This is a genomic window from Acidovorax sp. SUPP950, assembly GCF_030158935.1.
Lineage (GTDB): Bacteria > Pseudomonadota > Gammaproteobacteria > Burkholderiales > Burkholderiaceae_C > Paracidovorax.
In genome coordinates this window covers 1,123,887-1,235,295 of sequence record NZ_BQXE01000001.1, presented here as the reverse complement: position 1 = coordinate 1,235,295, position 111,409 = coordinate 1,123,887, and the positions used below count along the sequence as shown (strand labels likewise).

General features: G+C 68.7%; 104 protein-coding genes, 1 tRNA gene and 1 pseudogene (2 of these 106 only partly in view). 54 read left to right on the top strand and 52 right to left on the bottom strand.

The window, feature by feature from the left end; all coding sequences use genetic code 11:
• Together rpmB and trxB are read right to left on the bottom strand one after the other, a co-directional pair.
• Positions 1-232, bottom strand: the 5' portion of a protein-coding gene (gene rpmB, locus AVME950_RS05830) for a 50S ribosomal protein L28 (protein ID WP_087496789.1). It extends 2 nt beyond the left edge of the window; 232 of the gene's 234 nt are visible here — the first part of the coding sequence; the start codon lies at positions 230-232; its stop codon straddles the left edge of the window (only 1 of its three bases is visible, at position 1).
• A gap of 193 nt (positions 233-425) precedes the next feature.
• Positions 426-1,385 carry a thioredoxin-disulfide reductase gene (gene trxB / locus AVME950_RS05825; protein WP_272564625.1) on the bottom strand — a complete coding sequence of 320 codons (960 nt, stop codon included), beginning with the start codon at positions 1,383-1,385 and terminating at the stop codon, positions 426-428.
• Positions 1,386-1,610: 225 nt separating this feature from the next.
• Here trxB and AVME950_RS05820 point away from each other — a divergent pair, with 225 nt between their 5' ends.
• The gene (locus AVME950_RS05820) at positions 1,611-3,953 is read left to right on the top strand and encodes a DNA translocase FtsK (RefSeq protein WP_284429075.1); all 2,343 of its coding nucleotides are present in this window, start codon (positions 1,611-1,613) and stop codon (positions 3,951-3,953) included.
• Positions 3,954-4,002: 49 nt separating this feature from the next.
• Entirely contained in the window at positions 4,003-4,635 is a 633-nt protein-coding gene (gene lolA, locus AVME950_RS05815; RefSeq protein WP_284429074.1) for an outer membrane lipoprotein periplasmic chaperone LolA, read from the top strand.
• A gap of 110 nt (positions 4,636-4,745) precedes the next feature.
• Here lolA and AVME950_RS05810 read toward each other — a convergent pair whose 3' ends face one another.
• A complete protein-coding gene (locus AVME950_RS05810) occupies positions 4,746-5,102 on the bottom strand; it encodes a DUF1304 domain-containing protein (RefSeq protein WP_272564622.1) in 357 nt (118 codons plus the stop codon).
• Between the two features lie 251 nt (positions 5,103-5,353).
• On the opposite strand from AVME950_RS05810, the gene AVME950_RS05805 reads away from it, so the two are divergent.
• From AVME950_RS05805 to AVME950_RS05785, 5 genes are all read left to right on the top strand, one after another.
• Positions 5,354-6,658: a replication-associated recombination protein A gene (locus AVME950_RS05805; RefSeq protein ID WP_272569777.1), complete on the top strand. Its 1,305-nt coding sequence runs from the start codon at positions 5,354-5,356 to the stop codon at positions 6,656-6,658.
• A 374-nt stretch (positions 6,659-7,032) separates the two neighbouring features.
• The gene (locus AVME950_RS05800) at positions 7,033-7,962 is read left to right on the top strand and encodes a branched-chain amino acid ABC transporter permease (protein WP_272564621.1); all 930 of its coding nucleotides are present in this window, start codon (positions 7,033-7,035) and stop codon (positions 7,960-7,962) included.
• A gap of 13 nt (positions 7,963-7,975) precedes the next feature.
• Positions 7,976-9,055, top strand: a complete 1,080-nt coding sequence (locus AVME950_RS05795) for an ABC transporter permease subunit (RefSeq protein WP_272564620.1) — start codon at positions 7,976-7,978, stop codon at positions 9,053-9,055.
• 19 nt (positions 9,056-9,074) lie between these two features.
• On the top strand, positions 9,075-9,857 hold the full coding sequence (locus tag AVME950_RS05790) for an ABC transporter ATP-binding protein (RefSeq protein ID WP_272548690.1): 783 nt from the start codon (positions 9,075-9,077) through the stop codon (positions 9,855-9,857).
• 2 nt (positions 9,858-9,859) lie between these two features.
• A complete protein-coding gene (locus tag AVME950_RS05785) occupies positions 9,860-10,588 on the top strand; it encodes an ABC transporter ATP-binding protein (protein WP_272564618.1) in 729 nt (242 codons plus the stop codon).
• A gap of 145 nt (positions 10,589-10,733) precedes the next feature.
• Here the strand turns inward: AVME950_RS05785 and AVME950_RS05780 are convergent, their stop codons facing one another.
• On the bottom strand, positions 10,734-11,333 hold the full coding sequence (locus tag AVME950_RS05780) for an outer membrane beta-barrel protein (protein ID WP_284395121.1): 600 nt from the start codon (positions 11,331-11,333) through the stop codon (positions 10,734-10,736).
• A 291-nt stretch (positions 11,334-11,624) separates the two neighbouring features.
• Between AVME950_RS05780 and AVME950_RS05775 the strand changes: the two genes are divergently transcribed.
• Complete coding sequence (locus AVME950_RS05775; protein WP_092740846.1) at positions 11,625-12,272, top strand: DUF47 domain-containing protein; 648 nt, start codon at positions 11,625-11,627, stop codon at positions 12,270-12,272.
• A gap of 36 nt (positions 12,273-12,308) precedes the next feature.
• Positions 12,309-13,319 (top strand): inorganic phosphate transporter, encoded by a 1,011-nt coding sequence (locus tag AVME950_RS05770; protein WP_272564616.1) that lies wholly within the window; start codon positions 12,309-12,311, stop codon positions 13,317-13,319.
• Positions 13,320-13,407: 88 nt separating this feature from the next.
• On the opposite strand, the gene AVME950_RS05765 is transcribed toward AVME950_RS05770, so the two are convergent.
• Together AVME950_RS05765 and AVME950_RS05760 are read right to left on the bottom strand one after the other, a co-directional pair.
• Entirely contained in the window at positions 13,408-13,854 is a 447-nt protein-coding gene (locus AVME950_RS05765) for a TM2 domain-containing protein (protein WP_284395115.1), read from the bottom strand.
• Positions 13,855-13,861: 7 nt separating this feature from the next.
• Positions 13,862-14,383, bottom strand: coding sequence for a GNAT family N-acetyltransferase (locus AVME950_RS05760; RefSeq protein ID WP_284426114.1), 522 nt, complete (start codon positions 14,381-14,383; stop codon positions 13,862-13,864).
• 124 nt (positions 14,384-14,507) lie between these two features.
• Between AVME950_RS05760 and rpsP the strand changes: the two genes are divergently transcribed.
• From rpsP to AVME950_RS05725, 7 genes are all read left to right on the top strand, one after another.
• Positions 14,508-14,759, top strand: a complete 252-nt coding sequence (gene rpsP, locus AVME950_RS05755; RefSeq protein ID WP_272564613.1) for a 30S ribosomal protein S16 — start codon at positions 14,508-14,510, stop codon at positions 14,757-14,759.
• Between the two features lie 86 nt (positions 14,760-14,845).
• Positions 14,846-15,418: a ribosome maturation factor RimM gene (rimM, locus tag AVME950_RS05750; protein WP_284395110.1), complete on the top strand. Its 573-nt coding sequence runs from the start codon at positions 14,846-14,848 to the stop codon at positions 15,416-15,418.
• A gap of 68 nt (positions 15,419-15,486) precedes the next feature.
• Entirely contained in the window at positions 15,487-16,254 is a 768-nt protein-coding gene (trmD, locus tag AVME950_RS05745) for a tRNA (guanosine(37)-N1)-methyltransferase TrmD (protein WP_284429073.1), read from the top strand.
• Between the two features lie 112 nt (positions 16,255-16,366).
• Entirely contained in the window at positions 16,367-16,753 is a 387-nt protein-coding gene (gene rplS / locus AVME950_RS05740) for a 50S ribosomal protein L19 (protein WP_272548681.1), read from the top strand.
• A gap of 122 nt (positions 16,754-16,875) precedes the next feature.
• On the top strand, positions 16,876-17,574 hold the full coding sequence (locus AVME950_RS05735; RefSeq protein ID WP_284408398.1) for a CoA pyrophosphatase: 699 nt from the start codon (positions 16,876-16,878) through the stop codon (positions 17,572-17,574).
• 66 nt (positions 17,575-17,640) lie between these two features.
• The gene (locus tag AVME950_RS05730; RefSeq protein ID WP_284429072.1) at positions 17,641-18,618 is read left to right on the top strand and encodes a CobD/CbiB family protein; all 978 of its coding nucleotides are present in this window, start codon (positions 17,641-17,643) and stop codon (positions 18,616-18,618) included.
• A gap of 104 nt (positions 18,619-18,722) precedes the next feature.
• On the top strand, positions 18,723-19,808 hold the full coding sequence (locus tag AVME950_RS05725; protein WP_284429071.1) for a hypothetical protein: 1,086 nt from the start codon (positions 18,723-18,725) through the stop codon (positions 19,806-19,808).
• Positions 19,809-19,827: 19 nt separating this feature from the next.
• On the opposite strand, the gene rsgA is transcribed toward AVME950_RS05725, so the two are convergent.
• The 3 genes from rsgA to AVME950_RS05710 are packed head-to-tail and all read right to left on the bottom strand — an operon-like array spanning position 19,828 to position 22,475.
• Positions 19,828-20,802, bottom strand: coding sequence for a ribosome small subunit-dependent GTPase A (gene rsgA, locus AVME950_RS05720; RefSeq protein WP_284429070.1), 975 nt, complete (start codon positions 20,800-20,802; stop codon positions 19,828-19,830).
• An 18-nt stretch (positions 20,803-20,820) separates the two neighbouring features.
• A complete protein-coding gene (locus AVME950_RS05715; RefSeq protein WP_284429069.1) occupies positions 20,821-21,159 on the bottom strand; it encodes a 4a-hydroxytetrahydrobiopterin dehydratase in 339 nt (112 codons plus the stop codon).
• Positions 21,156-22,475: a M48 family metallopeptidase gene (locus AVME950_RS05710; protein WP_284429068.1), complete on the bottom strand. Its 1,320-nt coding sequence runs from the start codon at positions 22,473-22,475 to the stop codon at positions 21,156-21,158. The genes AVME950_RS05715 and AVME950_RS05710 overlap by 4 nt, the downstream gene beginning before the upstream one ends.
• A gap of 37 nt (positions 22,476-22,512) precedes the next feature.
• Between AVME950_RS05710 and orn the strand changes: the two genes are divergently transcribed.
• The 3 genes from orn to AVME950_RS05695 all read left to right on the top strand — a co-directional run bounded on the left by orn (position 22,513) and on the right by AVME950_RS05695 (position 26,895).
• The gene (orn, locus tag AVME950_RS05705) at positions 22,513-23,091 is read left to right on the top strand and encodes an oligoribonuclease (protein ID WP_284429067.1); all 579 of its coding nucleotides are present in this window, start codon (positions 22,513-22,515) and stop codon (positions 23,089-23,091) included.
• A gap of 269 nt (positions 23,092-23,360) precedes the next feature.
• Positions 23,361-25,289 carry a DEAD/DEAH box helicase gene (locus tag AVME950_RS05700; RefSeq protein ID WP_284429066.1) on the top strand — a complete coding sequence of 643 codons (1,929 nt, stop codon included), beginning with the start codon at positions 23,361-23,363 and terminating at the stop codon, positions 25,287-25,289.
• A 130-nt stretch (positions 25,290-25,419) separates the two neighbouring features.
• The gene (locus AVME950_RS05695) at positions 25,420-26,895 is read left to right on the top strand and encodes a sensor domain-containing diguanylate cyclase (protein WP_284429065.1); all 1,476 of its coding nucleotides are present in this window, start codon (positions 25,420-25,422) and stop codon (positions 26,893-26,895) included.
• Positions 26,896-26,941: 46 nt separating this feature from the next.
• On the opposite strand, the gene AVME950_RS05690 is transcribed toward AVME950_RS05695, so the two are convergent.
• Positions 26,942-28,174 carry a multidrug effflux MFS transporter gene (locus AVME950_RS05690; protein WP_284405815.1) on the bottom strand — a complete coding sequence of 411 codons (1,233 nt, stop codon included), beginning with the start codon at positions 28,172-28,174 and terminating at the stop codon, positions 26,942-26,944.
• A gap of 223 nt (positions 28,175-28,397) precedes the next feature.
• Here AVME950_RS05690 and cobW point away from each other — a divergent pair, with 223 nt between their 5' ends.
• From cobW to AVME950_RS05670, 4 genes are all read left to right on the top strand, one after another.
• The gene (cobW, locus tag AVME950_RS05685; RefSeq protein ID WP_284405816.1) at positions 28,398-29,447 is read left to right on the top strand and encodes a cobalamin biosynthesis protein CobW; all 1,050 of its coding nucleotides are present in this window, start codon (positions 28,398-28,400) and stop codon (positions 29,445-29,447) included.
• Between the two features lie 33 nt (positions 29,448-29,480).
• On the top strand, positions 29,481-33,320 hold the full coding sequence (cobN, locus tag AVME950_RS05680; protein WP_284429064.1) for a cobaltochelatase subunit CobN: 3,840 nt from the start codon (positions 29,481-29,483) through the stop codon (positions 33,318-33,320).
• A gap of 130 nt (positions 33,321-33,450) precedes the next feature.
• On the top strand, positions 33,451-34,599 hold the full coding sequence (locus AVME950_RS05675; protein WP_284429063.1) for a magnesium chelatase ATPase subunit I: 1,149 nt from the start codon (positions 33,451-33,453) through the stop codon (positions 34,597-34,599).
• A 110-nt stretch (positions 34,600-34,709) separates the two neighbouring features.
• Complete coding sequence (locus tag AVME950_RS05670) at positions 34,710-35,267, top strand: vWA domain-containing protein (RefSeq protein WP_284429062.1); 558 nt, start codon at positions 34,710-34,712, stop codon at positions 35,265-35,267.
• Between the two features lie 135 nt (positions 35,268-35,402).
• On the opposite strand, the gene AVME950_RS05665 is transcribed toward AVME950_RS05670, so the two are convergent.
• The 3 genes from AVME950_RS05665 to AVME950_RS05655 all read right to left on the bottom strand — a co-directional run bounded on the left by AVME950_RS05665 (position 35,403) and on the right by AVME950_RS05655 (position 37,416).
• On the bottom strand, positions 35,403-36,245 hold the full coding sequence (locus AVME950_RS05665) for an ABC transporter substrate-binding protein (RefSeq protein ID WP_284429579.1): 843 nt from the start codon (positions 36,243-36,245) through the stop codon (positions 35,403-35,405).
• Positions 36,246-36,448: 203 nt separating this feature from the next.
• Positions 36,449-36,925, bottom strand: a complete 477-nt coding sequence (locus tag AVME950_RS05660) for a copper chaperone PCu(A)C (RefSeq protein ID WP_284429061.1) — start codon at positions 36,923-36,925, stop codon at positions 36,449-36,451.
• A gap of 131 nt (positions 36,926-37,056) precedes the next feature.
• Positions 37,057-37,416: a hypothetical protein gene (locus AVME950_RS05655; protein WP_284429060.1), complete on the bottom strand. Its 360-nt coding sequence runs from the start codon at positions 37,414-37,416 to the stop codon at positions 37,057-37,059.
• A gap of 245 nt (positions 37,417-37,661) precedes the next feature.
• Here AVME950_RS05655 and AVME950_RS05650 point away from each other — a divergent pair, with 245 nt between their 5' ends.
• Positions 37,662-38,750, top strand: a complete 1,089-nt coding sequence (locus AVME950_RS05650) for an SDR family oxidoreductase (protein WP_284429059.1) — start codon at positions 37,662-37,664, stop codon at positions 38,748-38,750.
• 91 nt (positions 38,751-38,841) lie between these two features.
• Here AVME950_RS05650 and AVME950_RS05645 read toward each other — a convergent pair whose 3' ends face one another.
• From AVME950_RS05645 to AVME950_RS05615, 7 genes are all read right to left on the bottom strand, one after another.
• The gene (locus tag AVME950_RS05645; RefSeq protein ID WP_284429058.1) at positions 38,842-39,258 is read right to left on the bottom strand and encodes a pyridoxamine 5'-phosphate oxidase family protein; all 417 of its coding nucleotides are present in this window, start codon (positions 39,256-39,258) and stop codon (positions 38,842-38,844) included.
• A 19-nt stretch (positions 39,259-39,277) separates the two neighbouring features.
• Positions 39,278-39,493, bottom strand: coding sequence for a DUF3606 domain-containing protein (locus tag AVME950_RS05640; protein ID WP_272564590.1), 216 nt, complete (start codon positions 39,491-39,493; stop codon positions 39,278-39,280).
• A gap of 227 nt (positions 39,494-39,720) precedes the next feature.
• Positions 39,721-39,796: transfer RNA gene (locus tag AVME950_RS05635), tRNA-Lys, on the bottom strand.
• A gap of 126 nt (positions 39,797-39,922) precedes the next feature.
• Positions 39,923-40,900 (bottom strand): GMP reductase, encoded by a 978-nt coding sequence (locus AVME950_RS05630; protein ID WP_272564565.1) that lies wholly within the window; start codon positions 40,898-40,900, stop codon positions 39,923-39,925.
• Positions 40,901-41,078: 178 nt separating this feature from the next.
• Positions 41,079-41,798: a hypothetical protein gene (locus AVME950_RS05625; RefSeq protein WP_284429057.1), complete on the bottom strand. Its 720-nt coding sequence runs from the start codon at positions 41,796-41,798 to the stop codon at positions 41,079-41,081.
• A gap of 126 nt (positions 41,799-41,924) precedes the next feature.
• Positions 41,925-42,950, bottom strand: coding sequence for a Bug family tripartite tricarboxylate transporter substrate binding protein (locus AVME950_RS05620; RefSeq protein ID WP_284429056.1), 1,026 nt, complete (start codon positions 42,948-42,950; stop codon positions 41,925-41,927).
• A 61-nt stretch (positions 42,951-43,011) separates the two neighbouring features.
• Complete coding sequence (locus tag AVME950_RS05615) at positions 43,012-44,208, bottom strand: M20 family metallopeptidase (RefSeq protein ID WP_284429055.1); 1,197 nt, start codon at positions 44,206-44,208, stop codon at positions 43,012-43,014.
• A gap of 137 nt (positions 44,209-44,345) precedes the next feature.
• Here AVME950_RS05615 and AVME950_RS05610 point away from each other — a divergent pair, with 137 nt between their 5' ends.
• Together AVME950_RS05610 and AVME950_RS05605 are read left to right on the top strand one after the other, a co-directional pair.
• Positions 44,346-45,251 carry a MurR/RpiR family transcriptional regulator gene (locus AVME950_RS05610; protein ID WP_284405827.1) on the top strand — a complete coding sequence of 302 codons (906 nt, stop codon included), beginning with the start codon at positions 44,346-44,348 and terminating at the stop codon, positions 45,249-45,251.
• Between the two features lie 54 nt (positions 45,252-45,305).
• Complete coding sequence (locus tag AVME950_RS05605; RefSeq protein ID WP_284429054.1) at positions 45,306-47,768, top strand: UvrD-helicase domain-containing protein; 2,463 nt, start codon at positions 45,306-45,308, stop codon at positions 47,766-47,768.
• Between the two features lie 46 nt (positions 47,769-47,814).
• Here the strand turns inward: AVME950_RS05605 and AVME950_RS05600 are convergent, their stop codons facing one another.
• The 13 genes from AVME950_RS05600 to AVME950_RS05540 form a co-directional block, all read right to left on the bottom strand.
• Entirely contained in the window at positions 47,815-48,345 is a 531-nt protein-coding gene (locus tag AVME950_RS05600; protein WP_284429053.1) for a phage tail protein, read from the bottom strand.
• A 12-nt stretch (positions 48,346-48,357) separates the two neighbouring features.
• Positions 48,358-49,611: an ABC transporter substrate-binding protein gene (locus AVME950_RS05595; RefSeq protein WP_284429052.1), complete on the bottom strand. Its 1,254-nt coding sequence runs from the start codon at positions 49,609-49,611 to the stop codon at positions 48,358-48,360.
• Positions 49,612-49,618: 7 nt separating this feature from the next.
• A complete protein-coding gene (locus AVME950_RS05590; RefSeq protein WP_284429051.1) occupies positions 49,619-50,668 on the bottom strand; it encodes a sulfotransferase family protein in 1,050 nt (349 codons plus the stop codon).
• Positions 50,656-51,501 (bottom strand): aspartyl/asparaginyl beta-hydroxylase domain-containing protein, encoded by an 846-nt coding sequence (locus tag AVME950_RS05585; RefSeq protein ID WP_284429050.1) that lies wholly within the window; start codon positions 51,499-51,501, stop codon positions 50,656-50,658. The genes AVME950_RS05590 and AVME950_RS05585 overlap by 13 nt, the downstream gene beginning before the upstream one ends.
• Before the next feature lie 34 nt (positions 51,502-51,535).
• Entirely contained in the window at positions 51,536-52,351 is an 816-nt protein-coding gene (locus AVME950_RS05580; RefSeq protein ID WP_284429049.1) for a hypothetical protein, read from the bottom strand.
• A 127-nt stretch (positions 52,352-52,478) separates the two neighbouring features.
• Positions 52,479-53,669: a DUF1513 domain-containing protein gene (locus AVME950_RS05575; protein ID WP_284429048.1), complete on the bottom strand. Its 1,191-nt coding sequence runs from the start codon at positions 53,667-53,669 to the stop codon at positions 52,479-52,481.
• A gap of 4 nt (positions 53,670-53,673) precedes the next feature.
• Positions 53,674-54,780, bottom strand: coding sequence for an imelysin family protein (locus tag AVME950_RS05570; RefSeq protein WP_284429047.1), 1,107 nt, complete (start codon positions 54,778-54,780; stop codon positions 53,674-53,676).
• Complete coding sequence (locus tag AVME950_RS05565; RefSeq protein WP_284429046.1) at positions 54,777-56,246, bottom strand: di-heme oxidoreductase family protein; 1,470 nt, start codon at positions 56,244-56,246, stop codon at positions 54,777-54,779. Before AVME950_RS05565 ends, AVME950_RS05570 begins: the two co-directional genes overlap by 4 nt.
• A gap of 7 nt (positions 56,247-56,253) precedes the next feature.
• Positions 56,254-57,453, bottom strand: coding sequence for an imelysin family protein (locus tag AVME950_RS05560; protein WP_284429045.1), 1,200 nt, complete (start codon positions 57,451-57,453; stop codon positions 56,254-56,256).
• Between the two features lie 496 nt (positions 57,454-57,949).
• A complete protein-coding gene (locus AVME950_RS05555; RefSeq protein WP_272564549.1) occupies positions 57,950-59,893 on the bottom strand; it encodes a PhoX family protein in 1,944 nt (647 codons plus the stop codon).
• A 324-nt stretch (positions 59,894-60,217) separates the two neighbouring features.
• Positions 60,218-61,051, bottom strand: a complete 834-nt coding sequence (locus AVME950_RS05550; RefSeq protein WP_284429044.1) for a BPSS1780 family membrane protein — start codon at positions 61,049-61,051, stop codon at positions 60,218-60,220.
• Positions 61,052-61,129: 78 nt separating this feature from the next.
• Positions 61,130-62,080 (bottom strand): homoserine kinase, encoded by a 951-nt coding sequence (locus AVME950_RS05545; RefSeq protein ID WP_284429043.1) that lies wholly within the window; start codon positions 62,078-62,080, stop codon positions 61,130-61,132.
• A 134-nt stretch (positions 62,081-62,214) separates the two neighbouring features.
• Positions 62,215-62,568: a hypothetical protein gene (locus AVME950_RS05540; RefSeq protein WP_284426080.1), complete on the bottom strand. Its 354-nt coding sequence runs from the start codon at positions 62,566-62,568 to the stop codon at positions 62,215-62,217.
• Positions 62,569-62,628: 60 nt separating this feature from the next.
• Here AVME950_RS05540 and polA point away from each other — a divergent pair, with 60 nt between their 5' ends.
• Positions 62,629-65,439 carry a DNA polymerase I gene (polA, locus tag AVME950_RS05535; protein ID WP_284429042.1) on the top strand — a complete coding sequence of 937 codons (2,811 nt, stop codon included), beginning with the start codon at positions 62,629-62,631 and terminating at the stop codon, positions 65,437-65,439.
• A gap of 43 nt (positions 65,440-65,482) precedes the next feature.
• On the opposite strand, the gene AVME950_RS05530 is transcribed toward polA, so the two are convergent.
• The 3 genes from AVME950_RS05530 to AVME950_RS05520 form a co-directional block, all read right to left on the bottom strand.
• Entirely contained in the window at positions 65,483-65,803 is a 321-nt protein-coding gene (locus tag AVME950_RS05530; protein WP_284429041.1) for a hypothetical protein, read from the bottom strand.
• Positions 65,804-65,960: 157 nt separating this feature from the next.
• Positions 65,961-66,584, bottom strand: coding sequence for a hypothetical protein (locus AVME950_RS05525; protein ID WP_284429040.1), 624 nt, complete (start codon positions 66,582-66,584; stop codon positions 65,961-65,963).
• 22 nt (positions 66,585-66,606) lie between these two features.
• Complete coding sequence (locus AVME950_RS05520) at positions 66,607-67,149, bottom strand: hypothetical protein (protein ID WP_272564540.1); 543 nt, start codon at positions 67,147-67,149, stop codon at positions 66,607-66,609.
• Positions 67,150-67,413: 264 nt separating this feature from the next.
• Between AVME950_RS05520 and AVME950_RS05515 the strand changes: the two genes are divergently transcribed.
• Positions 67,414-68,340 (top strand): LysR substrate-binding domain-containing protein, encoded by a 927-nt coding sequence (locus AVME950_RS05515; RefSeq protein ID WP_284429039.1) that lies wholly within the window; start codon positions 67,414-67,416, stop codon positions 68,338-68,340.
• A gap of 48 nt (positions 68,341-68,388) precedes the next feature.
• Here the strand turns inward: AVME950_RS05515 and AVME950_RS05510 are convergent, their stop codons facing one another.
• Positions 68,389-69,612, bottom strand: coding sequence for a D-amino acid dehydrogenase (locus tag AVME950_RS05510; RefSeq protein ID WP_284429038.1), 1,224 nt, complete (start codon positions 69,610-69,612; stop codon positions 68,389-68,391).
• A gap of 274 nt (positions 69,613-69,886) precedes the next feature.
• On the opposite strand from AVME950_RS05510, the gene AVME950_RS05505 reads away from it, so the two are divergent.
• Together AVME950_RS05505 and AVME950_RS05500 are read left to right on the top strand one after the other, a co-directional pair.
• Positions 69,887-70,774 (top strand): amino acid ABC transporter substrate-binding protein, encoded by an 888-nt coding sequence (locus AVME950_RS05505; RefSeq protein WP_272564537.1) that lies wholly within the window; start codon positions 69,887-69,889, stop codon positions 70,772-70,774.
• Between the two features lie 35 nt (positions 70,775-70,809).
• Complete coding sequence (locus AVME950_RS05500) at positions 70,810-71,610, top strand: aspartate/glutamate racemase family protein (RefSeq protein ID WP_284429037.1); 801 nt, start codon at positions 70,810-70,812, stop codon at positions 71,608-71,610.
• 7 nt (positions 71,611-71,617) lie between these two features.
• Here the strand turns inward: AVME950_RS05500 and AVME950_RS05495 are convergent, their stop codons facing one another.
• From AVME950_RS05495 to AVME950_RS05475, 5 genes are read right to left on the bottom strand one after another with little or no spacing between them, the layout of a single operon-like run.
• Entirely contained in the window at positions 71,618-72,094 is a 477-nt protein-coding gene (locus tag AVME950_RS05495) for a DUF2269 family protein (RefSeq protein WP_284429036.1), read from the bottom strand.
• Positions 72,091-72,459 carry a DoxX-like family protein gene (locus tag AVME950_RS05490; protein WP_284408433.1) on the bottom strand — a complete coding sequence of 123 codons (369 nt, stop codon included), beginning with the start codon at positions 72,457-72,459 and terminating at the stop codon, positions 72,091-72,093. The genes AVME950_RS05495 and AVME950_RS05490 overlap by 4 nt, the downstream gene beginning before the upstream one ends.
• On the bottom strand, positions 72,456-73,358 hold the full coding sequence (locus tag AVME950_RS05485; protein WP_284429035.1) for an NAD-dependent epimerase/dehydratase family protein: 903 nt from the start codon (positions 73,356-73,358) through the stop codon (positions 72,456-72,458). Before AVME950_RS05485 ends, AVME950_RS05490 begins: the two co-directional genes overlap by 4 nt.
• 33 nt (positions 73,359-73,391) lie before the next feature.
• A complete protein-coding gene (locus AVME950_RS05480; RefSeq protein ID WP_284405847.1) occupies positions 73,392-73,862 on the bottom strand; it encodes a thiol-disulfide oxidoreductase DCC family protein in 471 nt (156 codons plus the stop codon).
• Positions 73,863-73,916: 54 nt separating this feature from the next.
• Positions 73,917-74,465, bottom strand: a complete 549-nt coding sequence (locus AVME950_RS05475) for a GbsR/MarR family transcriptional regulator (protein ID WP_284405848.1) — start codon at positions 74,463-74,465, stop codon at positions 73,917-73,919.
• 189 nt (positions 74,466-74,654) lie between these two features.
• On the opposite strand from AVME950_RS05475, the gene AVME950_RS05470 reads away from it, so the two are divergent.
• Both AVME950_RS05470 and AVME950_RS05465 read left to right on the top strand, forming a co-directional pair.
• On the top strand, positions 74,655-75,563 hold the full coding sequence (locus tag AVME950_RS05470) for a dienelactone hydrolase family protein (RefSeq protein ID WP_272564527.1): 909 nt from the start codon (positions 74,655-74,657) through the stop codon (positions 75,561-75,563).
• Positions 75,564-75,696: 133 nt separating this feature from the next.
• Positions 75,697-76,569, top strand: a complete 873-nt coding sequence (locus AVME950_RS05465; protein WP_284429034.1) for a ZIP family metal transporter — start codon at positions 75,697-75,699, stop codon at positions 76,567-76,569.
• A gap of 111 nt (positions 76,570-76,680) precedes the next feature.
• On the opposite strand, the gene AVME950_RS05460 is transcribed toward AVME950_RS05465, so the two are convergent.
• Complete coding sequence (locus AVME950_RS05460; RefSeq protein ID WP_284429033.1) at positions 76,681-77,427, bottom strand: LytR/AlgR family response regulator transcription factor; 747 nt, start codon at positions 77,425-77,427, stop codon at positions 76,681-76,683.
• A 22-nt stretch (positions 77,428-77,449) separates the two neighbouring features.
• Positions 77,450-78,511 (bottom strand): sensor histidine kinase, encoded by a 1,062-nt coding sequence (locus AVME950_RS05455; RefSeq protein ID WP_284395006.1) that lies wholly within the window; start codon positions 78,509-78,511, stop codon positions 77,450-77,452.
• A gap of 50 nt (positions 78,512-78,561) precedes the next feature.
• Here AVME950_RS05455 and argH point away from each other — a divergent pair, with 50 nt between their 5' ends.
• The 3 genes from argH (at position 78,562) to AVME950_RS05440 (ending at position 82,628) form a co-directional block, all read left to right on the top strand.
• A complete protein-coding gene (argH, locus tag AVME950_RS05450) occupies positions 78,562-80,031 on the top strand; it encodes an argininosuccinate lyase (protein ID WP_284395004.1) in 1,470 nt (489 codons plus the stop codon).
• 84 nt (positions 80,032-80,115) lie between these two features.
• The gene (locus AVME950_RS05445; RefSeq protein WP_502869379.1) at positions 80,116-81,081 is read left to right on the top strand and encodes a Bug family tripartite tricarboxylate transporter substrate binding protein; all 966 of its coding nucleotides are present in this window, start codon (positions 80,116-80,118) and stop codon (positions 81,079-81,081) included.
• Positions 81,082-81,152: 71 nt separating this feature from the next.
• Complete coding sequence (locus tag AVME950_RS05440) at positions 81,153-82,628, top strand: rhomboid family protein (protein ID WP_284429031.1); 1,476 nt, start codon at positions 81,153-81,155, stop codon at positions 82,626-82,628.
• A 118-nt stretch (positions 82,629-82,746) separates the two neighbouring features.
• Here AVME950_RS05440 and AVME950_RS05435 read toward each other — a convergent pair whose 3' ends face one another.
• On the bottom strand, positions 82,747-84,087 hold the full coding sequence (locus tag AVME950_RS05435; RefSeq protein ID WP_284429030.1) for a tetratricopeptide repeat protein: 1,341 nt from the start codon (positions 84,085-84,087) through the stop codon (positions 82,747-82,749).
• Positions 84,088-84,200: 113 nt separating this feature from the next.
• Between AVME950_RS05435 and AVME950_RS05430 the strand changes: the two genes are divergently transcribed.
• Entirely contained in the window at positions 84,201-85,031 is an 831-nt protein-coding gene (locus AVME950_RS05430; protein ID WP_284429029.1) for an SGNH/GDSL hydrolase family protein, read from the top strand.
• Positions 85,032-85,108: 77 nt separating this feature from the next.
• Here AVME950_RS05430 and AVME950_RS05425 read toward each other — a convergent pair.
• Positions 85,109-86,251: pseudogene (locus AVME950_RS05425) on the bottom strand (OpgC domain-containing protein); the annotation flags it as partial.
• A gap of 176 nt (positions 86,252-86,427) precedes the next feature.
• On the opposite strand from AVME950_RS05425, the gene AVME950_RS05420 reads away from it, so the two are divergent.
• The 3 genes from AVME950_RS05420 to AVME950_RS05410 all read left to right on the top strand — a co-directional run bounded on the left by AVME950_RS05420 (position 86,428) and on the right by AVME950_RS05410 (position 94,027).
• The gene (locus AVME950_RS05420) at positions 86,428-92,409 is read left to right on the top strand and encodes an alpha-2-macroglobulin family protein (RefSeq protein ID WP_284429028.1); all 5,982 of its coding nucleotides are present in this window, start codon (positions 86,428-86,430) and stop codon (positions 92,407-92,409) included.
• 30 nt (positions 92,410-92,439) lie between these two features.
• A complete protein-coding gene (locus AVME950_RS05415) occupies positions 92,440-92,787 on the top strand; it encodes an STY0301 family protein (protein WP_349817226.1) in 348 nt (115 codons plus the stop codon).
• 265 nt (positions 92,788-93,052) lie between these two features.
• A complete protein-coding gene (locus AVME950_RS05410) occupies positions 93,053-94,027 on the top strand; it encodes a TRAP transporter substrate-binding protein (protein ID WP_284429027.1) in 975 nt (324 codons plus the stop codon).
• A gap of 54 nt (positions 94,028-94,081) precedes the next feature.
• On the opposite strand, the gene AVME950_RS05405 is transcribed toward AVME950_RS05410, so the two are convergent.
• Positions 94,082-94,492: a hypothetical protein gene (locus AVME950_RS05405; protein ID WP_284429026.1), complete on the bottom strand. Its 411-nt coding sequence runs from the start codon at positions 94,490-94,492 to the stop codon at positions 94,082-94,084.
• Between the two features lie 108 nt (positions 94,493-94,600).
• Here AVME950_RS05405 and AVME950_RS05400 point away from each other — a divergent pair, with 108 nt between their 5' ends.
• Positions 94,601-95,494, top strand: coding sequence for a LysR substrate-binding domain-containing protein (locus AVME950_RS05400; RefSeq protein ID WP_284429025.1), 894 nt, complete (start codon positions 94,601-94,603; stop codon positions 95,492-95,494).
• Between the two features lie 28 nt (positions 95,495-95,522).
• Here the strand turns inward: AVME950_RS05400 and AVME950_RS05395 are convergent, their stop codons facing one another.
• Both AVME950_RS05395 and AVME950_RS05390 read right to left on the bottom strand, forming a co-directional pair.
• A complete protein-coding gene (locus AVME950_RS05395) occupies positions 95,523-95,954 on the bottom strand; it encodes a TerB family tellurite resistance protein (protein WP_284408449.1) in 432 nt (143 codons plus the stop codon).
• A gap of 58 nt (positions 95,955-96,012) precedes the next feature.
• The gene (locus tag AVME950_RS05390; RefSeq protein WP_284429024.1) at positions 96,013-96,189 is read right to left on the bottom strand and encodes an arylamine N-acetyltransferase family protein; all 177 of its coding nucleotides are present in this window, start codon (positions 96,187-96,189) and stop codon (positions 96,013-96,015) included.
• 230 nt (positions 96,190-96,419) lie between these two features.
• On the opposite strand from AVME950_RS05390, the gene AVME950_RS05385 reads away from it, so the two are divergent.
• Together AVME950_RS05385 and AVME950_RS05380 are read left to right on the top strand one after the other, a co-directional pair.
• Positions 96,420-96,761, top strand: coding sequence for an HPF/RaiA family ribosome-associated protein (locus AVME950_RS05385; RefSeq protein ID WP_284429023.1), 342 nt, complete (start codon positions 96,420-96,422; stop codon positions 96,759-96,761).
• Between the two features lie 172 nt (positions 96,762-96,933).
• A complete protein-coding gene (locus AVME950_RS05380) occupies positions 96,934-97,422 on the top strand; it encodes a nuclear transport factor 2 family protein (protein WP_272564504.1) in 489 nt (162 codons plus the stop codon).
• 69 nt (positions 97,423-97,491) lie between these two features.
• On the opposite strand, the gene AVME950_RS05375 is transcribed toward AVME950_RS05380, so the two are convergent.
• Positions 97,492-97,986 (bottom strand): T6SS effector amidase Tae4 family protein, encoded by a 495-nt coding sequence (locus AVME950_RS05375; protein WP_284429022.1) that lies wholly within the window; start codon positions 97,984-97,986, stop codon positions 97,492-97,494.
• A complete protein-coding gene (locus AVME950_RS05370; RefSeq protein WP_284429021.1) occupies positions 97,983-98,354 on the bottom strand; it encodes a Rap1a/Tai family immunity protein in 372 nt (123 codons plus the stop codon). Before AVME950_RS05370 ends, AVME950_RS05375 begins: the two co-directional genes overlap by 4 nt.
• 624 nt (positions 98,355-98,978) lie before the next feature.
• On the opposite strand from AVME950_RS05370, the gene pbpC reads away from it, so the two are divergent.
• The 8 genes from pbpC to AVME950_RS05330 all read left to right on the top strand — a co-directional run bounded on the left by pbpC (position 98,979) and on the right by AVME950_RS05330 (position 108,175).
• Positions 98,979-101,288: a penicillin-binding protein 1C gene (gene pbpC, locus AVME950_RS05365; protein ID WP_284429577.1), complete on the top strand. Its 2,310-nt coding sequence runs from the start codon at positions 98,979-98,981 to the stop codon at positions 101,286-101,288.
• A 94-nt stretch (positions 101,289-101,382) separates the two neighbouring features.
• On the top strand, positions 101,383-102,243 hold the full coding sequence (locus tag AVME950_RS05360; protein ID WP_284429020.1) for a DMT family transporter: 861 nt from the start codon (positions 101,383-101,385) through the stop codon (positions 102,241-102,243).
• 179 nt (positions 102,244-102,422) lie between these two features.
• A complete protein-coding gene (locus AVME950_RS05355; protein WP_284429019.1) occupies positions 102,423-103,583 on the top strand; it encodes an alpha-hydroxy acid oxidase in 1,161 nt (386 codons plus the stop codon).
• Between the two features lie 256 nt (positions 103,584-103,839).
• Entirely contained in the window at positions 103,840-104,673 is an 834-nt protein-coding gene (locus tag AVME950_RS05350) for a MipA/OmpV family protein (protein ID WP_284429018.1), read from the top strand.
• Between the two features lies 1 nt (position 104,674).
• Positions 104,675-105,184 carry a hypothetical protein gene (locus AVME950_RS05345; RefSeq protein WP_284429017.1) on the top strand — a complete coding sequence of 170 codons (510 nt, stop codon included), beginning with the start codon at positions 104,675-104,677 and terminating at the stop codon, positions 105,182-105,184.
• Positions 105,185-105,239: 55 nt separating this feature from the next.
• A complete protein-coding gene (locus AVME950_RS05340; protein ID WP_284429016.1) occupies positions 105,240-105,926 on the top strand; it encodes a response regulator transcription factor in 687 nt (228 codons plus the stop codon).
• Entirely contained in the window at positions 105,895-107,301 is a 1,407-nt protein-coding gene (locus AVME950_RS05335; RefSeq protein ID WP_284429015.1) for a sensor histidine kinase, read from the top strand. Before AVME950_RS05340 ends, AVME950_RS05335 begins: the two co-directional genes overlap by 32 nt.
• A 199-nt stretch (positions 107,302-107,500) precedes the next feature.
• Complete coding sequence (locus AVME950_RS05330; RefSeq protein WP_284429014.1) at positions 107,501-108,175, top strand: MlaA family lipoprotein; 675 nt, start codon at positions 107,501-107,503, stop codon at positions 108,173-108,175.
• Positions 108,176-108,203: 28 nt separating this feature from the next.
• Here the strand turns inward: AVME950_RS05330 and AVME950_RS05325 are convergent, their stop codons facing one another.
• Positions 108,204-108,380, bottom strand: a complete 177-nt coding sequence (locus AVME950_RS05325; protein WP_284429013.1) for a hypothetical protein — start codon at positions 108,378-108,380, stop codon at positions 108,204-108,206.
• A gap of 176 nt (positions 108,381-108,556) precedes the next feature.
• On the opposite strand from AVME950_RS05325, the gene AVME950_RS05320 reads away from it, so the two are divergent.
• The 4 genes from AVME950_RS05320 to AVME950_RS05305 all read left to right on the top strand — a co-directional run.
• Positions 108,557-109,132, top strand: a complete 576-nt coding sequence (locus AVME950_RS05320) for an RNA polymerase sigma factor (protein WP_272564487.1) — start codon at positions 108,557-108,559, stop codon at positions 109,130-109,132.
• 9 nt (positions 109,133-109,141) lie between these two features.
• The gene (locus AVME950_RS05315) at positions 109,142-109,960 is read left to right on the top strand and encodes an anti-sigma factor (protein ID WP_284429012.1); all 819 of its coding nucleotides are present in this window, start codon (positions 109,142-109,144) and stop codon (positions 109,958-109,960) included.
• Positions 109,961-110,066: 106 nt separating this feature from the next.
• Positions 110,067-111,017, top strand: coding sequence for a DUF3034 family protein (locus AVME950_RS05310; RefSeq protein WP_284429011.1), 951 nt, complete (start codon positions 110,067-110,069; stop codon positions 111,015-111,017).
• A 30-nt stretch (positions 111,018-111,047) separates the two neighbouring features.
• Positions 111,048-111,409, top strand: the 5' portion of a protein-coding gene (locus AVME950_RS05305; protein WP_284429010.1) for a group I truncated hemoglobin. The gene runs 178 nt beyond the window's last position; only the first 362 of its 540 coding nucleotides appear in the window; it begins with the start codon at positions 111,048-111,050; its stop codon lies beyond the right edge, outside the window.

Sequence of the window (111,409 nt, the reverse complement as noted above, 5' to 3'; positions counted from 1 at the left end):
AAGCTTGGCCACGTGCACGCAGGTCTGCGAGCACGGAGTCAATACCGTTCTTGTCGATCAAACGCAGGCCGGCGTTGGAGATGCGCAGGCGCACCCAGCGGTTTTCGCTCTCGACCCAGAAACGGCGGTATTGCAGGTTCGGCAGGAACCGGCGCTTGGTTTTGTTGTTGGCGTGGGAAACATTGTTCCCGACCATCGGGCCCTTGCCCGTGACTTCACATACGCGTGCCATGAGGACACTCCAATGTTTTCAACGGCCTTCGAGCGGGTGCCCTGCGGATCGCCAGCGAAGAACGCTTTGGATCGCAAGGCCTGCCGTCGGCCTCACCTCGCCAGTTCAGGGTGGCGGTAACCCGATTGCCGTGTCCAGGATGGCGCAAAGCCCGCCCAATTTCAGCAAAGCCGCGGATTATAGCCCGCTTTGTTCAGATGACGCCATCCTGTTCGAGAAAGCGCTGCGCATCCAGCGCGGCCATGCAGCCCGTGCCCGCGCTGGTGATGGCCTGGCGGTACACATGGTCCTGCACATCGCCTGCGGCGAAGATGCCCGGCACGCTGGTCTGCGTGGCGAAGCCCTTGAGGCCGCCCTGCGTGACGATGTAGCCGTTCTCCATGGTCAACTGGCCTTCGAAGATGGCGGTGTTGGGCGAGTGGCCGATGGCGATGAAGCAGCCTTGCAGCGCGATGTCCTCGGTGCGGCCGTCCACCGTGCTCTTGACGCGGATGCCCGTCACGCCGCCGTCGTTGCCCAGCACCTCGTCCAGCGTGTGGAACAACTTCAATTCGATCTTGCCGGCCGCCACCTTCTCGTTGAGCTTGTCCACCAGGATGGGCTCGGCCTTGAACCGGTCGCGGCGGTGCACCAGCGTGACCTTGCGGGCGATGTTGGACAGGTACAGCGCCTCTTCCACGGCGGTGTTGCCGCCGCCGACCACGCACACGTCCTGCTCGCGGTAGAAGAAGCCGTCGCAGGTGGCGCAGCCCGACACGCCGCGGCCCATGAAGGCCTCCTCGGACGGAAGGCCCAGGTACTTGGCCGAGGCGCCGGTCGCCAGGATGAGCGCGTCGCAGGTGTAGGTGCCGCTGTCGCCCTTGAGCGTGAACGGCCGCTGGCTGAAGTCCACCTGGTTGATGTGATCGAACACGATCTGCGTCTTGAAGCGCTCGGCGTGCTCCAGGAAGCGCTGCATCAGGTCGGGGCCCTGCACGCCGTGCACGTCCGCCGGCCAGTTGTCCACTTCCGTCGTGGTCATCAGCTGGCCGCCCTGGGCGATGCCGGTGATGAGCACGGGGCTCAGGTTGGCGCGCGCTGCGTACACGGCGGCGGTGTAGCCGGCGGGGCCGGAGCCGAGGATCAGGACTTTGGCGTGTTGCGTGTTGGACATGGGAGGAAGGTAAATGTTTGTATGCGCCCGCGGCCGGGCTGGATGGGCAGATGGGACCGCAGCCGCGGAGTATCAACCCGCCGCCACCGGTGGATGGCGCCGCTTTTTCAATCGCGCCCATTGTAAGAAGCGATGAAAAGCCGGGCGCTCCACCGGGGCGCTCGGCGCCGCGACCGGCGCAAAAACCGTGCAATGCGCATGGGGTAAGCTTGGCCGCGCACGTTTATGACCTACTCCCTCAATACCCTCAATGCCTCCGCAGGCAAGTCGCCGCCCCGCAGCGGGGCCGCACGTTTCGGCCACGAGATCAGCCTGGTGCTCGGTCTCGTGGCCCTGGTTTTCTGGCTGTTGGCGTTGGCGACCTATTCGGGGCAGGACGCCGCCTGGTCCACCTCGGGCGTGGGCGACGGCCGGCTGATGGCCAACTGGGCCGGCCGCTTCGGTGCCTGGCTGGCCGACAGCAGCTATTTCGCGCTGGGCTTTTCGGTCTGGTGGTGCGTGGCCGCGGCGGTGCGGGCCTGGCTGTCTTCCCTGGCGCGCTGGATGCGGGGCGGCGAAGACGCCGGCGCCAATGCGCACAGCCCGATGGTGCGGCGCGCGATGTTCTGGGGCGGCCTCATCGTGTTGATGGCGGCCAGCACCGGGCTGGAGTGGTCGCGCCTGTACCGGCTGGAGTCCCTGTTGCCCGGCCATGCGGGCGGTGCGATCGGCTATCTCACCGGGCCTGCGGGCGTGAAGTGGCTGGGGTTCACCGGCTCGGGCCTGGTGGGCGTGATCCTGGTGGTGCTGGGTGCGGCGCTGGTGTTCCGCTTCTCCTGGGGCCACGTGGCCGAGCGGCTGGGCGGGCGCATCGATGCGCTGGTGCAGCTGGGTCGGGCCAAGCGCGAGAAGGCCAAGGACGTGGCCGTGGGCAAGCGCGCCGCGCGCGAACGCGAAGAAGTGGTGCTGGAGGAGCGCCACGAGGTCGAGCAGCACCATCCGCAGCCGGTGCAGATCATCGAGCCGGTGCTGTCCGACGTGCCCCAGAGCGCCCGCGTGGTGAAGGAACGCCAAAAGCCCCTGTTCACCGACATGCCCGACAGCCGCCTGCCGCAGGTCGATCTGCTGGACGGCCCGCCCGCGCAGCGCCAGGAGACGGTCTCTCCTGAAACCCTGGAGATGACCAGCCGCCTCATCGAGAAGAAGCTCAAGGATTTCGGCGTGGAAGTGCGCGTGGTCGCCGCCATGCCGGGCCCGGTCATCACCCGCTACGAGATCGAGCCCGCCACCGGCGTGAAAGGCTCGCAGATCGTGGGCCTGGCCAAGGACCTGGCGCGCTCGCTGTCGCTGGTTTCCATCCGCGTGATCGAGACGATCCCGGGCAAGAACTTCATGGCGCTGGAGCTGCCCAACGCCAAGCGGCAGTCGATCCGGCTGTCCGAGATCCTCGGCTCGCACGTCTACCACGAGGGCAAGAGCATGCTCACCATGGGTCTGGGCAAGGACATCGTGGGCAACCCCGTGGTGGCCGACCTGGCCAAGATGCCGCACGTGCTGGTGGCCGGCACCACCGGCTCGGGCAAGTCGGTGGGGATCAACGCCATGATCCTCTCGCTGCTCTACAAGGCCGAGGCGCGCGATGTGCGCCTGCTGATGATCGACCCCAAGATGCTGGAAATGTCGGTGTACGAAGGCATTCCGCACCTGCTGGCGCCCGTGGTCACCGACATGAAGCAGGCCGCCCACGGCCTGAACTGGTGCGTGGCCGAGATGGAGCGCCGCTACAAGCTCATGAGCAAGCTGGGCGTGCGCAACCTGGCCGGCTACAACGTGAAGATCGACGAGGCCAAGGCGCGCGAGGAGTTCATCTACAACCCGTTCAGCCTCACGCCCGAAGAGCCCGAGCCGCTGCAGCGCCTGCCGCACATCGTGGTGGTGATCGACGAGCTGGCCGACCTGATGATGGTGGTGGGCAAGAAGATCGAAGAGCTGATCGCCCGCCTGGCGCAAAAGGCGCGCGCGGCCGGCATCCACCTCATCCTGGCCACGCAGCGCCCCAGCGTGGACGTGATCACCGGGCTGATCAAGGCCAACATTCCGACGCGCATCGCCTTCCAGGTGAGCAGCAAGATCGACAGCCGCACCATCCTGGACCAGATGGGCGCCGAGGCCCTGCTGGGCATGGGCGACATGCTCTACATGGCCAGCGGCACCGGCCTGCCGGTGCGCGTGCACGGCGCCTTCGTGTCCGATGAGGAGGTGCACCGCGTGGTGAGCTACCTCAAGAGCCAGGGCGAGCCCGACTACATCGAGGGCGTGCTGGAGGGCGGCACGGTCGATGGCGACGACGGCCCGCTGGGCGACGGGGACGGAGGCAGCGGCGAGAAGGACCCCATGTACGACCAGGCCGTGGAAGTGGTGCTCAAGGACCGCAAGGCCAGCATTTCGTATGTGCAGCGCAAGCTGCGCATCGGCTACAACCGCTCCGCCCGCCTGCTCGAAGACATGGAGAAGGCGGGCCTCGTGAGCGGCCTCACCACCAGCGGCCAGCGCGAAGTGCTGGTGCCTGCCCGCGGCGGCGGCGAATGAGCCGGCGGCCCTGGAAAAGCCGGCACCCGGCCTCAGATACCGAGAACCCATGAAAAAAATCATCCTCACCGCCCTGATCGCGGCCGCTGCCCAGTGCGCCAGCGCCGACGGCCTCAAAAGCCTCGAGTCCTTCATGAAGGGTGCGGCCGCCGGCCGTGCCGATTTCACGCAGACCGTCACCGCCCCCCCGAAGGACGGCGAGGCGGCGCGGACCAAGACGTCCAGCGGCACCTTCGAATTCCAGCGCCCCGGGCGTTTTCGCTTCACCTACCAAAAGCCCTTCGAGCAGACCATCGTGGCCGACGGCAAGACGCTGTGGCTCTACGACGCCGACCTGAATCAGGTCACCCAGCGCGCGCAGGCCCAGGCCCTGGGCACCACGCCGGCAGCGCTGCTGGCCTCGGCGCCCGACCTGCAGGCGCTGCGCGCCGACTTCACTCTGGAGTCGCAGCCCGAGCAGGACGGACTGCAGTGGGTGCTGGCCACGCCGAAGGCCAAGGACGGGCAACTCAAGAGCGTGCGCGTGGGCTTCCAGGGCGAACGGCTCGCGGCGCTCGACATCCTGGACAGCTTCGGCCAGCGCTCGGCCATCCGCTTCACCAACGTGCAGTCGAGCGCCTCGCTGCCGGCCTCGACGTTCGACTTCAAGCCGCCAGCGGGCGCGGACGTGGTCAAGCAGTGACCGGTTAAAAGTCTTTTTGCTATCGTATTTGTAGCGTAATGCCCTAGTACTGATTGCGCTGGCGGCCATTTTGATACATGGCATGCGCCCTGGCGCCGCAGCGCGCCGGATCAGGCCAGCAGCACCAGGGCCAGGCCCACGGCGGCCGGAATGGCCTGGATGAACAGGATCTTGCGGGACGCCGTGGCAGCGCCGAACACGCCGGCCACCAGCACGCACAGCAGGAAGAACACCTTCACGCCCAGGCCGGCGCCGCCCAGCCACAGGCCCCAGAACAGGCCCGCCGCGAGGAAGCCGTTGTAGAGCCCCTGGTTGGCCGCCAGCACCTTGGTGGCGGCGGCCCGTTCCGCGCTCTGCCCGAAGGCGCGCAGGCCAGCGGGCTTGTCCCACAGGAACATCTCCAGCACCAGGATGTAGACGTGGAGCAGGGCGATCAGGGCGACGACGGCATTGGCGGCGATGGACATGGGGGATCTCCTCCTTGGGTTTCCGAATCGAAACGGGCGCCGCGGCATTGTGCGGGAAATTCCCGCAGGCCCAGGGGGGCGAAGCGCCCCGCAGGGGGACGGAGAATAATCGGGCGTCGCGGTGCCGTGCTGCCTGCCTGCCGAGCGTCTTCCCGCGTCACCCGGTGCCTGGCCCGTTGGCGTTGGCCCTGGGTCTTTTGCTCCCTCCGCGTTCATTTATTCACTGAGCCTACCCATTGACCCCCAAGCCCATGGCCGATCTCTTTTCCTCCGCCCCCACCGCGCCGCTCGCGGAGGCCCTGCGCCCGGCCAGCCTGGACGAGGTCATCGGCCAGTCGCACCTGATCGGTGCAGGCCGGCCGCTGCGGCTGGCGTTCGAGTCGGGCAAGCCGCATTCGATGATCCTCTGGGGCCCGCCCGGCGTGGGCAAGACCACGCTGGCGCGGCTCACGGCGAGCGCGTTCGGCTATGAATTCATCGCCCTGTCGGCGGTGTTCTCGGGCGTGAAGGAAATCCGCGCCTCGATGGAGCAGGCCGAACACAATCTGGCGCTGGGCAAGAAGACCATCCTGTTCGTGGACGAGATCCACCGCTTCAACAAGAGCCAGCAGGACGGCCTGCTGCCGTTCGTGGAGTCGGGCCTGGTGACCTTCGTGGGCGCGACCACCGAGAACCCGTCGTTCGAGGTCAATTCGGCATTGCTCTCGCGTGCCCAGGTGTATGTGCTGCAGGTGCTGACCGACGACGAACTGAAGCAGCTCGTGCGCCGGGCGCAGGACAAGGTGCTCACCCACCTGCAGCTGGACGACGCGGCGGTGGACACGCTCGTGGGCTATGCCGACGGTGATGCGCGGCGCCTGCTCAACCTGGTCGAGCAGACCGACACCGCCGCGCGCGCCGCCGGGGTGCAGCAGGTGGACGCCGCTTTCCTGGAGAGCGCGCTCACCCTCAACGCGCGCCGCTTCGACAAGGGCGGCGACAACTTCTACGACCAGATCTCGGCGCTGCACAAATCCGTGCGCGGATCGCATCCCGACGCGGCGCTGTACTGGCTCAGCCGCATGCTGGATGGGGGAGCGGATGCGAAATACCTCGCGCGCCGCATCGTGCGCATGGCCTGGGAGGACATCGGCCTGGCCGATCCGCGCGCCATGCAGATCGCCAACGACGCGGCGCTCACCTACGAGCGCCTGGGCTCGCCCGAGGGCGAACTGGCGCTGGCCCAGGCCGTGATCTACCTGGCCGTGGCGCCCAAGAGCAACGCCGGCTACATGGCCTACAACCAGGCCAAGGCGTTCATCAAGAAGGACAAGTCGCGCGAGGTGCCCAACCACCTGCGCAACGCGCCCACCAAGCTGATGAAGGAACTGGGCCACGGCAAGGCCTACCGCTACGCCCACGACGAGCCCGGCGGCTACGCGGCGGGCGAGACCTACCTGCCCGAGGACATGCCCGAGCCCGGCTGGTACCAGCCGGTGCCCCGCGGGCTGGAGGCCAAGATCGCCGACAAGCTGGCCCAGTTGCGCCAGCTGGACCAGGACGCGGCCAAGGATTGAGGGGGAAGGGGAGGGCGCTGCGAGGCTGCGCACCCCGGGTCCATCGCCGGGCAGTATCTCCGCCCGGCCCACCGGCCGCCCCCTCGGGCGGGGTGGTCAGCGGCTGCTGAACCGTATAAGCCACCCGGGCCAATCCCTCGGCTGCATCACCCCGGCTAATGGTGACGTCGCCCCGCTGATGGCGCCCGAGTCCAAGGGAAAACCCCGCCAAACGTGCTAAAGGCGCACGGTTTCGACTGGCTACAATCCCGTCCACCAAACCCGCACAGCTTTGCTCCTGGCGGGTTTTTTGCTAGGTGGCATTGGGGGCTCACAAGGCACTGCCGATCTTGGCTTGCGAAGTGCGCGCGTTACAAACACGAAGGACTTTTTTTATGGACATCTTGCTGCAGCAGATCATCAACGGTCTGGTTCTCGGCAGCATGTACGCCTTGATAGCCTTGGGCTACACGATGGTGTACGGCATTATTCAGCTGATTAATTTTGCCCATGGGGAAGTGCTGATGATCGGCGCTCTCACCAGTTGGAGTTGCATTGGCCTGATGCAAGAGGCCATGCCCGGGGCACCGGGCTGGATCATCCTTCTCCTGGCCACCCTGATCGCCTGCGTTGTCGCCGCGGCGCTGAACTTCGTCATCGAAAAGGTCGCCTACAAGCCGCTGCGCAGCAGTCCGCGCCTGGCGCCCCTGATCACCGCCATCGGGATGTCGATCCTGCTGCAGACGCTGGCCATGATCATCTGGAAGCCGAACTACAAGCCGTATCCCACCCTGCTGCCCACGACCCCGTTCCAGGTCGGCGGCGCGGTGATCACCTCCACCCAGGTGCTGATCCTGAGCGTGACGGTGGTCGCACTGGCTTCGCTGGTGTATCTGGTGAACTACACCAAGCTCGGCCGCGCCATGCGCGCCACTGCGGAAAACCCCCGCGTGGCCTCCCTGATGGGCGTGAAACCCGACATGGTGATCTCGGCGACCTTCATCATCGGCGCCATCCTGGCGGCCATCGCCGGCATCATGTATGCCTCCAACTACGGCACCGCGCAGCACACCATGGGCTTTCTGCCCGGCCTCAAGGCCTTCACGGCCGCGGTGTTCGGCGGCATCGGCAACCTGGCCGGCGCGGTGGTGGGCGGCATCCTGCTGGGCCTGATCGAGGCCATCGGCTCGGGCTACATCGGCACCCTCACAGGCGGCCTGCTGGGCAGCCACTACACCGACATCTTTGCATTCATCGTGCTCATCATCATCCTCACGCTGCGCCCCTCGGGCCTGCTGGGCGAGCGTGTGGCCGATCGCGCCTGAGGAACCCATTGTCATGAAGCAAAACAAAACCGCACAGTGGATCGTCGGCGGCATCGCGCTGCTGCTGCTTCCTTTCATGCTGCAGTACTTCGGCAACGCCTGGGTGCGCATCGCCGACCTGGCGCTGCTCTACGTGCTGCTGGCCCTGGGCCTGAACATCGTGGTGGGCTACGCCGGCCTGCTGGACCTGGGTTACGTGGCGTTCTACGCCGTCGGCGCCTACCTGTTCGCGCTGATGGCATCGCCCCACCTGTCGGAGACCTTCGCGTCGTTCGCGGCCATGTTCCCCAACGGGCTGCACACGTCGCTGTGGCTGGTCATACCGCTCGCGGCGCTGGTGGCCGCGATCTTCGGGGCGGTGCTCGGGGCCCCCACGCTCAAGCTGCGCGGGGACTACCTGGCCATCGTGACTCTGGGTTTCGGCGAGATCATCCGTATCTTCCTGAACAACCTGGACCACCCCGTCAACCTGACCAACGGCCCCAAGGGCATCGGGCAGATCGATTCGGTGAAGGTCTTCGGGCTGGACCTGGGCAAGCGCCTGGAAGTGTTCGGGTTCGACATCTCGTCGGTCACGCTGTATTACTACCTGTTCCTGGTGCTGGTGGTGCTGAGCGTCATCATCTGCTATCGCCTGCAGGACTCGCGCATCGGCCGCGCCTGGATGGCCATCCGCGAAGACGAGATCGCCGCCAAGGCCATGGGCATCAACACCCGCAACATGAAGCTGCTGGCCTTCGGCATGGGCGCTTCGTTCGGCGGCGTGTCCGGCGCCATGTTCGGTGCCTTCCAGGGCTTCGTGTCGCCCGAATCGTTCAGCCTGATGGAGTCGGTCATGATCGTCGCCATGGTGGTGCTGGGCGGCATCGGCCACATCCCCGGCGTGATCCTGGGCGCCGTGCTCCTGTCGGCCCTGCCGGAAGTGCTGCGCTACGTGGCCGGTCCGCTGCAGGCCATGACGGACGGCCGCCTCGACTCCGCCATCCTGCGCCAGCTGCTGATCGCGCTGGCCATGATCATCATCATGCTGCTGCGTCCCCGCGGCCTGTGGCCCGCGCCCGACCATGGCAAGAGCCTGACGCAAAAGACCTGAACAGCACTGAAAGTTAGAAATGGCAGAGAAATCCAACGATGTGGTGCTGAAGGTCGCCGGCATTTCCAAGCGCTTCGGCGGCTTGCAAGCCCTGTCCGACGTCGGCATCACCATTGAACGGGGTCAGGTCTACGGCCTGATCGGTCCCAACGGCGCCGGCAAGACCACGTTCTTCAACGTGATCACCGGTCTTTACACGCCCGACAGCGGCAGCTTCGAGCTGGCAGGCAAGCCCTACCAGCCCACGGCCGTGCACGAAGTGGCCAAGGCGGGCATCGCCCGCACGTTCCAGAACATCCGCCTCTTCGCCGAAATGACGGCACTGGAGAACGTGATGGTGGGGCGGCACATCCGCACCAAGTCGGGGCTGCTGGGCGCCGTGCTGCGCACCAAGGGCTTCAAGGAAGAAGAGGCCGCGATCGCCCGCCGGGCGCAGGAGCTGCTCGACTACGTGGGCATCGGCAAGTTCGCCGACTACAAGGCGCGCACCCTGAGCTACGGCGACCAGCGCCGCCTGGAGATCGCCCGCGCCCTGGCCACCGACCCGCAGCTGATCGCGCTCGACGAGCCGGCCGCCGGCATGAACGCGACCGAGAAGGTGCAGTTGCGCGAGCTGATCGACCGCATCCGCAACGACAACCGCACCATCTTGCTCATCGAGCACGACGTGAAGCTGGTGATGGGCCTGTGCGACCGCGTCACGGTGCTCGACTACGGCAAGCAGATCGCCGAAGGCACGCCTGCCACCGTGCAGAAGAACGAAAAAGTGATTGAGGCCTACCTGGGCACCGGAGGACATTGAGAATGGCCGAAAAATCCAACAACGTGTTGCTCAAGGTCTCGGGCCTGAAGGTGGCATACGGCGGTATCCAGGCCGTGAAGGGTGTGGACTTCGAGGTGCGCGAGGGAGAGCTGGTGTCGCTGATCGGCTCCAACGGCGCCGGCAAGACGACCACCATGAAGGCCATCACGGGCACGCTGCCGTTCGCCGATGGCGACATCGAGTACCTGGGCAAGAGCATCCGGGGGCAGGGCGCCTGGGACCTGGTGAAGAAGGGCCTCGTGATGGTGCCGGAAGGCCGTGGCGTGTTCGCACGCATGACCATCACCGAGAACCTGCAGATGGGCGCTTACATCCGCAACGACAAGGCCGGCATCGCAGCCGACATCGAGAAGATGTTCACCATCTTCCCGCGCCTGCGCGAGCGCAAGGACCAACTGGCCGGCACCATGTCGGGCGGCGAACAGCAGATGCTGGCCATGGGCCGCGCGCTGATGAGCCAGCCCAAGGTGCTGCTGCTGGACGAGCCCTCCATGGGCCTGTCGCCCATCATGGTGGACAAGATCTTCGAGGTGGTGCGCGACGTGTACGCCCTGGGCGTGACCATCGTCCTGGTGGAGCAGAACGCCAGCCGCGCGCTGGCGCTGGCCGACCGTGGCTACGTGATGGAGTCGGGCCTCATCACCATGACGGGCCCCGGCCAGCAGCTGCTGAGCGACCCGCGCGTGCGCGCCGCCTACCTGGGCGAGTGATCCCCCTCCACCGCTGCCTCCATGCGCTGCCAAGCGGCGCACGAAGGCCGGCGTCTGGAATCGGGATGAAAGCGCGTGAAGCGCACGAAAAAAGGGCCCTGCGAAGGGCCCTTTTTGTTGGGGGTACGCGCGCGTACCTGCGCGCTCAGTAGCGGTACTGCACGCCCACCGTGGTCATGTCCACATCGGACTTGCCGTCGGCGAAGTTCAGGCGGTGGCGCTCCCATTCGACCACTGCCGCCCACTGCGGGTTGAACGCCCAGCGCACGCCGGCGCCATACGAGAGTCCGAAGCCGTTGTCGTCGCCGGTCGTCACGCCGAAACCAGGGTTGCCCGAGGTCTTGGTGCGGCCGTAGGTGGTACCGACCTTGCCGAACACGTCGAACTGCTCGCTGAGCGGCAGGCGGCCGACCAGGCTGAGGTTCAGGCCCTGCGCCTTGGTCTCGCCGCCCACGCGGGTGGCGTTGCCGAAGTTCAGATAGCCGAACTCGATGCCGAAGTTCTGGTTGAAATAGCCGCCGGTGTAGATTTTCCAGGCGGTGTCGTTGTCGTCGAACGCGAAGCCGCCCGTGCCGCTGCGCAGATCGTATTTGGACTGGCCGCCGCTCAGGCCGACGTAGCCTTGCTGCGTGCTGGGAATGAACGAGTCGCGGTTGGAGGCGCGATTGGCCGTCTGCGCGTGGGCGGTGACGGCACCGAACGCAAGCGCGAGAACGCACGGAAGAACGCGAAGCGTGTGTTTCATGGGGAAATCCTTTGGCATGGCGATGAAAGAGGCGGTTGCGTCTGAGCGTCTGAAAGAGGGCGGATCAAAGACTGCCGATTCAATGTAAGCCGCGCCTCGCCAGGGTCATGTGGGCAGCGCGGCGCGATGTTTGTAGGAGTTGCCTGACACGCCCGCCGCCGCCCGTCGGCACACGATGGGCCGGAGTGCATGCAAACGGCGCGGTTAAACTCGCGCCTTTCGCAAAAGTGTCATCGTCCTGTCACATCCGTGGCGACCGTGGGCGATGGGTCCGTCTGTTCAGGAGTCCGCATGTTTTTTGGAAAGCTGTTGCCCCGCGAGGGCAATTTTTTCGAGATGTTCAATCAGCATGCTGACCGCATCGTCGAGGCCGCCCGCGCGTTTTCGCAGTTGGTGGCCAACTACAACGATCCCCACCTGCGCGACAAGTACAACCAGGACGTGGACAACGCCGAGCGCGCCGCCGACCGCGTGACCCACGAGGTCAACCGCTCGCTGCACAAGACCTTCATCACCCCCATCGACCGCGAACAGATCCATTCGCTCATCAACACGATGGACGACGTGGCCGACCTGATCCAGGACTCGGCCGAAACCATGGCGCTGTACGACGTGCGCCACATGACCGAAGAGATCACCCGCCTGACCGACATCAGCCTCAAGTGCTGCGAACGCGTGCGCGACGCGGTCAAGCTGCTGGAGAAGATCGCCGATCCGGCCGTGGCCGAGGCCGCGCTCAAGACCTGCGAGGAAATCGACCGCCTGGAGGGCGACGCCGACCGCGTGATGCGCAGCGCCATGAGCAAACTGTTCCGCGAAGAGCCCGACGTGCGCGAGGTGCTCAAGCTCAAGGCGATCTACGAACTGCTCGAGACGATCACCGACAAGTGCGAAGACGTGGCGAACCACATCGAGGGCATCATCCTCGAGAACTCCTGATCCCGGCCTGCCAGAAGAAATACAAGCTCTCTACGCATGGAAACCGTCCAAACCGCCCTGTGGGTCGTGATGCTGCTGGTGGCGCTGGCCATCCTGTTCGACTTCATGAACGGGTTTCACGACGCCGCCAACTCGATTGCCACCGTGGTCTCCACCGGGGTGCTCAAGCCGACGCAGGCCGTCCTCTTCGCCGCGTTCTTCAACGTCATCGCCATCTTCATCTTCCACCTGAGCGTGGCCGCCACCATCGGCAAGGGCATCGTGCAGCCCGGCGTGGTGGACACGCACGTGATCTTCGGGGCCCTGGTGGGCGCCATCACCTGGAACGTCATCACCTGGTACTACGGCATTCCGAGCAGCTCGTCGCACGCGCTGATCGGTGGCATCGTGGGCGCGGTCATCGCCAAGGCGGGCGCGGGGGCGCTGATCTCGGCCGGCATCCTGAAGACGGTGGCGTTCATCTTCGTCTCGCCGCTGCTCGGCTTTCTGCTGGGCTCGCTGATGATGGTGGCGGTGGCGTGGATCTTCCGCCGCGCGCGCCCGAACAAGGTGGACAAGTGGTTCCGTCGGCTGCAGCTGTTGTCCGCGGGCGCGTACAGCCTGGGACATGGCGGCAACGATGCGCAAAAGACCATCGGCATCATCTGGCTGCTGCTGATCGCCACGGGCTACGCTTCGGCATCCGACGCCTCGCCGCCCACCTGGACCATCGTGTCCTGCTACCTGGCCATCGGGCTGGGCACCATGTTCGGCGGCTGGCGCATCGTCAAGACCATGGGCCAGCGAATCACCAAGCTCAAGCCCGTGGGCGGGTTCTGTGCCGAGACAGGCGGGGCGATGACGCTGTTCGTCGCCACGGCGCTGGGCATTCCGGTGTCCACCACCCACACCATCACGGGCGCCATCGTCGGCGTGGGCTCCACCCAGCGCGCCAGCGCCGTGCGCTGGGGCGTGGCGGGCAACATCGTCTGGGCGTGGATCCTGACGATTCCGGCCAGCGCGTTCGTGGCGGCCATCGCCTACTGGGTCAGCCTGCAGCTCTACTGATCGCGACCCAGGGGACGTTTGCTATTATTTTTATAGCTGGCACCGCATGATTTCCTAGGGCGTTGGGCACATTCAATGCCCAATGCCTTCACTGGGAGATCTTGCGGGCCTCTTCGATCTGGTATTCGAAGTAGCGCTGGAAGCTGAAGGCCAGGCTGGCCATCAGCACCGCGGTGCCCACCAGGAGCGACAGGGCGATGGCGAAGATCGTGAACCAATGCGTGCGCCCCGGGGCGGCGTCCGGCGCCGCGGCCGGGTTGAAGCGGGCGTTCCATTGCTCGGGCGTCATCAGTCCGTAGAGGATGGCGCGCAGCGCGCAGCCTGCGATGGTGAAGCCCAGCAGCGGGATGAGCAGCCAACTGGCGTGGTCGTCCTGCCCCATCGCCTGGACGCGCTGGATGCCGTAGATGCCCAGCGCCGTGGGAATGGGCAGGAGCCAGCCCAGCATGTCCGACAGGCCGTGCAGATAGAAGCGGTGCAGCCCCAGGGGGCCGCCGACGAAGGCCAGCCAGGCGGCGACGGTCTTGTTTTTCATGAGGGGCTCATTCCGGCGACGTGGTGTCGCCCGCGCCCAGGGTCTTTTCCATCAGCACGATGTCGCGCCAGGCGCCGAACTTCCAGCCCACCGAGCGCATCACGCCGATCTCGGTGAAGCCGGCAGCACGGTGCACCCCGATGGAGCCGGCATTGGCGGAATCGCCGATCACCGCGAGCAGCTTGCGCACCCCCGCCGCCTCCGCCTGCTGCGCCAGCGCATCGAGCAGCTTGCGGCCCAATCCCATGCCCCGGGCGGTGTCGGCGACATAGATGGAGTCTTCCGCCGAGAAGCGGTAGGCCGGGCGGGGCTTGAACCAGTTGGCGTAGGCGAAGCCGAGAACCTGGCCATCCTTTTCCGCCACGATGTAGGGCAGGCCCCGGGCCAGCACGTCGGCGCGGCGGGCGGCCATGTCGGTTTCGGTCGGTGGGTCCACCTCGAAGGTGCCGGTGCCGTGCAGGACGTGGTGTTGGTAAATGGCGGTGATGGCAGCGATATCTTCGCTGCGGCTGTCGCGGATGGTGGGCATGTGGGGTGAAGTGGCTATAATCGCGGGCTTTGCAGCGTGTCGCTGGCCGGGTGGCCATGTCGCGTGTCTCAAACGCAGCAAAAAACCATGCAGCTTTACGCTGCGACCACCCGAAGGATTCATTATGGTCGTTATTCGACTCTCCCGCGGCGGCTCCAAAGGTCGTCCGTTTTTCAACATCGTCGTGGCCGACAAGCGTGTGCGCCGCGATGGCCGATTCATCGAGCGCCTGGGTTTCTACAACCCCACGGCCAAGGAAAGCGAAGAAGGTCTGCGCATTGCGCAAGACCGTCTGACCTACTGGAAGAGCGTCGGCGCCCAGTCGTCGCCCACCGTGGACCGTCTGATCAAGCAGGCCGCCAAGAAGGCTGCCTGATCCGCGTCCTCCGGACAAAAGGCGGGTTCCGTTGGTTTTTCTGACGGGCCCCGCCTTTTTTCATTTCCGAAACCCCGTTGCACACCATGCCCAATCTGCCCGTTCTTGAGCCTGCCGAATTGCCGTCCGATGCGGTGGAGATCGGCCGCATTGCCGATGCCTGGGGTGTGAAGGGCTGGTTCAAGGTGCTGCCTTACAGCGCCGATCCGGAAGCGCTGTTTTCCTCCAAGCGCTGGTTTCTGCAGCCTAGCGAAAAGGGCGCCAAGAGCTTTTTCGAGGGCACGGTGGTGCTGGCGGTGAAGCAGGCGCGGGAGCATTCCGATACGGTGGTCGCCACTGCCCAGGGCGTGGACGATCGCGATGCGGCGGAGGCGCTGCGCGGCGCGCGCATCTTCGTGCCCCGCTCTAGCTTTCCCACCGCCGCCGAGGACGAGTACTACTGGGTCGACCTGATCGGCCTGGCGGTCGTCAACCGCGAGGGCGTGGACCTCGGCACGGTGCGCGAGCTGCTCTCCACCGGCCCGCAGACCACGCTGGTGCTGGCCTACGAACACGAGGGCAAGGCGCAGGAGCGCATGATTCCCTTCGTCTCGGCCTTCGTCGACAAGGTGGAGCTGGCCGAGCGCCGCATCACGGTCGATTGGCAACCCGACTACTGATGGATCGACCGACCGATTGAAGGACGGCCGCGCCGCCATACCTTCTGCGGCCCTGGCCCCCTCTGCCCATGCGTTTCGACGTCATCACCCTGTTTCCCGAGCTGTTCGCGCCGTTTCTGGCCAGCGGGGTGACGCGGCGCGCGTATGCGTCGGGTCAGGTCGAGGTGCGGCTGTGGAACCCGCGTGATCACGCCGAAGGCAACTACCGCCGGGTGGACGATCGGCCCTTTGGGGGCGGCCCCGGCATGGTGATGATGGCCGAGCCCTTGTCGCGGTGCCTGGCGGCCATCCGGGCCGACCGGGCCGAGGCGGCGGGGCAGGCGGCCCCGGTGGTGCTGTTTTCGCCGATCGGGCAGGTGCTCGATCACGCGGGCGTGACGCGCTGGTCCGGCAGCGCGGGCGCCATTTTGCTGTGCGGGCGGTATGAGGGCATCGACCAGCGCTTCATCGACGCGCACGTGCAGATGCAGCTCAGCCTGGGCGATTTCGTTCTGTCGGGCGGCGAGATCCCGGCCATGGCCCTGCTGGACGCCGTGGCACGCCTGCAGCCTGGCGTGCTGAACGATGAGGGGAGCCACCAGTTCGACAGCTTCAACGAGGCGCTCGACGGCTTGCTGGACTGCCCCCACTACACCCGGCCCGAAGAGTGGGAGGGCCTGCGGGTTCCTGCACCGCTGCTCTCGGGCCACCATGTGCAGATCGAGCGCTGGCGCCGGGATCAGCGCCTGTCGATCACCGCGCAGCACCGTCCCGAACTCATTGACGCGGCGCGCGCACAGGGGCTTTTGGGCAAGGCGGACGAGGCCGTTTTGGCAAAGAACGGCAACTTGCTATAATCGCGGGCTTTTCGATCCTCTGGCCGGCCGCTTTCGCCTTTGCTGCGAAAGCACCCCACGTCAATCCCGACGCTTGCCAATCTTGGCGCGGACATGATCGTTGGATGCAAACATGAATCTGATCCAGACTCTCGAGCAGGAAGAAATCGCCCGCTTGAACAAGACCATTCCCGAATTCGCCCCTGGCGATACGGTCATCGTGAGCGTGAACGTGGTGGAAGGTACCCGCAAGCGCGTGCAGGCCTACGAAGGCGTGGTGATTGCCAAGCGCAATCGCGGCCTGAACAGCGGCTTCACGGTGCGCAAGATCTCCAGCGGCGAAGGCGTGGAGCGCACGTTCCAGACGTACAGCCCCCTGATCGCCAACATCGAAGTCAAGCGCCGTGGCGACGTGCGCCGTGCCAAGCTGTACTACCTGCGTGAACGCAGCGGCAAGTCGGCACGTATCAAGGAAAAACTGCCTTCGCGTGTCAAGGCCGCGCCGGTCGCAGCCGCATAAGGCGCCTTGCGCACTGCCCCGAAGCCGCTACAGCGCAAGCCGTAGCGGCTTTTTCTTTGGCCGCTTGGCCGACCAGGCCCACTCCAATGACGCCGCCAGATTCTTCGCCTCCTTCACCTTCCATGCCTTCGGTGATCGCTCCGCTGTCTTCGCTGCCACAGTTCGATCCGCGCCGCGTGCCCGTGCTAGGGGTGGACGCCCATCTCCCCCGCGTTCCTGCTGCGGCGCAAACGGCGCAAGCGCTGCGGCTGCGCTTCGCCTCGGCGCCGGCGTGGGTGCCAGAGGTCGTGCATGAGCGTGCCTTCACCGACCGGCCGTTGCGCCATGCCGCCGTGCTGATCCCGATCGTGATGCGCGAGCGCGCGACGGTGCTGCTCACCGAGCGCACCGTGCACCTGTCCACGCACTCCGGCCAGGTGGCCTTTCCCGGCGGCAGCGCCGACCCGGAAGATGCCAACCCTGCCGCCACGGCGCTGCGCGAGGCCTGGGAGGAGGTCGGCCTGGAGGGGCGGTATGTGGAGGTGCTGGGGGAACTGGCCACGTACAGGACGGGCACCGGGTTCAGCATCACGCCGGTGGTCGCCCTGGTGGAGCCCGATTGCACGCTGAATCCCAATGCCTACGAAGTGGCGGACGTGTTCGAGGTCCCGCTGGACTACCTGCTCGATCCGTCGCACCACCGGCGCCATGCGTTCGAATGGGAAGGGGTCACCCGCGAATGGTTTTCCATGCCCTATGAGGATGCCGCCGGCAAGACGCACTTCATCTGGGGCGCGACCGCGGGCATGCTGCGCAATTTCTACCGTTTCATGCTGGCCTGACATCGGGCGATCTTTCCGGTGGCGACGACGGCTGGGCACCGAACCGGGCCGCTATCATTGCCCCCCATGAGTTTCTTTGCCATCCTGTTCGCGTTGCTGATCGAGCAGGCACGCCCGCTGGCGCGCAGCAACCCCATCCATGCGGGCGTTCGCGCCTGGGCGCTGTCGATCAGCCGCAATTTCGATGCGGGAAAGGCCCACCACGGGTGGGTGGCATGGGCGCTCGCCGTGCTGTTGCCCTCGATCGCGGTGCTGGCAGTGCACTGGCTGCTGTTCTACGGCGTGGGCTGGCCGGCGGCGGTAGTCTGGAATGTCGCGGTGCTTTACGTCACCCTGGGGTTCCGGCAGTTCAGCCACCATTTCACCAACATCCGCGATGCGCTGGAAGAGCGCGACGAAGACAGCGCGCGGGCCCGGCTCGCGGCCTGGCAGCAGGTGGATGTGGGCCAACTGCCCCGCAGCGAGATCGTGCGGCACGTGGTTGAGTATTCCGTCATCGCTGCGCACCGCCACGTGTTCGGCGTGCTCGCCTGTTTTTCGGTGCTGGCCGCGTTGGGACTCGGTCCGACCGGTGCGGTGCTTTACCGGCTGGCTGAATTCGTCTCGCGCTACTGGAAGGCTGGCAGCCCGCATCCGGCCAGCGCCTCGTTGCAGCGAGCCTCGGCGCGGTCCTGGACCGTGATCGACTGGTTGCCCGCCCGCCTGACGGCCCTCAGCTTCGCCGTGGTGGGCAGTTTCGAAGAGGCCATCGATGGCTGGCGCTTCCATGCGCAGCGCTTTCCCAACGACAACGATGGCGTCGTGCTGGCGGCCACGTCCGGCGCCATCAACGTGCGCCTGGGCGGAGAAGCTTTGCGGGCGCGGGTGGACCCGCTCTCGCCCGCCGGCTTTGATGGCGATATCGAGGCGGCAAGCAGCGACGTCACGCCCGGCCGGGAGCCCGAGGTGGGGCATCTGCGTAGCGTGGTCGGCCTGGTCTGGCGCTCGGTGGTGGTGTGGATGCTGCTGCTCGCCCTGCTGACCCTGGCCCGGTTGCTGGGCTGAGCCGGGTCTCTTTTTGAAGTTTCGTGGCGAAGTCGCTCCGCCTTTGACGCGGCCTTGTTCGTTACCGATGCCCTGTACCCGAGCAGGTGCCACCAGGACTGTTCATGAACCAATCTGAATCCCCCTCCGGCGAGCCTTCCACGCAGGAGATGTCCGCCGCCGCGGACCGCTTCTGGGCGGCGGTCCTGGGCGAACGGGCCGATTTGCAGGGCCTGGAGTCCGTCCCGTTCATGGAGCGCCTCAATGCCCTGCTGGAGCCTTGCGTTCCCGGGGTTACGGTGGAGGTGGCCGGCGCGGGCAAGGAGGGGCCCGTGGAAGGCCAGGCCCGGCTGGTTTTCACGGCCCACGGGAGTGCGGAGCGGTTTGCGGACGTGCAGGCATTGACCGCACAGGCACCGGCGCAGTTGCCATGGCGGGTGGAGGCCTTCCGCCAGCGGATGCCTGGTGGCTTCGGCATGCGCATGGACGGATTCGACCTGGCCACCCATGAGCTGCTGGTGCGCGTGGGCCAGATCGATGGACGCATCGCATTGGCGCTGTCGTTTTCCAAGCCCGTGCCCATGGACCTGCAGGACCATGCCCGCCACATGGCGTTCATCTTGCTCGACCACATGCTGGGCGAGTACGATTTTTCGGTGAAGGTCGGGGTGGTGGAATTCGACACGGATGGGCTCAGCGACGACGCGGGCTTCGAGGACTGGGAGCCCGCGTCGCTCGATGACAGCGTTTCGCGCATCGACACCTTCTGGCGTGAGACCCTGGGCCGCTCGGCGGTCTATCCGCCCGAGCCGGTGCGCTGGGCCGCGCTGGAGGGGCGGGATGCCCAGGGCGATCCCATCATGGTGCAGGTCAATCTGAGCGCCAACGCCTTGGTGTCCCGCGCAGACTTGGGCTGGCGCGTGCAGGCCAGCCTGCCGGCGCAGGACAAGTCCGCGCTGCAGCAGGCGCAGGATTTCGAGGACGCCTGGGTCAATGCGGCCACCATGTACCAGCAAGGCATCTGCAGCCACATCGTGCTGCGGGGTGGCACCCGCACGGTGCATTGCTACGTGACCAGCGCCGACCACGCCCTGGAGGCCGCGCGGCGCGCTGCCGAAGCGGTGCCGGGCATGGACCCCCCCGTGCTGGAGGCCCAGCACGAGCCGGCCTGGAGCGACTATCTGGGGTGGTACGTCGAGTGCCGGGACTGAGCGCCGCCGTTCCGTCCCATCACCAATGCCGGTGCTCGCTCAGCTCGGCAAACAGATTGCTATAAATCTGATAGCGATTTGCGCTGATGGAATCTGCGCCAGTGCGTGATTCGCCTTGCAGTCCGTCCACCTGCGCCATGACCGCGCAGCCGGGCTCGTGCAAGTGCGTGCAGTTGTAGAACTTGCATCCCTGGGCATGCAGGCCGATGTCGGGCATGTAGCGCGGCAGATCGGCCGGTCCGATGTGGTGCAGGCCAAATTCCTGGAAGCCTGGCGAGTCGATCAGGGCGGTGCGGCGTTCGGAGTCCACCCAGTACCAGGTCGTGGTGGTGGTGGTGTGCTTGCCGGAATTGAGCGCTTGGGAGATCTCGCCCGTGAGCGCCGTGGCGCCCGGCACCAGCAGGTTGATGAGCGTGCTCTTGCCCGAGCCCGAGGGGCCGAGCACCAGGGTCGTCTTGCCCGACAGGCGCTCCATCAGTGCGGCCTTGTCCACCTCGCCCGACTCGGACAGCGACAGCGGCATCACGCCATAGTGGTGGCCGTCCGCTGCGCTGCCGCCCATGTGGCGGTACGGCAGCAGCCGCTCCCACGCGCGGGCGAAGGGCTCGACCAGATCGCTTTTGTTCAACGCGATGATCGGCGTGATGCGCTCGGCTTCCGCCGCGATCAGCGCACGGGCCAGCTGGCTCTCCGAGAACACGGGTTCGGCGGCGATCAGGATCAGCACCTGGTCCAGGTTGGCGGCGAAGGACTTGGTGCGGATTTCGTCCTGCCGGTAGAACAGGTTGCGGCGCTCCTTGACCTTCTCGATGGTGCCTTCGTCCCCCTGGCCGGCTGGCGCGGCCTGCCAAAGGACGTGATCGCCCACCACGGCTTGGCTCTTTTTCCCGCGGGGATGGCAAATGCGGCGCTGGCCGTCGGGCGATTCGACCAGGCAATGGCGGCCGTGGCTGGCCACCACGATGCCGTCGAACAGGGCGCTGCGCTCAGCCATGGCGGGGAAGGGGTGTGGTCATGCGGCGAGCAGGCCATCGAAGCGCGATGCGCATTCGATGTCGGTCGCCGAGATGCCATTCACGTCATGCGTATTCAGTCGCACCACGCAGCGGTTGTAGTGCACCGACAGGTCCGGGTGATGGTCCTGCGCGTTGGCGACGAAGGCCACGGCGTTCATGAACGAGATGGTCTCGTAGTAGTTGGCGAAGCGGTAGGTCTTTTCGATGGCCACATCTGCGCCGTCGCCTGTCAGTTTCCAGCCGTCGAGGTCGGCCAGCTTGGCGACGATTTCCGTCGCCGTCAAAGCACGCCGCGTCTGCGTGGACCAGTCTTTTTTCTTGAGCATCGAAGTCATGGTGTCGGGGCCAGGTTGGGCATGCGCGCCAGCCGTTCGGTGGCCGGCGGATGCGAGTAATAGAACTTCACGTACACGGGATCGGGCGTGAGGGTGGAGGCATTGTCTTCGTAAAGTTTCAGCAGGGCCGTGGCGAGGTCGCTGCCATTGGTCTGGGCCACGGCATAAGCGTCGGCCTCGAACTCGTGGCGGCGCGACAGCTGCGCAAACAATGGGGAAATGAAAAAGGTGAACACCGGCACCGCCAGCAAAAACAACAGCAGCGCCAGGGCATCGTTGGGCGCAGAGCCGGCCACGCCTTCCAGCGACAGGTTGGGCAGCACGCCCAGCCCCGTGTAGAACCAGCCCTGCGTGGAAAGCCAGCCCAGCAGTGCAAAGCCCGCGAGGCTCAGCGCGAAAAGGCTCACGATGCGCTTGACGATGTGGCGGTGCTTGAAATGCCCCAGTTCATGGGCCAGCACCGCCTCGACTTCGCCGGGGGACAACTGGCGCAGCAGGGTGTCGTAGAACACGACGCGCTTGGCTGCGCCGAACCCCGTGAAATAGGCGTTGGCATGGGCGCTGCGGCGGCTGCCGTCCATCACGAAAAGCCCTTTGGCTGCAAAGCCGCAACGCTGCATGAGGGCCGTGACGCGGGCCTTGAGGGATTCGTCTTCCAGCGGCTGAAATTGGTTGAACAGCGGCGCGATGAAGATCGGATAGACCACCATGAGCAGCAGGTTGAATCCCATCCACGCGCCCCAGGCCCACAGCCACCAAAGGGGGCCGGCCGCGCCCATGAGCCACAGGATCAGTGCCGCGATGGGCAGGCCGATGGCCGCGCCCATCAAGGTGGACTTGGCCAGGTCTGCCAGCCACAGGCGCGCCGTCATCTGGTTGAAGCCGAAGCGTTGTTCGATCACGAAGGTCTGGTAGAGCGTGGCGGGCAGGTCGATCAACCCGCTGATGGCCGCGAAGGCCGCCAGCAACGCCAATTGCTGCACCATGCCGCCACCCAGTGCATCGAGCAGGAACTGGTTCAGTGCATCCAGCCCGCCGAGCAGGGTCCAGCCCAGCAGCACCGCGGCGCCCAGTGCCATCTCCAGCAGGCCGAAGCGGGCCTTGGTGATGGTGTAGTCGGCCGCTTTCTGGTGGGCTGCGAGTGGTATCCGGCCGGCGAACGGGGCAGGCACGGCGTCGCGGTGCCGGGCCACATGGCGGATCTGGCGCGATGCCAGCCAGAACCGGAGTGCGAGCCCCGCCACCAGAAAGGCGGCGAACAGCAGGGTGAGAAGGGTGGAGGGCGCGAGCAACGCGGAAGGGGCAGGGGTGGGCATGTCCGGCGAGTTTAGGCCATCGGCGACAATGCCGGCCATGTCCGATATCGCCAACCCCACTGTGCCTGTGCTACCCAAATCCGACCAGAACCTCGTCTGGCTCGACTGCGAAATGACCGGTCTGAACCCGGACACCGACCGCGTGCTGGAGATCGCCGTCGTGGTCACGGGACCGACGCTCAGCCCTCGCGTGGAGGGCCCCGTGTTCGCCATTCATCAGTCGGATGCGCTGCTCAACGGAATGGACGCATGGAACAAGGGCACACACGGCCGCAGCGGCCTGATCGACAAGGTGCGCGCCTCCACGGTGACCGAAGCCGAGGCAGAGCAACAGATCATCGAATTCCTTTCGCGCTATGTGCCGAAGGGCACGGCGCCCATGTGCGGCAACAGCATCGGGCAGGACCGCCGTTTTCTGGTCCGGTACATGCCGCGGCTGGAAACGTTTTTCCATTACCGCAACCTGGATGTCAGTACCCTCAAGGAATTGGCCAAGCGCTGGAAGCCCGAGGCCTACACCTCCTTCAAGAAGGCGCAGCGGCACACGGCCCTGGCGGATGTGCACGAATCGATCGACGAACTTGCGCACTATCGCACTCACCTGCTGGCGCTTTGAGCGCCTAACGCGTTCTTTAACCCAAGTGCATTGCGGGAAACCCCCAGCCGTGCAATAATCGCCGGCTGCGCGGAAATATCGCGCAGTTTGTGCATCTCCCTTCACACACTGGGCCTGCGGCCTGCTGAAAACCTTCAGCCTGGATCCCGCGCTAATGCCCACCTGCCCAGCAACATGCTGGCGCTGGTTTCGTTTGATGGTTGATGTTTTTTAACCATTGACGAAGCCTGCGCAGGCCACGCCTGCGGCCGTCTTCGTGTGAGAAAAATATGACCGACACTTTGCAAGTGCAGGGCGAATTCGCGCCTGCTGAATCTTCCATGGCCGTTGAAACGCTGGAATCGGCCGCGATCGAAGCCGGCGAATCCATCGAATCCACTGAATCCGCCGCTGTGGCGGAAGACGCGGCACCCGCGTTGCCCAACGGCTTCGTGCGTCTGGGCCTAGCACCCGAGCTGGTGCAGGCCGTGGCCGACCTGGGCTACACCCAGCCCACGGGTGTGCAGGAGCGTGCCATTCCTCTGGCCATGGGCTCGGGCGATGAGTCCAGCCAGTTCATCGACCTGATGGTTTCGAGCCAGACCGGCAGCGGCAAGACCGCCGCGTTCCTGCTGCCCGTGCTGCACACGCTGATCCGCCAGCAGGCAGAAGCCGATGCCGCCGCCCGCGACGAGTTCGACCGTTCCGTTGCCGAAGCCCTGGCCCGTGGCGAGCCGGCCCCCAAGCGCAAGCGCAAGGACCCGACCAACCCCCGCAATTTCAAGGCCGCCGCCCCTGGCGCCCTGATTCTGTGCCCCACCCGCGAACTGGCCCAGCAAGTGGCCCATGACGCCATCGAACTGGTCAAGCATTGCCGCGGCCTGCGCGTGGCCAATGTGGTGGGCGGCATTCCGTACCAACTGCAGATCGCCAAGCTGCAGAACGCCAACCTCGTGGTGGCCACGCCCGGCCGCCTGCTGGACCTGCAACGCTCGATGCAGATCAAGCTCGACCAGGTGCAGTTCCTGGTGGTGGACGAAGCCGATCGCATGCTCGACCTCGGTTTCTCGGACGATCTGGCCGAACTGAACCAGCTGACCGCCCAGCGCCAGCAGACCATGATGTTCAGTGCCACGTTCGCACCGCGCATCCAGCAACTGGCCATGCGTGTGATGCACGACAACGGCGCGTCGGTCAAGAAGATCCAGATCGACTCTCCGCAGGAAAAGCACGCCAACATCAAGCAGGTGCTGTTCTGGGCGGACAACGCCCAGCACAAGCGCAAGCTGCTGGACCACTGGCTGCGCGACACGACGATCAACCAGGCCATCGTGTTCGCCAGCACGCAAGTCGAATGCGACGGCTTGGCCAACGACCTGCAGCAGGAAGGCTTCTCGGCCGTGGCGCTGCATGGCGCCCTGAGCCAGGGCTTGCGCAACCGCCGCCTGATGGCGCTGCGCAGCGGCCAGGTGCAGGTGCTGGTGGCCACCGACGTCGCTGCCCGCGGCATCGACGTGCCCACGATCACGCACGTGTTCAACTACGGCCTGCCGATGAAGGCTGAGGATTACACCCACCGCATCGGCCGCACCGGCCGTGCAGGCCGCGACGGCCTGGCGGTGACGTTCGCCGAGTTCCGCGATCGCCGCAAGATCTTCGACATCGAAGGCTACAGCAAGCAGCAGTTCAAGTCGGAAGTGGTGCCTGGCCTGGAGCCGCAGCAACGCGCGCCGCAGGCCCGTCCCGAGTTCGGTGGCCGTGGCCGCCAGGGTGGCTACGAGAGCCGTGACGGCTTCTCGCGCGATCGCAAGCCGGCCGGCGCAGGCCGTGGCGGTTTTGGTGGCGGCTTTGCGGGCAACGACCGCAGCGGTTTCGGTGGCCGTGGCGCTCCCGCTCCCCGTGCTGCTGGTGGTGGCTACCAAGGTGCTGGCGGCCATGCCGCTCCGCGCGATGACCGCGGCTTCGGCGGCGGTGCCCGCCGCGATGGCGATGGCTATGGCCGCAAGCCCGGCTTCGGCGACGCAGCCCGTGGCAATGGCTTCGGTGGTGGCCGCAACGAAGGCGGCGCTCCGCGCGGCGACTTCGCTCCGCGTGGTGATTTCGCCCCCCGTGGCGAATTCGCTCCCCGCAAGCCGGCGTTCGCGAAGCCCGGAGCCGGCGGCGGCAAGCCTTTCGTGCCGCACGATGCACGCAAGCGCCCTGCACGCCCTGCCCGCTGATCGGCGCGCGGACTGCCGCTGACTGCAAAAGCCAACCCTTCGGGGTTGGCTTTTTTTATGGGCGGACCACACGATGGAACGGTACGGTCGGCGTCTGCCCGACAATCGTCCGCTTGATTGGAGGTTCCCGATGCCGTCTTCTTTGCCCTCGTCTTCGGACGCGGACTTCGAACACATGTTCGACCTTGCGCCCGTGTCGCTCTGGCTGGAGGACTACAGCGCGCTCAAGCAACTCTTTGCCCGCTGGCGCAGCGAAGGGGTGCAAGACATCGCCGAGCACGTCCGAAACGACCCCTCCTGCCTGCGGCAGTACAGCCATTGCCTCAAGGTCATCAAGGTGAACCAGCGGACGCTGGAGCTGTTCGCCGCGCCGGACCAGGCCACGCTGGAGGCCTCTCTCGGACAGGTGTTTCGCGACGACATGCACGAGCAGGCCTTGCCCGAGATCCTGCAGCTGTGGTCCGGGGCGACCGAGTTTTCCAACCAGGCGGTCAACTACACGCTCGATGGCCGCCGGCTCGACGTGCAGATTCGCGGACGCATCCTGCCCGGGCATGAGGACGACTGGAGTCGCGTGCTGGTGTCCCTGGAGGACAACACCGCGCAGCACCAGGCAAGCCGTGCCCTGAAGGAGAGCGAGCTGTATGCGCGCGGTCTCTTCGAGAATTCGCCGGTGTCGCTGTGGGTGGAGGACTTCAGCGCGGTCAAGCGGCTGCTCGACGACGTGCGGGCGCAGGGCATCCGCGATTTCAAGACCTTCCTCAAGGTGCACCCCGAGTTCGTGGTGCGATGCATGCACGAAATCCGCGTGATCGACGTCAATCAGGAAACCCTGTCGATGTTCGGGGCCGAGTCCAAGGAGATGCTGCTGCACCGGATCGGCAAGGTGTTCCGGGGGGAAATGCAGGAGTCCTTTGCGGAGCAGTTGCTGGACTTGTGGGACGGCAGGCTCTTTCAGCAGCGCGAGGTGGTGAACTACTCCCTCTCCGGCGATGCCGTGAACATCCACATGCAATTCGCCATCCTGCCCGAGCATGCGCACGACTGGAGCATGGTGCTGCTGTCGCTGGTGGACATCACCGCGCGAAAAAAGGCGGAGGCGTACCTGGAATACCTGGGCAAGCACGACGTGCTGACCCAGCTGCGCAACCGGGCCTTCTATGTCGAGGAACTGAATCGGCTCACGCGCAAGGGCCCCTGGCCGGTGGCCGTTCTCGTGATCGACATGAACGGTCTGAAGTCGATCAACGATGAAGAGGGCCATGCGGCCGGCGATGCCATGCTGCGCCGCGTGGGCGAGGTGCTGGCCAAGGCCGTGGATGCGCCGGCATGCGCCGCGCGCATCGGCGGTGACGAGTTCACCGTGCTGATGCCTGCGACCGACGAACGGGGTGCGCATTCCCTCATGGAACGCATCAACTCGCTGCTGGACCTGAACAACCAGTTCTATCCCGGCCGGCCGCTGAGCCTGTCCATGGGAATCTCGAGTGCCTCTTCGGGCGACCAGCTGGAGGCCGCGGTGAACCGGGCGGACCAGGCCATGTACGCCGAGAAGATGCGCTACTACCAAGCCCGCGAGACGGATCGCCGCCGGGGCAGCAATTGAGGCGAAGGCTGGCGCCGCGCTGGGGTGGGGCGTGAACGATCCGGGGTCAGCCCGCCGATGCGGTGCGGCCGACGTCCGGCCAACGGTGGTGCAGGTAAACCCAGGCTCCCAGCCCCACGCACATCATTCCCAGTGAGGCACCGGCCAGCCACAGCGTGGAATGCATGACCAGGGGGGCGACCACCCCGGCCACCAGCCCGTTGGCGGACGACCCCACGAAGGCCTGCAGCGAAGAGGCCATGCCGCGCCGCTCCGGATGCAGGTCCAGCACCAGCAGGGTGACCACGGGCACCATGAGCGCCCAGCCGAACGCGAACACGGCGATGGGCAGCAATGCCCAGGAAACGTGTGCCTTGAACAGCCAGTTCGCCAGCAGGTTCAGGATGGACATCGAGAACATGATCAGAAAGCCGTGGCGGATCTGCCGCTTGGGCGCGATGCGCCCTGCCAGCCGCCCGCTGAGCCAGGCGCCGCCCATGATGCCCGAGATCGTCAGCACGAAGAACCAGAAGAAATGCGTGGGAGCCAGCCCCAAGTGGTCGCCCAGGAAGGCCGGCGCCGCCAGCACGTACAGGAACATGCCGTTGAACGGCACGCCGCTGGCCAGTGCCAGCAGCAGGAAGCGGGGGCTCGAGCCCAGCTCCCAGTAGCCGCGCAGCAAGTGCCGCGCATTGAAGGGCTGGCGCTGCTCGGCATGCAGCGTTTCCGGCAGCAGGCGGTAGTTGGCCAGCCAGAGCGTCGCGCCGACGCCGGTCAGGAACCAGAACACACTGTGCCACCCCGCGTGCACGAACAGCCAGCCGCCGATGATGGGCGCGATGGCCGGTGCCACGCCGAAATAGATGGTGACCTGGCTCATCACCTGCTGCGCCTGGGCGGGCGGGAACATGTCGCGGATCACCGCACGCGACACCACGATGCCGGCACCTGCCGAGAGGCCCTGCAGCGCGCGGAAGATGACCAACTGGCCGATGCTCTCCGACAGGGCGCAGCCGGCCGACGCCAGGGTGAACACGGCAATGCCCCACAACACCACGGGCCTGCGCCCGAAGCTGTCCGACAGCGCTCCGTGGAACAGCGTCATGAAGGCGAAGCCGAATAGGTAGGCCGACAGCGTCTGCTGCATTTCCACTGGCGAGGCGCCCAGCGCGGCGGCGATCCCCGAGAACGCGGGGATGTAGGTATCGATCGAAAAAGGGCCCAGCATGCCCAGCAGTGCCAGCAGGACGGCCAGGGCCCAGCGCGGTGCACGCCAGATGTTGTGGGCTTCAGGGTTCATGGATTCGGTGTGGAGCAGGGGACGGGCGAAAGGGCCGTGCCGCCGGGGGGCGGTCCGCATGTCTGTCAGCACGCCCCGTCGCCGCAGGGCACAGGGTCACGATTATGGTGCAGGCTCCACTTTGGGAGGTGTGCAGGCCGCGCCGCCTGTCCCGCGGGAGACGGCTCGGCGGGTTCCCGGATAATTCCGCAGTTCCGCCGTCTGCGGCACCGAAAGAACCGATATGCAAACGTCCAAGATTCCCGCCACCATCGTCACCGGTTTCCTGGGCAGCGGCAAGACCACGCTGCTGCGCCACATCCTCGACAACGCCGACGGCCGCCGCATCGCGGTGATCGTCAACGAGTTCGGCGAACTCGGCATCGACGGCGAGATCCTCAAGGGCTGCGGCATCGGCTGCGACGACGCGGGCAACGAGCGCGAAGGCGCGCTCTACGAACTGGCCAACGGTTGCATGTGCTGCACGGTGCAGGAAGAGTTTTTCCCGGTGATGAAGCTGCTGGCCGAGCGGCGCGACCAGATCGATGCGGTGCTCATCGAGACCTCGGGCCTGGCCCTTCCCAAGCCGCTGGTGCAGGCCTTCCAGTGGCCGGAGATCGCCAACGTGTTCACCGTGGATGCGGTGGTGACGGTGGTGGACACGCCGGCCGCTGCCAGCGGCCAGTTCGCCGCCAACCCCCAGGCCGTGGATGCCCTGCGCCGCGCGGACCCCAATCTCGACCACGAGTCGCCGCTGCATGAATTGTTCGAGGACCAGCTCTCCGCCGCGGACCTGGTCGTGCTCAACAAGACCGACCTGGTGGACGCCGATGCGTTGGCCCGCGTGCAGGCGCTGGTGCGCGAGGAGATTCCCTCGTCCGTGAAGGTGGTGCAGTCCGAGCAGGGCCGCCTGCCGCTGGATGTGCTGCTGGGCCTGTCCAAGGCGTCCGAGGCCTCCATCGACCAGCGCCAGAGCCACCATGACCATGAAGAAGACCACGACCACGACGAGTTCGACGCGCACGTGATCGATCTGCCGGCCGTGGACCGCGACCGCCTGTTGACCGCCTTGGCGGGCCTCGTGGAGCAGCACGCCATCCTGCGCGTGAAGGGCTTCGCCGCCATTCCGGGAAAGCCCATGCGCTGGCTGCTGCAGGGCGTGGGCCGGCGCCTGGATCACCACTTCGACCGCGCATGGCGCGAGGGTGAGGACCGCCGCACGCGGCTGGTGTTCATCGGCCAAGCGCTGGATGCCACCGCGCTGCGTGCCGGGCTCGACGGCGTGGCCGCCTGATGCGGGCGCGATAGTCCGGCCCGGCCCGCCCGCATGCACCTGCTGAGCACCCGCCCGGGCGGCTTCGTCGAGGACGAGACCGTCATCACCCGCCTGGACCAGAGCCCGGCGGACATCGTCGTGCTCAGTTCGGCCGACACCACGCTCGCGCTGCTTTCGGCCGCCTGTGCCGAACTGGCGCGCACGCAGCCGGGCTTTCCCTCGGTGCGGGTGGCCAATCTGCTGTACCTGCGCCAGCCCGCGTCGCTGGACCTGTACCTGGATGAAGTGCTGCGCCACGCGCGCGTGGTGATCGTGGACCACCTGGGTTCCGAATCGGCCTGGCCCTACGGCATCCAGCAGATCGGCGCGCTCGCGCGCCGGCAGGGGCAGCGACTGGCCATGTTCTCGGGCGACCTGCAGGAGGACCCGCACCTGGTGGAGCGCAGCACGCTGCCCCCTTCGGTGTGCCATGGGCTGTGGCAGTACCTGCGCGCCGGCGGCGCGGGCAATGCGCTGCAGTTCCTGCGCGCGGTGGCCTTCCATGGGCTGGATCACGGCGATGCGCCGCTGCCACCGCGCAGCCTGCCGCAGGCCGCCGTGCATGTGCCGCCGGCGCTGGGCGTGGCGCGTCCGGCGGGGCATACCGTGCCCGGCATCGACGATCTGCGCGCGGCCTGGGTGCCGGGCGCGCCGGTGGTGGCGCTGGTGTTCTACCGATCGCACCTCATGGCGGGCAATACCGCGGCGTTCGACGCGCTGGCGCTGGCGCTGGCCGGACAGGGGCTCAACCCCTTGCCGGTGGCGCTCGATTCGCTCAAGGACCCGCTGTGCCTGTCCACCCTGCAGGATTTGTGCCGCCAGCATGCGGTGCAGCTCGTGCTGAACACCACGGCCTTCGCGGCGCTGGAGGAGGGGGCCGCGCTCGCGGGCGATGCACCGGTGCTGCAGGTGATCGCCAGCGGCGGAAACCGCGATGACTGGTGGGCGGACAGCCAGGGCCTGCGCCCGCGCGACATCGCCATGCAGGTGGTGCTGCCCGAGATGGATGGGCGCATCGTCACCCGCGCCATCAGCTTCAAGGGGCTGTCGCACCGCTGCGCCTTCACGCAGGCCGACGTGGTGGCCTACCAGCCCGAGCCCGACCGGGTGGCGTTCGTCGCTGCGCTGGCCCAGCGCTGGTGCCGGCTGCGGGGCCTTCCCAACCCGGACAAACGGCTGGCGCTGGTGCTGGCCAACTACCCCGGCAGCGAGGGGCGCCTGGGCAGCGGCGTGGGCCTGGACACGCCCGCGTCGGTGATCGGCATCCTGCAGCGCCTGCGCGCCGAGGGTTACGCCCTGGGCGACGCCGCGGCCGCGCCGGCCGATGGCGATGCGCTCATGCGCGTGCTGCAGCAGGGCATTGCGAACGACCCCGCGCAGTGGCCGCTGCGTCCCGCCTGGCAGAGCTACCCCCTGGCCGATTACCGCGCGCGGCTGGACGCGTTGCCGGAGGGCATGGCGCAAGCCATCCACGACCGCTGGGGCCCGCCCGAGGCCGACCCGCTGCTGCGCCAGGGCCGCTTCATGATCGCGGGCCTGCGGCAGGGGAATGTGTTCATTGGCATCCAGCCGGCGCGCGCCAACGCGGCGGCGCCAGGACAGGGCACTGCTGGTGCGCAGGACTACGCAAGCTACCACGATGCCGAGCTGGTGCCGCCGCACGGCTACCTGGCCTTTTACTTCTGGCTGCGCGACGTGTTCGCCATCGACGCCGTGGTGCACGTGGGCAAGCACGGCAACCTCGAATGGCTGCCGGGCAAGAGCCTGGCGCTGTCGCAGGCGTGCTGGCCTGATGCGATCCTGGGGCCGCTGCCCCACCTGTACCCCTTCATCGTGAACGACCCGGGCGAGGGCGCGCAGGCCAAGCGCCGCAGTCAGGCGGTCATCATCGACCACCTCATGCCACCGCTCACCCGCGCCGAAAACCACGGCCCGCTGCAGGACCTGGAGCGCGTGGTGGACGAGTACTACGACGCGCTGCTGGTGGACGCGCGCCGCGCCACGCTGCTGCGCCGGCAGATCCTGGATGCGGTGCGCCGCCAGCACCTGCTCGAGGAGCTGGACCTGGCCGCGCCGGCCGGCAGCGCGCCGGACGACGATGCCATCCTCGCGCGCATCGACGCCTACCTGTGCGAGCTGAAGGAAACGCAGATCCGCGATGGCCTGCATGTCTTCGGCGCCTCGCCGACGGGTCGCCAGCGGCGCGACACGCTGCTGGCGCTGGCCCGCTACCCGGCCGGCGACGGGCAGGGCGCTCAGGCCGGGCTGCTGCAGGCCCTGGCCGACGACCTGCTGCCCGGCGATCCCTTCGACCCGCTGCAGATCGAGGCGGCGCAGCCCTGGCAGGGCCCGCGGCCCGAGGCGCTGCAGGCAGTGGACGCCAGCCCCTGGCGGCACCACGGCGACACGCGCGAGCGGCTGGAGCTGCTCGCCCAGCAACTGCTGGAGGACGGCGCGCCGGCCGCAGCCTGGCCGCGCACGCAGGCCGTGCTGGCGCGGGTGCAGGGCACGCTGGCGCCCGCGCTGGACGCGTGCGGTGACCAAGAACTGGGGCAGCTGCTGCGCGGCCTGCGCGGGCTGTTCGTGCCGCCGGGCCCGAGCGGCTCGCCGTCGCGCGGCCGGCCCGACGTGCTGCCCACGGGGCGCAACTTCTACACCCTGGACACGCGCGCCATTCCCACCCGCACCGCCTGGGAGCTGGGCCAACAGTCCGCCCAGCGCATCCTGGAGCGCTACCTGCAGGAGCACGGCGAGTACCCGCGCACGCTGGGCCTGTCGGTCTGGGGCACGGCCACCATGCGCACGGGCGGCGACGACATCGCCCAGGCCTTCGCGCTGATCGGCGTGCGGCCCCGCTGGGCGGCGGGCAGCCAGCGCGTGGTCGATTTCGAGGTGGTGCCGCGTGTGGGGCTGGGCCGCCCGCGCATCGACGTCACCCTGCGCATCTCCGGTTTTTTCCGCGATGCCTTCCCCGGCACGGTCCAGATGTTCGATGCGGCCGTGCAGGCCGTGGCGGCGCTGGAGGCCGAGGACGCCGAGGAAAACCCCATCCGCGCCCGCATCCTCGAAGAATGCGCCGCGCTGCAGCAGCGGGGCGTGGACGCGGCCGCTGCACGCCGCCAGGCCGGCTGGCGCGTGTTCGGCGCACCGCCCGGCCATTACGGCTCGGGCCTGAACGGCCTGTTCCAGACCGGCGACTGGCAGGACGACGGCGACCTGGCCCGCGCCTACGTGGGTTGGAGCGCCCATGCCTACGGGCAGGACGCCGCGGGCGAGCCCGCGGGCGATGCGCTCGCGCGCCGCCTGCAGGGCCTGGACGTGGTGGCGCAGAACCAGGACAGCCGCGAACACGACCTGCTCGACTCCAGCGACTACTACCAGTTCCAGGGCGGCATGGCCGCCGCCGTGCGGCACCTGTCGGGCCGGCAGCCCGCCCTGTACCACGGCGACCATGCCAACCCGCAGGCGCCCCGCATCCGCACCCTGAAGGAAGAGATCGGCCGGGTGGTGCGCGCGCGCGTCACCAACCCCAAGTGGATCGACGGCGCCAAGCGCCACGGCTACAAGGGCGCCTTCGAAATGGCAGCCACGGTGGACTACCTGTTCGGCTTCGATGCCACCACGCGCCAGGTGAGCGACCACCACTACGCGCTGGTGGCCGATGCCTATGTGCTGGACGCCGGCACCCGCGACTTCGTGCGCACCCACAACCCCGCCGCCTTGCGCGACATGCTCGAGCGCCTTTTGGAGGCCATGCAGCGTGGCCTGTGGCAGGCGCCGGGCGACTACCGCCAGGCGCTGCAAGACCTGCTGCTGGAGCACGAGCAAGCGCAGGAGGGCGCCCGCGGATGACACCCCACGCCCCCCGATCTGCACAACAGGCCGCAACACGGCCCGCAACACCGCCCCTGGCAGCCGGACCGCATCGACCGCATGGCCAAGGCCACGATCGGCGCTGACATCGCCTCCCCCACCCCTCCGCATGCAAGACGCTACTCCTTCCCTGCCCGCGCTTTTTCCCTTCGCCGCCGTTGCCGGCCAGCCGCAACTGCGCCAGGCGCTGCTGCTCGCCGCCATCGATCCGCAGCTGGGGGGCGTGCTGATCGAAGGCCCGCGCGGCACGGCCAAATCGACCGCCGCGCGCGCCCTGGCCGAACTGATCGAAGGCGCGCCCTTCGTCACGCTGCCGCTGGGCGCATCGCTGGAACACCTGGCCGGCACGCTGGACCTGGAACAGGCCATGGCCGGCAATGCGGTGCGCTTTGCGCCCGGCCTGCTGGCGCGCGCGCACGGCGGCGTGCTCTACGTGGACGAGATCAACCTGCTGCCCGATGCGCTGGTCGACGTGCTGCTGGACGCGGCCGCCAGCGGCGTCAACGTGGTGGAGCGCGACGGCATCTCGCACCGCCACGCCGCGCGCTTCGTGCTCGTGGGCACCATGAATCCGGAAGAGGGCCAGTTGCGCCCGCAGCTGCTGGACCGGCTGGGCCTTTGCGTGCGCCTGGCGAACGTGGTGGAGCCGGCCGAGCGCCAGGCCATCGTGCGCTCGCGCCTGGCGTTCGACATGGACCCGGAAGGTTTTCGCGCGCGCTTTGCCGACGCGCAGGCCGACCTGTCGCAGCGTCTGCGCGCGGCGCGCGAGCGCATCGCCCAGCCCGGCGCGCTGCCGTGGCCGGATGCGGTGCTGGCCGATGTCGGCGAGCGCTGCATCGCCGCCCGCGTGGACGGGCTGCGCGCGGACATCGTGATGTTGCGCGCCGCCCGCGCGTTGGCTGCTTGGGAAGGCGCCTCCGCTGTGGAGGCCCGCCATGTGGCGCCGGTCGCGGAACTGGTGCTCGCGCACCGCCGCCACGCGGATGCCGGGGCGCCGCCACCGCCCCTGCTGGCCCCGGGGCCGAGCGCGGAGAAGCCCCCGGGCACGCGGCGGGAGGGCCACGCGAGCGAAAGCGCCACACCAGGGGATGGGAGGAGCGAGGGAGATGGCCCTGCCGATGGCGGCGCCTCCCTTGCCGCGGGTGCTGCGGACTGGGGCGCCTTGCCCCCCGAGCCCGTGGGCACCCAGGCCTTCAAACCCGTGCGGCCGCTGCTGGTGCCGCGCGGCGGGCAGGACAGCGCACCAAAAAAAGCCTGAGCCCCCGCCCCGGGCGTGCCGCGGCGCGCCAGGGAGAACGGGGGCGGGGCGATGGAACGCCTGACCTGCGCGGCAGCGAGCCGGGGCCCTGGGATTGGCCGCGCACCTTCATGGCGCGGGGTGCGGCCGTCCAACTGCAGCGGGAACACCTGCGGCACCAGCCCGTACAGGCCCGCACCGGGCGGCTGCATTGCTTCGTGCTGGACTGCTCGGCCTCCATGGTGGCGAGCGGTGCCCTGGCGCGCGCCAAGGGCGTGCTGCTGGCGCTGATGGGCGAGGCCTACCGCCACCGCGACGACGTGGCGCTGCTGTGCTTCGGTGGCAGCGGCGTGCAGTTGCGCGTGCCGCCCCAGCGCGCGCCCGCCTGGAGCGACGGCTGGGTATCGCCCATCGGCGGCGGGGGCGGCACGCCGCTGCACGGTGCGGTGAACCGAGCGGCCCAGGTGCTGCAGGGCGCGCGCGACCGGCAGGGGTGGCTCTGGCTGCTCACCGACGCCCGCACGCGCGAGCAGCCGGGCCGGCCGGCGTTGGCGCGCGAGGCCTGCGTGGTGGACTTCGACCTGGCCCGCGTGCCCTTGCACCGGGCCGAGCAGCTGGCGCAGTGGTGGCAGGCGCGCTATTGGAGGGCGGATGGCTTGGAGGACCTTCCAGCCGCTATGGAAAAGTGAGCTGCCACCGCTGAATCAGGGTGTTTTCATTGCCAAAATGGTCTTGAGGGCAATTGATACTAGGGCATATCGCTATATTTTTGATAGCGATCTTGCCTGTCCGTGCCATCGCTGCCGCCATGGCGGCTACGGCCCTCACGGCGGCGTGGAGCGCCGGTCCACCGATGCCAGGCAATCCAGGATTTCCCGCGCCGCCTCGTCCAGGCGCGGACCCGGCCGCACCATCACGTCGAAGTGAGATTCGGCGATGCGGCAGAACCGACCGCGCTGCACCGCCTCCATGGTGCCCCAGCCCGGGCGCGCAGCGATCGGCGGCGTACCGCGGCCTTCGTTGGTGATGAGCAGGTCGGGCTCGGCCCGCACCGCGTATTCCGGGCCCAGCTTGGGAAACGCGCCCAGGCTGCCGGGCACCACATTGCGCAGTCCCAGGCGGGCCAGCGTTTCGCCGATGAACGAGGCCTCGCTCGCCGCCGCCGAGCCGCCGTGCAGTTCAAAGTACACGCGCCGGCCTTGCCACGCGGCCGGCACCCGGGCGCGGGCTTCGTCCAGCCGCACGTCGGTGCGGTGCCACAGCGCTTCGCCCGCCCCCGGCTTGCCGATGGCCTGTGCCACCGCCTCCATGTTGCGCCGCATGTCCGCATGCGTTTTGGCGTCCAGCGCCAGTACCTTGATGCCCAGGCCCTCCAGCCGCTCGACCACACGGTTGCGCGGGCGCACCAGCACCAGATCGGGCCGCAGCGCGATGATGCGCTCCACGTGCGCGTCCGCCAGGCTGCCCACCTGCGGGAGCTGGCGCACCGACTCGGGCCAGTTGGAGTGCCGGTCCACGCCGACGAGGCGATCGCAGGCGCCCAGGGCGCAAAGCGTCTCGGTGAGCGAGGGCTGCAGCGACACGATGCGCGCTGCTGGCCGTGGCAGCTCCACGGTCTGCTGCCGGTCGTCGGCGATGCGGATGCCTGCGTGCGCGGCGCCCGCCATCCACCAGGCCAGCAGGCACCACCACACAGCGGACGATCGAAAAGGGTGGGAAGGGCGCAAGGCGGTAGGCAAGAGGTGGGGCGGCATCGTGGGCGAGCGCGGTATTGTGCCGGTCCGCGGCCCTGGCTCGTGCCTTGGCCGAGCGCGCGAGGCCCAAAAAAGGCATGGCGTGCTGCGCGCTGCACGCCATGCCGCTCGCCAGATCAGTGCTTGTGGTCGCCGTGGGCCGCCGGTGCCTGGCTGGCGCTCACCGCGCGCGCCTGGGCCTTCACCTCCAGCGACTCGCGCTTGCCGTCCTGGCCTTCGAAGACCAGCGTGAGTGGCACCGTGTCGCCTTCCTTCACGGGTTTGGGCAGGTCCATCAGCATGACGTGGTAGCCGCCGGGCTTGAGGTCCACGGCCTTGCCCGCGGGCAGGTCGATCGCGGGTACCTCGCGCATCTTCATCACGTCGCCTTCCATCTTCATCTCGTGGATTTCCGCCAGCGGCGCGGCGGGCGAGCTGACAGATACCAGGCGCGTGCTCTTCGCGGCATTGAGCCGCATGAAGGCGCCGGTGGCCTTCTGGTTCGGCACCGAGGCGCGCACCCAGGCGTCCTGCACGGTGACTTGGGCATGGGCGGCCGTGGCCGTCAAAAGGGCCATGGCGATGGCGAAAGCGGAAAAGGGGGTCTTGGGCATGAAAGCTCCTTGAATGCGGAAAACGGATCAACGGCCTGCGCGGGGCTGCGCGGAAAACCCATGCCCGCAGCGGTCCGTAAACGGGGGGCAGGTGGACGGCCGGTCAGCGCGCTGGGGACCGGCCCCGGTGTTCATGCCGCCAGCGGCGGTGCCCGAGGAGGGAAGGGCGCACCGGCCAGCGTGGCCGGCGGAGCGCGGTAGAGCGGGGTGGGAACGTGCGTCGGCAGTGCCTGGGCATGCGCGCCCGCCTGGGTCGAGGGCGGCGGCAGGACCGTCGGCAGGCACAGCGGACACTCCAGGCCATGGTGCGCAGGCACGGCGGCATCTTCGCCCGCGCCGGCCACCACCCACCGCGGCTCGCCACCCGCCGAGCACACCCATTCGATGCGCGGCGGGTGCACCAGCGGCGCGGCCACCGCCACGCCGAGCGACGCCACGAACCACGCCAGGATCAGGCGGGCGAGAAAGCGGACGTGGCGCAGGGCAGGCATGTGCGCTGCATTATCGCCGCGTGCTTTCCCGGCCTTCACCGCGCCGGGTCCAGGGGCTGGTGCGCCCCCGAAGCGCGCACTCCGTCGATCGCAAGGCCGTCCCCGAGGGGCCTCTTGCATTCGGACGGCGCGTTTTCCGACGCGATCGCTCGGTCTGCGCACGCAGCCTTGGGCGTCTTCGTCGGCCGGCCCGCCCTTCAGCGGGCGCGCCGTGCCACGGTCCGCCATTCCCTCAGGAGCCTTTCATGCCCACCTCTCCCTCCTCCAAAGCCAAGACCCGCAACGGCACACCCGGTGCCACCAAAGCCCGGGGCAACGCCGGCACGGCGGAGAGCCCGGACACCGAAGCGGTCGCGCGCAAGCAGGTGCGAATCCAGCGCGAGCAGGACGCGAAGGACCAGGCCAAACCCTCTCGATCCGCTGCCCCAGCCAAGAAGGGCGCTGCGGCCAAGACCGCCGCCCCCGGCGCCGGCCGCGCAGCCCCCGTGCCGCCCATGCCGCAGCAGCACCTGGAAAAGCCGGGGCGTGAGGCCGACATGGAGCTGGCGCCGCAGTTCGAGGCGCCCCAATACCGGGGCAGCGGCAAGCTCGAAGGTTTCTCCGCCATCGTCACGGGCGGCGATTCCGGCATCGGCCGGGCGGTGGCCGTCCTCTTCGCCCGCGAAGGCGCCGACGTGGCCATCGTCTATCTCAACGAACACGAAGATGCCGAGGCCACGCGCCAGCATGTCGAACAGGAAGGGCGCCGCTGCATCCTGATTCCGGGCGATGTGAAGAGCGCGGCCTTCTGCCAGCGGGCGGTGCGCAAGACGGTGTCGGCGTTCGGCAAGCTGGACGTGCTGGTCAACAACGCGGCCTTCCAGGAGCATGCCGAATCCCTGGCGGACCTGACCGAAGAGCGCTTCGACGAAACCTTCAAGACCAACGTCTACGGTTACTTCCACATGGCCCAGGCGGCGCTGCCGCACCTCCAGCGCGGGGCCGCGATCATCAACACCGGCTCGGTCACCGGGCTGCGCGGCAGCAAGGAACTGCTGGACTACTCCGCCACCAAAGGCGCGATCCATGCGTTCACCAAAGCGCTGGCCAGTAACTTGGCCGAACAAGGCATCCGCGTCAACGCCGTGGCGCCCGGCCCCGTGTGGACACCGCTGAATCCGGCGGACCGCAGCGAAGAGGGCATCGCAGAATTCGGCAGCAAGACCCAACTGGGCCGGCCCGCGCAGCCGGAAGAGATTTCGCCGGCCTACGTGTTCCTGGCCTCGCCCGTGTGCTCCAGCTATATCACCGGCATCGTGCTGCCGATCACCGGCACGGCGGGCGACGGAGGCTGATGCCCGCCAGGGCCCGCACGCTGATGGGTTGCTGCACGCGCCCTGCGGGTGCAGCAACCGCCCGGGTGCGCCAAGTGATGGCGCAATGGCATTAGACGGTGATGTCGCCGCCGTCTTCGCCATCCCAGTAGTGGATGCGGCAGGCTTTCACCCGGATCATGACGAGCCCCTGGGTGTCGATGCCATCGTTGAACCAGTGGTCCAGGTCGGGCGTCCAGTGCTCGGCGAAGGCGGCTCGGTCCCGCACCAGCTCGGCGTTTCCCTGCACGGCCACCAAGAATGCCTTGGCGCCCTGGAAGGCGAGCGATACCTGGGGCGCACGTTCGATGTCGGCCACCATGCGGGATTGCTCCCAGGTGAAATAGCACGACGTGCCGTCGTAATCGACCTCGCGGTTGTTGCTCATCGGCCGGCCGGCGATGGTGCCGCCGTCGGTGTGGGTGGACAGCATGGCGATGTCGATGTCGCGCATCTTCTCGGCCAGATCGGCCAGGGTCTTTTGGGTCATGGAGGGCGATCGGCGGGGTTCAGCGGTCAGCGCCGAGCTGTTCCACGCGGTCATCGTTGGTGATGCTGCGTGAACCCTTGAGGTGCATCTCCACATCGGCCGCCTTGTCGCCAACGGCTTGCACGGCCTCTTTCAGTTGCAGCTCGCTCACTGCGAGCTTGTCGGCCCATTGGGTGACGAGGGCGGCGTCGTTGACGTCGATGCGATCGGGTTGCACACCTGCGGCTTGGTTCATGTCGGTCTCCTGAAGAAAAGAAGGGGAAGACATGAACCTAAGGCGCACGCAGCGGCGGCGGCTGTAGGCAGAACGCGCCCACTGCCGGAGGGATTGCCCGACAGGACGCCGTGGCGCGCGTGGAATGCAGCGGTGCTGGGTGCTTTCCACGAAGCGGTCGCGGAAATGCAAAAAGCCGGCGCTATGTTTAGTAGCGTCGGCTTTTTTTGCCTTGCGGCTTGTATAAGTGGTGGGTCCTGAGTGACTCGAACACTCGACCTACGGATTAAGAGTCCGCTGCTCTACCAACTGAGCTAAGAACCCACTTTTTGAAAAGTTGTCTGCATCGCTGCAGAGCCTCGAATTATGCACCAAGATTTGAGGCGTCTGCAAGTCCCGCAGAAAAAATTGCCGTCATCAGGTGCTGATCGCCGGCCGTCCGGTGGTCTTTCACATGAGCAGATGCTCGCCCGCGTTGTCGCCACCCAGGATCACGTAGTTCACCTTGCGGATGTCCATGAGCTTGCGGCCGCCGGAGTAGCTGATCGAGCTTTGCACGTCCTGCTCCATCTCCACCAGCGTGCTGGCCAGCGTGCCCTTGATGGGCTCGAGGATGCGCTTGCCCTCCACGTGCTTGTACTCGCCCTTGTTGAAGTCGCTGGCCGAGCCGTAGTACTCCTTGAACAGCGCGCCGTCCACTTCCACCGTCTGGCCCGGGGACTCTTCGTGGCCGGCGAACAGCGAGCCGATCATGACCATGGTCGCGCCGAAGCGGATGCTCTTGGCGATGTCGCCATGGTCGCGGATGCCGCCGTCCGCGATGATGGGCCGGGTGGCCACACGCGCGCACCATTTGAGCGCCGACAGCTGCCAGCCCCCAGTGCCGAACCCGGTCTTGAGCTTGGTGATGCACACCTTGCCCGGGCCGATGCCCACCTTGGTCGCATCGGCGCCCCAGTTTTCCAGGTCGATGATGGCCTCGGGTGTGCCGACGTTGCCGGCGATGACGAACGCGCCGGGCAGCTTGTCCTTGAGGTAGCCGATCATGTTCTTGACCGTGTCGGCATGTCCGTGGGCGATGTCGATGGTGACGTACTCGGGTACGAGGCCGGCGGCGGCCAGTTGGTCCACGGTGTCGTAGTCGGGCTGCTTCACGCCCAGCGAGATGGAGGCGAAGCACCCCGCCGCTTGCATGTCGCGCACGAATTGCACGTTGTCCAGATCGAAGCGGTGCATGACGTAGAAGTAGCCGTTTTGCGCCATCCAGCGGCAGATTTTCTCGTCCACCACCGTTTTCATGTTGGCCGGCACCACGGGCAGGCGGAAGCTGCGCTGGCCCAGCGTCACGCTGGCGTCGCACTCGGAGCGGCTTTCCACGCGGCATTTGCGCGGCAGCAGCAGGACGTTGTCGTAGTCGAAGATTTCCATCAGATTTCCAAGCTCCATTGAAGGACGCGGCGGAAGGATTTCCGCCACGGTGGGCGCTTGGCTTGCTGACCGGCTCTGCGGGTGCCGCCGCAATGGACGGCACCGGACCCTGCTGTGCGCAGGCACAAAAAACCGGGCGTCAAGAAACTTGGGCCCGGTGACTGATTCTACCCGCCGCTCAAGACCCTGCTGCGCAGCGGGACTGCGCCGCGGCCACGATGCGGCCCTGCGCATCCTGCAGCCAGCCGGCGACGAACAGGCGCTCGGCATCGGTGCCTTCCGGGGTTCGCATGGAGCGGTTGTCGATCCAGGCGGATTGCTCCTTTTTCGATAGCGGGATGCCGGCGTTCCAATTGCCCTGGAGGGCATTTCGAACCACATACCGTTCGACCGGCGTCCCTGCGGTGCCCGCGGGCACCCGCTCCACCAGCACCAGCGTGTACGCATAGCGGCCCGCCGGCAGCAGATTGCGGGGCGCGGGCTGGAAGGCGATGCCGGTGCCGAGGTAGTCGTTCATCGCCAGGCCGTTGGCCACGCGCAGCCGGCCGGGCAGGGGCTGCACCTCGGCGGTGTGGGTGTCTGAAAATGACGGCACGCTGCGGCCGAGGTCCTGCAGTCGCTGCAGGGCATCGCGCGTGGCGGCGGCGGACAGGGGGGCATCGTCCGCCAGCCCGCCGGGCACGATCCAGTCGAGCACCAGTGCACTGGCGCCGGGCGCGTGCGCAGGCGGCCCGGCCCAGCACGATTCGCAGTCGGCGTTGATGAAGCGTTCGTACAGCGCCACGGGCTGCGCCACGCCGTCGCTGGAACAGGACGCCTGGGCCTGGGCCAGCAGCGGGGCGCCGCCGAAGGTGGCCAGCAAGGCCAGGGCGGTCAGGGAGTGAAGGGGTGGGCGCATGGGCAGCAGAGCAGCGGCAGTGGTGTTGCGCGCCATGTTCCCACAGATGCGCACGGCTTGGGAGCCGCCCGTGCATGTGGGGCCCCGGCCCCGAACCGGGGTGGGGCGGGAGGCCGGGTGTGCGGCCTACTCGGGCTTGACGTTGGCGCGGCGCACCACGTCGCCGTAGGCCACCAGGCGCTCGGCCATCATCTTCTCGAAGCCGGCCGGTGCCATGTCTTCCGGCGCGATCACGCCGCGGCCGCGCAGGTTTTCCAGCATGGAGGGTTCCGTGGCTGCCGTGCGGATGGCCTTGTGCAGCGTGGCCACGATGGCAGGCGGCGTGTTGGCGGGCGCGGCGATGCCGGTCCACGATGTCTGGTTGAGCGGGGCCTGGCCCAGTTCGGCGAAGGTGGGCACGTCGGGCAGTTGCGGCAGGCGCTGGGGCGACGCCACGGCCAGCGCGCGCAGCTTGCCGGCCTGGATGTGCGGCAGGAAGATGACCAGGTTGTCGAGCGTGAACTGCACCTCGTTGGCCAGCACGGCAGTGATGAGCGGAGAGCCGCCGCGGTAGGGCACGTGCACGGCCTGCGTGCCGATGGCCAGCTGCATCATTTCGACATTGAGCTGTCCCATGCTGCCGGCGCCGGCGCTGCAGAAGTTGAGCTGGCCCGGGCGCTGCTTGGCGTAGGCCACGAACTCGGCGAAGGTCTTCACCGGCAGGCTGGGGTGCACGACGAGCACGTTGGGCTGGCGGCCCAGGATGGCGATGTTGTCGAAGTCCTTGATGGGGTCGTAGCCCAGGTTGGGCTGCACGAGCGGATTGGCCAGGTGGCTGCTTTGCGACGAGACCACGAGCGTGTAGCCGTCGGCCTTGGAACGGGCCACGAACTGCGCGCCGATCGATCCGCCCGCGCCGGGCTTGTTGTCGATGACCATGGGCACGCCCAGGATGCGGCCGAGCGGCTCGGCGTATTGCCGCGCCATCACGTCCACCGAGCCGCCGGGCGGGAAGGGCACGACGAGCGTGATCGGGCGCGCGGGGTAGGTCTCTGCCGCGTGGCTGGTCACGGCGGGCAGGCCGGCCAGGCCCAGCCCGAGGCTGGAAGCCAGGATCTGGCGGCGGGTCAGGTGGCAGGCGTCAGGCGAGGAAGGGGCGGTGCGAACAGGCATGGCAGGGGCAATGGCAAATGAAAAGACAAAGGTGAAAAACAGGGCGCGGCCTGGCCCGCCGTCAGCCCAGCGCGAGCAGGGTGAGGGCCAGCGCCTGGGCCCGTGGCACGAAGGTGGTCAGGTCGCAGAATTCGCGCTCGCTGTGGGCGTATCCGCCCACCGGGCCCAGCGCGCACAGCGAGGGAATGCCCATCGACGAGGTGATGCCGCTGTCGGCGGCCCCGCCGGTGAATTCGCCCTCGACCGCGAAGCCAACCTGCGCCGCGCTGCGCTGGTAGGCGGCCAGCAGGTCGGCCGGGGTTTTGGCCATGGGCAGCGTGCCGGTCTGCTCCACGATGCGGCCACTGGTGCGGGGCAGCGATTCTTCTTCGATCACCGCGCGGATGCGGGCCAGCACGGCCTCGAGGTCGTTCTCGGCCGTGTAGCGCAGGTCCAGATGGGCCCGCGCCAGCGGCGCGACGACGTTGGAGGCCATGCCGCCCTGGATGAAGCCGACGTTGAGCGTCACGCCCGGCTCGCAGCCGTTGAGCGCGTGCAGGGCCACCGTCTTGCGCGCCAGGGCCTCGATGGCGCTGGCCCCCTGCGCGGGGTTGATGCCCGCATGCGCGGCCACGCCCTGCACCTCGAAATCGATGCGGTACGAGCCCTTGCGCTCGACCACCACGTTGCCCGTGATGCGGCCGGGCTCGGCGTTGAGCACGGCGCGCGCGCCCTGGGAAATTTCGCGGATCACCGTTCGGCAGGCGGGCGAGCCCACTTCTTCGTCGCACGAGAAGAACAGGTGCACGGGCGAGGCGTTGCCGCCGAACCGGGCCAGCGCCTCGGCCACGAAGACGTTCATGACCAGGCCGGATTTCATGTCCGCCACGCCGGGCCCGAAGGCCTTGCCGGCTTCCACCCGCCAGGGGCGCTCGGCGGCCGTGCCCAGGGGGAACACCGTGTCCATATGGCCCATGAGCTGCAGGTGGCCTGCGGCCGCTGGATCGCTGCCCGGAATGCGGGCCAGCAGGCATTCGCCCCAGCCCGGCTGCGGCAGGGTCTGCACCGCGATGCCAGCCGCTTCCAGCCGCCCGCGCAGCAGGGCCGCGACCTGCTGCACGCCCGCCACATGGCCGCTGCCGCTGTCGGTGTCCACCACCTGCCGCAGCAGATCGAACATGGCGCTTTCCTGCGATGCCAGCCAGGCCAGCAGGGGTTGCGCAGCCGGCGGCAGGGCTTGGCCGGTGGCAGGGGAGTCGGCTTCGATGGTGGTGGTCATGGGCATCGCGAGTGAAATGAATATTTCAATAATCATATATTCATGAAACAGTCATTGCAATGTGCTCGCGGTGCTTCGCCATGCGGGGCTGCGCTGGATTACGCTCACCCATCCCCGTCGATTTCTCCACCCCTGCCATGCTCCTGACCGAACGGCTCGTCCTCCACGCCCCCACCCTGACGGCCAGCGAACGTGCGCTGGCGGACGACCTGCAGCGCCACTACCCCGACGGATTGCTCGACTCGGCCAGCGCCATGGCTGCGCGCGCGGGCACCAGCGCCTCCACCGTGGTGCGGCTGTTCGCCAAGCTGGGCTATGCCAGCCTGGCCGAGGTGCGCCGCGAAGCCCGCAGCGAGGTGACCGTGCTGCTGCAGACGCCCGCCCAGCGCACGCGCGCCACCATCGGCAGCGACCGCACCCTGGCCGAGTGCGTGGACGATGCGCTGCTGCACGACCAGCACAACCTCACCGCCACCCGGCAGGGCCTGGACATGGGCGTGTTCGGGGCGGTGGTGCAGGCCATCAGCGGCTGCCAGGGGCGCGTCTTCGTGATGGCCGAGAAAAACAGCGTGCCGGTGTCCTCCTACCTCACCACCCACCTGAACATGTGCCGGCCGCAGGTGCTGGAACTGGGCGCGGGCGCGCCCTTCGCGGTGGACCGGCTGCTGTGGACCGAGCCGCAGGACATGCTGCTGGTGTTCACCATCCGCCGCTATTCCAACGGCGCGCTGCTGGCCGCGCAGCATTTCCGGCAGCAGGGATGCACCGTGGTGGCGATCACCGACAGCGCGGCGGCGCCCATCGTGGCCTGCGCCCACCACAGCCTGCTGGTGGGCACGGCGAACGCGTCCCCGTTCGACTCCTACACCGCCGCGTTCTTCCTGTGCAACGCGCTGGTGTCCGCCGTGGCGCAGCAGCGGCATGGCGAAGTGGCGCAGACCCTGCAGCGCCGCGACGCGCTGTGGAAGGACTTCGAGGCCGATGCGGTGGACGGCCTGCGCCGCATGCCCCCGCTGCCGGCCCGCCCGCGCAGTGGGGGATAGCGCCGAGCAGCCCCACGGCGGAGGGCCGCCGGTGGAGGTTCCTACAATGGCGCCATGCTCCCACACGACCTGTTTTCCGGCGCGCCAGCGCCTTTCGGTGCTGGCGACGCCGGCCCCGCGCCCCAGTCCGATGCCGCCTCGCCCCTGCTGCAGAACCTGAACGACGAGCAACTGGCCGCGGTCACGCTGCCGGCTGGGCACGCCCTGATCCTCGCGGGCGCGGGCTCGGGCAAGACCCGGGTGCTCACCACCCGCATCGCCTGGCTGCTGCAGAACGGCTACGCCACGCCCGGCGGCATCCTGGCCGTCACCTTCACCAACAAGGCCGCCAAGGAGATGGTCCTGCGCCTGTCGGCCATGCTGCCGGTGAACGTGCGCGGCATGTGGATCGGCACCTTCCACGGGCTGTGCAACCGCCTGCTGCGGGCGCATTACAAGCTGGCCGGCCTGCCGCAGGCCTTCCAGATCCTGGACACGCAGGACCAGCTTTCGGCCGTCAAGCGGCTGTGCAAGCAGTTCAACATCGACGAGGAGCGCTTTCCCCCGAAGCTGGTGCAGTACTTCATCAGCGGCTGCAAGGAAGAGGGCCTGCGCCCGGGCGACGTGGACGCACGCGATGCCGATGCCCGCAAGAAGGTCGAGCTGTACCAGCTGTACGAAGAGCAGTGCCAGCGCGAGGGCGTGGTCGATTTCGGCGAACTGATGCTGCGCAGCTACGAATTGCTGCGCGACAACGACCCGGTGCGCGCGCATTATCAGCGGCGCTTTCAGCACATCCTGGTGGATGAGTTCCAGGACACCAACAAGCTGCAGTACGCCTGGCTCAAGCAGCTCGCGGGTGACGTGGCGGACGGCCAGTTCCAGGCGCGCGGCAGCGTGATCGCCGTGGGCGACGACGACCAGAGCATCTATGCCTTTCGCGGTGCGCGCGTGGGCAACATGGCCGACTTCGTGCGCGAGTTCGACGTGCAGCGCCAGATCAAGCTGGAGCAGAACTACCGCAGCTACAGCAATATCCTCGATTCGGCCAACGCCCTCATCAGCCACAACAGCAAGCGCCTGGGCAAGAACCTGCGCACCACGCAGGGCCCTGGCGAGCCGGTGCGTGTGTTCGAGGCCACCACCGACCTGGCCGAGGCGCAGTGGATGGTGGAGGAGATCCGCCAGCTCGTGCGCAGCGACGGTTTCGAACGCAAGGAAGTGGCCGTGCTGTACCGCAGCAATGCGCAGAGCCGGGTGATCGAGTCGGCCCTGTTCAATGCCGCGGTGCCTTACCGCGTGTACGGCGGCCTGCGCTTCTTCGAGCGGGCCGAAATCAAGCACGCACTGGCCTACCTGCGCGTGCTGGAGAACCCGCACGACGACACGAGCTTTCTGCGCGTGGTCAATTTCCCGCCGCGCGGCATCGGCGCGCGCACGGTCGAGGTGCTGCAGGACGCGGCGCGCAGCGCGGGCTGCTCGCTGCACGATGCCGTCACCGCGGTGCCGGGCAAGGCCGGCGCCAACCTGGGCAGCTTCGTCGCCCTGGTCGACGTGCTGCGCGAGCAGACGCAGGGCATGACCCTGCGCGGCATCATCGAGCAGATGCTGGAGTCCAGCGGCCTGCTGGAGCACTTCCGCTCCGAAAAGGAAGGCGCCGACCGCATCGAAAACCTGCAGGAGCTGGTGAACGCGGCCGAGAGCTTCGTCACGCAGGAAGGCTTCGGGCGCGACGCCATCGCGCTGCCGGTGGACGAGCACGGCACGCCGCTCACGCAAAGCCCGGCGAGCCAGGGCCTGGACCCATCGCTGCCCACCACCGACGAGCCGCTGCCCGGCGGCGTGGCGGGCATCGTGGACACCGATACCGGCGAGACACTCTCGCCCCTGGCCGCCTTCCTGACCCATGCGGCGCTGGAGGCGGGCGACAACCAGGCGCAGGCCGGCCAGGATGCCGTGCAGCTCATGACCGTGCACGCCTCCAAGGGCCTGGAGTTCGACGCCGTGTTCATCGGCGGCATGGAAGAGGGCCTGTTCCCCCACGAGAACGCGATGAGCGACCGCGAAGGGCTGGAGGAAGAGCGCCGCCTGATGTACGTGGCCATCACCCGCGCGCGAAAGCGCCTGTACCTGAGCCATTCGCAGACCCGGCTGCTGCACGGCCAGACGCGCTACAACATCAAGAGCCGGTTCTTCGACGAACTGCCTGAAGCCGCGTTGAAATGGATCACGCCCAAGCAGCAGGGGTTCGGCACGTTCGCTCCTAATTCAGGAGCGGGCGGTGCATACGGATCTAGCGCGAGAGGCGGATTTGGATCCAGATCGGAATCGTTCGCCAGCCCGCCGGTTCCGGTGCAGAAGGCCGCCCCATCGCACGGGTTGCGCGTGGGACTGGGCGTGTTCCACACCAAATTCGGCGAGGGCAAGGTGCTGGCGCTGGAGGGCACCGGCGACGATGCGCGCGCACAGGTGAACTTTCCCCGGCATGGCACCAAATGGCTGGCGCTGTCGGTGGCCAAGCTGACCGTGGTGGACTGATTGGACACCGCGGGGCGGGGTGGCATGCGCCGCCCCGCGGCGTGCCTCAATTTCGGGACGGAAAGGTCCCTGCGAGCGCGATGATGAAGTTGAGGGAGAGATAGGGCTGCATGTTGTCGTGTGGCTGGCTGCTCCCGGCCAGCCCCGTCGTGACGCCGGCCAGGTTGCCGTCGGGGGCCTGGTTGGTGTATTGGTTATCGCGCCGGTCGGAAGCGGCCAGGTAGCGGCCGTTGGGCGCTGCCGAGTTGCCCGCGCCGCTGCTCACTGCCACGGAAGTGGTGTGGTTGTGCATCGGCATGTTGTTGATGTTGAGCGTGACGCTTTCCTGTCCAGCCGTCTGCCCCAGCACGTAATTGCTTCCGCCGGGCGACATTCCCATGCCCAGCGGTACACGGCCGCGCAGATCGGGCAGCGCGAAGGTGGTCTGGCCATTGCCTCCGTAGGTGGTGCCCAGCAACGAGAACAAGGCGGCATTACTGGAAATCGCCATCAATTGGCCCCAGCAAAAAGCCCAGTTTCGGGGCGCGTAGTTGCCTGCGAACACAGAGATTTCACCGATGAATGGGTCTGCAGCCATGATGTTCTTCCATTAAGTCACAAGATAAGGGGTGGTCCAGCCGCTGCAGCCGGGGGCTCCGAGCGGCGCGCCGGGGCCGCGCGTGGCCCATGCCATTTCGGTGCTCCCCCCCGTTGCGGGTGTGCCGGCGCGAAGCCAGTGGGTGCCGTTGCGATCGCCGCTCGCCAAGCCATGGGGCGGGTCTCCACGGGGGCCGCTTTCCGAAGGCGTTCGCAGGATGGCCAGTTGCTCGACCCCCGCGCCGTTGCTTTGCCACTGCGCGAAGCGCTGCCCGGCCTCGAAGCCGAGCAGGGCCGGGCCGCTCAGCTCCGCCAGCGGATCGGAGCCCGAAAGCGCGCAACGGGCGGCGATCGACCGGCAGGCGTCGGACCCGGCGTTCCAGGAGGCCACGCTGGTCCAGCCTCTCGGCCTCGACCCGACGGCTTCCGCCGGCCCCCGCGAAAAGAGGGTGCCCACCACGGGGGTCTGGCTGTGCGGCTGCAATTGGCTCCACTGCCGCTGAAAGCGCAAGGCCTGCGCGCCGGAATACAGGGCCACCACGAAGTCTGCGCGGGCGGCATGCCAGGCCGAACGCAAGCCGGCGAACTCGTCGGAGCCGTCGGGCAGGCCGGAGATGTGCATTGCCGACACCGTGCCGCCTGCGGCCTCGAACGCGCGGCGAAATTCATGCGGAAAGTCGTAGCCGCTTTCCAGAAAGCCCATGCACAGCAACGCGCGTGTGCCCCAGCGCCGTGGCGCTTCCCGCCCCAGCACCGCGCAGGACTGCCACAGATCCAGCGAGTGGGCAATCAGCCAGGGCGAACGGTCGGCCAGGCGCGTGGGCAACTGGTCGGCCCCCGTGTCGCTGGCCAGAAAAGGGATCTGGTTCGCTTCCAGGAGCGGCACCAGGTCCCGAGCCGACTGCATCGGCAGCCATCCTGCCAGCGCGTCGACCGCGCCGGAGCCGACGGCGGCACGCGCCTGCCGCAACGCGGCCTGGGGACTGCGCCCGTAGGGCAGCGGCAGCCAACGCGGGGGGTGTTCCGAGGCCTCGGCGCCCACTTGCAGGCCGGCCAGGAATTCGGCGGAGAGGGTGGGGTAGCGTGACGATTCCGGCAGCAGCACGCCGACCGTCCGCGGGGTGTCATGTCGCGCCGGGCCCTGCCGGTCCGTCGGCGCTGCCAGGGCCGGCGCAGCGGCGCAGGCCATGGTCGCTGCCGTGGACACGGAGGCGCCCAGGAAGCCGCGTCGGCCGAGTCGCGCAGGAGAAGGGAGCGAAGAAGTCATTGCGTGGTCAACCGGCTTCAAGGGCTTCGGAAGGGGTTCCGCCGGCGTGCATGGAGGCCTTGCCTGCCGCCGCGCGCATGGCTTCCAGGGCGCGGTAGTGGGGATCGATCCATTGCATGGCCAGTTCGTGCAGGCGAGGCGAAGCCTGGCTGCGCTTGCGCTGCGCGTCGGGTGCGAACGGATGGTTGGGGTGCTTCGAATGGACAGCGAAGGTGAGTTCGGCCTGCTCGGTGGCCGCAGCGTCGAGCGCCATGCCGAAATGCGGCACGACCTCCGTGAGGATGGCCGATGGAAGCTGCCGGTAGTCGAGCAGCAGTGTGCGCTCCGGCCGGAACTGCTGCACCATGGTTTCGTAGAGGGCGCCCAGGCTGCGGGCGCAATAGGCTTCGAGGCCCATCTGCAGCGCATCGTCGAACGCGATGCCAGCCAGGTTGACCCCCAGAGGCCCGCCGGGGATCAGGTAGGCCGCGCGCTGCTGCCACTGGGACACCAGCACTTCCAGCGGGTCCCGGTACAGGAAAAGCCACGGGGTGTCGGGCCAGGCTTGCGCGATCTGGTCCGCATAGCCTGTGGCCCAGCAATCGCATTTGATGACGAGGTGGCTGCGCCTTGCCCCGTGGTCCGGCCGCAGCGGTTGCGACCATGCGCTGGCCACCGCCCTGGCCGCGGGAACCGCCAGTGCCCGATCCATGCCGGGCAGCCGGGCGTTCGCGCGCATCAGATCGTCCAGCAGCGGAGGCTCCGAGAGGGTGACGTGGCTGTCCAGCGCCGCGAAGGCCTGCGTCACGAGCGTCGAGCCGCAGCGCGACACGTGAAAGACGATGCCCGATGGCGCCAGGCCTGGCGAGGCCTGCGCCCAGTCGAGCAGATCGGACAGCGGTGTCTGCCGGCGAAACCCCTGGTGGAAGGGGCGATGCATCGCATCCTGCACCCCGTCCGAGAAGAAGGGCGCGCGCGTGACCTCGGGCGGCGCGCGCATCCAGTCCACCAGCGTCTCGCCGCCAGCCCCGGAATAGATGCGGATGGGCGACCAGCCCTCGAAATTCAGACGACCCATTGCTGCATCCATGCCTGCCGCCCGGAGGCCATGGCGGACAGGACTTCCGCCTCGGTGAAGGCCCATCCGCGGGCCTGGCCCATTTCCATGCAGGCCTGCGCGAACGCCTCCCGCGAGTGGATGCCCAGCAGGCGGTCCTGCAGCGCCGGTTCGTCGAAGACCTGTTCCCGAAACCGCGCGAACCGCCACTGTGGGTCCTGTTCGGGCGGGTAGGGCCGCCCGGCATCGCCCGCAGCGATGGCCTGGCGCAGGCGGGGCGTCGCCTCGCAATCCACCACCAGGTGCAGCCGCTCGACCGTGCCCCGGTTGCAAACCCGGTGCGGCAGGGAGAAATCGGCATACCACCACTCGCCCGTGCGCATGGGCACCCGCTGGCCATCCACATGGAAAAAGACTTCGTCATGCGTCTGCAGCGGCAGGTGCAGGCGCACCTCGCCATTCCGCAGGCCCACGCCAGCATCGGCGTGTTCCAGGATGGCGCCACCGGGCGCGAGACGCAGCACGCGCACCGATTTGAGCGGTGCCCCTTCCGTGATGCCGGCCACCAGGGTCCGAATGGCGGGGCATTGCGCCATCGTGGCTTCGTCCTGGAAGAAGTCCGCGGCGAACTCGCCTGGCGCGGCAGGCAGCGGCGAGCGGGACGTGCTGCGCAGGGCCGCCACGTGCCAGCCGCCGTTGTGCTTCGCCAGGTTGAAATGCGGGCCCCAGAGGCCGTCCGGCAACGCATGGACCTCTTGCAGCGCCGCAGCCACTTCGGCCATGCCGTGCGCCAGCCGCCGCATGGGCGGGAAGTCGTTGGACGCAAGGGGGGCCACGGTGGGCTGGGCGGTCATGGGGCGATGCGGGCCGTGGGTGAAGCCAGCGCCGTTACTGGGCGCAGATCGCGTAGGCCGTGCAGCTTTGCAGGTCCGAGCGATAGGAGTTCAGGGCGCGGATCGTCCAACCGAAGGTGCCCGCATTGCCGCCGCAATTGGCCACCGGGCGGCTCTCGCCCAGGTAGACACCGATGTCTTCGGGCGATGTCTGTCCGGTGCTGGCGGAATGGCCGCCGCCCAGCACCTTCTCGCCCGCATTGCAGCAGGAGGTGACGGCGCAGGCCTGTGCATTCACCGGTTGCAGCGTGATCTCGCGCACGGTGACTCCCGTGCTCACCGAGCCTGCCGCGCCGGTCGGGCCCGCAGGGCCGGTGCCACCAGTGGAGCCGGTCGCGCCCGTGGCACCGGTCGCACCCGTGGGGCCCGCGGGTCCGGCCACGCCCGCGCTCCCCGTGGCCCCGGTGGCGCCGGATGGGCCGGTGGTCCCCGTCGGGCCGGCGATGCCCGTGGGGCCGGTCGGGCCCGCGTTGCCGGTCGCACCGGTGGCGCCGGCCGGGCCCGTAGCGCCCGTGGCACCTGTCGCGCCGGTGGCCCCCACCACGCCCGCACAGTTGCCGAGGGCGCCCCCGGGGCCATGGCACACCGGCGTCGCCTGCGATGGCGCAGACGCCAGTCCGGGCACCGTGACGGCGCCTGACGCCTCGTCCACGCGCAGGCGGATCTGGGTTTTGTCGGTGTTGGTCACCGTGAAGCCGCCATTGGGCGGCGGTGCAAGCACGATGTCCGCCGCCATCACTGCATGGCAGTGCAGGGCCCCAGCCACCAGGGCCGCGATCAGGTGTTTGCGTTGCGGAGGAAGAAAGGACATGGGCACCCCGTGATAACCGGCGGAGTGTAAGGAAAAGTCCTAAATTTTTGCCGTTTTGTAATGACTCCGATAGTTTTTATTTTGGTGTTCCGCGATGCAACATCTTTCAAGGGGGGTGGCACAGGGTTTACCCGGTGACGTACCAGTGATTGTCCACACGCGCCTTGGCCAGGCCGCTGCGGTGGAGATGGGGCTGCGGTGCGGCGCCGCGGGCGTCTTCCAGGGTGTGGTCCAGCCCGGCAGCCCACAGTGCGGTGCCGTTCACGGCGAGTGCGCAGACCTCAGGCAGCGCCACCAGGCGCTGCCAGTCCCCCTGGGGGCTGAAGGTGGCGATGCCCTGGGCGCGCGGGCAGCTCACGGCCCATCCCTCGGGGGTGGCGGCGATGCTGCCGCCATACCCCCGCAAACCGCCCCGTGGACCGCCGGGCCCCTGCGCGGGGACGGGCGCGGCGGCCCGCAGCGCCTTGCCATCGAAGAGCGCCAGCACGGGGGCCGCCTCCCGGTCCGGCTGGCCGTCGTGCTCGGCTTGCAGGGCGACGCCCAGCACCCGGCCGTCTGAGCTCCAGGCCAGGTGCCGAAGGCTCAGCCGCCGGTCGCCCAGCCGCCATTGGCCCAGCACGTCGCCAGTGCGGCCATGCAGCCGCACGACGGACGAGTCCATGGTCTCGAGCGCGCGTTTCACGCGGCCGGTCTCCGGCGCGGTGGGCACGCCGCCGTTGGCGACGATCAAGGTGGGCGCGCCATCGGCGAGCGTGTGGCGGTCCCAGAGAAGTTCGTGCGCGTCGATGCCCTGGGTGGGCCATTCGCTCACCGCCTCCAGCCGCTCGGCGCTGCGCTGCACGACGAGGCTCTGGCCGGTGTCGGCATCGGTCTCGGTGGTGTAGAGCAGGCGTCCGTCCGGCGATGCGATCACGTGGCCGTTGAACGAGCGGGTGCCGTCCGTCCACTGCCAGACGGGTTCGCGCGGGGTGCCTGGCCACCACCGCACCAGCCAGTCGCCGGGCCGGCGCGACGCCGCCACGATGCTGCCGTCCGGCAGGGGACACAGGCCGTGGGCACGGGTGGGAATGTCCAGGGTGTGCATTGCGCGCAGCGGTGCGTCCTGGCCGGGCCGGGCCTGCAGCACGCCGATGCGGTAGCTGCCGTCTTCCTGCTGCCATGCCGCTGCCAGGCGCAGCGAGCCCGCGGCGGCGGCCGGGCCGGCCCAGGCGGCGGCCAGCGGCACGGCCAGCCCCAGGCCTGCGCCGAGCCGCAGCGCCTGCCGGCGTGACAGTGGTGCCGAGGCGGCAGGGATGCCTTCCGGTCTCTTGGTTGGCATGGCGTCAGTCCCCATCGGCATCCGAAAACCCGATGCTCACCTGCAATGCTGGCGCGATCTCGGCCTCGGCCAGGCGCTTGAGCGCGGTCAGCTCCTTGGCCGCCTGCAGCACTTGCGGCCCGGTGTTCTTTCCGGGCTGCGCCAGGGCGGCAAAGGCGGTGTCGATGCGCTGCGTGGCCTGCAGCAACTGGTCGGCCAGGGGGTTCAGGCCGCGGCCTCGCAGGTAGGTTTCCAGCGGCACGAGGGCCTCGCCCGGCTTGGGCAGCGCGGCGCCTTGCGGCAGCACGGCCAGCGTGCGCAAGGCCTGCCATTCGGCGGCCCAGGCTTCGGGGGTGAGGCCGCTGGCGGCGCGTGGGTAGTCCGGCGTGCGGCTGCCCTGGGCGGCGCGCAGCGGCTTTTCCATGTGGGCCCAGCGCAGGCGTTCGATGCCGCCCACCCACTGGTTGATGAACTCGCCCATGGCCTGGGTGGAGCGCTCCTGCTCGTCCTCGGCGGCCCAGTCGGTGGTGGCGGCGCTGTCGAACGCGGCCTTGAGCGCCACCGCCTCGCGCTCCACGTCCAGCGCCGCCTCCACCGCATACCGGCAGGCCGGCGTGGCGGGCGCGGCCGGCTGCGTCCACAGCAGCCATTCGAGGGCGGGCAGGCCCTTGGCGGGCGTGCCCACGCGCTCGAACGCCTTGGCACCCTGCGGCTGGGCCTTGATGGCGCGCTCGATGAGCGGGGGCCGGGTGGGTGCGAAGTCGATCTGGCGCTGCGTGCGCCGGGCGATCACCGGGCCCACGGCCACGGCGCCCAGGCTCTCCCACGCGAGCATGGTGCTGCGCCAGGCGCCGCGGGCGGCGTCCAGCGCCGCGCCGGCCTGTGCCGGTGGCGCATCGCACAGGGCCCGCAGCGCGGGCGGCAGGGCCTGCGCCGCGGTGGCGAAGTCGCCCGCGCGGGGCAGGGCCCAATGGCCGTAGAGGCTTTGCAGGGCGTGCGTGGTGTCGTAGAACGGCACGGCGTCGTGCCGCCAGTTGGTCTGCGCGGTGGCGGTGGCCGCGGCGCCGGCCAGGGCGCACAGCGCCACCGCGGCCAGGCGGGGCAGGGGGCGCAGAGCAGGGAATTTCGTCATAGCGACTCCACGAATTGCACGAGCGCATCGCGCTCGGCTTTGTTCATCTTGAGCACGTTCTGCTTGGCTTCCTCGGCCTCGCCGCCGTGCCACAGGATGGCTTCGAGCACGCCGCGCGCGCGGCCGTCGTGCAGCAGGCGGGTGTGGCCGTTCACGTCCTGGATCAGGCCCGTGCCCCACAGCGGGGGCGTCTTCCACTGCCGGCCGTTGGCCGCGAAGTCGGGCCGGTGGTCGGCCAGGGCTTCGCCCATGTCGTGCAGCAGCATGTCGGTGTAGGGCCAGATGCGCTGGCCCGAGACGGCCTTGCTGGTCAGGCGCGGGAACGGCCCTTCTTTGGTGACGTAGCTGGGGCGGTGGCAGGCGGCGCACTGGGCCTGCGCGAAGAGCGCCTGGCCGCGCTGCACCTGCACGTCGTTCACCTTGCGGCGGGCGGGCGGGGCGAGCGTGGCCTGGTAGAACACCACGTCGTCAAAGGTCTTGTCGTCGATCTCCACGCCCGGCTGGCCCTGGCGGCCCGCGCTCTTGCCGCTGGGCGCGGCCAGGCAGTCCTTTTGCGCGGGCGTGCAGGCCTCGTGCGGGAAGTGGCGCGAGGTGATGCCCATGTCGCCCACGAAGGCGCCGCCGGTCTGGTGCGCGATGGTGGCCACGTTGCCCTTCCAGCCGAAGCGGCCGATCATCATCCGGGCCGATGGCGCATCCCACACGCGGTTGGGCACGCCCTTGATGGGGCCGGGCGCCTTGGCCTGGTCGGCGGCATTGGCGAGGATGTCGGCCTCGTCGATGGCCTCCAGCAGGCCCACGCCGATGATCTGTGGTGCGATGCGCGGGCTGACCATCACGTCCGGGTGCATCGGCCCGTACCCTAGGTCGGCAAAGCCGTATTTCGGGTCGAGCAGGGTGTAGGGCGTGCCATCGGCGAACTGGCCCTGGATGGTCTGGTAGCGCAGGGTGACGCGGCCCTCGGGCTTCACGCCGGTGATGCCCGCGTTGTTGAACTGGTCGCCGTACACGGGCTCGTGCAGCGGTCCGCCGTGGCCGTCGGCACCGGGGATGGACAGGCGGATCAGCAGCGCCACCGTGGGGTCCTTGGTCTCGCCCAGGCGGTTGAAGATCTCGGGCGGCGCCCCCCGGCCGTCCTGCACGTGGCAGCCGCCGCACGAGCGCGCGATGAAGTGCGGCCCCAGGCCGTCGCGCGCCTTGGTCGAGGCGGGTGCCTCCACCCAGTTGCGGCGAAAGAACGAGTTGCCGATGACGAAGCGCGTGCGCTCGTCGTCCGGCAGGTTGGCCGCGGGGAACGAGAAGGCGTTGCGCCCGGTGGCGAACACGGTGATGTCGCCGCCGGGCTTCTCGCCCAGCGGGTCCGGGTGGCCGCTGGCCACGAGGCCCGTGGCGGCCGCCGCCAGGCCTGCGCTGGCGGTCGCGAGGCGCCAGGTGCGGCGGCGGTGGAAGGCTTTCAGGAAACGCATCGCGGGATCAGGGTTGCACGAGGGTCAGCCGGGTGATGCCGATGGCGTTGGCGGCGGCGACCAGGTCCTTGGACTGCGCGCTCAGGCTGTCGATGGTTTTCTGGATGCGCTGGCGGCCCGGCGCGTCCTTCTCGCCGATGATCTCGCGGTCGAACGGCGCCTGGATCGCCTCGGCCGCCTTCACCGACGCGGCGATCTGCTGCGTGGTCTTCTCGGCCAGAGCCGCGTCCTTGGCGGCCACGAGGTCGCGCAGCGAGGGGCCCTGCACCTGGCTGCCATCGGCGCGCCGGTACTGGCCCAGCCACACGTTCTGGATGCCCTGGGCATTGGACACCGCGTCGCGGTGCGTGTTGTCGGAAAAGCAGGAGTGCTCGTCTTCCTGGTCCTGGCTGTTGAGCGCGACCTCCAGCCGCTCGCCGGCCAGTTCACCGCGCGAGAGCGAGCCCAGGCCCACCAGCATCTTGCGCACCGATTCCTGCCCGCCCTTGGCGAACTTGGCGCGGTAGTTGTTCTTGGCCTTCGGGTCCCAGGCCTTGACGAGGAAGGTTAGGTCGTCGATCAGCAGGTCGGTGACCACCGTCAGGTACTGGCGGCGGCGGTCGGCGTTCTTGCCCTTGCCATCGACGAAGTCCTCGAAGTTGCGGTCGCCCGGGCCGGTTTCCGAGAGGTCCTGGCCCCACAGGAAGAATTCGATGGCGTGCCAGCCGGTGGCGATGTTCTCCTCGCCGCCGCGCTCGTTCTGCGCGGCGAGGTTCTTCTTGGTGATGGCGAATTGGCGGTTGTTCACCAGGCCGGCGTCGGGCTTGCCTTCGACGCTGTCCACGTACGACTCGTCCATGGGCCAGGCGTTGATCTGGCCTTCGGGGCCCTTGTCATCGTCGATCGGGCCGCCGTAGAAGCGGAACGCCTCGGTCTGGCCATAGAACTCGCGCGCGGCCAGCCAGGTCTTGCGGGCCTCGGCCAGCGTCTCCACCGACGGCTTGGCCGTGAAGGCCTTGATGGCGGCGTGCATGGCCTTGGCTGCGTTCAGCGTGTCTTCGTAGTTGGCGTGCACCAGCGTGGCGTAGTGGGCAGCCACGGCATTGGCGGTGGCGGGCTGGGAGGCCTGGACGGCGGTGCCTTGTGCCTGGGCCACGCCCACGGCGCCGAGCGGACTGGCGGCCAGCAGGGCGGCGAGGGCGGCGGTTCTGAACAAGGGGGTCGTCATGGGCATCTCCAGGTTGGGTAAAAACGGACCGGGCGGACGCTTTCCGGCCTGCCGGAGGCAGGGCGCCGGGCCGCGTGCCGCCGGGCTCGGGCCCGGGGCAGCGGCCGGTGGAAGCGGCAGCGGGAACAGGCGGCAAGGTGGGAGCATCCGGCCGCCGGTCGGCAGCACGGCGCCCGGGGTGCGCCTGAGTGAGCGGGCATTATAAGAATGCGATTTATTATCATTTGAAGACAACCCTTCGCCCCGTACCGCCATGCGCGGAGCGGCCGGAAAGGGCGGGTCTCCATGGGAGAGGCTATTTGCTATTATTTTTGTAGCTGAATGCCCTAGAAGAATATGTGCTGGAGCCGGTTTTTGCTCCAATCTTCTGTGGCGGTGCGCCATGGGCGCTGCCGTGTGCCAATCCCATGAAAAAAAGCGAGGCCGGGCCTCGCTTTTGGGTGGGCACCGGCCGTGCCGCGCTGGCACGGCTCCGATGCCGGGAGAGCGGCTGCGCTCAGCTCAGCTTCATCTGCGACGGCGTGCCCGTCAGGTAGCCCACGGCCGAGCCGAACTTGTCCTTGTAGTTGGCGCGCACCAGCGGGTCCAGCGTGTCCTTGACCTTGCTGTGGATGCTGCCCCAGTCGCCAGCGTGCTGGAAGTTGCTCATGATGTAGGTGAAGCCGTTGATCTCGTCCACCGCATGGAGGCCGGTGGATTCGCCGCCCGCCGGCACCGACATCAGGCGCGACAGCTGCTTGGTGTCCACGTTGTACGCCCACAGGAAGTTGTTGACGTGCTGGCTGCTGTCCTCGCCGATGAACAGCGTGCGCAGCTTTTCGGAGAACTTGAGGTTGTCCGGGTTGGCGATGTTGTTCGGGTTGGCGGTGTTGCCCAGGGCGTCGGCCGTGATGTCTTCGCCGGCCAGCAGGGCCTTGGTGTCCACGGGCATCCAGTCGCTGTTGATCGCGGCGCCGGTGGTGTCCTTCTGGCCGCCGCGCAGGTTCAGCGCCATCACGGCGCCGGCCACGAGCTGCTTGGGCACCGAGATGCCGTTGCCCGGCACGTTGGCCGCGTTGCCCGCCACCATCGAGGTCTGGATGTTCTGCAGTGCCGAGTAGGCGATCTTGTCCTTGGCGTTGACCGTGGTGCCTTCCATCTTGGTGAAGCCCAGGCTGGCGCCCAGCAGGGCGGCGTAGCGGTGGGTTTCCAGGAAGGCGGCGGCCTTTTCCATGCCGGCGTTCAGCTTGATCCACTCGGTCTTGCCGTTGGCGACGATCTTGGTGAAGGTCGTGTCCTTGGGGTCGGCGCTGGCCACGGTCATGATGTCCGTGGGCTTGAGCTTGCCGGCCAGGGCCTCGATCTCGGCGCTGGTGGCGGAGCCCAGCTTGATCCAGGTGAGCGGCGCGGCCGTGGTGGCGGCGGGGTCGATGGAGAAGCCCGCGCCGACCTTGGCGGCGTACAGCGTGCCGGAGGACAGGTCCTTTTCCTTGTCGGCCACGAAGACGAAGTAGGCGCTGTTGGTGGCGTCGTCACCCATGAGCGCGGTGCGCTGGTCGGGCATGACCTGCACCAGCTCGTGCGAGATGCGGCCCATGCAGAAGTGCTTCTTGATGCTGGCCGTGCCGTCGGCGTTCACCGTCACTTCGGGCATGTGACCGTAGTGGTAGGGGTTGGCCGCCGTTTCGCTGCCGTACAGGTTCTTGCTGTAGGCCTTGAACTGCGCGTTGGAGGCGATGGTGAAGGCGTCCGGCTCGTACTCTTCGCTGGACAGGTGGGTACCCCAGGGCGACAGGCTCGCGCCGCAGGTGATCCACAGGCCGTGCACCTTGGAGGTGTCCACGTTGTGGTACTTGACCAGCGACAGCTTGCCCGTGGCGGGGTCCTGGTCCAGGCTCAGCACGGCGATGGGGGAGGGCAGCTTGCCGTACATGTCGGTCTTGCCGTCCTGCGCCCAGGTGGTGTATTCGAACTGCACCACGGCGAACACGGGGTTGCCCTTCACGCCGTCCACCTTGGCATTGGCCACGGTCAGCAGCGAGGTGCCGTCCGGCGAGTCGGAGAAGAACTGGCGTTCCTTGCCGGCCACGGTGGTGTCGGTGATGGCCTTGTTGTTGATGTCCACATAGCCGCCCGCGAGGATCTTGCCGCCCTTGCCGTCGGACACCATGTCGCCCGTCACGAAGAAGGGCTGGTAGGCCAGCTGGTAGTTCTGCACCGAGTTGTCGCTGAACTTCACGCTCATCGTGGAGCCCACGGACGTGGTCGCCATGGCAGCCGGGTTGGACAGCGTGGGCGCGGCCATCGAGCTGAAGCTGGCCGATGCGAACGTGGCGCCATCGCTGCCGCCGCCGCAGGCGGTCAGGAAGGATGCGGAGGCGCTGGCGCCCAGCGGCAGCATTGGCACGCCGGCGAGGAATTGCAGGGCCTTGCGGCGGGTGGGCATCGGGGTGTGGGACATCGTTTTGTTCCGGAAAGGAGAGGGGTGCGATACGCCGCCGGCAACGGCCGTGGGGAGCGGCAGGCCGGCGAGCCAAACGCGGAAACGACGCAATGCCGCTTCCACTGCCCGGATGCTAGGAATCGCCCGTGACAGCGATTTGAAGGAATGGTGACAGCCGCGTGACGCTGGCGGCCGCGTTGACCGCTGCCTCGGGCCCCATGCAGGGGATCGGAGCGATTGACGGGCGGGTGCGGGCCCGTCGGCCGGACCGGACTGCGCTCGTCCGGTCGGCGGTGGCCCGGGGGCTTTGGCCCCGTGGCCTGGCCCCGAAGGGCATGCGTGTCAGAGTGGGCCGGGCGGCTCGGCGGCGGCCTCGGACGGAGGCGGGACCAGGCGCCGCTCCGGTGGCTCGAAGCAGTCGCGGAACGAAAACACCACCGAGGTGAAGAACATCGCCGCCAGCATGAGCGCCGTCGCCACCATGATGCCGCCCGCCACGCCGCTGCCCAGGCCCAGGAGCGCCAGCAGCGTGACGCCGATGCTGACCACGATGCCCGCGCCCAGGAACACGCCCGTCCACACCAGGCCATAAACGGTGAAGGCGCTGAAGTTGCGCAGGCACGCCACCATGCTGAAGAACAATGCCTTCACGGGCGGCACGCCGTGCCAGTGCACCAGGCCCGGCGCATGCCAGAACAGCAGCGACAGCGGCACGTACAGCGCCAGGGCCAGCCACATGGCGGCCTGGAAATCCCCCGCCTCGGCCACCTCGCGCGTGAGCTGCTCGCCGCCCAGATACACGCGGGCGAACTGCCCGTCGTCCACGAGGGCCGAAATCGCCATCACCGCCAGAAAGCCCACGGCGTACAGGGCGCCCAGGATGAGCATGTCGCGCAGCCGCTGGCGCCCGGTGCGAAACGCCACCAGCAGCAGCGCCGGCGTGGGAAAGCGCCCCTGCGTGGCCTCGCCCGCGGCCACCATCATGGCCAGCGTGGCCGAGGGCAGCAGGGCCAGCGCGACGGCCGGGCCGATCAGCGGCAGCAGGGTGGCCAGCGACATCGCGGCCATGGTCATGAAGAACAGGGCCGCCAGCGCCATCGGCTGGCGCCAGAAGACGCGGATGCCGAGCCGGACCCAGTCAAGGCCGGCACGGGCGGGAACGATGTGGAGTTTCATGGGTGGATTGTGGTGGAGGGGCCCCAAGCCGTGCACGGGCCAGGGACATGCGGCCGGCGGCGGGCCGCCCGCGTCCGTTCAGGCATGCACGGGGTGTGCCAGGCGTTCGCGCAGCACGCGCTCGAAGTGCGTGGGGTCGTGCGGCGTCAGCAGCGAGGCCTCGCGCGGCAGGTAGAAATCCCACAGCCGCGAGATCCAGAAACGCAGCGCGCCGGAGCGCAGCATGGCGGGCAGCAGGGTGCGCTCGTCGGCGGTGAGCGGGCGCACGCCTTGGTAGGCGTCCAGCATCGCGCGGGCCCGCGCGTCGTCGTGCGCGCCCGTGGGCAGGTCGATGCACCAGTCGTTCAGGCACACGGCCAGATCGAACAGGAAGGTGTCCACGCCCGCGAAGTAGAAGTCGAAGAAGCCAGTCAGCTCTTCGCCGTCGAACATCACGTTGTCGCGGAACAGGTCGGCATGCACCGGCCCGCGGGGCAGCGCGGCATAGCCGGCGGAGGCCGCCACGTGGTTCTGGTAGGCCAGTTCGGAGCGCAGCAGCGCGGCCTGTTCCTCGCCCACGTGGGGCAGCACGGCGGGAACGGTCTCGTTCCACCAGGCCAGCCCGCGCAGATTGGGCTGGCGGCGTTCGTAGCCGTGCCCGGCCCGATGCATGCGCGCCAGCGTGGCGCCCACGGCGGCGCAGTGCGAGGCTTCGGGCGCCAGCTGGCTCTTGCCGCGCAGCTTGCTCACCACCGCGGCCGGCTTGCCGGCGACGCTGTGCAGGATGTCGCCGTGCTTGTCGGCCCGCGGATCGGGCACGGGAATGCCGGCGTGCGCCAGATGCTTCATCAGGTGCAGGTAGAACGGCAACTGCTCGGCGGTGAGCCGCTCGAACAGCGTGAGCACGTACTCGCCCTGGTCGCTGGTGAGAAAGTAGTTGGTGTTCTCGATCCCGCCCTCGATCCCGCGCAGCGATACCAGCGTGCCCAGTTGCAAACGGCGCAGCAGGTCGCGCGCCTCTTTCTTGGAGACTTCGGTGAAGACGGCCATCGCTCAGCGCAAACGAAGAAAGGGAAAAGGGAGTGGAGAGGAAAAAGACACGGAAGTGCGAACGCAGGGAAGGCAGCCGAAGCCGCCGCGCGCCCGATCGCCCGGTGGCCGCGCCGTGGCGGGCGGCCGGGAGCTCAGAACTTCATCACGTTCCACACGCGCGGGGCGGTGTTGGTTTCGGCGCCGTTGCGTGGGCGGGTGCGGGCGCCTTCGCCGGGCTGCACTTCGTATTCGGGCATGCTGCCGGTCTTGGGCTGCACGGTGATGCTCTGCGTCTGGCCGCCCACCCGCAGCTCGTTCACGCGGCTGCCTTCGTCTTCGACCTGGATGCGCTCGACGCGCTGGTTCTGGCGGCCTGCCGATTGCTCCTGATTTGGTAGCTGCTCTCGCTGATCAGTCGTGCGCTGGGCCGCGTTTTGATCGGGGGTCTGGGCCAGGGCGGGGCCGGCGATGAAGGCCAGCAGGAGGAGGGTGTGGGCAGCGCGCATGGGGCGGATTGTAGAGCGCAGCACCTGGGTGGCGCGCAGCGCGGGGCACAATCTGCGGCTATGAGCAAACCCAAGACCCTGGTGCTGGTGGACGGCTCCAGCTATCTGTACCGCGCCTACCATGCCATGCCCGACCTGCGGGCCGTGCCGGGCGACCCCGCCAGCCCGGCCACGGGCGCCATCCGCGGCATGGTCAACATGATGCAGGCCCTGCGCCGCGAAGTGCGCGCCGACTATGCGGCCTGCGTGTTCGACGCCTCGGGCAAGACCTTCCGCGACGACATCTACCCCGAATACAAGGCGCAGCGCGCGCCCATGCCCGACGACCTGCGCAGCCAGATCCCGGCGATCCACGAGGTCGTGCGCCTGCTGGGCTGGGCCGTGCTCGACGTGCCGGGCGTGGAGGCCGACGACGTGATCGGCACGCTCGCCGTCACCGCGGCGCGGCAGGGCGTGGAGGTGATCGTCTCCAGCGGCGACAAGGACATGAGCCAGCTTGTGGATGCGCACATCACCATCATCGACACCATGAGTGGCAAGAAGCGCGACATCGCCGGCGTGACGGCCGAGTTCGGCGTGCCACCGCACCTGATGGTGGACTACCAGACCCTGGTGGGCGACACCGTGGACAACGTGCCCGGCGTGCCCAAGGTGGGCCCGAAGACGGCCGCCAAGTGGCTCATGGAATACGGCTCGCTCGATGCGCTGATGGAGCGCGCCACCGAGATCAAGGGCGTGGCCGGCGAGAACCTGCGCAACGCGCGCGACTGGCTGCCCACCGGGCGCCAGCTGGTCACCATCCGCACCGACTGCGACCTGGAAGGGCATGTGGCCGGCCTGCCGTCGCTGGACGCGCTGACCACCGGCGCGCAGGACGCCGCGGCCCTCAAGGCCTTCTACGAACAGTACGGATTCAAGGGCCTGGCCCGGGCCATCGACATCCAGGAAACCGCCCCCGAACTGCTGGAGGAAGGGGCCGCCAAGGCGTCCAGGGGACGTGGCGCCGCCATGGACCCCACCCCCGGCCTGTTCGACGAGCCCGCCGAAGTGGCCGCGGCCAAGGTGAGCAACCTGCAGTACGACACCGTGCTCACCTGGGAGGCGTTCGATGCCTGGCTCGCGCGCCTGCAGGCCGCCGAACTGGTGGCGATCGACACGGAGACCACCTCGCTCGACGAGATGCGCGCCGAGATCGTCGGCATCAGCTGGAGCGTGGAGGCCGGCACGGCCGCCTACGTGCCGCTCATGCACGATTACCCCGACGCCCCGGCGCAACTGCCCCGCGACGAAGTGCTGGCGCGGCTCAAGCCCTGGCTGGAGGACGGCACGCGCAAGAAGCTCGGCCAGCACGTCAAATACGACCGCCATGTGCTGGCCAACCACGGCATCGAAGTGCAGGGCTACGCCCACGACACCATGCTGCAGAGCTACGTGCTCGAAGTGCACCGGCCGCACGGCCTGGGCAGCCTGGCGGAGCGGCACCTGGGGCGCAGCGGCATCCACTACGAAGACCTGTGCGGCAAGGGCGCCAAGCAGATTCCTTTCAGCCAGGTGTCGATCGAACTGGCGGCCGAGTATTCGTGCGAAGACTCCGACCAGACACTGGACGTGCACCGCGTGCTGTGGCCCCAGTTGCAGGCCGACGACAAGCTGCGCGGCATCTACGAACTGGAGATGGCCAGCAGCGAGGCGCTCTACCGCATCGAGCGCAACGGCGTGCTGGTGGACGCGCCCATCCTCGCGCAGCAAAGCCACGAGCTGGGCCAGCGCATCCTGCAACTGGAGACCGAGGCCTACGAGATCGCGGGCCAGCCCTTCAACCTGGGCAGCCCCAAGCAACTGGGCGAGATATTCTTCGACAAGCTGGGCATGCCGGTGGTCAAGAAGACCGCCACCGGCGCGCGCAGCACCGACGAAGAGGTGCTGGAAAAGCTGGCCGAGGACTACCCGCTACCCGCCAAGCTGCTGGAGCACCGCAGCCTGTCCAAGCTCAAGGGCACCTACACCGACAAGCTGGCGCAACTGGCCCATCCCTCGACCGGCCGCGTGCACACGCACTACGCCCAGGCCGTGGCGGTGACGGGGCGCCTGTCCAGCAACGACCCCAACCTGCAGAACATTCCCATCCGCACGGCGGAAGGCCGGCGCGTGCGCGAGGCCTTCGTGGCGCCGCCCGGGCGTGTGATCGCCAGCGCCGACTACAGCCAGATCGAGCTGCGCATCATGGCCCACCTCAGCGGCGACGCCTCGCTGCTGCATGCCTTCACCGAAGGGCTGGACGTGCACCGCGCCACGGCGGCCGAGGTGTTCGGCGTCGAGGTCGGCCAGGTCAGCAGCGAGCAGCGGCGCTACGCCAAGGTCATCAACTTCGGGCTCATCTACGGCATGAGCAGCTTCGGCCTGGCCAAGAACCTGGGCATCGAGACCAAGGCCGCCGCGGCCTACATCGACCGCTATTTCCAGCGATATCCCGGCGTGAAGCAATACATGGACGACACCAAGGCCCTGGCCAAGACCAAGGGCTATGTGGAGACCGTATTCGGCCGGCGCCTGTACCTGCCCGAGATCAACTCCCCCAACGGCCCGCGGCGCAGCGGCGCCGAACGCGCCGCCATCAACGCGCCCATGCAGGGCACCGCCGCCGACCTCATCAAGAAGGCCATGGTCGCCGTGCAGGACGTGCTGGACGCCGAAAAGCCGGGCGTGCTCATGATCATGCAGGTGCACGACGAACTGGTGTTCGAGCTGCCCGAGAGCGAAGTGGACTGGGTGCGCCGCGAGATCCCTCGGTTGATGGCGGGCGTGGCGGACCTGAAGGTCCCGCTGCTGGCCGAAGTCGGCGTGGGGCCGAACTGGGACAAGGCGCACTGAGGCGGGCGGGCTGGGGCCGGTCAGGGCCGGCCCGACTCCAGCTTTACTGCCCCATCAACGCAGGCAGCGCCTTTTCGCACGCGGCCTGGCAGAGAAACCGCTGCGTCTGGCCGGTGGCCTCGGCCGTCAGGTAACCCGCTCCGGCTGCGTGGATGCGCCACGCGTATTTCGCCCCGCCTTTCATGAGCGTGCCGGAGAAGCTGCACGGAAGGATGATCGATTCGGCATGGAATGTCGCGGCAGAGACTTCGTGGGCGGTCGAGAAATAGGTGGCTACGTCTTTTGGCGTGAGGGACAGCGTTTCGCAGCCCAGGGTGTCGGCTGCTCCACTGTCCTCATGCCGCTGAATGCCTTCAGTGTCCACGTGTAGCGGCTGCGCACGGGGGCTCGGCAAAGCCGTCCAGAGCGCGCCCAAACCGACGGCCACACAGACGAGCATGCCAATGGCGCTGAGCCCTGATGCGTTCAAAGGCAAAGTGCGACTCGGAGCGTTCCTTTTCGATGCCAGGTCGAAAGCCGCTTCACGAGGCTGGACAGTCCGGCGTCACGTCCGCTCCCAGCGGAAGGTAGTAATGCGCCTTCGGCACCCATTGCCCCTTGGCGCCGCTCTCTGCGACCTTCACGTGCATGCCTTCGCTGGACAGGCAGTGGTCCACGCGCAGGCGGGCCTTGCGGTCCGGCCATCGCAGCACCACGCGGTGGGCATGGGTGCGGGAGACCACGGCGTTCTTCGCCAGCAGCAGGCCCACGAAGCCTTCTTCGGGCGCCTTCTGGAATTTCGCATCCCGTTCATCCGCAGGGACCGCGTCTTCACCGCGGTATTGCAGGATGGAGGCGTCCTGCACCGCCGCGCCCGCCTGAACGCAGCACTCCGGCTTCTTGCCCATGGGCGGAGACAGCCGAAGGTAGTGAAGTGCCGCACCTTCAGGCTGGAGCTGGCCCAGCACCAGCCGGGGCGCGTCGGGCCGGCGGGCGTCGAGAAGGCCCACGCGCGAGGACACGGGCGATGCCGAAGGCACGGGCTGCGCGGTGTCGGCCTGCGCGCTGGTGCCGCCGAGGAACAGCCCCGCCAGCGCCAGAAGGACCGAGGCCGTGGACCGGCTGAAAAAACGGCCGTCGGGTATCTGGCCTGCCGTACCGCTCAAGCGGCGGCGGGGGAGGATGCGCTCAGTGGCCATCATCGGACCAGTGCGGCGGGTCGGACGTGAGCTTGTAGACCCCGTAGGTCGCGCCCAGGGCATGCAGTTGCGCAGCGGTGGTGACAGTGGTGCTGGTGCCTGTGGCATCTTTGAAGGCCTTCCCTGAATAGTTGGTGATCGTCATGTCGATGGCGCGCCCCTCGGAATGGCGCGAGGTCAGGGCGGGTGCATACACGATGCCATAGCCTGCCACCATCTGGTTGGCGGCGACCCGGGCCGCGCCCGCATTGACCGCGCCCGTGGCACCGCGGTGGACCCATTCAATGTCCACGCCCGCCATCGCGGGCACCGTGGCGGCGTCCGCGTTTTCGCGGGCGATGCGCCAGGCGTGATGCATGAGGTAGGCCCGCTCCGGCGGGCGCAGCGTGGCGGAGATGGAGACCGAGGCCCCCCCGGCTTCCAGCGCGGCGATGAACGTGTCCACCTTGGTGCGGAAACTGGCGATCAGATCGCTGGTGGAGGTACTGGTCGGGAACCGGGCAACCCACGCGCTGCCACTTGAATCTGCCATGTGCCTTGTCTCTTTCTGAAGGAAGGGAAGGGTGCTGGATGGAATCCAGGGGAATGGGCAACGCGGCGCGCCGACGGGTCGAGAGACGGCAGGCCTCCCAGGGCCACCGGGGCCGCGGGTTGTCACGCACCGCGGCGAGCCTATCCGCACCCCATGACCGCACCGCGACATTTGTTTCCAATTGCGTCCTGCGCACAGCGGATGCAGATGCTTTTTGATGCAATATGGTCAGATGCCCTTCTCTCGAAAAAGCCTGCCTTTGCCATGCGCCTGCGCCACATCGAAGTCTTCAATGCGGTGATGCTCACCGGCAGCGTGAGCGCGGCCGCGCGGCTCATCAACGTCACCCAGCCGGCCGTGAGCCGCATCCTCGCGCATGCCGAACTGCAGCTGGGGTTCGCGCTGTTCCACCGCATGAAGGGGCGGCTCGTGCCCACGCGCGAGGCGCAGACCCTGTACCCGCACATCGAGCGGCTGTTCAACCAGCTCGACGACGTGCAGCGCCTGGCCAACAGCCTGCGCGGCCAGCAGCGCGAAGGCGAATTGCATGTGCTGAGCGTGCTGGCACTGAGCCACGAGGTGATGCCGCGCGCGCTGCAGGCCTTCCGTGCGCAGCACCCGGACGTGGTGGTGCGCATCGATGCGTTGCACTCGCCGCAGATCGTCTCGGCCCTGGTGCTGCAGGAGGCCGACATCGGCTTCGTGTTCAGTGCGCTGGTGCACCCCTCGCTGGCGCAGGAGACGCTGGCGGAAGGGCGCGTGGTGTGCATCGCGCCCAAGGGCACGCTGGATGCGGACGTGGTGCAGGCCGGCGTGGTGCACCTGGCCGATCTGGCCCACACGCCGGTGATCCGCCTGGAGGCGAACGATCCGCTCGGCACGATGGTGAACCACGCCAGCCGCGAGGCCGACGTGGGCCTGCAGGCGGCCTTCACGGTGCAGACCTACCACGCGGCGCTCGCGCTCGCGCACCACGGGTTGGGCGTGGCGCTGGTGGATGTGTGCACCGCAGCGTCGGCCGACCGCACGCGGGTTGACGTGCTGGCGCTCGCGCCGCGCATCGCGGTGCCCGTGAAGGCGCTGCGCATGGTGAACCGGCCCGCATCACTCCTGGCGGACACCATGGTGCGCTGCATGCGCGACGCGGTGGCGCAGACGCTGGCGTCGGCCGGCTTGGCGGAGAGCGACTGACAAGCCGAGTGCGGCGGCGAACGCGCGCCGGCCTTCCCCCGCCGTGACTCAGGCGGGTGCGCAGGCCTGCAGCATCTGCTCGGCTACGATGGCCGCGGTACCGAACGCCAAGGTGAAGCCCAGTGCCCCGTGCCCCGTGTTGATCCACAGGTTGTCGGCCTCGGCGGCGCGGCCGGCGATGGGCAGGCCCGTGGGCGTGGCGGGCCGCATGCCGGTCCAGGGGTGCAGCGATGCGGCGGGCGCTTCGTGCCCCAGCACGGTGCGCACCGTGGCGCGCAGGCTGTTGATGCGTTCGGTGCGGATGCGGCGGTCGTTGCCCACCAGCTCTGCCATGCCGGCCACGCGCAGGCGCTGGCCCAGGCGGGCGAACACGACCTTGCGACCCGCGTGCGTCACGTTCATGCGGGGCGCCCAGGGTGCATCGGCCGGGGCGTCGAGGGTGATGCTGTAGCCCTTGATCGGATAGACGGGCAGGTGCACGCCCACCATCCGGGCCACCGCCACGCTGCCGCTGCCCAGCGCCAGCACGAAGCGGTCGGCCTCGATGGTGCCTGCGCTGGTGCGCACCGCCGCGATGCGCCCCTGTGCCCGGTCGAACCCCTGTACCTGCGCACCCCGTTCGAAGCGCACTCCGCGCTGCGCCAGCAGGGCATGCAGCCCATCGCACACCTTCTGGCAGTCCGCCGCGCACTCGCTGGGCGTGTGGATCGCACCGGCAATGTGGGGCGCGTGGTGGGCGAGCGCGGGTTCCAGCTCCACGCAGCGCTGGGCGGACACCGAGGCCTGTTCGCTGCCCCAGGCCCGCTGCAGTTCCATCTGCCGTTCGGCCGCGGCCAGGCCATCGGGCGTGCCGTACAGCACGAGCTTGCCGGTGCTGGAGAAGTCGCATTCCAGCGCCTCGCGGGCGCGCATGGCTTCGAACCCGGCGCGGCTGCGGGCCGCCAGCGCGAGCAGTTGCGCCGTGGTGCGGCGCGAGGTGGCGCCGTTGCAGGCCGCCAGAAACTGCAGGGCCCAGCGCCACTGGTGCGGGTCCCGCTGCAGCCGCACCTGCAGCGGCGATTCGCGCGACAGCAGCAGCTTGGGCAGTTGCGCCCACAGGCCGGGGTCGGCCAGGGGCTGCACGTAGCTGTAGCTCAGCTGTGCGCCATTGCCGCCGCTGGCGCCGCCGCCCACCGGGCCCTGGTCGATCACCGTGACGCGCATCCCCTGGCGCTGCAGCGCGTAGGCCGTGGCCAGGCCCACGATGCCCGCACCCATCACACATGCATCCATATCGCTCGATTCCCGTTGGTTGTCCGTCCTGGGCACTCTAGGGACGCGCGCGGCCTTTGAACAATGCCAAACCGCGGGACAGGCATGCCGGGAAGTTATGCGCCGGCGCCGGGCGCGAAGATTGCATGGGGACCCTCTGGCCGATGCGGATGGCATAACTTTTCGTCATGGCCCATGCTGCCGAATGAATTGTTCAAAGCCGCACCGAGTTCCTAAAGTGCCTGGGCACCTGCACCGTTCCATTCCCCTTTTTGTTCCCGTCAAGGAGTTCCCCATGAAGCCATTCCTGTCTGCCGCCGTCCTCGCTTGCGGCGTGTGCGCTGCGGCCACCGCGGCCCACGCCGACACCCTGCAGAAGATCGCCGACTCGGGAAAGATCACGCTGGCCTACCGTGAATCGTCGGTGCCCTTCAGCTACCTGGCGGGCCCGGGCGAGCCGATCGGCTTCTCGGTGGACATCTCCAACGCGGTGGTGAATGCGGTGCGCGCCAAGCTCAAGAACCCGGCGATCAAGGTGGAACTGCAGGCTGTCACGTCGCAGAACCGCATTCCGCTCATCACCAACGGCACGGTGGACCTCGAATGCGGCTCCACCACCAACAACTCCGCGCGCGGCAAGGACGTGCAGTTCGCCGTGAACTATTTCTACACCGGCACCCGGCTGCTCACCAAGAAGACCTCGGGCGTGCAGAACTATGCCGACCTGGCCAAGAAGAAGGTCGCCAGCACCAGCGGCACGACCAATGCGCAGGTGATCCGCAAGTACAGCCGCGAGAACAACCTCGAGATGGACATCGTGCTCGGCAAGGACCACGACGATTCCATGCTGCTCGTCGATTCGGGCCGTGCCGAGGCGTTCGCCATGGACGACATTTTGCTGTTCGGCCTGAAGGGCAATGCGCGCAACCCCGCGGACTGGGTGGTGGTGGGCGATTCGCTGCAGGTCGAGCCCTATGCCTGCATGCTGCGCAAGGACGATCCGCAGTTCCAGGCGCTGGTGAACGGCGTGATCGGCGGGATGATGAAGTCCGGCGAGTTCGAGAAGCTCTACACCAAGTGGTTCATGTCGCCCGTGCCGCCCAAGGGCCAGAACCTGGGCCTGCCCATGTCCAAGGAACTGCGCGACAACCTGGTGGCGCAGAGCGACAAGCCCGCCAACTGATCGCCCTCTGCGCCAGCGCTTTCCGGAAATTGTCCATGACGCCGTCAGTCCCCGCGATCTCCCCGGTGCCCCGCATGGTGGGCATCCTGGGCGGCATGGGGCCGGCCGCCGGGGCCGACTTCGTGCGGCTCTTCGTGGAGGCGTGCACACGGCGCATGGCCGCGCTCGGCATTCCCGTGCGGGACCAGGCCTATCCGGAGCACTGGCTGGCGCAGGTGCCCATTCCCGATCGCACGGCGGCCCTGGGCGACCGCACGTCCGGCGCCCATCAGCCGGCAGAGCCGATGGCGCAGGCCACGGGCCGGCTGGTGGCGCTGGGGGTGCAGGCCGTGGCGATCGCATGCAACACGGCCCATGCCTGGCATGGGGAGCTGCAGCAGCGGTTTCCGCAGCTGCAGGTGCTGCACGGCATGCGCGAAGTGGCGGCCGGGCTCGCGGCCGCGCAGGTTCCACGCGTGGCGCTGCTGGCCACGCAAGGGTCGTACGACAGTGGGCTGTACCAGGCGGAACTGCAGCGCCACGGGGTGGCCTGCGTGCTGCCGCAGCCCGGTGAGCGCGAGCAGCTCATGCAGGGCATCTACGACGGCGTGAAGGCCGGCGACTATGCGCTGGCCCGCCACCGTTTCGCGGCGGTGGCACAGGCGCTGCGCGAACGCGATGGGGTGTCGACCCTCATCATGGGCTGCACCGAAATCCCGCTGGCCCTGGACGAGGCCGCGGCGGGCGCCCGCCTGGTCAACCCGTCGCAGGTGCTGGCCGAGGCACTGGCGCGCTGCGCCTATGCCGGGATCGGGCCGCGAACGCCCGCGCGTGCGGGCGCCGACGCCATCGCCTGAACGGCGATCAGCCCCACAGCGCGGGCTTGTGCACCATCAGGAAGAACACGGCCAGCATGGCCACGAAAGCCGGGTAGCCCAGCGCCTCCCACCAGCGTGCGTAGCGGGTGTAGAGCGCCGGCATCGGCGTGCCTTGCGCGGCGGCGTCCCGTGCCATGGCAGCCATGCGCCACTGCAGCCACAGCACCGGCAGCCAGCACAGGCCGGCTATTGCATACAGCGCGATCGAGGTGGCCAGCCATGGCGTGGACAGCGGCCAGCCGGCCATCGTCGCCATGGCGGCGCCGGTCACCGGCTGCACGATGCCGGCCGGCGTGGTGAACCACGTGTCGGCCCGCACCACCAGCCGCGACACCACGGCCTGGGCGGCCACGCTGCCGCTGCGGTTGGCGAAGAACAGGTAGAACGCCGAGCCGAAGCCCGTGCCCACCAGCAGCACGCTGGACAGGATGTGGATCCATTTGAGTGCGAGATAGGTGTTCATGTGCGTGGCGCTTTCAGCAGGACGACGAGGATGGCGGCGATGGGCAGGTTCTTGAGCAGCGGCCCCAGCGGGTCCAGCCACAGCGCGGGCAGCAGCACCGTGGCGACCACCGTCATCACGCCCATCAAGGCCAGTGCCAGGGCATCGGTGGCCCGGCCGGGGCGCAGCCACAGCGCGAGCCCGATGGCCGTGTCGGCGGCGATGCCGCCCCACACCAGCGCCTGGATCCAGGCTTCGCTCTGCAGCCCGCCACGCACCAGCAGATCGCGGCCCTGGCCTTGCGATTCGATGGCACTGGCCAGTGCGGTGCCCAGCCACACCAGGACGAGGCTGCCGCGCAGCCAGCGGGTGGTTTCGGCGTTCATCGTGCGGACGGCGCCCAGGCGCTTTCGACCAGATGGCGGTAGTGCGTCGCTTCATGGCCCAGCAGGCGTCGCAGCGCGGCCGGGTCTGCCGTGTTGTCGCTGCCCAGCAAGGCGAGCGTTTCGCTGCACCAGGGCAGGGCCGGCACCTGGTCGCCCAGGCGGGCGCTCAGGTGGCTGAGCGCATCCGGCAGGCGCAGCACGCGGGCGGGCCCGTGGCCCGATTGCTGGCGCAGGCTGGCGATCAGTTCGGCCATGGGCACCGCCTCGGGCCCGCTGCATTCGATGAGGCCGGTGGTGTCCAGCGCGGGGCCCATCAGCGCGGCCACCGCATCGGCCAGATCGTGCACCGCCACGGGCTGCACGCGGGCCTGCAGCACCGGCCCGGGCAGCACCAGCACCGGCAGGCGTGCCAGGTTCATGAAGAGCGCGCTGCTGGCGCCACCCCGGCCGAACACGATGCTGGGCCGCAGCACCACGCCCGACACGGCCCCTTGTGCGGTCAGACCGAGCAGGTGGGTGTCGGCCGCGCGTTTGGTGGTGGCGTAGCGTGTGGCGCTGCCGGCAATGCCCAGCGCCGAGATCTGCACGATGCGCCGCACGCCGGCCTGGGCGCAGGCGTCGAACAAGGCCACCGGCGTGTGCTGGTGCAAGGCGTCGATGGGGCGTGCGCGGGTGTCGCGCAGCACGCCGACGGCATTCACCACCGCGTCGATGCCTGCCAGGCGCGGCAGCCATGCGGCGGGCGCCGTGTCGTGCGCGAAATCCATGGCGACCTGGCCGGGGCGGCCTGCCGCGCGGCGCGGCGAGACGCCGCCGTGCACGGTGTGGCCCGCAAGTTCGAGCGCGCGTTGCACCGCGCGGCCGATGAATCCGGTAGAGCCGGTGAGAAGGATGTGCATGGAACTGCTCCGTGAAAGGTGTAAGGGGCGTCGTCAGAGCCGGCACTGGTCGTCGCCCGGCCCGCAGCGGCGGGCAGCAGCCCGGCGAGCGGCCGCGCCGCTGGCCTTCTCGAACAGGCCGTGCACCAGCCACTGCGGCAGGCGGTAGCGGTTGCGTGCCAGCACCGGGTACACCCGGTCGGCCAGCGGCCCGATGACCGGCCAGCGGGTGGCGGCGGTCAGCCAGCCCAGACCCACGGCCTCGTAGGCCGCGCGGAACACCGCGACGCCGCGCAGCAGCCGGCCGTCGGCCTGGCGCGCATGGATCAGGGTGAGCAGGTCGTCCCGGGTGGTGCCTGCCGGTGGGCCTTCGAAGTCCGGCGCCCACACGTCGGCAAAGCGCAGCAGGCCGCCGGTATTGCGCAGCATCAGGTTGCCCATCTCGGCGGCGCACAGGCGGCAGCGCGAGTCGAAGTAGAGGGTGAGGGGATAGATGGCGGGGTTGGGGGTGGCTGCGGCATTCATGTTCAATCCTTCCGAAATTTCATTCAAAACAGAAACATCAGGGCAAAAAAAGGCCTAGCCCGGGGATGCCTTGTCGGCCGCTCCGCCGCGCACGAACTTCTGCACGCTGGCCCCCAGGCGCAGCACCTTGTCGAGCGTGGCGGGGGACAGGCGCAGCATTTCGTCGGCCCACACCCCCAGCGAATCCATGAGGTGCAGCGTCTCGCGCACGCGGTCCTGGGCATCGGCGGTTTCGCTGGCGAAGTCGGGGCGGGCCACCAGTTCGCGCAGCATGCGCACGGTGGGGTCGAACTCGCGCTCCTTGCGTTCGCGCACCACGGTGCGAAACAGCTCCCACACGTCGGTGGAGGTTTCGAAATAGTCGCGCCGGTCGCCCAGCACGTGGGTGGTGCGGATCAGGTTCCAGTTGAGCAACTCCTTGAGGCTGTTGCTGGCGTTGGAACGGGCCACGCCCAGCGTCTCGCAGATTTCCTCGGCGTGCAGCGGGCGGCCATGGAAGAAGAGGAGCGCGTGGATCTGGGCCACGGTGCGGTTCACGCCCCAGGCGGTCCCCATCTCTCCCCAATGGACCACGAAGCGTTGGGCGATGTCGGTCAGTTGCATGGGGGCAGTTTAGGTTTTCTTTAATTTCTGTCAAGACAGAAATAAGAGCCGCGCCATCACTGCACTTTTGCTGCACCGGCCCTGGGCGAACGGCGGTAAACCCGTTCAGCCCTGCGGGTCATGCCGCCGCGCGCCGCAGGCCCTAGACTCTTGCGCTGCCGATCCTTTCACCCAACCAGGAGCCAGACCATGCTGCGTGATGACCTCAAGACCGATTTCGACGCCCTCTTGCCGGGCCAGAGCACCGAGGCGGGAGCCACCCGCCGAACCGCGATGCGCGTCGCCCTGGGTGCCGGTTTCGGCGTGGGCTATGCCGCCGCGGCCATGCCCGTGATGGCGCAGACCGCGATCCAGACGCCCGCGGACGGGCTCACGGCGGGCAAGGTCAGCATCGAGGTCAACGGCTTCAAGGTGCCCGCCTACCGCGCCGCGCCCGCCGGCAAAACCGACCTGCCGGTGGTGCTGGTGATCCAGGAGATCTTCGGCGTGCACGAATACATCGCCGACACCTGCCGCCGTTTCGCCAAGGCCGGCTACCTGGCCATCGCCCCCGAGCTGTATGCCCGCCAGGGCGATCCGCTCCAGTACACCGAAGCCGCCAAGCTGATGAGCGAGCTGGTCTCCAAGGTGCCCGACGCGCAGGTGCTGGCCGATCTGGACGGCACCGTGAAGTGGGCGGGCGAGAACGGCGGCGACCTGAAGAAGGTCGGCATCACCGGTTTTTGCTGGGGTGGCCGCATCACCTGGCTGTACGCAGCCCACGGCCCCGTCAAGGCGGGCGTGGCCTGGTACGGCCGGCTGGTGGGGCAGGCCAGCGAGCTCACGCCCAAGCACCCGGTGGACATCGCCCCGATCCTCAAGGCGCCGGTGCTGGGCCTGTACGGCGAAAAAGACAGCGGCATCCCCCTTGACACGATTGATAAGATGAAAGCGGCTCTCCAGACCGGCTCCGCCGCCGCCAAGGCGTCGCAGTTCGTCGTGTACCCCGACGCGCCCCATGCCTTCCATGCCGACTACCGGCCCAGCTTCCGAAAGGAAGCGGCCGAGGACGGATGGAAGCGGGCGCTGCAGTGGTTCAAGACACACGGCGTGGCCTGAGAGGCCATCGCCGGCGGCGTTCCTGCCCCAGCGGTCCCGCCAAAGCCCTTCGGGGCTTTTTTTGCGCGCCGGGCGCGCCGAATCGATTCGATACAAAAGGCCGACAGGCCTTGCAGGGAAAGCACGAGAAGCCATGACTTTGGTAGCAATCATCCTGGCCACGCTGGCGGCCGGCATCGGCAGCGTGTGGGTGGCCGCCCTGTTGATGCGCGCGGGGCTGGGCGACGGCCGGCGCGGCGTGGGGCCGCAGCACCTGCTGAGCCTGGCGGCTGGCGCGCTGCTGGCCACGGCCTTCATGCACCTGCTGCCTGAGGCGTTCGAGAGCCAGGCCGGCGCGCACGACCTGTTCGCCACGCTGCTGGTGGGGCTGGTGTTCTTCTTTCTGCTCGACAAGGCCGAGCTGTGGCACCACGGGCACGAGCACGGACACGGCCATGCGCATTCGCACGGGCATACCCATGGCCATACGCAGGGGCACGGCCACGCCCATGACCACGCCAACGGTGATGCGCACGCCCACGGCGAACGCGAACGCGAAGGCGAAGCGCGGCGCGGTGGCGGCGGCTGGGCGCTGCTCACGGGCGACAGCGTGCACTGCTTTGGCGACGGCATCCTGATCGCCTCGGCCTTCATGGCCGACCTGCGCCTGGGCGTGGTGGCGGCCCTGTCGGTGCTGGCGCACGAGGTGCCGCACCACATGGGCGACCTGGTGGTGCTGCGCCAGGCCAGCGCCAACCGCCGCATGGCGCTGCTGAAGGTGTCGCTGGCCGGTGCGGTCACCGCCCTGGGTGGGGTCGTGGGGTATTTCCTGGTCGGCGAACTGCAGGACTGGCTGCCTTACTTCCTGGCCATCGCCTCCAGCAGCTTCATCTACGTGGCGCTGGCCGACCTGATCCCGCAGCTGCAAAAGCGCCTGAGCGCGGGCCAGACGGTGGCGCAGATCGCCTGGCTGGTGGCGGGGATGACGGTGGTCACGCTGGTGAGCGGCATGGCCCACGCGCACTGACCGGCTGTGGGGCCCCGGCGCGGCGGCGCGTCAGGGTCTGGGTTTGCTATCAAAATAATAGCGGTATGCCGGCGGTTTGATTGTGCTGGCGGCCCAAAACACCCTCGGTCTTCAGCCGGCCAGCTCTTCGCGCACGGCCGCCACCTGCCGCCGCGACACGGCCAGCAATTCGGTCAGCCCGTGCAGCCGCACGGCCCAGCCTTCGCCCTCCTCGGGGTCGTAGTGCTTTTCCAGCGCCCGCACCGCGCGGCGGGCCACCAGCGCGTTGCGGTGGATGCGCAGGAATCGGTCGCCGTGGCGCGCCTCCAGCTCGCTCAGCGAGCCGTCCAGGATGTAGCTGCGCACCGCGGTGCGCACCGTCAGGTACTTCTGCTCGGCCTTGAAGTACAGCACCTCGGCCAGCGGCACGCGCTCGGTGCGGCCCCGGTCCTGGATCAGCAGGGTCTCGCCATCGGGAAGGGGCGCCGTGGGCGCAGGCGTGGCGCCCGGGTGCCGGGCGCGCAGGGCCTTGCCCAGGGCTTTTTCCAGCCGCTCGCGCCGCACGGGCTTGGTGAGGTAGTCCACCGCGTCCAGCTCGAACGCGCTCACGGCGTGGTCCGCATGGGCCGTCACGAACACGATGGCCGGCGGATAGGGCAGGGTGCGCATGGCATGGGCCAGGGCCAGGCCGTCCTGCCCGGGCATGTGGATGTCCAGCAGCACGGTGTCGAAGGCGCGGCCGCCCGATGGCTGCAGCTGCGCCAGCGCCTCGGCGGCGTTGGCGGCCTCGGTGGCGGTGTGCCGCCCGTCGCAGTCGGCCAGCAGGGTGCGCAGGCGGCTGCGGGCCAGGGCTTCGTCGTCAACGATCAGGATGTGCATGGCAGGAGGCGAAGGGGAAAGGTCAGGACCGCGCGGGCAGCGAAATGCGCACCTGGTAGCGGCCATTTTGCATGCCGGCGCTGAACTCGCATTGCACGTCGTGCAGCAGCCGCAGGCGGTCGCGCACGTTGGCCAGCGCAATGCCGTGGCCGCGCGGCCTGCCGCCCTCGCGCTGCGGCGCGGCGGGCACGGTGTTGGTGATGACCACGATCACGCGGCTGCCGCGCAGCTCGGTCACGATGCGCAGCCGCCCGCCCGTGGCGCTCGGCTCCACGCCGTGCTTGACCGCGTTTTCCACCAGCGGCTGCAGCAGCAGCGGGGGCAGGCGGGCGCCGTCGGCGCGGGCGTCCAGCGACCACTGCACGCGCAGCCGTTCCTCGAAGCGAACCTGCTCGATGTCCAGGTAGCGGCGCGCCAGGGTGATCTCTTCGCCCAGCGTGGCCGACTCGCCCTGGTCCACCAGCGCGTGGCGGAACAGATCGCTCAGGTCCTCCAGCAGCGCCTCGGCCTTGGCCGGCTCCGCCCGCACCAGGGCGATGGCGCTGTTGAGCGTGTTGAACAGAAAATGCGGGCGGATGCGCGATTGCAGTTCCGACAGCCGCGCCGTGGTGGCCGCGGGCGTGCGGGCGCGGGCGCGCAGCACCAGCGCCGCCACCAGCGCCGCCGACAGCAGCGCGCCGCTGGCGGCACTGGCCAGCCAGGGCGGATCGGCCGCCACGCCCACCAGCGCGAGCATGCCGCAGGCATACAGCCCGGACAGCGTGCCCAGCGCCACGCCCGCTGCGTATTGCAGCGCCACCGGCAGGCGCTGCAGCACGGTCTTCAGGCTGCAGGCGGTGACCAGCCAGGCCAGCGTGGCGGGCAGGGCGCCGCCCGTCAGCAGCGACAGCCGGCCGAGCCATTCCAGGGGTGTGGCGGTGTTGAAGAGGGCGCCCACGCCCAGCACCGCCTCCACGAAAAGCACCGCGCGCAGGATCACCCCGACATGGCAGGCGTCGAACACCAGCACCCGCCGGCCCAGGGGCTGGCGGGGGTCTTCGGTCAGGGCCTGCGGCCGGGTCGATAAAATTTGCGTCTCTTGCATTGCGGCATCCGGGTGTTCCGGGTGTCTGAACCACCGGATTATTGCCCTCCATGTCCACCAGCCCCGCCTCCAGCCCAGCGTCCGCCCCCTCCCACAACCAGCTCGACACCAAGGCACAGGCCTGGTCGGCGCTGTTTTCCGAGCCCATGAGCGACCTGGTCAAGCGCTACACGTCGAGCGTGTTCTTCGACAAGCGCCTGTGGCAGGCCGACATCGCCGGCAGCCTGGCGCACGCCGACATGCTTGCCGCGCAGGGCATCATCTCGGCCGCCGACCACGCCTCCATCCAGCGCGGCATGGCGCAGATCAAGGAGGAGATCGAATCCGGCGCCTTCGAGTGGAAGCTCGACCTGGAAGACGTGCACCTGAACATCGAGGCGCGTCTCACGCAACTGGTGGGCGACGCCGGCAAGCGCCTGCACACCGGCCGCAGCCGCAACGACCAGGTGGCCACCGACGTGCGCCTGTGGCTGCGCGGCGAGATCGACCTGATCGCTGATCTGCTGAAAGAACTGCAGGTGTCGCTGGTCGACGTGGCCGAGCAGAACGTGGAGGTGATCCTGCCCGGCTTCACCCACCTGCAGGTGGCGCAGCCGGTGAGCTTCGGCCACCACATGCTGGCCTACGTGGAGATGTTCGCGCGCGATGCCGACCGCATGCAGGACGTGCGCCGCCGCGTCAATGTGCTGCCCCTGGGCGCCGCCGCCCTGGCCGGCACGACCTACCCGCTGGACCGCGAGCGCGTGGCGAAAACCCTGGGCATGGACGGCGTGTGCCAGAACAGCCTGGACGCCGTGAGCGATCGCGACTTCGCCATCGAGTTCACCGCCGCCGCCAGCCTGTGCATGGTGCACGTGAGCCGCCTGTCGGAAGAACTCATCATCTGGATGAGCCAGAACTTCGGCTTCATCAAGATCGCCGACCGCTTCACGACCGGCTCGTCGATCATGCCGCAGAAGAAGAACCCCGACGTGCCCGAACTGGCGCGCGGCAAGACCGGCCGCGTGGTCGGCCACCTGATGGGTCTCATCACCCTGATGAAGGGCCAGCCCCTGGCCTACAACAAGGACAACCAGGAAGACAAGGAACCGCTGTTCGATACCGTGGACACGCTGAAGGACACGCTGCGCATCTTCGCCGAGATGGTCGGCGGCCAGCCGAACCCGGCCACGGGCAAGAAGGAAGGCGGCATCACCGTCAACGCGCCGGCCATGGAGCAGGCCGCGCTCAAGGGCTACGCCACCGCCACCGACCTGGCCGACTACCTCGTCAAGAAGGGCCTGCCGTTCCGCGATGCGCACGAGACCGTGGCCCATGCCGTGAAGGCCGCCGTGTCGCACAACGTGGACCTGTCGGAGCTGCCCCTGGCCGTGCTGCAGGGCTTTCACCCGCAGATCGAGAAGGACGTGTTCGACGCCCTCAGCCTGCGCGGCTCGCTCAACGCCCGCAACACGCTGGGCGGCACCGCGCCGGCCCAGGTGCGCGCCCAGTTGGCCCGCCACCGCGCCCGCCTGGCCTGATTGCTGCTCACCTCCCCCCGTCCGCACACTTTCACGGAGCCCTCCATGCATCGTTCTTCCTCGCGCCGTCACTGGGTCTTGCGCATGGCCCGCGCCGCGGTCTGGGTGGGCGCCACGGCGGTCGCCGCCGTGGCCTCGGCCCAGACGCCGCCGGCCGGCCCGCCGATCCGCATCCTGGTGGGCTTTCCGCCGGGCGGGGGCACCGACGCGATCGCGCGGCTGTTGTCCGACAAGCTCAAGGACGAGCTGGGCGCCCCGGTGGTGGTGGACAACCGCCCCGGCGCGGGCGGGCAGATCGCCGCCCAGGCCCTCAAGGCCGCGCCGGCCGACGGGCACACCGTGTTCCTGTCGCACGACCACACCATCTCCATCCTGCCGCAGGTGGTCAAGCACCCGGGCTACGACCCGGTGCACGACTTCGTGCCGGTCGGCGGCGTGGCCACCTTCGTGAATGCCTTCGCCGTGTCCGGCGCGTCGCCGGCCAGGTCGTTCAACGACTACGTGCAGTGGATCACCACCCAGGGCGGTGGCAAGGGCGCGGTGGGCATCCCGGCCCCGGCCTCCACGCCGGAGTTTCTGGTCAAGCTCATCGGCGAGAAGTACCGCATCGACCTGGTGGCGGCGCCATACCGCGGCAGCGCGCCCATGATCGCCGACATGCTGGGCAACCAGATCCCCGCCGGGGTGGCCTCGGTGCAGGACTTCATCGAAAACCACAAGGGCGGCAAGGTGCGCGTGCTGGCCGTGCTGGGCACCCAGCGCCAGTCAGCGCTGCCGGACGTGCCCACGTTCGACGAGCTGGGGCTGAAAGGCTTCGAGGACCTGCCCTACTACGGCTTCTACGCGCCCACCGGTACGCCGGCCGCGTTCGTCACCCGTTTCTCGCAGGCGCTGGCCAAGGTGGTCGCCCAACCCGACGTGAACCGGCAGCTCACGGCCCTGGGGCTCACGGTGGCGTCGATGACGCCCCAGCAACTGGCGGCGCGCCAGCAGGCCTACACCCAGGCCTGGACGCGCATCATCCAGCGCAGCGGCTTCGTGCCCCAGTGAGGGTTGCGTGCTGTCCCGCCGCCGGCCCGCGGGGCCCGGCGTTGCCCGCCTTGAGGTGACGCAGGCCCGCCATGTTCTATGCCATCCCGCTGGACAACCGCCCCACCTGGCGCAACCCGCCATGGATGACGGTGCTGATCATTGTGGTGAACCTGCTGGTCTTCTGGGGACCGCAGCGCTGGGAGGCCAAGGCCGTGGACCGGGCGGCGCAGGTCTATCTGGACAGTCCCTTGCCCGGCATCGAACTGCCGCCTTTCGTGCAGTGGCTGAAGGACTCCGGCCACCGCGATGCCGAGCGCGCGCAGCGCATGCTGGCGGCGCACCGGGAGCACGCGCTGCTGCGGTGGATGGAGCACGAGGAAGGCTTTCAAAAGCGCCTGCACGCCGGCCTGGTCGTGCGCGCGGACGACCCGCAGTACGCCGACTGGAAGGCCGCCCGCGCCCGGTATGAGGCGGCGCTGCCCGAGCCCTTCACCCGCCGCTGGGCGCAGAGCTACGAAAAGGACGCGCCCCCGCGGCCCGTGACCTGGATCACCGCCGCTTTCCTGCATGCCAGCACGGGCCACCTGCTGGGCAACATGGTGTTCTTGTTCCTCTTCGGCTTTTCGGTCGAGCTGGCCCTGGGGCGATGGCGGTACCTGGCCTTCTACCTGCTGGGGGCCGTGGGCGGGTCGCTGATGGCCGGGTGGGCCTATGCAGGCCAAGGCAGCTACGGCCTGGGGGCGTCCGGTGCGGTGTCGGCCCTCATGGGCATGTACGCGGTGCTGTACCGGCTGCGCCGCGTGCGGTTTTTCTACCAGCTGTTCTTTTATTTCAACTACGTCACCGCGCCCGCGCTGCTGCTGTTGCCGGCGTGGATCGCCAACGAGTTGCTGCAGCACTGGCTCAGCGGCCGGGGCGTGGCCTACATGGCCCACCTGGGCGGGCTGCTGACGGGCGCCGCGCTGATGTGGGGCGCCGGTCTGGTGCGGCGCAAGGCGATCGAGGCACCGCCGCCCGAGGCAGCCGCCGCGCCGGACGACGGTTTCGATGCCCACGTGGCCCAGGCCCGGCAGTCGGCCCAGGCGATGCAGTTCGAGCGGGCCCTGGTGCAGTGGCGGGCGGCGGCGCAGTTGCGCCCGCGCGATGTGCCGGTGCTGAGCGCCTGGTTCAAGACCGCCAGCCTGTGGCCGGCGGGCGAGGATTTCCACCGCGCCGCCCGCCGCATCTTCCGGCTGCCGGAGCAGGACGCCGCCACGCTGGACTTCCAGCACGCCAGCTACCGCACCTACCTGGACCACGCCCGGCCCAGCGCCCGCCTGGTGCCCGACGACATGGCGGGCCTGGCGCGCCGCTTCGTGCGCGCGGGCCAGTGGAGCGACGCCGAGAAGCTGCTCACGGCCCTGCACCGCACCGCGCCGCAGCATGCGGCGCTGGGCGAACTGGTGGGCATGCTGGTCACGGCGCTGCTGCAGTCCGGGCGGCGCGAGCAGGCCATGGCCTGGCTGCCGCAGTTGCAGCAACTGGCACCCGGCAGCGCGCCGCTGCGGCTGCTCGAAGGCCGGTAAGGCGGGCCGCCTGCCAGGCAACCCTGGCCTTGAAGCAAAAACCCGTTCCAGCGCAATCAGTACTAGGGCATATTGCTATTAATTTAGTAGCAAATCGATGTCGCCTGCCTGCGTCGCCTCAAGGCGTGGAGGGCGCTTGGCCGCCTGCCGCTGCCGGCTGCGGCAAATGGGCGCGCAGCAGCCATTGCACCTCCGCCACCGAAGGGCTGTCCGCATGCCGCGCCTGCAGGGTGGCGAGCACCTTGAGGGCCATGTCGGGGCGGTTCATGCCCTGCAGCAGCACGCGGGCGACCAGTTCGTAGGCCTTGGGCACCAGCGCATGCCCCTTGAAGCGTCGGTCGAACCCGCCCAGCAGCGCGATGGCCTGCTTCGCATCGCCGCCGTTCCACGCCGTGTTGGCCAGGGCCAGGGTGTGGCCCGGGTCCGAAATCACGAACTGGGCGTCGCGCTCGCGGCAGGTGAGGAACGCCTTGAGCGCCTCGGTCGTCTGGCCCGCGTTCAGCAGCAGCGGGATGAAGCGCTGGGCATGCAGCAGCAGGGTGTCGGTCTTGTCGGTCAGCGCCAGCACGCGGTGGTAGCGGCGCTGGGCGGGTAATTCGTCCCCATGCAGGCGCTGGTCTTCGTAGGCCGTGCCCAGGGCGCCGGCCAGGTCGCCGTCGGTGATCTGCTGGGCCACCAGCGCGTCGGTCGCCTCCTGCGCGATCTGCCGGGGCGTGCGCCGATCGGGCGGGGCATCGTCGTCCAGCCCGCCGCCGGGCAGCAGGTCGATGCCGAAGGCCTCGTGGTTCTGGTACATGGCGTAGCCCAGCAGGCTGCACATCACCCAGCCGAAGTAGATGAACAGCCAGTTGCCCAGCGGCAGCAGCAGCCAGCCCTTGAACAGCGGCATCAGCAGCGCCAGCGCGATGGCTGCGCCCTGGCTGAGCAAAAACAGGAAAAAGCACAGCAGCCCATACGGCCAGCCGATGATCCGCACCACGCCCCAGGCGGCGGCGGGGTTCAGCGACGCGAACAGGCTGCCCGTCTGCACCAGCAGGATCATGGTGGCCGGCAGCAGGAAGCTCACGGCCAGCCAGGCGAGTTCCGCCAGGCCCGTGCTGACCCGCTGCAGCCACCCCACCACGATGCCCTGCACGAGCAGGATGCCGAACAGCTTCCAGGGCAGGGCGGTCCACTCGTCGTCCAGCCGGTCGGGGAAATCCTCGGCGCGCTGCAGGCCGCGCGAGCCCATCGCCACCACCTTGAAGCCGTAGCGCGACGCGGCCAGCAGGATGCCGACCTCGATCAGCAGCACGGCCAGCACGTCCGGCAGGAAGAACAGCACGCCGTACAGCATGCTGCACACGGCCAGCACGGTGCTGTAGAACAGCGGCTTGCGCTGCAGGGGGAAAGCGAAGAACTGGTTGAGCCGGTGCCAGAACGGCACGGGGCCCGCTGGGGCCTGGGAAGCGGAAGGCATGTCGATGGAAACCCGGCGGCCGGTGTTGGTGTAAATTTGTAAAAATTGTATGCTTGCGGAACGCAGGCCAGCACAATCGCTCACACGCCGCTGCAGTCCTTTTTGGAGTCGCCATGCATTCTCTTCGGGCTTTCCCGACGCGTTCCCTTGTGACCCTGGCCCTGGCCTGTGCGGGATTCGCCGCGCAGGCGACCCCCGCCGACTCTACCGCGCCGTCGGCTGCCGCCACGTCGCCCTCGGCCTATGCGCGCTGGCAGTCCAGCATGGACGCCTTCGCCGCAGCCGACAAGGAACGGCTCCCGCAGGCCGGCGGCGTCCTCTTCGTCGGCAGCTCGACCATCCGTTTCTGGACCGACGTGGCGGAGGACTTCCGCCAGTTGCCCGTGGTGATCAACCGCGGCTTCGGCGGCTCCACCATGGCGGACTGCAACCATTTCGTGAAAAACCTGGTGCTCCAGTACCGCCCGCGCCATGTGATGGTCTATGCCGGCGACAACGATCTGGCCGAGGGCCGCACGCCCGAGCAGATCCTGGAGAGCTTCCGCTCCTTCGTGCAGACCGTGCGCGCCGAACTCCCCGACACCCGCATCAGCTACATCTCCATCAAGCCCAGCCCTTCGCGCGTGGCGCTGATGCCCCAGATGCAGCAGGCCAACGCCCTGCTGGCGCAGTACGTGCGCACGGTGCCCAACAGCGATTACATCGACGTCTTCTCGGCCATGCTCGATGCCTCCGGGCAGCCGCGGGCAGAACTTTTCGGCCCCGACCGCCTGCACATGAACGATGCCGGCTACGACCTGTGGCGCACGGTGATCGGCGCATTCGTGGCGCCGGCCCCCGCGATGCAGGCGGGCGGCGCCTCGCCCACCGCCACGGCCGCCATGCCTGCCGCCACGGTGGCCACCGGCAACCCCGCGCTGGTGCGGGTGAGCGCCGGGCGCTGAGCCGCATTCAGGTCGTCCTGGCCGGCGGCACTGGCGCCGCTGGCTGCCGCGGCTGAGGGCGCGCCGCCTGCATCGGGCGCGGGCTGCACCGGGCGGCCGTCGTCGTTGGGTGGCTTGTCCACCCACAGGCTCACGCGGGCCACGGCATAGAGGGTGGCAAAACAGGCGATCAGCAGGGCGATGTCCTGCGGCCAAGGCCGCTCGTAGTCCGCTCCCATGAACACCAGGGTGAGCAGCACCACCACCAAGTGGGCGCAGAACACCGGCAGCGAGGCCGCGCCCAGGGTTTCCAGCCAGTGCTGGCGCGGCAGCTTCGCGGCCAGCGCCGGCCCGAAGCGGATGGTCAGCGCCGTGAGGGCCATCAGGTCGATCAGGCGCAGCGGGCCCAGGGCCCATTTGTCGAACAGCAGGTTGAGTTGCGGGTTGGCGTCTCCGAACGGCACCTGGCCGACCACATGCCGCCACACCATGCACACCACGGCGATGGCGCCGGCCACCCACAGCGACCAGCGCGGGAACTCGAACGGCGGCGCCTCGGGGTCGTTGCGGCTCGCGCCCATCCAAAGGCCCAGCACCCACAGGAACTGCCAGCTCCACATCACGAAGGCGCCGGTTTCGGTGAAGGGGATCGGCATGGGCAGCACCGCCGCGAAGCCGTCATAGAACCAGCGCGACAGCCCGAACTGCGCCAGCAGCCACAGCAGCACGCTGCCGGCCATGATCGGCGCCCAGCCGCGGCGCAGCGCGAACGTCATCAGCCAGGGGCTGGCCAGCATGAACAGCACGTACAGCGGCAGGATGTCCAGCAGCGGCGGTTCGTACACCAGCAGCAGCCCGCCCACCAGGGCCTCCAGCGGGTGCAGCAGGTAGAAGGTCATCATGCCCTTGATGGCGGGCTCGTCCACACGGATGCCGATGAAGGCGATCACTGTGAACAGGAACAGCAGCGTGGCCGCCTGGCAGCCATAGATCTTGAGGGCGCGGCGCCAGAAGGCCTGGCGCATGTCCGCCACGGTCTTGCGCCAGGCGAGCCGGCCGTAGACCATGCCGGCCATGTACGCCGAGAGCAGCACAAAGCCCTCGGCCGCCGAGACGAAGCCGAACGGCTGCCCCAGCGGCTGCGTGAGCCGGGTGGGCAGGTGCGTGACGGTCATCAGGGCGAGCATCAGGCCCCGGACGGCATCGATTTCCCAGCGGCGGGTGGAAGAGGGGGGTGGCATGGGCGCGCCCGGGGTGGAATTGAAACCATTCTCACGGACGGAGTGGGCTGGGCGGTGTAGGCCATTTACAACTGCGTCACTGCGCTGGTGGTTCGCCGTCTGCCGATGGGCTACGCTGCCGGGTTCGAATGGGTACCGGTCCGGTGGGTCGGCCCGTCGCCGTTTTTGCAAAAGCCATGACAACAACAACGCATTCCTTCCGCGCCCTGGCGCTGGCCGTGGCCCTCGGCGCGGCCGCGCAGGCCCACGCGCTGTCCATCATCAGCTTCTCGCCCCAGGGCGAGGTGTCCCGCGTCCGGCAGGCCGTGGCCAAGTTCGACGGCCCGGCGGTCAATTTCGGCGACCCCAAGGCCCCGGCCCCGCTCTCCGTGAGCTGCTCCGACGCCGAAGCCGGCCAGGGCACGGGCCGCTGGACCAGCGAGCGCGAATGGGTCTACGACTTCAAGGGCGACCTGCCGCCCGGCGTGCGCTGCACGGCCCAGGTGAAGTCGGGGTTCAAATCGGCCGCCGGCGCCGAGCTGTCGGGCACGAAGAGCTATGCATTCAATACCGGCGGCCCGTACGTCCAGAACATCCGCCCCGGCACCTACCAGCCCATCGACGAAGAGCAGTTCTTCATGCTGCAGTTGAACGGCCCGGCGACCCTGGCCAGCGTGCAGGCCAACGTCTGGTGCGTGGCCGATGGCGTGGGCGAGCGGGTTCCGGTGCGCCTGATCGAAGGCGCCCAGCGCGAGGGGCTGCTGGCCTCCCAGGGCCTGGACAAGACAGCCGCCAAGGAGCCGCTCAAATACGTCACCCTGGCCTGCAACCGGCGGTTGACCTCGGGCGGGCGGGTGCAACTCGTCTTCGGCAAGGGTGTGGCCACGCCGAGCGGCGTCGGCAACACCATCGAAAAGCGCTACGAGTACAAGGTCCGTGAGCCCTTCGCCGCCGATTTCCGCTGCGAGCGCGAGAACGCCCAGTCGGCCTGCCTGCCGATCCGCCCGATGTTCCTGTCGTTCAACGCACCCGTGCCGCGCAAGCTGGCCGAGGCGGTGCGCCTGCGCTCGGACAAGGAAACGCTCAAGCCCCGGATCGACGGTGAGGGCGATGGCGACACCGTGGTGAACGGCGTGCGCTTCGACCCGCCCTTCACGGCGCAGACGGCCTTCACGGTGCAATTGCCCAAGGACTTCAAGGACGCCTCGGGCCGCACGCTGCGCAATGCCGACAGCTTCCCGCTCAAGGTGGGAACGGGGGGCATGCCGCCCCTGGCCAAGTTCGCTGCCTCGCCATTCGGCGTGGTGGAGCGCTATGCGGAGGGCCCCAAGGAGCCCGCCTTGCTGCCCGTGACCTTGCGCAACGTCGAGGCCGCGCTCAAGGTCCAGGGCCTGGACGCCGGCAAGCCCGCCGATGGCGCGGCGCCCGCCAAGGTGAGCACCCTGCAGCCCGGCAGCGACGCCGACATCATTGCCTGGTACCGCAAGGTGCGCCGCTACGACGGCTACCTCGTGAGCCGCAAGAGCGCCCGCCGCGACGTGAAGGGCGCGCTGCCCGCTGCGCTGGAGAGCGACAGCAGCGAGTACGTGCAGTCGCGCATGGTCTCGCTGCTGTCCGGCCAGGGCGGCGTGAAGACGCTGGACCTGCCCAAGCCGGTCAACAACGACCCGCGGCCCTTCGAGGTGGTGGGCATTCCGCTGCCCACGGGCTTCCATGTGGTGGAGATCGCCTCGCCGCTGCTCGGCAAGTCGCTGCTGGACGAACGCCACGGCGAAGGCCGCACCATGTACGTGCGCACCTCGGCGCTGGTGACCAACCTGGGGGTTCATTTCAAGCTCGGCCGCGAGAATTCGGCCGCCTGGGTGACCACGCTGGACAAGGGCCAGGTGGTGGCGGGCGCCAAGGTGCGCGTGTCCGACTGCAACGGCCGCGAACTGGCCACGGGCACCACCAATGCGCAGGGCGTGGCGCTGTTCGACGGCCTCTCGCCCGAGCCTCCGTCGTGCCAGGGTGACGATGGCGGCGAGCAGGCCTACTTCGTGAGTGCGCGCGCTCCGGGCGCCGATGGCACGCAGGACATGGCCTTCACCTGGAGCGACTGGCAGCGCGGCATCGAGCCCTGGCGCTTCAACCTGCCCACCAGCATGGAACCCCGCCCCGACGAGCGCGCCCACACCGTGTTCGACCGCACGCTGCTGCGTGCTGGCGAAACCGTGTCGATGAAGCACCTGCTGCGCACCGAGAACCGCAAGGGCTTCGGCCTGCCGGACGAGCAGCCCGACACCCTGGTCATCACCCACGTGGGCAGCGGCCAGCAATACACGCAGGACCTCACCTGGCGCAAGACCGCCACGGGTGGCCTGAGCGCAGAGAACACCTTCGCCGTGCCCCCTGCCGCCAAGCTCGGCGTGTACCAGGTGCAGCTGCAGGGTGGCTCGCACAGCCGCAACAGCTTCGAATCGGGCCAGTTCCGGGTCGAGGAGTTCCGCCTGCCCGTGCTGGAAGGCCGCATCACGCCCACCGACAAGAAGCCCCTGGTGCGCGTGCGCTCGGTGCCCACCGACGTGCAGGTGAACTACGTGGCCGGTGGCGGCGCCGCCAACCTGCCCGTGCGCGTGTCGGCGCTGGTGCGCGGCAAATCCGCCCAGTGGAGCGATTTCGACGCCTTCAGCTTCATGCCCCCCAACCAGCGCGGCGCGCAGTCGCAAAGCCACAGCGACGACGAAGAGGCGGCCGCCGGCCAGGACGCCCGCGTCATCGCCGACAAGCTCGCGCTGACGCTGGACAAGAACGGGGCCGGCAAACTGGCCATCGACAACGTGCCCCTGGCGCGCCGGCCGCAGGAGCTGGTGCTGGAGGCCACCTACGCCGACCCGAGCGGCGAGGTGCAGACGCTGCGCAGCACGCAGACCCTGTGGCCCGCCGCCGTGGTGGCCGGCATCAAGACCGAAGGCTGGGTCTCCGCCGCGCAGAAGATCCGCTTCCAGGCGCTCGCGCTGGGGCTGGACGGCAAGGTGCAGGAGGGCGTTCCGCTGCAGGTGCAGGCCATCGCCCGCATCACCACCACCAGCCGCAAGCGCATGGTGGGCGGCTTCTACAGCTACGACAACAAGACCGAAACCAAAGACCTGGGCACCGTCTGCACGGGCAAGAGCGATTCGCGCGGCCTGCTGCTGTGCGAGACCAAGCTCGAAGAAGCCGGTGAAGTGGAGCTCGTGGCCACCGCGCGCGACAAGGACGGCAACACGTCCGAGGCGGCCTCGTCCGTCTGGGTCACGCGCCGGGGCGAGATCTGGTTCGGCGGCGAAGACCACGACCGCATCGACCTGCTGCCCGAAAAGAAAACCTACCAGCCCGGCGAGACCGCCAAGCTGCAGGTGCGCATGCCGTTTCGCCAGGCCACGGCGCTGGTGAGCGTGGAGCGCGAAGGCATCATCGACACGCGCGTTGTGCAGCTTAACGGCCAGGACCCGACCGTGCAGGTCAAGATCGAGGAGGGCTGGGGCCCCAACGTCTATGTGAGCGTGCTGGCCCTGCGCGGCCGCCTGCGCGAGGTGCCGTGGTACAGCTTTTTCACCTGGGGCTTCAAGGCGCCGACCGAGTGGTGGAGCGCCTTCTGGTACGAGGGCAAGGAATACGTCGCGCCCACCGCCATGGTCGATCTGTCCAAGCCCGCCTACCGCCTGGGCGTGGCCGAGATCCGCGTGGGCACGCAGGCCCACCAGATCCAGGTGAAGGTGGTGGCCGACAAGGAAAGCTACCCCGTGCGCGGCAAGGCGCAGGTCACCATCACCGCCACGCTGCCCGGTGGCAAGCCTGCGGCCGGCGCCGAGGTGGCCCTGGCCGCCGTGGACCAGGCGCTGCTGGAGCTGATGCCCAACACCAGCTGGAACCTGCTCGATGCCATGCTGCAGCGCCGCTCCTGGGGCGTTCAGACCTCCACCGCGCAGATGGAAATCATCGGCCGGCGCCATTACGGCCGCAAGGCCGTGCCAGCGGGCGGTGGGGGCGGCCACAGCCAGGCGCGCGAGTTGCTCGACACACTGCTGCTGTGGCAGCCCGCGATCCAGCTCGATGCCAACGGCCAGGCCAAGGTGACCGTGCCGCTCAACGATGCACTCACCACGTTCAAGATCGTGGCCGTCGCCGATGCCGGCACGGGCCTGTTCGGCACCGGCGCGACCCAGATCCGCGCCACGCAGGACCTGCAGATCATCAGCGGCCTGCCGCCGCTGGTGCGCGAGGACGATCAGTTCCGCGCCCAGATCACCCTGCGCAACACGACCCAGGCCGCGATGAAGGTGGATGTGGCCGCCCGCGCCACGCTGCTGCAGCTGGACAAGCAGAGCGTGGACATCCCGCCCGGCGAATCCCGCGAGGTGGCCTGGACCGTGACCGCCCCCGCGCAGCTGGCGCAGACGCGCACCGAGGCCATCCTGTGGGAGATCGAAGCCCGTGACACCGCGGGCGCCAACGGCGCGCGCGACGCGCTCAAGGCCACCCAGCGCATCATCCCGGCGGTGCCGCTCACGGTGCAGCAGGCCACGCTGGTGCAGGTGGATGGCAGCTTCAACCTGGACGTGAACCCGCCGGCCGATGCGCTGCCGGGCCGCGGCGGGCTGAAGATGTCGCTGCAGCCCAAGCTGGCCGAAGGCCTGCCCGGCGTGCGCGACTGGTTCGCCAACTACCCCTTCGCTTGCCTGGAGCAAAAGACCAGCAAGGCCGTGGGCCTGCGCGACGGCACCCTCTGGCAGACCGTGGTGGCGCAATTGCCCACCTACCTGGACGCCGATGGCCTGGCCAACTACTTCCCGCCCCAGGCCGGCAGCGCCAACCGGGGCAGCGACACGCTCACGGCCTACCTGCTGTCGGCGGCGCACGAAGCCGCCAGCCTGCACCCCGAGTTCGCCCTGCCGGACGAGGCCCGTGCCGCCATGGAGCGCGGTCTGACCGCGTTCGTGGAAGGGCGCATCCAGCGCGACTTCTGGAGTCCGCGCAAGGATCTGGACATGCGCAAGATCGCGGCCATCGAGGCGCTGTCGCGCTACGGCAAGGCCTCCGGCCGCATGCTGGGCAGCGTCACCATCGCGCCCAACCAGTGGCCCACGCACACGGTGATCGACTGGCTGAACATCCTCAAGCGCGTGAACGACGTGCCCCAGCGCGACCAGCGGCTGGCCGAGGCCACGCAGGTCCTGAAGGCCCGCCTGAGCTACCAGGGCACCAAGCTCATCTTCAGCACCGAGCGCGACGACTACTGGTGGTGGCTGATGCAGAACGGTGACGTCAACACCGCCCGCCTCATGCTCGCGGTGATGGACGACCCGGCCTGGAAGGACGACATGGGTCGCCTGGCCAACGGCTTCATCAGCCGCCAGCAGAACGGCGCATGGCACACCACCACCGCCAACCTGTGGGGCGGCCTGGCGCTGGAGAAATTCAGCGCCAAGTTCGAGGCCACGCCCGTCGCGGGCGTCACCCGCGCGGCCCTGGGCAGTGGCAACGCCAGCGTGGACTGGGCGAAGGTTGAGCGCGTGAAGGCGAGCGACGCCACGGGCGCGGCACACCAGACCACCTGGTTCGGCGCACCCGCATCGCCCGGCAACTTCAAGAACAACAGCATGTTCCTGCCCTGGTCGCCCACGGGCGGCAAGGAGAACCTGGCGGTCACCCACCAGGGCACCGGCAAGCCATGGCTCACGCTGCAGTCGGTCGCGGCCATCCAGCTCAAGGCGCCGTTCGCGGCCGGCTACGCCATCAAGAAGACCATCACCCCGGTCGAGCAGGCCGTGCCCGGCAAGTACACCCGCGGCGACGTGCTGCGCGTGACGCTGGAGGTGAACGCCAGCGCCGACATGACCTGGGTGGCCCTGACCGACCCGATCCCGGGCGGCGCCACCATCCTGGGCAGCGGCCTGGGGCGCGATTCCGAGATCGCCACGCAGGGCGAGAAGCGTTCAGGCAGCGCCTGGGCGGCCTTCGAGGAGCGCAGCTTCGAGGCCTACCGCAGCTACTACGAGTACCTGCCCAAGGGCACCATCAAGGCGGAATACACCGTGCGGCTGAACAACGTGGGCGACTTCGCGCTGCCCCCGAGCCGCGTGGAAGCCATGTACGCGCCCGAGATGTTCGGCGAGACGCCCAACGCCCGGGTGAAGGTGGAAGCCGCCGCCCGCTGAGCGGGCTGTGCGCGCTGCACACGATTGCCCATGCCATGGGCCCGGCCGATCCTGGCTGTGCTGCTGTTCGCCGCAGCCAACGGCGGCATGCCGACCTCGCAGGCCGCCGGGGTCTGTCCAGCGCAACCCGGCCAGCCCTTGCGGCAGGTCGATGTGTTCGACGGCCCGGTCGAAGACCTGGCGACCCTGGTGCCCGACGTCGCGAAGGAGCGCGCGGGGCACTGGCAGCTCGGGTACGTGTATGCGGCGGGGCGCACCGTCAACGTGCGCTGCCATTACGCCGATGCGCGCACGGTGGATGTTGAATTGACCCAGGAAGTGGAACGCTGCGACTACCGCATCGACGCTCGCAAGACGCTCGATCTGCGCTGCAAGTAAGCCGTTCCATGAAGCCGTTCGAGAAGCCGGCGCGGCAACGTTAAGCGCCTGGGCTATCACATCCCGCTCCCCTCGCCAACTGCCCCTTTAGAGCGGTTGTGGTTTGCCCGTCGCACCTCTCGTGCGAAGCGCTTGCTACGGCTGAGCCCCCCTCGGAGAATGCGCAGGCCATGCCGGCGCGCCCCCAGCGAAATGCGCTGCCAGGGCACGATGAAGTGCTGGCGGACAGGCATTTTTCGAACACTTGGGGGACACGATGCGCAAGATGAATTTTCCGATGCTTGCATCGGCGGCGGTGATGGCCATGGCGGCGTCGGTACCCGCGGGGGCCCAGACGCCGCTGCGGGCCTGGAACACCCACCCCGACGGCTACCCGGTCACCGAGGCGATGAAAAGCTTCATCAGCGAGGTGGAAGCCTCCACCCAGGGCCGCTACACCATCAAGCTGTTTTCCGATGCGGTGCTGGGCGATCAGGGCAAGGCGGTCACGATGATGAAGGCCGGCGAGATCGACCTGGCTGAATTCAACCTGGGCCCGCTGGCCGAGGCCGCGCCGGGCCTGCAGGCGTTCAACCTGCCCTTCCTGTTCGGCGATGCCGCCCACATGTTCCGCTACCTCGATGGCGCCATGGGCGAGCGCCTGTCGGAGAAGCTGAAGGCCTCCGGCTTCGTGGTCCTGGGCTGGTACAACGGCGGCGCGCGCTCGTTCTACTGCGCCAACAAGCCGATCACCCGGCGCGAAGACCTGGCCGGCCAGCGGGTGCGCGTGCAGCAGTCGGAAACCTCCATCGAGATGGTGAAGCTGCTCGGCGCCACCCCCGTGGTCGTCCCCTACAAGGAAGTGCTCGACAGCTTTCGCAACGGCACCATCGATTGCGCCGAGGGCAACCTGGTCTCCTACGAATCGACCGGCCACTACAAGCTGGCCAAATACATGCTGCTGGACCAGCACACCATATCGCCCGAGGCCCTGGTGGTGTCCACCAAGCTCTGGAACCGGCTGAGCGCGCAGGACCAGCAGGCTTTCCAGAAAGCGGGCAAGGCCTCCGCCGTGCTGATGCGCAACCTGTGGGAAAAGCGGGTGGTCTCGGCCCGTGCGAATGTGGCCAGGGAAGGCGTGCAGTTCGTGACTGTGTCCGACTTCTCTCCCTATGTGCGCCGCATGGCGCCGCTGTACAAGAAGTACACCGACAACCCCGACGTCCGGGGCGATCTGCTCACCATCATCTCCAACCAGTGAGCACCGCCCGGCCCCAGCCCCGGCGCAGGGCGCCCGGGGCCGGGCTCGGGCCTGTTACTGGACGACCGTGGCGCGCGGCGTGCCGTGCACGGTCCGCCGGCCCTTGAGCAGCGCGATCAGAACGTGGACCCCGAAGGCCACCGCCAGCAAGATCAAGGCGCCCAGGCCCCACAAGGCCCAGGCCAGCACGGTCACGGCGCCGGCCAAGGCGGGCACGGTGTCCAGCGCCGCCTGAACCATCGGGCCGGCGGAGGCGATCATGGCCGCCAACTCCCGGGCCAGCTCGGGCGGTATCCAGCCCCTGATCCACTCCGGCAGCACCACGGCATTCATGGCAGACGTGCCCCCGGCCAGCGCGCCTGCGCTGGACACCGCCCAGACCGCCATGGCATGCATGCCCCAGCAGGCCAGCGACCAGAGAGCGAGAAGCGATAGAGAGAGAAACCAGCTGATGGCATAAAACATGGAGGTTGTCCTTTCGAATGGGCGAGCGCCCAGTATGGCCATGGCGGCATTCGATGGACACCAGCTTTTATCGAACATAGCATTCGGTTTTTCCGATCCGGGGGCCGCATGTTGAACTACCGCCATCTCTACTATTTCTGGATGGTCGCCAAGGAAGGCGGCTTCGCCCGCGCCGCGGACCGCCTGGAGATGGCGGTGCAGACCATCAGCGCGCAGGTGCGGGATCTGGAAAAGGACCTGGGCCACCAGTTGCTCAAGCCCTTGGGCCGAGGCATGGTGCTGACCGAGGCGGGCCAGGCGGCCTATGCGCGGGCGGAAGAGATCTTCCAGCTGGGGCAGGGCATTCCCGACGAGGTGCGGGAGGCGGCCAGCGCCAAGGTCGCACGGCTGTCGGTGGGGTTGTCGGACGGCATTTCCAAGCTGGCGGCGCATGCCCTGCTGGAGCCGGTGCTCGCCACGCCCCACCTTCGCCTGGTGTGCCACGAGGGCGAGTTCGACGAGCTGCTGTCCGAGCTGGCCCTGCACCAGCTGGACGTGGTGCTGGCCGGGCAGGCCGCGCCGCGCAATCCCACCCAGCGCCTGACCAGCGAGCGGATCGCGCGGTCCACGCTGCAGTGGTATGGGCCGGCCTCGCTGGTCAGGAAACACGCGCGCGACCGGTTCCCCCAGTCGCTGCAGGACCTTCCCGTGCTGTTGCCCACGTCCCATTCGCCGTTGCGGTCCACGCTGGACCATTGGTTCGAGGACATTGGCGTGCGGCCCCAGGTGGTGGGTGAGTTCGAAGACAGCGCGCTGCTCGCGGTCTTCGCGGCCCGCGGGCTCGGGGTGTTCCCCGTGAGCCAGCTGGGCGCGCAGGACGTGGGGCTGGTGCGGGGCCTGCGCCTGCTGGGCGATTGCCCCGACATCGGCGAGGAGGTGCACGCCATCTGGTCGCGGCGCGGGCAGCACCATCCGCTGGTGCGCCAGATGGTCGCGGCGGCCCACGCGGTGGCCGCGGCCTAGCCTTCGACGGGCCCGTGCGCGGCCCTGTTCAAAGGCCGGCTGCGACCGGCGCGGCCTTGGGTGCATCGGATGCCTCGCCCATGCGCCAGTGCTTGAGCGCGGCTTCCATGATCCAGGCCTCGGCGGCCGCCAGGTGGTGGTCCGCGGTCGCCGCCGTGCAGGCGAAGTGCAGCACGCGCTGCTGCAGTTCGGGTTCGGTCACCTCGGCCATCAGGGCGGCCAGCGCCGCTTCGTCGAGGTTGCCGGTCAGCAGGCGGCGCTCGCGCGCCCCCATCAGCAGGTCTTCGCACAGCGCGTGCAGCACCTGGGCGAAGTCGCCGGGCGCCAGGCCGAGTTCGCCTTCGATGTCCAGCCGCTGCAGGGCGTCCGTTTCCGAACGGCTGACGTGGCCGTCCGAGATCAGCAGCAGGCCGACGATCCGGGCCGCTGCTTCGGGGCTGTTGGTGGGGTAGCTGCGCATGGGGGTGTTCCTTTGTGAAGTGTTGTGGGGGCGAACAGTGTTGGGCGAGCAGGCCGCGTCAGTCGCGGTAGCGGCGGTGGCGCGTCGGCTGCGCAGGGTGTGCGGCGTCGATCCGCACGGGAACGCGCACCGGTGCACGCAAAGCGCCGCTGCCGTGCGACACCTGCTGCAGCCACAGCAGGGCCCGGGCGCGCAGGGAGGAAAGCAGGTGGGAGACAAGGGGCAATGGCTTCATGGGGCGATTCATCGGGGTTTCCTGTGGTGTTGACAGCCTTGAATGTGCGGCCGGGTGGCCGATGGAAGAAGCAGGTTTTCTGAGATGGCTGCATCGGTTTACCCGAAACCTTGAGACTGACGGGCTCGCTGCAAGGCAGCAGGTATTTCGGAGGGTGTCGGCAGAGAAAAACTGCTGTGTCCCTGCAGACGAGCGGGCTAAGGTGACTGCTCCAACGAAGGAGAACGCTGATGCAGATTTTTTTCAAGTCCCGCCATCCCGAAGCCACCGCGATGCGCGATACCGTCGATCGCCGCGTGCGGTTCGTGCTCCGGCGCCTGAGTGCGCAGGTGCCGCGTGCCGACATTCAGCTGGCCGACGTGAACGGTCCCCGGGGCGGAGTGGACAAGCGCTGCCGGATCGAGCTGCGCACCGACGGCGCGGGCCCCGTGGTGGTTTCGTCGGTGGCCAGAGACTGGCGCACCGCGCTCGACGAAGCCCTGGCCCGCGCGGCCCGGCATGTGCTGCGCGTGTGGCGCCGCGCGAACGCGGCCCGCAGGCCGAGCCGGCGCGCGCCTGAGATCGGCCCATGACGGCCTGCCGGAGAGCCTTGGGGCTATACCCCACCGCGTGCCGTTCGGCTCGGGCGCTGAGCAAATTTGAGGATTGAAACATTGCCTCACCACAAAGATCGACAAGCCTGCGCCGCCGGCGCGGCCGACAGATATAAATCCGCCGTGTCCATCGATTCTGAAAGGGAGTTTCATGAAGCAACTATTGGCCCGCTGCGTTCTCGCGGCGGCGATCGTCCTGCCGGTGGCGGCCCACGCCCAGGTGCCGGTGGTGGAGCAGCCGGACCATGAGCAATTGCTCATGAGCCACGACTGGCGGCTGGCGTGGAACAAGCGGCTGGTCTACAACTTCTGGCGCGAGGTGTTCGAGGCGGGCCACATGGACCTGGCGCCCAAGTACATGGCGGAAGACTATATCCAGCACAACCCCACGGTGGCCACGGGCCGCGCGGCCTTCATCGCCTTTTTCTCGCAGTTCGTGCCGCCCACGCCCATCGAGCCGCGCGTGAAGGCGCCTTTGGTGGCGATCACTGCCGAAGGCGACAAGGTCATTTTGAGCTTCGTGCGCGAAATGACGGACCCGCAGGACCCGACCAAGAAATACACGACGACCTGGTTCGACATGTTCCGCATCGAGAACGGCAAGATCGCCGAGCACTGGGACGCGGCCACCAAGAACTGACGACGCGGTCGCCCCGACGGACCCCGGGCGCGGCGCGCGGCCACGCAAAGTGGCCTGCGCTGCCGCCCGTCAGTCCAGCGGCCAGAACCAGATTTCCTTGGAGTCGAAATAGCAGGCCGAGCTGCAGACGGCCGCCGCGTTGGTGGACTCCACCAGATCGATGTGGCCGCCGTTGTAGCTGGCCATCTTCCAGAAGAAGATCACGCCGCGCTTTCCCTGGATCTTTGCCTGCACGTTGTCGGGCGTGAGGATCTGCGGGTAGCCCAGTACGCCGCGCTGCATGAGCTGGTCAGCCAGCAATTTGGCGCCCGGCTCCACGAACCGGCCTTTGAGTGGGCCCTCCTTGATCTTCAGGCGCCCGGTGATGCCGGTGCCCGACTTCAGCAGCGCCAGGCTCATGCGGACCGCGCAGGTGTTTTCGTAGCCGGCGTTCTGCCGCTTCAGCTGGCCCATGTCGTATCCGATCTCGCGGTACACGCTGTCGCCGTCCATGAATCGGGCCGGCTGCATGCGGTCGGAAGAATAGTGGTGGGACTTGAGGTTCTCGAAGATGGGCTTGGTCAACGCGGGCTCCGGCAGGGGAATTGCTTGGACAGGATGGCGACCAGGGTTTTGGAGGCGCGCTGCTGTAGGTCCGGGCCTTCGACCTTCTTCAGCTCGGTGAACAGGCGCTCGTCGATGGTGATGGTCTTGAGCGTGGGGTAGCCGCACCACGCACGCCCCTCGGTGGCGTCGAGCACGCCCGTGAGGTAGAGCTCGGCCTGCTGCCGCACCTGCGGAGTCTGGCTGAGGTAGGCCTGCCGGAAATCGTCCGTCGTGATCTGCGTGTTGTTGATCATCGCGTTCTGCGTGGTGGGCAGCGGGGCCGACAGGCGCGGCGGCATGGCTTGGGCGAACGCGGTGCTGCCGGCCAGGCCGGCGGCGGTTGCCATGGCAGCGGCCAGGAAGCGGGGTGCGGTAAAGCAAGGCAAAGCAGTGGCCTTTCAAAGGGGTGGTGCGCAGGTGCGGGGCGTGTGCCGCACGGTTCAGAAGGGCGCATGGAGGGCCCGCCAGCGCAGCGCGGGCTGCGGCCCGGAGCACGGCGAACATGAAAGCGGGAGGTCCCCTGGGGCATGGCACCAAGGCCCGCCGGAGAGGACCCGCCAGCTGGCTCCGTGACCAATGCCGGAGCGAAGTGGCGTTGCGCCAAAGGTTACACGAGGGTGCGGCGCGATGCGCGAAAGTCCCCAGGGTCCGTTCAGGTCCTGCGCGGCGCGCGGCGGCTTCTGCGCGAGAATCGGAAGGGCCCGCCCTGCGTCTGCGATCCGGGGTGTGGCCATCGCCCGGTGCAACGCCGGGTGGAACGGCGTCACGGGAGGAGGCGACAATCCCCGGTCGCCGCCGGCCTGCGGGCTGGCCTCCGCTCTCTTTTTCTCCGACCCATCCTCCTTCTTCCCATGCCCATGGACTTTCTCGCGGTAGTGCGCAGCATCGCCACCTGGCGTCGCAATGGGCGGGGCCGCCGCGAGGCCTCCACCGGTATCGGCACCGCCACCGTCCGCCATGGCGCAGTGGCCGTGGGGCGGGCACTGCTCGCGCTGGGTCTGGCCGGCATCGCCGCCCCGGCCGCCTGGGCCTTGCCCACCTTCAACGAGGTGCGTGCGGACTATCGCCCCTCCGACACGCTGGTGCTCTCGCGCGAGGGCGAGGTGCTGCAGCGCCTGCGCACCGATGCCACCGTGCGGCGCGGCCAGTGGGTGCCGCTGGCCGAGGTGTCGCCCGCGCTGCGCACGGCGCTGCTGCTCAGCGAGGACAAGCGCTTTTACGAGCACAGCGGCGTGGACTGGCGCGCGGTGTCGGCCGCCGCCTGGGGCAACCTGTGGAACCAGCGCACGCGCGGCGCCAGCACGCTCACCATGCAATTGGCCGGCCTGCTCGACGGCGACTGGCGCCAGGGCGCGGGCGGGCGCAGCGTGGTGCAAAAGCTGGGGCAGACCGTGGCCGCCCAGGTGCTGGAGCGGCGCTGGCGCAAGGACCAGGTGCTGGAGGCTTACCTCAACCTGGTGCCGTTTCGCGGCGAGATCGTGGGCATCGACGCGCTCTCGCGCACGCTGTTCGGCAAGGCCGCGCACGGGTTGGACGAGCGTGAGGCCGCGGTGGCCGCCGCGCTGGTGCGTGCCCCCAATGCCCGGCCCGCCCTGGTCGCGCAGCGTGCCTGCGGGGTGCTGCGCGAGATGCAAAAGCCCGTGGTGCCGTCCTGCGATGCGCTGGATCTGTTCACCACCGCCGCGCTGCAGCGCCGGGCCTTCGACGGCGCCGATGGCGTGGCCCCGCACTTCGCGCGCTACCTGCTGCGCCAGCCCGTGGCGGCGCAATCGGTGCCTTCGGACGCCCCGGCCGCGGATGCCGCGCCGGCGCGCCGCGAGCGCGTGGCCTCCACCCTGAGCGCGCCGCTGCAGCGCTTTGCGGTGCAGACCCTGCACCAGCACCTGCGCGAACTGCGGGGCCGCAGCGTGGAGGACGGCGCCGTGGTGGTGCTGGACAACGCCACGGGCGAGGTGCTGGCGTGGGTGGGATCGTCCGGCGCTTTGAGCCAGGCCGGCGAGGTGGACGGCGTGTTGGCCCCGCGCCAGCCGGGCTCCACGCTCAAGCCGTTCCTGTACGCGCAGGCGTTCGCCGAGCAGCGCCTGACGGCGGCGTCCCTCGTCGAGGATTCGAGCGCGCACATCCCGACGGCCAGCGGGCTCTACATTCCGCAGAACTACGACCGCCAGTTCAAGGGCTGGGTGTCCGCGCGCACGGCGCTGGCGGCGTCGCTCAACGTGCCGGCGGTGCGCACGCTGGTCATGGTGTCGCCCGATGCGTTCTTTCGCCAGCTGCGCGCGCTGGGGCTGCCGCTGCGCGAGAGCGGCGACTATTTCGGCTACAGCCTGGCGCTGGGCAGCGCCGAGGTGCCGCTGCTGCACCTGGCCAATGCCTACCGGGCGCTGGCCAACGGCGGGCGCTACGGGCCGGTGGCCGTGACGCCCGTGCAGCAGGGCGCCGGTGCACCGCGCGCGGCCACGCCAGCGGCGCCGGCGATGGACCCGCGCGCCGCCTTTCTGGTGGGCGACATCCTGTCGGACGGCAATGCCCGCGCGCGCACCTTCGGCACCGACAGCGTGCTGGCCACCCGCTTCTGGACCGCCGTGAAGACCGGCACCAGCAAGGATATGCGCGACAACTGGGCGCTGGGCTGGTCGCGCCGCTACACGGTGGGCGTGTGGGTGGGCAACGCGAGCGGCGCGCCCATGCACGACGTGAGCGGCACCAGCGGCGCCGCGCCCGTGTGGGCCGAGATCATGGGCTGGCTGCACCGCGCCGGCGCGGGCGTGCGCAGCCGCCCGCCCGCACCGCCCGAGGGGCTGGTGCAGGCGGCCGTGCGCTTCGGCCCCGAGCCCGGCGGCGCGCGCCTGATCGAAAGCGCGCGGCAGGAGTGGTTCATCGCCGGCACGCAGCAGCCCCTTTTTGCTATCGATAACGTAGCAGAACAGCCAATGAAAACCCTGGCGTCCGGCCCAAATCGCCCCAACCCGGCCGCCAGCGCACCCGAAGACGGCCTGCAGGCGCCGGCGCCGCGCATCCTCTCGCCCGCGCCCGGCACCATCGTGGCGCTGGACCCGGACATTCCGCCCGACCGCCAGCGGCTGCAGTTCGCGGCGACATCGGCGCAGCCCCAGGCGCACGCCGGCCTGCGCTGGCGCATCGACGGCCGGGTGCAGGGCCGGGGCGCGCAGTGGGCGTGGCTCCCGTGGCCCGGGCGGCACCGGGTGGAGCTGCTGGACGGCGGCGGGCAGGTGCTGGACACGATCAGCCTCGAAGTGCGGGGCGCAGGACTCAAGAAATGACACCATGCTTTGCGTTCGGCGCCTGTGCGGCGCTCCCCGGCGGCCGGTGCGCGCGGCGCCGCCGGGCGCCGGCCGCGGCGGACGGGAGGGCGGCATGACCGCCATCGCGCCGCTGCTCTTCGTCGTCATCTGGTCCACGGGCTTCCTGGTGGGGCGGGGCGTGTCGGCGCATGCCGATCCGTTCTGGTTCCTGGCCGTGCGCTTCATCGGCGTGGCCGTGCTCTTCGGCGCGGCGGCCCTGTGGGCGCGCGTGCCGTGGCCGCGCGGGCCGCGCCGCATCGCGCTGCACCTGGTGGCCGGGGCGCTCATGAGCGGCCTGTACGTGGGGCCGAGCTGGTGGGCCATGGCGCAGGGCCTGCCCTCGGGCGTGATGGCGCTGATCGGTGCGCTGCAGCCGCTGTTCACCGCGCTCATCGCCGTCACCTTGCTGGGTGGGCGCCTGCGGGCCGCCACCTGGGCGGGCCTCGCGCTGGGCTTCAGCGGCGTGGCGATGGTGCTGTGGCCGCGGCTGGCGGTCAGTGCCGGGGCGGCCGGGCTGACGCTGCCCGTGCTGCTCGCGGCGGCCGGGAGCATCCTGGCGCTCACGGTGGGATCGATGGTGCAGAAGTCGCCGCTGGCCGCTGGCGACCTGCGCAGTGCCAGCGCGGTGCAGAACGTGGGGGCCGTCATGGTGCTGGTGTTCATGGCGCTGGTCTTTGGCGAGCCGCGCTGGGACGGCTCGCCGCTGCTGTGGGGCTACCTGGCCTATGCCGTGCTGGTGCTGTCCATCGGCGGCGCAACGCTGCTGATCTGGCTCATGCGCCACGGCGAGGCCACGCGCACCGCGGCGCTGGTGCTGGCCGTGCCGCCGCTGTCGGCGTTGCAGGCGTGGTGGATCTTCGGTGAGACGCTCACCGGCCTGCAGGTCGTGGGCTTCGTCGTCGCCATCCTGGGCGTGGCGCTGGCGCGCCGGTAGGCCACCCGGCGGGGCAGGGCCCACGCGTGCGGCCCGTCAAAAAATCTCAGGGGCCGGGGAAAAGTCTTCAGCACCCGTCCGGCGGGGCCGCCGCTACGATGCCCGTGCGCCGCGCTATCCCTTCGCCGTGGAGGGGCGTGGCCTTCCCCATCCCATAAAAACACCCAGGAGCGTTTCCCTTGGCCGACCTGTCCAAAATCACCTGCATCGAAGACTTGCGCGTTGTCGCCAAGCGCCGCGTGCCGCGCATGTTCTACGACTACGCCGATTCGGGCTCCTACACCGAGAGCACCTACCGCGCCAACAGCGAAGACTTCCAGCGCATCAAGCTGCGCCAGCGCGTGGCGGTCAACATGGAAGGCCGCACCACGCGCACGCGGATGGTCGGGCAGGAGACGGCCATGCCCGTGGCGATCGCGCCCACGGGGCTCACGGGCATGCAGCATGCCGACGGCGAGATCCTGGGCGCGCGCGCGGCCAAGGCGTTCGGCGTGCCGTTCACGCTGTCCACCATGAGCATCTGCTCGCTGGAGGACGTGTCCACGCACGCCGGGCCGGGATTCTGGTTCCAGGTGTACGTGATGCGCGACCGCGATTTCATCGAACGCCTGATCGACCGCGCCAAGGCGGCGGGCGTGTCGGCGCTGCAGCTCACGCTGGACCTGCAGATCCTCGGCCAGCGGCACAAGGACATCAAGAACGGCCTGTCCACGCCGCCCAAGCCCACGGTGGCGAACCTGCTCAACCTGGCGACCAAGCCGCGCTGGTGCCTGGGCATGCTGGGCACGCAGCGGCGCAGCTTCGGCAACATCGTGGGCCATGCCAAGGGCGTGGGCGATCTGTCGTCGCTGTCGTCGTGGACGGCCGAGCAGTTCGATCCGCAGCTCAACTGGCGCGACGTGGAGTGGATCAAGAAGCGCTGGGGCGGCAAGCTCATCCTCAAAGGAATTATGGACGCCGAGGACGCCCGCCTGGCCGTCGCCAGCGGTGCCGATGCGCTGATCGTCAGCAACCACGGCGGCCGCCAGTTGGACGGCGCGCCCTCGTCGATCCACGCGCTGCCGGCCATCGTCGAGGAGGTGGGCCAGGAGATCGAGGTGTGGATGGACGGCGGCATCCGCGGCGGGCAGGACGTGTTGAAAGCCTGGGCGCTGGGCGCGCGCGGCACGCTCATCGGCCGCAGCTTCCTGTACGGGCTGGGTGCGTTCGGCGAGGCCGGGGTGACCCGCGCGCTGCAGATCATCCAGAAGGAACTGGACGTGACCATGGCCTTTTGCGGCCACACGGACATCCACCGCGTGGACCGCTCGATCCTGCTGCCGGGCACCTATCCGGTGTGAGGCGCGCGGCGGGCCGCTGCCTGCCGGTAGGGCTCGCCAGGGGCGTTTGGAGCGTAAAAGGGCTCCAGCGCATGTTTTACTAAGGCGTATTGCTATAAAAAATATAGCTGTATGCCCCCTGCGCCGGCGGGCGCTCGCCGGCCTCTCTGGTTTTGTGCCGGCACACCGGCGTTTTCGCGGCGGGCAGGGCGCCCAGTAAGTCGCCGGTAATGCGGGGGCGCCGAACATTGGTTTTTCAGCAACCCTGTTCCCGCCCATGACCCTCGCCCTCACGCCCCTCAAGAAATGCCCTCGCGCCTGCCTGGGCGCCGCCACCGCCACCCTGTGCCTCCTGGCCGCGACGCAAGCCGCCGCGCAGGAGCGGCGCACCGACGCCGCATCCGCCGCCGGTGCGCCGGACACTGCGTCCAGCTGGGGCATCGGCATCGGTGCCTCGGCCGTGCGGCGCCCCTACGCGGGGGCGGAGAGCAAGAACATCGCCGTGCCGCTGCTGTTCTACGAGAGCCGCTGGCTTCGCGTCAGCGGCGCCACGGCCGACGTCAAGCTGCTGCAAAAGGAGTTCGGCCCCCAGAGCAGCATTGGCCTGACGGGGCGCCTCAAGTACGAGGATGGCGGTTACGAGGCCGGCGATTCGCCCCGGCTCGCCGGCATGGCCGACCGCGATGGCAGTGTCTGGGGCGGCGCGGCCGTCACCTGGAACACCGGTTTCGCCCGCGTTTCGGGCGAATGGCTGTCCGACCTGTCCAGCAAAAGCAAGGGCCAGAAACTGCAGCTGCAGGTGGACCGGCGGTTCGGATTCGGCAGCTTCGGGCTGACGCCCCGGGTGCAGGCGCAGTGGCTCGACGAAAAATACGTGGACTACTACTTCGGCGTGCGGCCCAACGAGGCGCAGCCCGGCCGCGCGCAGTACACCGGCAAGGCAGCCACCACGATGGAACTGGGACTGCGGCTGGACTACGCGATCCGGCCCCGGCAGATGGTGTTCCTCGACGTCAGCGCGACGAGCCTGCCCGACGAGATCAAGAACAGTCCCATCGTGGGGCGCTCGAGCATGTCGCGCGCCACCGTCGGCTACATCCACCGGTTCTGAGATGCGTGGCGCTGCGCGCATTCCCGGCGGGCCCGTGCCGGGCGGGCCGGCCTTCGGGCCGGGCAGCGGCCTGCCCTGGGGGCGATCCCCTGGCCGGGCGTGCGCGCCGTGGGGCCGGCGCGGCGGCCCGAAGGGCTTTTCCGAGGAGGTCTTCGACGACTACGTGGCAGACTTTCGCCGCTTCCTGGACGACGCCCTGGCCGCCGAGCCCTGTGGCCCGGCGCGGCATCTGCGGGCCTACCTGCGCGCCATGGGGGCGAGCCTGGCGGCCCTGCGAAGCCACCAGCGCCGGGCGGTGGCCGCCGTGCTCGGCGATCTGCGGTATGCGGCGATCTGGTCGGATTTCGTCGAGGAGATGTGCGCCACGGATTCGGTGGACCTCGCCACGCACAGGGTGTGCCGGTATGCCATCGAAGGCCTGCGGCTCGATCTCGTGCAGGGGCGGGTGTCCGGCGATGGCAGCAGCATCGGGACCCTGGTGGACCGGCTGCTGTCGCTGACGGTCCGCTGATTTTCGGGGCCTGCGCCGCGCGCAGGCCGCCAGGCTTTTTTGGATGGACCCGAGGATGAACCGCATCGCACTGGTAGAAGACCACGAACGGCTGGCCGATCTCATCCGCCAGGCCATGGCGGGGGCCGGCATCGCCGTGGATGCCTTCACCGACATCGAATCGGCCTGGCTCGCACTGCGCGACATTCCCTATGGCGCCTTGGTGATCGACCGGGGGCTGCCGGACGGCGACGGCCTGCAGCTGGTGCGGCGGCTGCGCGCACGCGACCAGGCCGTGCCCTGCCTGATGCTGACGGCCAGGGACGCGCTGCACGACCGGGTCGACGGCCTCGAATCCGGCGCGGACGACTACCTGACCAAGCCGTTTCCCATGGAGGAGCTGATCGCCCGGGTGCGGGCGCTGCTGCGGCGGCCCACCCACCTGAAGGCGCTGGACCCGGTGTACGGCGACCTGCGCCTGGACGCGGGCCGGGGATGCCTGGTGTGCGGCGGGGAAACCGTGGCGCTGCCGCTCACCGAAGTGCAGATCATGCTGTGCCTGCTGCGCAAGGCCGGCCAGGTGGTGCGCAGGTCGGAGCTGGAGGCCGCCGCCTGGGGCATCGCCGAGGCCGTCACGCCGAACGCGCTGGACGTGGCGCTGCACCGGCTGCGACGCAAGCTCGTGGCCGTGGGGTCGAGCGTTCAGATCGCCAACATCAGGACCCATGGATATGCCGTCCGCGAAAAGCCACTGGCCCCGTAGCTTTCGCGGGCGCCTGCTGCTGGTGTACGTGGCCGGCATGCTGCTGAGCGGCGGGCTGGTCATGGCCGTCGTCATGGTGCTGCTCGAACCGCTGGAGCGGTACATGCTGCAGCACAGCGTGATCGAGCGGGCCGAGTCGATCGCCAGGATCATCCGCTTCGACGGCGCCGGCCTGCCCCTGGGACCCGACCGGTCCCACATCGACGAATGGCCCTTCGCCAGCCTGAGCGAAGAGGTGGTGCTGCGCATCGTCGATCCGCACGGCGCGGTGTTCTACACCACCGACGGAAAGACATTTCCGCTGGCGCCCGATGGTGTGGGGTTCGATCCGCAGCGAAAGGGCTTCGCGCTGCAGCGCGATGGCGTGGCGATGCATGCCGCCACGGTGCCCCTGCAGCGGCCCGACCGGCTGTGGTATGTGCAGTTCGCCATCAGCGACCGCATCGTTTTGCTGCTGCAGCACAGCATCGGGTTGCCGGCGCTGCGCAAGGGCATCGTGGCCACCTGCCTCACGTTCCTCGTGATTTTCGTGATCGCCATGCACCTGACGCTGCGCCGGGTGCTCAAGCCGCTGCGCATCGCATCGCTGCAGGCGCAGCGCATCACGCCGCAGTCCCTGGGCGACCGGCTGGCGCTGGGCGATCTGCCCAGCGAACTGGTGCCGCTGGTCGATGCCTTCAACCGGGCGCTGGACCGCGTGCAGCTGGGGTTTCAGACGCAGCAGGAGTTCCTGGCGAATGCCGCGCATGAATTGAAGACCCCGCTGTCGCTGATCCGCGCGCAGGTGGAACTGGGCGGCCACAGCGGTGGCAAGGACGGCGGCAGCGGGCACAGCCGCTACCTGCTCCAGGACATCGACCGCATGGCGCGCCAGGTGCAGCAGCTGCTCCACCTGGCCGAGGCCAGCGAGCAGCGCAACTACCGGATCGAGCGGTGCGACCCGCGCTCCGCGATCCTGGAGGCCAGCGATTTCATGGACCGCGTGGCCGAGCGCAGCCAGGTGCAGATCGCGCTGCTCTTTGACGAGGGCGTGGGGCCCTGGGATGCCGACCGGGGCGCGCTGTTCACCCTACTCAAGAACCTGCTGGAAAACGCCATCCAGCACAGCCCGCCGCACCGCGTGGTGCGGCTGCAGGTGCATGGCCGCGGATTTGTGGTGTCCGACGAAGGACCGGGGGTGGCGCCGGAGCACCTGGGCAAACTCTTCGAGCGCTTTTGGCGGGGTGCGTCCCGGCGCGACGAAGGGGCCGGGCTGGGCCTGTCGATCTGCCAGGAGATCGTCGCCGCCCATGGCTGGACCATCGAAGCGCGCAACGGCGCGGTGGGGCTGGAAGTGCGCGTGACACACGCATCGGCGCCCGGCCCCGGCCAGTAAGGATTCAGCAATGCAGGCGCGGTGACGATGGCGGCCCGTGGGATGCGATGCATTCCATCCCTCAGGTCCCCATCACTCACTTTCAACGGAGGTACGAATGCCCTCTCGCCTGCACCCCGCAGCACCTTGGAACCACCGCATGCCGAATGTCCGGTATGCCCTCTGCGCCTTGGCCATTCTCAGCACCGGATGCGCCTCCTTGGCGCAGCCGGATCCGCTGGAGTCCGTCAATCGCAAGATCTTTTCCTTGAACGAAGGCGTGGACCAGGTCGTCCTGCAGCCGGCCGCCAAGGCCTACAAAACCGTGGTTCCTGAAGTGGCCCAGACGGGCGTGAGCAACTTCTTTTCCAATTGGCAGAACCCGTGGTCGTCGGTCAACCTCATGCTGCAGGGGCGGGTGGGCGAGGGCATGACGACCCTCGCGCGCTTCGGCACCAACACCACGGTGGGCGCCCTCGGCTTCGTGGACGTGGCCAGCGGCTGGGGCATGCCCCACCGCAAGGAGGATTTCGGGCTGACCCTGGACACCTGGGGCGTGGGAACGGGGCCTTATCTGGTGATGCCGCTGTTCGGTCCGTCCAATGCGAGGGACGTGTTCGCGTCGCAGGTGGATGGCCTGGGCAACCCGAAGAACCAGATCTCCAGCGTCTCTGTGAAGAACAGCCTGACTGCCGTCCAGGTGGTCAGCCAGCGCGCCCACCATCTGGGGGCCAGCGAACTGGTGGACCAGGTGGCCCTGGACAAGTATCTGCTGATGCGAGACGCCCATTTGAAAAAGCGCAACCGCGCCGGCCAGGCGAAAGAAGCCTTCACCCAGATGGCGATGGAAGAGTCCAGCGACTCCTGGCAGGGCGGGGCTGCGGCTGACCGCTAGCGAGGCAACCCCTGCGGGCGCCGGGCGATCAGCCGGTCACCGCCTGCACGGCCGCGCCCGCGGCCGGCAGTTCCTGCGCCACCGCGCTCTTGCCGGCGTAGAACGCGCCGGCCGCCAGCAGCAGCGCGCCGGCAGCGAAGGTGGCGCGGCGCTTCATGGAACGCAGGTCGCCGAAGGGAAGGGCCTTGGATCGGTTGTCTCGCATGCTGTCTCCTGGTGGGTCGGGAAAGAGGGCTGCGCGCCGCAGGTGTCCTTCATACGCCGGCCGTGGCCGATCGGATTCAGAGTCCTTGTCCGAAAGAGGGCTTTGTATCCGCCAACCCACACCCACCGTATTCCGCTGCATGGCTGAGACCGCACTTTTTCTCACACAATGCGTGCATGAGCACCTCCCTCACGGACACCCAACTGATGGCCCTCATTGACCAGGTCGCGGGACGCGACGATGCCGCCCTCAAGCGCCTGTACGACCACACGTCGTCGCGCCTGTTCGGCGTGGCCCTGCGCGTGCTGCGCAACCGCGAGTGGGCGGAGGACGTGCTGCAGGAGGCCTACCTCACCATCTGGCGCGTGGCGGGCAGCTATCGCGAAACCCTGAGCCCGCCGATGGCGTGGATGGGCCTGATCGTGCGCAGCCGGGCGCTGGACTTTCTGCGCCGGCGCACGGCCGACCGGGCGCAGCTCACGCAGGAGTTCGATGACGAGCTGGCGCAGACATTGCAGGCGGATCAGCCCTCGCCGGCGGACATCGCGCAGGCCAGCGAACAGGCGACCGCGCTGCACCAATGCCTGGGCCGCCTGGAGCACCGCCACCGCGAAGTGGTCAGCTTGGCGTACCTGCGCGACCTGAGCCACGGCGAGCTGGCCGAGCAGCTGAAGCTGCCGCTGGGCACGGTCAAGACGTGGATCCGCCGGGGCCTGGGTCAGCTGCGCGACTGCCTGTCGCGCTACGCGTGAGGTGCTGCCATGAATCTTTCGCAATCCCCTGAACTGCTGGACCGCCTGGCGGCCGCCTATGCGCTGGGCACGCTGCGCGGCGGTGCGCGGCGCCGCTTCGAGACCCTGGCGCGCGAGCATGCCGGCGTGCGGGCGGCGGCGCTGGTGTGGCAATCGCGCTGGTCCGGCCTGACCGAGCTGCAGGCCGAGCAGGCCCCGCCGCCCGAGGTGTGGCTGCGCATCCACAACCTGGTGCAGGCCGAAAAGGAACGCGAGGCCATGCGGGCGGCGCGGCAAGGGGCCGTGCCAGCGCGGGTCGAGGGCGACGGCCAGCATTCGGGCCCTGGAGGGTGGCTGCGCAGCGTGCGGCTGTGGCGCGGCGCTGCGGCGCTGGGCGCGCTGGCCACGGTGGCTGCCGTGGTCGTCGGGCTGCAGACGCACCAGCGGCTCCAGCAGGACAGCGGGGCGCAGATCGCCCAGCTGCGCCAGCAACTGGCCGCCACGCCGCAGGTGCGCTACGTGGCAGTGCTGGCCGATGCGAAGGCCGCGCCGTCCATGCTCGTCACATTCGATGCGCAAAAGAACGCGCTGGTGCTGCAGCGCGTGGGCGGTTTCCAGGAAGGCAGCGACCATTCGCTGCAGCTGTGGGCGCTGCCACCCGGCAGCGGCCCGCGCTCGCTCGGCGTGCTGGGGCCGCAGGCGCTGCTCACGCTGGCCACGCCGGAGAGCGCGGTGAAGAACGTGCCCACGCTGGCCATCAGCCTGGAGCCGCAGGGCGGCGTGCCGGGCGACAAGGGGCCGACGGGTCCGGTGCTGTTCACGGGCGCGCTGATCGAACGCATGCTGTAGGAGACGGTTTCACATTCTGCTTTGTGGAATGGGGGTTTCGTCGGTCGTCGATTTGGGTAACACTCTGCTACAGCGCAGGTTGGCGCTCCTTTGCGGACGAACCCCCATGCACCCCATTCACTGGATCTCCACGGTGGCCTGCACCACCGGACTTTGCGCACTGCTGGCCGCCGCCGGCACCGCGCGGGCTGAAACCGGCAAGCTGCTGCTGACGGGCGGCGTAAGCAGCATCTCCGGCTCGGCCGGCGGCGGGCTCACCCCCTGGGCGGTGGTGGGCTCGAATGCCACCGAGGGCGAGATCGGCATGAGCGCCTTCACCACCCGCACCCGCACGCGCGATTACGGCCTCACGAGCTACGGCGCGGCGATGGGCTGGAACGAGCGGGTGGAGGTGTCGGTGGCGAAGCAGGATTTCGATGCCGCCCCCGCCGTCGCGCTGAACGGCATCGCGGCATTCGGCGTCGAGCCCGATCTGCACCTCAAAATGGACATCGTCGGGGTCAAGGTCCGCCTGCTCGGCGATGCGGTGCTCGAGGCCGACAGCGCCATGCCGCAGGTGGCGGTGGGCGTGGAGCACAAGCGGCTGCACCCTGCTTCCGCCAGCAGGGTCATCGAGTTCCTGGGGGCCGACACGAGCGGCACCGATGTCTACGTGACCGCCACCAAGCTGCTGCTGGACCGCAATCTGGTGCTGAGCGCCACGCTGCGCTCCACCAACGCCAATCAGAACGGCCTGCTGGGCTTCGGCGGCTCGGCCCCGGGGCGCAGCCGCCGCAGCCTGCAGCCCGAATTTTCCGTGGCCTACCTGCTGCGCCGCGACCTGGCGATCGGCGCCGAATACCGCTTCAAGCCCAACAACCTGCAGGCGATCGGCGCCTCGGCGGGCCTGGGCGCCGCGCTGCGCGAGGACGACTGGCGCGACCTTTTCATCGCCTGGGCGCCCAACAAGCACATGTCGATCACCCTGGCCTACGTCAACCTGGGCCTCATCGTGCCGGGCGTGACGGCCTACCGCCGGCAAAACGGCTTGTACCTGTCGGTGCAGGCCGCGTACTGAACCGCGGGCAACAAGACGAGAGGAGGCCCCATGCCCATCCCTGCCACCCCCCGCTTCGCGGTGCCGCCATGCCGCGCGCCGCGCGCCGCCGCCCTGGCGCTCGCGCTGGCCGCGGCCCTGCCCGCTGCGGCGCAGCAGCCCGCCGCTGTTGCCGCGCCACCCGGGTCCGCTGCGTCCGGTGCGTCCGGTGCGGTGCCGGCCACCGCTGCGCCGGAAGGCCTCTACGACGCGCTGGGCGGCAAGCCCGGCATCGCCCGCATCATGAATGGCCTGGTGGACCGGGCATTCAAGGACGAGCGCATCGGCCCTCTGTTCAAGGAGACCAAGCCCCAGGCGCTCAAGGACAGCCTGACGGACCAGATCTGCGTGCTCTCCGGCGGCCCGTGCCGCTA

Bases quoted from the DNA above. Each gene is read 5' to 3' on its own strand.
- AVME950_RS05455 (WP_284395006.1), bottom strand. From the start codon at position 78,511: ATGCAAGAGACGCAAATTTTATCGACCCGGCCGCAGGCCCTGACCGAA.
- rimM (WP_284395110.1), top strand. From the start codon at position 14,846: ATGCCCAATCTGCCCGTTCTTGAGCCTGCCGAATTGCCGTCCGATGCG.
- AVME950_RS05380 (WP_272564504.1), top strand. From the start codon at position 96,934: ATGAAGCAACTATTGGCCCGCTGCGTTCTCGCGGCGGCGATCGTCCTG.
- AVME950_RS05790 (WP_272548690.1), top strand. From the start codon at position 9,075: ATGGCAGAGAAATCCAACGATGTGGTGCTGAAGGTCGCCGGCATTTCC.
- AVME950_RS05765 (WP_284395115.1), bottom strand. From the start codon at position 13,854: ATGAAAAACAAGACCGTCGCCGCCTGGCTGGCCTTCGTCGGCGGCCCC.
- AVME950_RS05485 (WP_284429035.1), bottom strand. From the start codon at position 73,358: ATGCACATCCTTCTCACCGGCTCTACCGGATTCATCGGCCGCGCGGTG.
- AVME950_RS05695 (WP_284429065.1), top strand. From the start codon at position 25,420: ATGCCGTCTTCTTTGCCCTCGTCTTCGGACGCGGACTTCGAACACATG.
- AVME950_RS05480 (WP_284405847.1), bottom strand. From the start codon at position 73,862: ATGAATGCCGCAGCCACCCCCAACCCCGCCATCTATCCCCTCACCCTC.
- AVME950_RS05605 (WP_284429054.1), top strand. From the start codon at position 45,306: ATGCTCCCACACGACCTGTTTTCCGGCGCGCCAGCGCCTTTCGGTGCT.
- orn (WP_284429067.1), top strand. From the start codon at position 22,513: ATGTCCGATATCGCCAACCCCACTGTGCCTGTGCTACCCAAATCCGAC.
- AVME950_RS05640 (WP_272564590.1), bottom strand. From the start codon at position 39,493: ATGAACCAAGCCGCAGGTGTGCAACCCGATCGCATCGACGTCAACGAC.
- AVME950_RS05625 (WP_284429057.1), bottom strand. From the start codon at position 41,798: ATGCGCCCACCCCTTCACTCCCTGACCGCCCTGGCCTTGCTGGCCACC.
- rplS (WP_272548681.1), top strand. From the start codon at position 16,367: ATGAATCTGATCCAGACTCTCGAGCAGGAAGAAATCGCCCGCTTGAAC.
- AVME950_RS05735 (WP_284408398.1), top strand. From the start codon at position 16,876: ATGCCTTCGGTGATCGCTCCGCTGTCTTCGCTGCCACAGTTCGATCCG.
- AVME950_RS05600 (WP_284429053.1), bottom strand. From the start codon at position 48,345: ATGGCTGCAGACCCATTCATCGGTGAAATCTCTGTGTTCGCAGGCAAC.
- AVME950_RS05820 (WP_284429075.1), top strand. From the start codon at position 1,611: ATGACCTACTCCCTCAATACCCTCAATGCCTCCGCAGGCAAGTCGCCG.
- argH (WP_284395004.1), top strand. From the start codon at position 78,562: ATGTCCACCAGCCCCGCCTCCAGCCCAGCGTCCGCCCCCTCCCACAAC.
- AVME950_RS05645 (WP_284429058.1), bottom strand. From the start codon at position 39,258: ATGACCCAAAAGACCCTGGCCGATCTGGCCGAGAAGATGCGCGACATC.
- AVME950_RS05780 (WP_284395121.1), bottom strand. From the start codon at position 11,333: ATGAAACACACGCTTCGCGTTCTTCCGTGCGTTCTCGCGCTTGCGTTC.
- AVME950_RS05795 (WP_272564620.1), top strand. From the start codon at position 7,976: ATGAAGCAAAACAAAACCGCACAGTGGATCGTCGGCGGCATCGCGCTG.
- AVME950_RS05555 (WP_272564549.1), bottom strand. From the start codon at position 59,893: ATGTCCCACACCCCGATGCCCACCCGCCGCAAGGCCCTGCAATTCCTC.
- AVME950_RS05520 (WP_272564540.1), bottom strand. From the start codon at position 67,149: ATGGCAGATTCAAGTGGCAGCGCGTGGGTTGCCCGGTTCCCGACCAGT.
- AVME950_RS05515 (WP_284429039.1), top strand. From the start codon at position 67,414: ATGCGCCTGCGCCACATCGAAGTCTTCAATGCGGTGATGCTCACCGGC.
- AVME950_RS05715 (WP_284429069.1), bottom strand. From the start codon at position 21,159: ATGACTTCGATGCTCAAGAAAAAAGACTGGTCCACGCAGACGCGGCGT.
- AVME950_RS05805 (WP_272569777.1), top strand. From the start codon at position 5,354: ATGGCCGATCTCTTTTCCTCCGCCCCCACCGCGCCGCTCGCGGAGGCC.
- AVME950_RS05670 (WP_284429062.1), top strand. From the start codon at position 34,710: ATGGCGCGGGGTGCGGCCGTCCAACTGCAGCGGGAACACCTGCGGCAC.
- AVME950_RS05810 (WP_272564622.1), bottom strand. From the start codon at position 5,102: ATGTCCATCGCCGCCAATGCCGTCGTCGCCCTGATCGCCCTGCTCCAC.
- AVME950_RS05690 (WP_284405815.1), bottom strand. From the start codon at position 28,174: ATGAACCCTGAAGCCCACAACATCTGGCGTGCACCGCGCTGGGCCCTG.
- AVME950_RS05725 (WP_284429071.1), top strand. From the start codon at position 18,723: ATGAACCAATCTGAATCCCCCTCCGGCGAGCCTTCCACGCAGGAGATG.
- AVME950_RS05655 (WP_284429060.1), bottom strand. From the start codon at position 37,416: ATGCCTGCCCTGCGCCACGTCCGCTTTCTCGCCCGCCTGATCCTGGCG.
- AVME950_RS05435 (WP_284429030.1), bottom strand. From the start codon at position 84,087: ATGCCTTCCGCTTCCCAGGCCCCAGCGGGCCCCGTGCCGTTCTGGCAC.
- AVME950_RS05335 (WP_284429015.1), top strand. From the start codon at position 105,895: ATGCCGTCCGCGAAAAGCCACTGGCCCCGTAGCTTTCGCGGGCGCCTG.
- AVME950_RS05730 (WP_284429072.1), top strand. From the start codon at position 17,641: ATGAGTTTCTTTGCCATCCTGTTCGCGTTGCTGATCGAGCAGGCACGC.
- AVME950_RS05760 (WP_284426114.1), bottom strand. From the start codon at position 14,383: ATGCCCACCATCCGCGACAGCCGCAGCGAAGATATCGCTGCCATCACC.
- AVME950_RS05615 (WP_284429055.1), bottom strand. From the start codon at position 44,208: ATGACCACCACCATCGAAGCCGACTCCCCTGCCACCGGCCAAGCCCTG.
- trxB (WP_272564625.1), bottom strand. From the start codon at position 1,385: ATGTCCAACACGCAACACGCCAAAGTCCTGATCCTCGGCTCCGGCCCC.
- AVME950_RS05665 (WP_284429579.1), bottom strand. From the start codon at position 36,245: ATGGCGGGCGCCGCGCACGCAGGCATCCGCATCGCCGACGACCGGCAG.
- AVME950_RS05610 (WP_284405827.1), top strand. From the start codon at position 44,346: ATGCTCCTGACCGAACGGCTCGTCCTCCACGCCCCCACCCTGACGGCC.
- AVME950_RS05360 (WP_284429020.1), top strand. From the start codon at position 101,383: ATGACCGCCATCGCGCCGCTGCTCTTCGTCGTCATCTGGTCCACGGGC.
- AVME950_RS05420 (WP_284429028.1), top strand. From the start codon at position 86,428: ATGACAACAACAACGCATTCCTTCCGCGCCCTGGCGCTGGCCGTGGCC.
- AVME950_RS05440 (WP_284429031.1), top strand. From the start codon at position 81,153: ATGTTCTATGCCATCCCGCTGGACAACCGCCCCACCTGGCGCAACCCG.
- AVME950_RS05630 (WP_272564565.1), bottom strand. From the start codon at position 40,900: ATGGAAATCTTCGACTACGACAACGTCCTGCTGCTGCCGCGCAAATGC.
- AVME950_RS05565 (WP_284429046.1), bottom strand. From the start codon at position 56,246: ATGCGTTTCCTGAAAGCCTTCCACCGCCGCCGCACCTGGCGCCTCGCG.
- AVME950_RS05390 (WP_284429024.1), bottom strand. From the start codon at position 96,189: ATGAAGCCATTGCCCCTTGTCTCCCACCTGCTTTCCTCCCTGCGCGCC.
- AVME950_RS05405 (WP_284429026.1), bottom strand. From the start codon at position 94,492: ATGTTTTATGCCATCAGCTGGTTTCTCTCTCTATCGCTTCTCGCTCTC.
- AVME950_RS05580 (WP_284429049.1), bottom strand. From the start codon at position 52,351: ATGTCCTTTCTTCCTCCGCAACGCAAACACCTGATCGCGGCCCTGGTG.
- AVME950_RS05460 (WP_284429033.1), bottom strand. From the start codon at position 77,427: ATGCACATCCTGATCGTTGACGACGAAGCCCTGGCCCGCAGCCGCCTG.
- AVME950_RS05570 (WP_284429047.1), bottom strand. From the start codon at position 54,780: ATGACGAAATTCCCTGCTCTGCGCCCCCTGCCCCGCCTGGCCGCGGTG.
- AVME950_RS05410 (WP_284429027.1), top strand. From the start codon at position 93,053: ATGAATTTTCCGATGCTTGCATCGGCGGCGGTGATGGCCATGGCGGCG.
- AVME950_RS05500 (WP_284429037.1), top strand. From the start codon at position 70,810: ATGACGCCGTCAGTCCCCGCGATCTCCCCGGTGCCCCGCATGGTGGGC.
- AVME950_RS05310 (WP_284429011.1), top strand. From the start codon at position 110,067: ATGCACCCCATTCACTGGATCTCCACGGTGGCCTGCACCACCGGACTT.
- AVME950_RS05385 (WP_284429023.1), top strand. From the start codon at position 96,420: ATGCAGATTTTTTTCAAGTCCCGCCATCCCGAAGCCACCGCGATGCGC.
- AVME950_RS05395 (WP_284408449.1), bottom strand. From the start codon at position 95,954: ATGCGCAGCTACCCCACCAACAGCCCCGAAGCAGCGGCCCGGATCGTC.
- AVME950_RS05620 (WP_284429056.1), bottom strand. From the start codon at position 42,950: ATGCCTGTTCGCACCGCCCCTTCCTCGCCTGACGCCTGCCACCTGACC.
- AVME950_RS05415 (WP_349817226.1), top strand. From the start codon at position 92,440: ATGCCATGGGCCCGGCCGATCCTGGCTGTGCTGCTGTTCGCCGCAGCC.
- AVME950_RS05345 (WP_284429017.1), top strand. From the start codon at position 104,675: ATGCGTGGCGCTGCGCGCATTCCCGGCGGGCCCGTGCCGGGCGGGCCG.
- AVME950_RS05650 (WP_284429059.1), top strand. From the start codon at position 37,662: ATGCCCACCTCTCCCTCCTCCAAAGCCAAGACCCGCAACGGCACACCC.
- AVME950_RS05370 (WP_284429021.1), bottom strand. From the start codon at position 98,354: ATGGCAACCGCCGCCGGCCTGGCCGGCAGCACCGCGTTCGCCCAAGCC.
- AVME950_RS05350 (WP_284429018.1), top strand. From the start codon at position 103,840: ATGACCCTCGCCCTCACGCCCCTCAAGAAATGCCCTCGCGCCTGCCTG.
- AVME950_RS05660 (WP_284429061.1), bottom strand. From the start codon at position 36,925: ATGCCCAAGACCCCCTTTTCCGCTTTCGCCATCGCCATGGCCCTTTTG.
- polA (WP_284429042.1), top strand. From the start codon at position 62,629: ATGAGCAAACCCAAGACCCTGGTGCTGGTGGACGGCTCCAGCTATCTG.
- AVME950_RS05325 (WP_284429013.1), bottom strand. From the start codon at position 108,380: ATGCGAGACAACCGATCCAAGGCCCTTCCCTTCGGCGACCTGCGTTCC.
- AVME950_RS05470 (WP_272564527.1), top strand. From the start codon at position 74,655: ATGCTGCGTGATGACCTCAAGACCGATTTCGACGCCCTCTTGCCGGGC.
- AVME950_RS05495 (WP_284429036.1), bottom strand. From the start codon at position 72,094: ATGAACACCTATCTCGCACTCAAATGGATCCACATCCTGTCCAGCGTG.
- cobW (WP_284405816.1), top strand. From the start codon at position 28,398: ATGCAAACGTCCAAGATTCCCGCCACCATCGTCACCGGTTTCCTGGGC.
- rsgA (WP_284429070.1), bottom strand. From the start codon at position 20,802: ATGGCTGAGCGCAGCGCCCTGTTCGACGGCATCGTGGTGGCCAGCCAC.
- AVME950_RS05590 (WP_284429051.1), bottom strand. From the start codon at position 50,668: ATGGGTCGTCTGAATTTCGAGGGCTGGTCGCCCATCCGCATCTATTCC.
- lolA (WP_284429074.1), top strand. From the start codon at position 4,003: ATGAAAAAAATCATCCTCACCGCCCTGATCGCGGCCGCTGCCCAGTGC.
- AVME950_RS05770 (WP_272564616.1), top strand. From the start codon at position 12,309: ATGGAAACCGTCCAAACCGCCCTGTGGGTCGTGATGCTGCTGGTGGCG.
- AVME950_RS05320 (WP_272564487.1), top strand. From the start codon at position 108,557: ATGAGCACCTCCCTCACGGACACCCAACTGATGGCCCTCATTGACCAG.
- AVME950_RS05560 (WP_284429045.1), bottom strand. From the start codon at position 57,453: ATGACGACCCCCTTGTTCAGAACCGCCGCCCTCGCCGCCCTGCTGGCC.
- AVME950_RS05505 (WP_272564537.1), top strand. From the start codon at position 69,887: ATGAAGCCATTCCTGTCTGCCGCCGTCCTCGCTTGCGGCGTGTGCGCT.
- AVME950_RS05700 (WP_284429066.1), top strand. From the start codon at position 23,361: ATGACCGACACTTTGCAAGTGCAGGGCGAATTCGCGCCTGCTGAATCT.
- AVME950_RS05315 (WP_284429012.1), top strand. From the start codon at position 109,142: ATGAATCTTTCGCAATCCCCTGAACTGCTGGACCGCCTGGCGGCCGCC.
- trmD (WP_284429073.1), top strand. From the start codon at position 15,487: ATGCGTTTCGACGTCATCACCCTGTTTCCCGAGCTGTTCGCGCCGTTT.
- AVME950_RS05710 (WP_284429068.1), bottom strand. From the start codon at position 22,475: ATGCCCACCCCTGCCCCTTCCGCGTTGCTCGCGCCCTCCACCCTTCTC.
- AVME950_RS05785 (WP_272564618.1), top strand. From the start codon at position 9,860: ATGGCCGAAAAATCCAACAACGTGTTGCTCAAGGTCTCGGGCCTGAAG.
- AVME950_RS05575 (WP_284429048.1), bottom strand. From the start codon at position 53,669: ATGCCAACCAAGAGACCGGAAGGCATCCCTGCCGCCTCGGCACCACTG.
- AVME950_RS05675 (WP_284429063.1), top strand. From the start codon at position 33,451: ATGCAAGACGCTACTCCTTCCCTGCCCGCGCTTTTTCCCTTCGCCGCC.
- AVME950_RS05475 (WP_284405848.1), bottom strand. From the start codon at position 74,465: ATGCAACTGACCGACATCGCCCAACGCTTCGTGGTCCATTGGGGAGAG.
- rpsP (WP_272564613.1), top strand. From the start codon at position 14,508: ATGGTCGTTATTCGACTCTCCCGCGGCGGCTCCAAAGGTCGTCCGTTT.
- cobN (WP_284429064.1), top strand. From the start codon at position 29,481: ATGCACCTGCTGAGCACCCGCCCGGGCGGCTTCGTCGAGGACGAGACC.
- AVME950_RS05490 (WP_284408433.1), bottom strand. From the start codon at position 72,459: ATGAACGCCGAAACCACCCGCTGGCTGCGCGGCAGCCTCGTCCTGGTG.
- AVME950_RS05340 (WP_284429016.1), top strand. From the start codon at position 105,240: ATGAACCGCATCGCACTGGTAGAAGACCACGAACGGCTGGCCGATCTC.
- AVME950_RS05400 (WP_284429025.1), top strand. From the start codon at position 94,601: ATGTTGAACTACCGCCATCTCTACTATTTCTGGATGGTCGCCAAGGAA.
- AVME950_RS05800 (WP_272564621.1), top strand. From the start codon at position 7,033: ATGGACATCTTGCTGCAGCAGATCATCAACGGTCTGGTTCTCGGCAGC.
- AVME950_RS05585 (WP_284429050.1), bottom strand. From the start codon at position 51,501: ATGACCGCCCAGCCCACCGTGGCCCCCCTTGCGTCCAACGACTTCCCG.
- AVME950_RS05465 (WP_284429034.1), top strand. From the start codon at position 75,697: ATGACTTTGGTAGCAATCATCCTGGCCACGCTGGCGGCCGGCATCGGC.
- AVME950_RS05550 (WP_284429044.1), bottom strand. From the start codon at position 61,051: ATGAAACTCCACATCGTTCCCGCCCGTGCCGGCCTTGACTGGGTCCGG.
- AVME950_RS05445 (WP_502869379.1), top strand. From the start codon at position 80,116: ATGGCCCGCGCCGCGGTCTGGGTGGGCGCCACGGCGGTCGCCGCCGTG.
- AVME950_RS05775 (WP_092740846.1), top strand. From the start codon at position 11,625: ATGTTTTTTGGAAAGCTGTTGCCCCGCGAGGGCAATTTTTTCGAGATG.
- AVME950_RS05545 (WP_284429043.1), bottom strand. From the start codon at position 62,080: ATGGCCGTCTTCACCGAAGTCTCCAAGAAAGAGGCGCGCGACCTGCTG.
- AVME950_RS05430 (WP_284429029.1), top strand. From the start codon at position 84,201: ATGCATTCTCTTCGGGCTTTCCCGACGCGTTCCCTTGTGACCCTGGCC.
- AVME950_RS05510 (WP_284429038.1), bottom strand. From the start codon at position 69,612: ATGGATGCATGTGTGATGGGTGCGGGCATCGTGGGCCTGGCCACGGCC.
- AVME950_RS05595 (WP_284429052.1), bottom strand. From the start codon at position 49,611: ATGACTTCTTCGCTCCCTTCTCCTGCGCGACTCGGCCGACGCGGCTTC.
- AVME950_RS05540 (WP_284426080.1), bottom strand. From the start codon at position 62,568: ATGCGCGCTGCCCACACCCTCCTCCTGCTGGCCTTCATCGCCGGCCCC.